The following is a 95,768-nucleotide window of genomic DNA, read 5'->3' on the forward strand; positions in this document are numbered from 1 at the left end:
CGTGAAAAACTCTCCGGTGACCTGGAGCGTCTGCGCTCCTACTATCTGGATCGCGGCTATATCAATATGGATATCGCTTCGACCCAGGTGTCCATCACCCCGGACAAGAAACACGTCTACATCACCGTCAACGTCAACGAAGGCGAGAAGTACACCGTTCGTGACGTCAAGCTCAGCGGTGACCTGAAAGTCCCTGAAGACCAGATCAAGTCCCTGCTGCTGGTTGAGAAAGGCCAGGTGTTCTCGCGCAAGCTGATGACCACCACGTCCGAACTGATCACCCGTCGCTTGGGTAACGAGGGTTACACCTTCGCTAACGTCAACGGCGTGCCTCAGCCTCACGATGACGATCACACGGTCGATATCACGTTCGCTGTCGATCCGGGCAAGCGTGCTTATGTGAACCGTATCAACTTCCGTGGCAACACCAAGTCCGAAGACGAAGTGCTGCGCCGTGAAATGCGTCAGATGGAAGGCGGTTGGGCTTCGACTTACCTGATCGATCAATCCAAGACACGTCTGGAACGTCTGGGCTTCTTCAAGGAAGTCAACGTCGAGACGCCGGCCGTGCCCGGTGTCGATGACCAGGTTGATGTGAACTACAGCGTTGAAGAGCAGGCGTCCGGCTCGATTACCGCCAGCGTCGGTTTCGCCCAGAGTGCCGGTCTGATCCTTGGTGGTTCGATCACCCAGAACAACTTCCTGGGTACCGGTAACAAGGTCAGCGTCGGTTTGACCCGCAGTGAATACCAGAGCCGCTATAACTTCGGTTATGTCGACCCGTACTGGACTGCTGACGGTGTGAGCCTGGGTTACAACGCTTTCTACCGCACTACTGACTACGACGACCTCGACGTCGACGTGGCCAGCTATGCCGTAGACAGCCTGGGTGCGGGCGTGAGCGTCGGCTACCCGATCAGTGAGACTTCGCGCCTGACCTTCGGCCTGACCGCGCAACAGGACAAGATCAAGACTGGCCGATACACGGTTGATGAGATTTTCGACTTCGTTAATCAGGAAGGCGACAATTACCTGAACTTCAAGGCCTCGGCCGGTTGGTCCGAGTCCACGCTGAACAAAGGTGTATTGGCGACCCGTGGTCGTTCCCAGAGCCTGACTCTGGAAGCCACCACCCCTGGCAGCGACTTGTCGTTCTTCAAACTTGATTACCGTGGCCAGTTGTTCCAGCCATTGACTGAAAACTACACCATGCGCCTGCACACTGAACTGGGTTACGGCGATGGTTACGGTTCGACCGACGGCCTGCCGTTCTATGAAAACTACTATGCTGGTGGTTTCAACTCGGTTCGTGGCTTCAAGGACAGTACCCTTGGTCCTCGCAGTACGCCAAGCCAGGGCACTAACCCGGGTACGTCTCGAGATCCTGACCAGGATCCACTGCCATTCGGTGGTAATGTCCTGATCCAGGGCGGTGTTGAGGTTCTGTTCCCTCTGCCGTTCGTCAAGGATCAGCGTTCCCTGCGTACTTCGGTATTCTGGGACGTGGGTAACGTGTTCGACTCGACGTGCAAAGAGACCAGGAACGCTGACGGTTCGAAGTCCAATACGCAGTGCAACGACATTAGCCTTAGCAACATGGCCAGTTCCGTTGGTATCGGCGTGACATGGGTTACCGCGCTCGGTCCTTTGAGCTTCGCACTGGCGATGCCGGTCAAGAAACCGGATGACGCTGAAACTCAAGTGTTCCAATTCTCCCTCGGCCAGACGTTCTAAGCATCTGACCCAAGATAACGACAATGGATTTTGTAGGAGTGCATCGTGCGTAAGTTGACTCAATTGGTTCTCCTGGCGACCGTACTGGTTGCAGGACCGGCTTTTGCCGATATGAAAATCGCCGTTCTGAATTATCAGATGGCACTGCTGGAATCTGACGCGGCGAAAAAATACGCCGTGGATGCCGAGAAGAAGTTTGGCCCGCAACTGACCAAGCTCAAGAGCCTGGAAAGCAGCGCCAAGGGTATTCAGGACCGTCTGATGGCCGGTGGCGACAAGATGCAGCAAGGCGAGCGCGAACGTCTGGAACTCGAGTTCAAGCAAAAGGCCCGTGATTTCCAGTTCCAGTCCAAGGAATTGAACGAAGCCAAAGCCGTTGCCGACCGTGAAATGCTGAAGCAGCTCAAGCCGAAACTGGACAGCGCTGTGGAAGAAGTCATCAAGAAAGGTGCCTTTGACCTGGTCTTCGAGCGTGGCGCAGTGATTGATGTCAAGCCTCAGTACGACATCACTCGCCAGGTTATCGAGCGCATGAATCAGCTGAAGTAACCCATGACAGCGACTATAAAGCTCGGCCAGTTGGCCGAGTTCCTCGGCGCCACCTTGCGTGGCGACCCGAAGAAAGCAATTACTGGGCTAGCCACTTTGCAAGAGGCTGGCCCAGCTCAGTTGAGCTTTCTGGCAAATCCTCAATACCGTAAATACCTGGCTGACAGTCGGGCCGCAGCCGTATTGCTGAAGGCCGCTGACGCAGAAGGTTTTGCCGGTGATGCACTGGTGGTGCCGGATCCGTATCTGGCCTACGCGCGCGTTTCCCACTTGTTCGATCCCAAACCCAAGGCGCCTGCCGGTATTCATCCGACAGCGGTGGTGGCAGCGGACGCAGTGGTCGATCCAGCGGCGAGCATCGGTGCCTTTGCGGTCATCGAAAGTGCAGCGCGTATTGGCGCAGGTGTGACCGTTGGAGCTCATTGCTTCATCGGTGTGCGCTGCGAAATCGGCGAAGGCGGCTGGTTGGCCCCGCGCGTCACGCTGTATCACGATGTGCGCATCGGTAAACGGGTGGTGATTCAATCCGGTGCCGTGCTCGGCGGTGAAGGCTTCGGTTTTGCCAACGAGAAAGGTGTCTGGCAGAAAATCGCCCAGATCGGCGGTGTCTCGATCGGCGATGACGTGGAAATAGGCGTAAATACTGCTATCGATCGCGGCGCACTGGCCGATACCGTTATCGGCAATGGTGTGAAGCTCGACAACCAGATTCAGATCGCTCACAACGTCCAGGTCGGTGATCACACCGCCATGGCCGCCTGTGTGGGGATCTCCGGCAGCACCAAAATCGGCAAGCATTGCATGCTCGCCGGTGGCGTAGGGCTGGTGGGACATATCGAGATTTGCGACAACGTTTTCCTGACCGGGATGACCATGGTGACCCACTCGATTACCGAGCCGGGTTCCTATTCTTCCGGTACGGCGATGCAACCGGCAGCCGAATGGCGCAAAAGCGCGGCACGTATCCGTCAGCTCGATGACATCGCGCGACGACTGCGACAGCTGGAAAAGCGTGTAGGGGACGTGACCCCTGACGGTAATGCTTCATCAGATGGCTGATACCATTTCCATATCAAGTGTGCACAGCCGCTAGACTGCCTCCTTGATTTGCTAGAGGAGTGCGCGTCAGTCGCGCGCTCCCAATCTTTACATAGGCTTCCCCCCCGAAATGATGGACATCAACGAGATTCGCGAATACCTGCCTCACCGTTACCCGTTCCTGCTGGTGGACCGGGTCGTGGATCTGGATGTGGAAGGCAAGCGCATTCGCGCCTACAAGAATGTCAGCATCAACGAACCGTTCTTCAATGGTCACTTCCCTGCGCATCCAATCATGCCGGGCGTATTGATCATCGAAGCGATGGCTCAGGCTGCCGGGATCCTTGGTTTCAAAATGCTCGACGTGAAGCCTGCCGACGGCACGCTTTATTACTTCGTAGGCTCTGACAAACTGCGCTTCCGTCAGCCTGTGCTGCCGGGCGATCAGTTGATCCTGGAAGCCAAGTTCCTGAGCTGCAAGCGTCAGATCTGGAAGTTCGAATGCCAGGCTTCGGTCGATGGCAAGCCAGTCTGCTCCGCTGAAATCATCTGCGCGGAACGCAAACTATGAGTTTGATTGACCCTCGCGCAATCATCGATCCGACGGCCATTCTGGCCGACGACGTCGAAGTCGGCCCTTGGTCGATCGTCGGCGCAGGTGTGGAAATCGGCGAGGGGACAGTGATCGGGCCGCATGTGATTCTCAAGGGCCCGACCCGAATCGGTAAGCACAACCGCATCTACCAGTTTTCTTCGGTAGGCGAGGACACGCCCGATCTGAAATACAAGGGCGAAGAAACCCGTCTGGTCATCGGTGACCACAACGTTATCCGTGAAGGCGTGACGATTCACCGCGGGACCATTCAGGACCGTTCGGAAACGACCCTGGGCGATCACAACCTGATCATGGCCTATGCCCACATCGGTCACGACAGCGTTATCGGCAACCACTGCATCCTGGTCAACAACACCGCGTTGGCGGGCCATGTACACGTTGAAGACTGGGCGATCCTGTCCGGTTTTACCCTGGTTCACCAGTATTGCCACATTGGCGCCCACAGCTTTTCCGGCATGGGCACTGCCATTGGCAAGGACGTTCCAGCCTATGTGACGGTATTCGGCAACCCGGCCGAAGCCCGCAGCATGAACTTCGAAGGCCTGCGCCGTCGCGGTTTCAGCGAAGATGCGATCCACGCGCTGCGTCGTGCCTACAAGGTGGTTTACCGCCAGGGCCTGACGGTCGAGCAGGCGCTTGTCGAGCTGGCCGAACCCTCGCTGCAGTTCCCGGAAGTCGCGGTGTTCCGTGACTCCATCCAGTCTTCGACCCGCGGCATCACCCGTTAACCATGGCCAATTTGCGTATTGCGCTGGTGGCGGGAGAGGCTTCCGGTGACATTCTGGGTGCGGGCCTCATGCGCGCACTCAAGGTTCAGCATCCGGCGGTCGAGTTCATCGGTGTCGGCGGTCCGCTGATGCAGGCCGAAGGCTTGACGTCGTATTTCCCGATGGAACGCCTTTCTGTCATGGGGCTGGTGGAAGTGCTGGGCCGTTTGCGCGAGCTGTTGGCACGTCGCAAGAAACTGGTCGCAGACCTGATCGCCGAGAAGCCGGACGTGTTCATCGGTATCGATGCCCCGGACTTCAACCTCAATATCGAACTCAAGCTGCGTCAGGCCGGGATCAAGACCGTGCATTACGTCAGCCCGTCGGTCTGGGCCTGGCGACAGAAGCGGGTGCTGAAGATTCGCGAAGGTTGCGACCTGATGCTGACGCTGTTCCCGTTCGAAGCTAAATTTTATGAAGAGAAGGGCGTGCCGGTGCGGTTTGTCGGCCATTCCCTGGCCGATGCGATTCCGCTTGAGGCTGATCGCGCCGCAGCGCGGGCCGAACTTGGCTTGCCGGATGGGCCGCTGGTCGCCCTGATGCCGGGTAGCCGGGGTGGTGAGGTCGGGCGCCTTGGTGCGCTGTTCCTCGACACCGCCCAGCGCGTGCGTGCCATGCGCCCGGGCGTACGGTTCGTCATGCCGTGCGCGAGCCCGCAGCGTCGGGCCCAGCTTGAAGAGCTGCTGGCCGGTCGCGATCTGCCGCTGACCTTGCTCGACGGCAAGTCCCATCTGGCCTTGGCTGCTTGCGATGCCGTGTTGATCGCTTCGGGCACCGCTACGCTGGAAGCCTTGTTGTACAAGCGGCCGATGGTGGTCGCTTATCGCTTGGCACCGCTGACGTTCTGGATTCTCAAACGGATGGTGAAGAGTCCCTACGTCTCGTTGCCGAATCTGCTGGCCCAGCGCCTGCTGGTGCCGGAGTTGTTGCAGGACGATGCGACGGTTGAGGCCTTGGCCCAGACCCTGTCGCCACTGATCGAAGGTGGCCAGGAGCAGACCCGAGGTTTTGACGAAATCCACCGAACCCTGCGCTTGGACGCCTCCAATCAGGCAGCGGACGCGGTACTGAACCTGATTGGCAGAGCATAATGAGCAAAGCAAGCAAGCAGCTGGGCCTGGATTTTATGCTAGTCGATGAGCTTGAAGATCTGGTGGCGGGTGTCGATGAAGTCGGTCGCGGCCCGCTGTGTGGCGCCGTGGTGACGGCGGCAGTGATCCTCGATCCGAGCCGCCCCATCCTGGGCCTCAACGACTCGAAGAAGCTTACCGAAGCTCGCCGTGATGCGCTTTACGACGAAATCTGCGAAAAGGCCCTGAGCTGGTATGTCGCTCGCGCTGAAGTAGAAGAAATCGACGAACTGAACATTCTTCACGCCACCATGCTGGCCATGCAGCGTGCCGTCGAAGGGCTGCACATTCAGCCGAAACTGGCGATGATCGACGGCAACCGTTGCCCGAAGCTCTCGATGCGCGCCGAAGCGGTGATTCAGGGCGACGGCAAGGTGCCGGCCATTGCCGCGGCATCGATTCTGGCCAAAGTCAGCCGTGATCGAGAAATGGCGGCATTCGAACTGATTTATCCGGGTTACGGGATCGGAGGCCATAAAGGCTACCCGACACCCGTTCATCTGGAAGCGCTGGCCCGCTTGGGGCCTACCCCAATCCATCGTCGCTCGTTCGCCCCGGTGCGCTTGGCGTATGAAGCGCGGGAAAACCTGATCGGGAGTTAGTCGCAGGCTGATGTTTTACTCAAGGCCCGGTACAATCCGGGCCTTGTTGTCTTCACGTTTCTAGTTTCTAGACAGGATCACTATGCCGGCTTCATTCGTTCATCTACGCCTGCACACTGAATATTCCCTGGTCGACGGTCTGGTGCGGATCAAACCGCTGGTCAAGACCCTGGTCGGCATGAACATGCCTGCCGTGGCGGTCACTGACCAGAACAACATGTGTTCCCTGGTCAAATTCTATAAAGCTGCCATGGGTGCCGGGATCAAGCCGATCTGCGGCGCCGACCTGTGGCTGTCGAACAAGGATCCGGACAACTCCTTGAGCCGGATCAGCCTGTTGGCGATGAATGCGGTGGGTTATCGCAACCTCACCGAGCTGATCTCCCGTGGCTTCATCGACGGCCAGCGCAATGGCTCGGTGATCATCGAGCGCGAGTGGGTGGCTGAAGCCAGCGAAGGCTTGATCATGCTGTCGGCGGCGAAAGAGGGCGAGATCGGTCTGGCCATGCTCAGCGGCAACCCGGACGAAGCCGAAACCCTGGCTCGCGAGTGGATGGCGGTGTTCCCGGATCGCTTCTATCTGGAAGTCCAGCGCACCAGCCGCCCCAATGACGAAGAACAACTGCACGGCGCCGTGGCGCTGGCGGCGAAGATCGGTGCGCCGCTGGTGGCGACCAACGACGTGCGCTTCATCAAGCAGGAAGACTTCGAAGCCCACGAAACCCGCGTGTGCATCGGTGAGGGCCGCGCCCTCGACGATCCGCGGCGTTCGAAGAATTACAGTGATCAGCAATACCTCAAAAGCGCCGAGGAAATGGCCGAGCTGTTCAGCGACTTGCCCGAGGCGCTGGAAAACACCGTCGAGATCGCCAAGCGCTGCAACATCGACGTGAAGCTGGGCAAGCACTTCCTGCCCAACTTCCCGATTCCCGATGGCATGACCATCGACGAGTACTTCCGCAAGGTTTCCTTCGACGGTCTGGAAGAGCGCCTCACCGTTCTGCTGCCCAAGGACACCACTGAAGACTACGAAGCCAAGCGTCAGGTTTATGTCGACCGGTTGAATTTCGAGCTGGATATCATCATCCAGATGGGCTTCCCCGGTTACTTCCTGATCGTGATGGACTTTATCCAGTGGGCCAAGAGCAACGGCGTGCCGGTCGGTCCTGGTCGTGGGTCGGGCGCCGGGTCGCTGGTGGCCTATGTGCAGAAGATCACCGACCTCGACCCGCTGGAATATGACCTGCTGTTTGAACGTTTCCTTAACCCGGAACGGGTTTCCATGCCCGACTTCGACGTCGACTTCTGCATGGACGGCCGTGACCGCGTGATCGATTACGTGGCCGAAAAATACGGCCGTAACGCGGTTAGCCAGATCATCACCTTCGGTTCCATGGCGGCGAAAGCCGTGGTCCGTGACGTGGCGCGGGTGCAGGGCAAGTCCTACGGTTTGGCGGATCGTCTGTCGAAGATGATTCCGTTCGAAGTCGGCATGACCCTGGAAAAGGCTTACGAGCAGGAAGAAATCCTGCGCGACTTCATCAAGGTCGATGAAGAGGCAGCGGAAATCTGGGAAATGGCGCGCAAGCTTGAAGGTGTTGTGCGTAACGTCGGCAAACACGCCGGTGGTGTGGTAATCGCGCCGACCAAGCTGACCGACTTCTCGCCGATTTATTGCGACGAAGCGGGCGATGGCCTGGTAACCCAGTTCGACAAGGATGACGTTGAGGCGGCCGGTCTGGTGAAGTTCGACTTCCTGGGGCTGCGGACGCTAACGGTCATCGACTGGGCGCTGAAAACCATCAACCGCGATCGCGCCAAGGTCAACGAGCCGCCGCTGGATATCGCCTTTATCCCGCTGGACGACAAACCGACCTACACGCTGTTGCAAAAAGCTGAAACCACCGCGGTGTTCCAGCTCGAGTCGCGCGGCATGAAAGAGCTGATCAAAAAGCTCAAGCCCGACTGCCTGGAAGACTTGATCGCACTGGTGGCCCTGTTCCGTCCGGGCCCGTTGCAATCGGGCATGGTGGACGACTTCATCAACCGTAAGCACGGTCGCGCGGAACTCGCGTACCCGCACTCGGATTACCAGTACGAAGGCCTCAAGCCCGTCCTGGCGCCGACTTACGGCATCATCCTGTATCAGGAACAGGTGATGCAGATTGCCCAGGTCATGGCCGGTTACACCCTTGGCGGTGCGGACATGCTGCGTCGAGCCATGGGTAAGAAAAAACCCGAAGAAATGGCCAAGCAACGCGGCGGTTTCATTGAGGGTTGCGCCACCAACAATATCGATGCCGACCTGGCCGGTAACATCTTCGACCTGGTAGAAAAGTTCGCCGGTTACGGCTTCAACAAATCCCACTCCGCCGCGTATGGCCTGGTGTCGTACCAGACCGCCTGGCTGAAAGCCCACTACCCGGCGCCGTTCATGGCCGCGGTGCTGTCGGCGGATATGCACAACACCGACAAGGTCGTGACCTTGATCGAAGAAATTCGCACCATGAAGCTGCGTCTCGACGCGCCGGATGTGAATACTTCGGAGTTCAAGTTCACGGTGAATGACGAAGGCCGCATTATTTATGGCCTCGGTGCAATCAAGGGTGTGGGCGAAGGGCCGGTGGAAGCAATCACCGAGGCGCGTCAGGACGGGCCGTTCAAGGATCTGTTCGATTTCTGCGCCCGTGTCGATCTCAAGCGGATCAACAAGCGCACCCTGGACGGTTTGATCCGCAGCGGCGCGCTGGATCGTCTGGGCCCGTATTTTCATGACGAACCCAAAGCCTATCAAGCCAGCATCGACCAGAACCGCGCGGTCTTGTTGAACGCGATGGAAGGGGCGATCAAGGCTGCCGAACAAACCGCGCGCACCCACGACAGTGGTCACGCCGACCTGTTTGGCGGGCTGTTTGTCGAGGAAGACGCCGACGTCTACGCCAATCATCGCAAGGCCAAGGAACTGACCCTCAAGGAACGCCTGAAAGGGGAGAAAGATACCCTGGGCCTGTACCTGACCGGTCACCCGATTGACGAGTATGAAGGCGAGATTCGTCGCTTCGCCCGTCAGCGCATCATCGACCTGAAGCCGGCTCGCGATACGCAGACGGTCGCGGGCATGATCATCGCCCTGAGAGTGATGAAGAACAAAAAGGGCGACAAGATGGGTTTCATCACCCTCGACGATCGCTCCGGCCGGATCGAAGCCTCGCTGTTCGCCGACGCCTTCCACTCCGCGCAGTCGCTGTTGCAGACCGACGCGATGGTGGTGGTCGAAGGCGAAGTCAGCAATGACGACTTCTCTGGCGGCCTGCGGCTGCGGGTCAAGCGCGTGATGAGCATGGAAGATGCGCGCACCAACCTGGCCGAAAGCCTGCGCCTGAAATTGCACACCAAGGATTTGAAGGGCGATCAGCTACGCTGGCTGGGTGAGCTGTTCAAGCGCCACCGCGGCGCGTGCCCGATCACCATGGAGTACACCAGTCCCGATGCGAAGGCCTTGTTGCAGTTCGGCGAGACCTGGCGGATCGATCCGGCGGATGCCTTGATTCAAGCCCTGCGTGACCAGTTCGGGCGAGACAACGTCTTCCTCCAATACCGTTGACGGTCAGGTGCCATTCCTTACCATTGGAACGCGCCTGATCCTGACCCAAATTTTTAATCTCGACCTGAACGCGCCTGTCCCTTAAGGTAGGGCGCGAATAGACAACCGGCCGGCCCAAGCTCTCTTGGAAGGTCGACCCAAGACGGACGCCTATGAACCCGAATTTTCTAGATTTCGAACAGCCGATCGCCGACCTGCAAGCCAAGATCGAAGAGTTGCGCTTGGTCGGTAATGACAATTCGCTGAATATCGGCGATGAGATCTCCCGCCTGCAGGACAAGAGCAGCACGCTGACCGAAGACATCTTCGGCAAGCTGACCAGCTGGCAGATCGCACGTCTGGCGCGTCACCCGAAACGTCCGTATACCCTGGACTACATCGAACACATCTTCACCGAGTTCGACGAACTGCACGGCGACCGTCACTTCTCCGACGACGCTGCGATCGTTGGCGGCATTGCCCGTCTGGACGACCAGCCGGTGATGATCATCGGTCACCAGAAAGGCCGCGAAGTGCGCGAGAAGGTTCGCCGCAACTTCGGTATGCCCCGTCCTGAAGGCTATCGCAAGGCGTGCCGTCTGATGGAAATGGCCGAGCGTTTCAAAATGCCGATCCTGACCTTCATCGACACCCCGGGTGCTTACCCAGGCATCGACGCCGAAGAGCGCAACCAGAGCGAAGCAATTGCCTGGAACCTGCGCGTCATGGCTCGTCTGAAAACCCCAATCATTGCCACCGTGATCGGTGAAGGTGGTTCCGGTGGTGCATTGGCGATCGGCGTCTGCGATCAGCTGAACATGCTGCAGTACTCGACCTACGCGGTGATTTCGCCGGAAGGTTGCGCTTCGATTCTGTGGAAAACTTCCGAGAAGGCTCCGGATGCTGCTGAAGCCATGGGCATTACTGCCGAGCGTCTGAAGGGCCTGGGTATTGTCGATAAAGTGATCGGCGAGCCATTGGGCGGCGCTCATCGTGATCCGGCCGCTGCGGCTGCCTCGATCCGCGCCGAGCTGAGCTCGCAACTGGCGATGTTGAAGAAGTTCGATAACAAGGCGCTGTTGGCCCGTCGTTACGAGCGTCTGATGAGCTACGGTCTCTGATCTGACGCAGATTCGGCTGACAATAGAAAAAACTGTGGGAGCGGGCTTGCCCGCGAAAGCGATGTAACATTCAACGAATTTGTTGGCTGTTCCGCCGCCTTCGCGAGCAAGCCCGCTCCCACATTTGATTTGTGCGAAGTGATCGATATGAGTCAGCCCACGATTGATTTGCCTGCCAGACTCCTGCTGAATCTTGCACCGTGGCGCAACGCGACAACCTGGCGCATCGCCTTCTCCGGTGGTCTCGACTCCACCGTCCTGCTGCACCTACTCGCCCATCTCGCAAAAATCCAATCCCTGCCGACGCTGACCGCCATCCATGTCCACCACGGCCTTCAGACTGCGGCTGATGCGTGGCCGGAACATTGTCAGTCGGTCTGTGATGCGTTGGGAGTGCCGCTAGAAGTCGTGCGCGTTCAGGTTGAACCCGGCGCCAGCCTTGAGCGTGCGGCGCGGGATGCGCGTTATGGCGCCTTCATCGCGGCGACTCACGTCGGTGACGTGCTGCTCACGGGCCAACACCGCGACGATCAGGCGGAAACCCTGTTGTTTCGGCTGATGCGTGGGGCAGGGGTGAGAGGGTTGTCAGGAATGCCGAGCGAGCGTCCTTTGGGTCGGGGGCATCTGTTGCGGCCGTTGCTCGACGTAACGCGTGCCGAGCTTGAGGCCTACGCGACTGAATATCAGTTGGGCTGGATCGAGGATCCGTCGAACCAGGACCGCCAGTTCTCGCGCAATTATCTGCGTCATCAGGTGTTCCCGGTGTTGACTGCGCGCTGGCCGCAAGCGGTGGCGACCATGGCGCGCAGCGCTGCGCATCTGAGCGAAGCGCAAGAACTGCTCGATGAATTGGCGCAAATCGATCTGGCCCGTGCCACCACGGTCAGCGATTTCGATTGGCTGGGCTTGCCGTTGCTGGAGCTGGCGCCACTGGAAAAACTGTCTGATGCGCGGCAACGCAATGCGCTAAGCCATTGGCTCAAACCGCTGACGACTTTGCCAGACAGCGACCATTGGTCGGGTTGGGAAAATTTGCGCGATGCGACCGGCGATGCGCGTCCGGTCTGGCGGCTGGCGGCGGGTGAATTGCATCGCGCGGGTGGGCGTGTCTGGTGGTTGTCAGGTGGCTGGCTGCGCACTCCGCCATCCCCGGTGTCTTGGGCTGATCCCTCGCTATCACTGGCGTTGCCGGATAACGGTGTACTCACGTTCACCGGTCAGATCCCCGTTGGCCCGCTGCAGATCCGCTATCGTGAGGGAGGCGAGGTGATGAACCTGCCCGATCGCGGCCACCGTGACCTGAAGCGTTTGCTCAACGAAAGCGGTGTGCCGGGCTTCGCCCGTGGCAGATTGCCGCTGGTCTACAGAGGCCAGCAATTGCTGGCGGTGGCGAACCTGCGGGGGCTAAATGGCGGTGAGCAAAGTGGCTGGCATTTGCATTGGCAGCCGCAGATCGAAGATCAAGGTTTGAGCTGAAAGGGGCTTTCCGGTAGACTACGCTCCCTTCTTGATACAACTTCTGTGGATTCGCCTGAATCGCAGGAGTTGCCGATTACCAAGCAGTCTTTGCTGGGCGATTCCAAAAAATGTGTAGCGAGCAACCTTCCGGTGTTTCATCTACCGGTCTGTCCCAACGCGGCGGTTTTTTTGAAAGGTGCACTGTGATTAATGCAGGTGATCGGGGGCTTCGGCCTTCCTTCGCTTTCCCCGGCGGCTCGGACCGCTTTAACGCAGACTTCTAGGGTTTTTCATGACGCGCTACATATTCGTCACGGGCGGTGTTGTTTCTTCATTGGGGAAAGGCATTGCCTCGGCTTCATTGGCGGCCATCCTGGAGGCGCGGGGACTTAAGGTCACCATGCTGAAGCTGGACCCGTACATCAACGTTGACCCGGGCACCATGAGCCCGTTCCAGCACGGTGAAGTGTTCGTCACCCACGACGGCGCCGAGACCGACCTGGACCTGGGCCACTACGAGCGGTTCATCCGCACGACCATGACCCAGAACAACAACTTCACCACTGGCCGTGTCTACGAACACGTCCTGCGCAAAGAGCGCCGTGGTGATTACCTGGGCGCAACCATTCAGGTGATCCCGCACATCACCGACGAAATCAAGCGCCGGATCATCAAGGGCGCCGGCGATGCCGACGTGGCCATGGTCGAGATCGGTGGCACCGTGGGTGACATCGAATCGCAACCGTTCCTCGAAGCGATCCGTCAATTGCGTTTCGAAGTCGGCGCCAAGCGCGCGATGCTGATGCACCTGACGCTGGTGCCGTACATCGCCACTGCCGGCGAAACCAAAACCAAGCCGACTCAGCACTCGGTCAAGGAACTGCGTTCCATTGGCCTGCAGCCAGACGTGCTGGTATGCCGTTCCGATCACCCGATCGACATCTCTTCGCGTCGCAAGATCGCGCAGTTCACCAACGTTGAAGAACGTGCGGTGATCGCGCTGGAAGACGCCGACACCATCTACAAGATCCCGGGCATTCTGCACTCCCAGGGCCTGGATGATTTCGTTGTCGAGCGTTTCGGCCTGCAATGCGACAGCGCCGATCTGTCCGAGTGGGAAGCGGTGGTAGATGCCAAGCTGAACCCGGAGCACGAAGTCACCATCGCGATGGTCGGCAAGTACATGGAACTGCTGGACGCCTACAAGTCGCTGATCGAAGCGATGAGTCACGCCGGCATCAGCAACCGCACCAAGGTCAACCTGCGCTACATCGATTCCGAAGACATCGAAAACCAGGGCACCGCGCTGCTGGAAGGCGTCGACGCGATTCTGGTACCAGGTGGCTTTGGTCTGCGTGGCGTTGAAGGCAAGATCACTGCCGTTCAATACGCTCGTGAAAACAAGATTCCATACCTGGGTATCTGCCTGGGCATGCAAGTGGCCGTTATCGAGTTCGCTCGTAACGTCATGGGCTGGAAAGACGCCAACTCCACCGAGTTCGATCGCACCAGCGGTCACCCGGTGGTGGGTCTGATCACCGAGTGGGAAGATGCCACCGGCGCAGTCGAAACCCGTACCGAAACCTCCGATCTGGGTGGCACCATGCGCCTCGGCGCTCAGGATTGCCTGCTTGAGCCAGGTTCCCTGGTGCACGATTGCTATGCCAAGGACGTGATCGTCGAGCGTCACCGTCATCGCTACGAAGTGAACAACAACCTGCTGCCGCAAATCATCGAGGCCGGTCTGAAAATCTCCGGTCGTTCCGGTGATGGCGCGCTGGTTGAAGTGGTCGAAGCACCGGATCATCCATGGTTCGTCGCTTGCCAGTTCCACCCTGAATTCACCTCGACACCGCGCGACGGTCATCCGTTGTTCAGCGGCTTCGTCAAAGCCGCTTTGGCCCAACACCAGAAGAAGGCGTAAACCAGATGGCACAGAAGATCATCCGCGTAGGCAACATCGAAATTGCCAACGACAAGCCAATGGTGCTGTTCGGTGGCATGAACGTGCTGGAAAGCCGCGACATGGCGATGCAGGTCTGCGAAGAGTACGTAAAGGTCACCGAAAAACTCGGCATCCCTTACGTGTTCAAGGCCAGTTTCGACAAGGCGAACCGTTCTTCTGTGACCTCTTACCGTGGCCCCGGCCTGGAAGAGGGCATGCGGATTTTCCAGGACATCAAGCAAGCCTTTGGTGTGCCGGTCATCACCGACGTCCACGAGCCTGATCAGGCCGCGGTCGTCGCTGAAGTCTGCGACATCATCCAGTTGCCGGCCTTCCTGTCGCGCCAGACCGACCTCGTGGTCGCGATGGCCAAGACCGGCGCGGTGATCAACATCAAGAAAGCCCAGTTCCTCGCGCCTCAGGAAATGAAACACATCCTGAACAAATGCGTAGAAGCCGGTAACGATCAGTTGATCCTCTGCGAGCGTGGTTCGAGCTTCGGCTACAACAACCTGGTCGTCGACATGCTTGGCTTCGGCATCATGAAGCAGTTCGAGTACCCGGTGTTCTTCGACGTGACCCACGCGCTGCAAATGCCTGGCGGTCGCTCCGATTCAGCCGGCGGTCGTCGTGCCCAGGTCACCGACCTGGCCAAGGCAGGCATGAGCCAGTCGCTGGCCGGTCTGTTCCTCGAAGCGCACCCGGACCCGGACAACGCCAAATGCGACGGCCCTTGCGCCTTGCGCCTGGACAAACTGGAACCCTTCCTGGCCCAGCTCAAGGCACTGGACGAATTGGTTAAAAGTTTTCCGACAGTAGAAACCGCGTAAACCCCGATTCTCCGGTAAAGTACTGCACGGTTTAACGCTCAGGCCCTCGGGCTTGAGCCTTATCGTCCGCAAGCCTGCCCCCTGTCTGTCACTTGCCGACGATAAAGATTTCCTTCAGCTGCGTCGTTTTCGTCAACTTTGGAGTGTTCACAACAATGGCAAAAATCGTCGACATCAAAGGTCGTGAAGTTCTCGACTCCCGTGGCAATCCCACTGTGGAAGCAGATGTGCTTCTCGATAACGGCATCATCGGCAGCGCTTGCGCGCCATCCGGTGCTTCCACTGGCTCGCGTGAAGCACTCGAGCTGCGTGATGGCGACAAGAGCCGTTACTTGGGCAAAGGCGTTCTGAAAGCCGTCGCCAACATCAACGGTCCGATCCGCGACCTGTTGCTGGGTACCGACCCAAGCGACCAGAAAGCGCTGGATCACGCGATGATCAAGCTGGACGGCACCGAAAACAAAGCGACCCTGGGCGCCAACGCGATCCTCGCCGTTTCCCTGGCCGCGGCCAAGGCAGCAGCACAGGACCAGGACCTGCCGCTGTACGCTCACATCGCTAACCTGAACGGCACCCCGGGTGTTTACTCGATGCCGGTTCCGATGATGAACATCATCAACGGTGGCGAGCACGCCGATAACAACGTCGACATCCAGGAATTCATGGTTCAGCCAGTCGGCGCCAAGTCTTTCTCGGAAGGTCTGCGCATGGGCACCGAGATTTTCCATCACCTCAAAGCTGTACTGAAGGCTCGTGGTCTGAGCACTGCCGTTGGTGATGAAGGTGGTTTCGCACCGAACCTGGCCTCCAACGAAGACGCTTTGAAAGTGATCTCCGAAGCCGTGGCCAACGCCGGTTACAAGCTGGGCACCGACGTGACCCTGGCTCTGGACTGCGCAGCCAGCGAATTCTACGAAGACGGCAAGTACAACCTGTCCGGCGAAGGCCAGGTGTTCACCGCTGAAGGTTTCGCTGATTACCTGAAAGGTCTGACCGAGCGTTACCCGATCATCTCCATCGAAGACGGTCTGGACGAGTCCGACTGGGCGGGCTGGAAAATCCTCACCGACAAAATCGGCGAGAAGACTCAGCTGGTGGGCGACGACCTGTTCGTAACCAACACCAAGATCCTGAAAGAAGGCATCGACAAAAAGATCGCCAACTCGATCCTGATCAAGTTCAACCAGATCGGCACTCTGACCGAAACCCTGGAAGCGATCCAGATGGCCAAGGCCGCTGGTTACACCGCCGTCATCTCGCACCGCTCCGGCGAAACCGAAGATTCGACCATTGCCGACCTGGCTGTGGGCACTGCGGCTGGCCAGATCAAGACCGGCTCCCTGTGCCGTTCCGACCGTGTTTCCAAGTACAACCAATTGCTGCGTATCGAAGAGCAGTTGAATGGCAAAGCCAAGTACAACGGTCGTAGCGAGTTTCGCGGCTGAGTGATAAACGATAAAAAGACACCGGATTGTGTCGGAAAAATCGCAGCAGCGATGGATTTGCCACTAATCTGATGCCTTAAGAGCACAAGCCTGGTTCTTCCAGGCTTCGTGCTATCAGAAGCTTCAAAGTTTTGGCATGGCTGTTTTTTTTCACTGGATACCTGATATTCGATGCGCAGTCCCAATTGGTTGTTTCTCGTCTTGCTCTTGCTGCTGGCCGGCCTGCAGTACCGCCTGTGGGTGGGTAATGGCAGTCTGGCGCAAGTGGCCGAGCTGAAGCAGCAGATTGCGGATCAACACGCCGAGAACGAGGCGTTGCTGGAGCGCAATCGGGTGATGGACGCCGAAGTCAGCGAATTGAAAAAGGGCATGGAGACCGTTGAAGAACGGGCTCGTCATGAGTTGGGCATGGTCAAGGACGGTGAAACCCTTTACCAGTTGGCCCAATGATTAATTCGTTACCGGCCTTCTGGGCCGTGATTCCTGCCGCGGGCGTCGGTGCCCGTATGGCCGCGGACCGTCCCAAGCAATACTTGCAACTGGGCGGGCGCACTATTCTCGAACACAGCCTCGGCTGTTTCCTTGATCATCCTGCCCTGAAGGGGTTGGTGGTCAGTCTTGCAATCGACGATCCTTACTGGCCGAACCTGGCATGTGCTGCCGATCCGCGTATTCAGCGGGTCGAAGGTGGCGCCGAGCGCTCCGGGTCGGTACTCAATGCCTTGCTGCATTTGCATGCCCAAGGCGCTGACGATGAGGATTGGGTGTTGGTGCACGATGCTGCACGACCGAATCTGGCGCGTGATGATCTCGATAAATTGCTCAGTGAGCTGGCCGACGATCCGGTGGGCGGTCTGTTGGCCGTGCCGGCGCGCGATACCCTCAAGCGGGTCGACAAGCATGGGCGCGTGCTGGAAACGGTGGATCGCAGCGTGATCTGGCAGGCCTATACGCCGCAGATGTTTCGCCTTGGCGCATTGCATCGGGCATTGGCCGATAGTCTGGTGGCCGACGTTGTCATCACCGATGAAGCTTCGGCCATGGAATGGGCGGGTTTGGCGCCGCGCCTGATTGAAGGGCGATCCGATAACATCAAAGTCACTCGCCCCGAAGACCTTGAATGGTTGCGCCAGCGATGGGCTAACCGTCGCTAAGCCCGAGTCGCGCCTTTCGCGAGCAAGCCCGCTCCCTCATTTGATCTCCGTCGGTTACGTGTTTGGGGTATGACACAGAACCAATGTGGGAGCGGGCTTGCTCGCGAAAGCGGTGGTCCAGTCAACGAATCTATCGCTGAATGCATTGGCAGGTCTAACCACGATACTCCGGCCGTTCAGCCAACCCTTCCTTCAAGTAGTCCACCAACTTGCGCACCTTCGGCGACAGATGCCGTTGCTGCGGATAAAGCGCCCACACGGCGGTGTTCGGCGGTTGGTGGGCTTCCAGCAGTGAGATCAATTCGCCGTTTTTCAGGTATTCCAGCACGTAGTAATCCGGTAACTGACACAACCCAACCCCTTGTAATGCGGCATCCAGCACTGCCTGCCCACTGTTGCAGCGCCAGTTTCCCTGTACTCGCTGGGAAAATTCCCGCCCGTTCTGTTCCAGTTGCCAGATGTCCGAGCTACCGATGAGGCAGTTATGGCGACTCAATTCCGACAAGCTGTGTGGGCGACCATACCGTTCCAGGTAGGACGGTGAGGCGCACAGGTACATGCGCCGTGGTGCCAGGCGCGTCGCGACCAATCTGGAATCCTGCAAGCGGCCGAGGCGGATGGCCAGGTCCAGCCCTTCATGCACCAGATCGAGCGGGCGATTGCTCAGCTCGATGTCGACGCGCAGTTGTGGATACAGCCCCATGAAGCGAGTCACCAGCGGCACGATGAATCGTTCGCCGTAGGCCACGGCACAGGTCATGCGCAGCATGCCCTTGGGTTCGCTGGTCAGGTCGCCGACAGCGCGCAAGGCTTCTTCGCGACCGTCCTGCAAACGCTGACAATGTTGCAAAAAGGTTTGCCCGGCCTCGGTCAAGGTGACTCGGCGGGTGCTGCGATAGAGCAAACGGGTTTGCAGGCGCTCTTCCAGCCGTACGATTTGGCGACTGATATGAGAAGAAGACACCCCAAGGCGTTCGGCCGCGGCAGTGAATTGGCTGCACTCAGCGACGGCGACGAACTCATCAATGCCTTCCCAGCGGTTTTCGGACATCAGGATTATCCCTGTGTGGCAATAATGTTTTGCTTTTGTCCTGATTATTCATCGTAAGGCGCTGCATTACACTCATTGTCTTGTTTTTATTCACTGGAGAGTCAGCATGATCAAGTCGCGCGCCGCCGTTGCCTTCGAGGCCAAGAAACCCCTCGAAATCGTTGAAGTCGATGTCGCCATGCCCAAGGCTGGGGAAGTTCTGCTGCGCGTCGTCGCCTCCGGTGTTTGCCATACCGATGCCTATACCCTCTCGGGCGCGGACCCGGAAGGTATCTTCCCGTCGATCCTGGGTCACGAAGGTGGCGCGGTGGTCGAAGCGATCGGCGAGGGCGTGACTTCGGTCGCGGTTGGCGACCATGTGATCCCGCTGTACACCCCGGAATGCGGCAAGTGCAAATTCTGTCTGTCGGGCAAAACCAACCTCTGCCAGGCAATTCGTGCGACGCAGGGTAAAGGCCTGATGCCGGATGGCACTTCGCGTTTTTCCTACAAGGGCGAAACGATTTTCCACTACATGGGTACCTCGACTTTTTCCGAGTACACCGTGCTGCCGGAAATCTCCGTCGCCAAAATTCCTAAAGAAGCACCCTTGGAAAAAGTGTGCCTGCTGGGTTGTGGCGTCACCACAGGCATCGGCGCGGTAATCAACACCGCCAAGGTCAAACCGGGTGACACCGTCGCCATTTTCGGTCTGGGCGGCATCGGTCTGTCGGCTGTGATTGGCGCGGTCAAAGCGAAGGCTGGGCGGATCATCGCCATCGACATCAATCCGGCCAAGTTCGAGATCGCCAAGCAATTGGGCGCTACCGATTGTGTAAACCCGAAAGACTTCGATCGTCCGATTCAGGAAGTGATCGTCGACATGACCGATGGCGGCGTCGATTTTTCCTTCGAATGTATCGGCAACGTCCAGTTGATGCGTGCTGCACTTGAGTGCTGCCACAAAGGTTGGGGTGAGTCGGTGATCATCGGCGTGGCCGGTGCCGGTCAGGAAATCTCAACCCGTCCGTTCCAGTTGGTGACCGGTCGCGTCTGGCGCGGTTCGGCGTTCGGTGGTGTGCGCGGGCGTACCGAGCTGCCGAGCTATGTCGAAATGGCCCAGACCGGCGAGATTCCGCTGGATACCTTCATCACCCATACGATGGGCCTGGAAGATATCAACAAGGCGTTCGACCTGATGCATGAAGGCAAGAGCATCCGTTCCGTCATTCATTTCTGAGGTCGGTCATGAGCCTGGAAAATATCTCCTGCCAGAAAAGCTTCGGCGGCTGGCACAAGCGCTATCGGCACCGCTCCGACGTGCTCGGTTGCGACATGGTGTTTGCCGTGTACCTGCCGCCGCAAGCGGAGCAGGGCGGTAAGCTGCCGGTGCTGTACTGGTTGTCCGGCCTGACCTGCACCGACGAGAACTTCATGCAAAAGGCCGGCGCCATGCGCATGGCCGCCGAGCTGGGGCTGATCATCGTCGCACCGGATACCAGCCCACGCGGCCCAGATGTGCCGGGTGACCCGGATGGCGCCTGGGACTTCGGTCTCGGTGCCGGTTTTTATCTGAATGCCACTCAGGAACCCTGGTCCCGGCACTATCGGATGCATGATTATGTCGTGCAGGAATTGCCGGCATTGGTCGAAGCGCATTTCCCGACATCGGACAAGCGTGGCATCAGTGGTCACTCCATGGGCGGCCACGGTGCGTTGGTCTGCGCGTTGCGCAATCCGGGGCGTTATCTGTCGGTGTCGGCGTTCTCGCCGATCAACAATCCAATGGATTGCCCTTGGGGCCAGAAAGCCTTTTCCCGTTACTTGGGAGAAGACCGTTCGAAGTGGCGCGAATGGGATGCCTGTGCATTGATCGCCGAGGCTGACGAGAAGCTGCCGCTGCTGGTCGATCAGGGTGATCGCGATGATTTCCTGGCCACCCAGCTCAAGCCTGAAGCCTTGCAACAGGCCGCCAAACTGGCGGATCATCCGTTGACGTTGCGTCTGCAACCGGGCTACGACCACAGTTATTTCTTCATCGCCAGCTTCATTGACGACCACCTGCAACATCATGCGCGCGCGCTAAGCGCGTAGGGTCTGTTGACGTTCGGTGACGGCCGCGTTGCGCGCCAAGTTGCGCGATGCTGCGTTGCGGGATTTGCCAAGGGAACAACCATTGGCTGTATCCCGCGCCTTGCCTCGCACAACTTGGCACTGCAACGCGGCTCGCCACCAAACGTCAACAGACCCTAATGTCCGACAAAGCAGGTAGAATCACGCCCTGACAAAAATCGGGGCGTTTTTTTATGCGTATTGGCCACGGCTATGATGTGCACCGTTTCGCTGAAGGCGATTTCATTACTCTGGGCGGCGTGCGGATTGCACACGGCTTCGGGCTGCTCGCCCATTCTGACGGCGACGTCCTGCTGCACGCCTTGAGCGACGCGTTGCTCGGCGCTGCCGCGCTGGGTGATATCGGCAAGCATTTTCCGGACACCGACCCGCAATTCAAGGGCGCCGACAGCCGTGTGCTGTTGCGTCACGTTGTCGCGCTGATCCACGCCAAGGGCTGGAAAGTCGGCAACGTCGATAACACCATCGTCGCCCAGGCCCCGAAAATGGCCCCGCATATCGAATCGATGCGCGCACTGATTGCCGCGGATCTTCAAGTTGAGTTGGATCAAGTGAACGTGAAAGCTACCACCACCGAAAAGCTTGGCTTTGTCGGTCGCGAAGAAGGCATTGCCGTGCACTCCGTTGCCTTGTTGCTGCGCGCATGAACGAGGCGCAATTGCTTGGCCCCCGGGCCTATGGTGAAGCCCTGGGCAGCGCGGTACTGAAAGCCACAGCAGAAGATTTCCAGGTCGACGAAGTCCTTGATATCCCCCTCAGTGGTGACGGCGAACACCTGTGGATCTGGGTGGAAAAGCGCGGTCTGAATACCGAAGAAGCGGCACGTCGCATCGCCAAGGCAGCGGGTGTGCCGTTGCGCACCGTCAGCTATGCCGGCCTCAAGGACCGTCAGGCGCTGACGCGCCAGTGGTTCAGTGTGCAACTGCCGGGCAAGGCTGATCCTGATCTGTCGGCGGCGGAAAACGACACGCTGAAAATCCTCAAGACCGGTCGGCATAAACGCAAACTGCAACGCGGTGCCCACTCGGCCAACGGCTTCACCTTGCGCTTGACCCAGTTCACCGGTGACAAGGCGGCGATCGAAGAGCGTCTGCAACTGATCGCCAAACAAGGTATTCCCAATTATTTCGGCGCCCAGCGATTCGGCTTTGATGGCGGCAACGTCGTCGACGCCCGTGCCTGGGCCGCGCGAAAGGCCCTGCCGGAGCAGCGCAATGTGCGTTCGCGCCTGCTCTCCACCGCCCGTAGTTTTCTGTTCAATCAAGTGTTGGCGGCGCGCGTCGCCGATGGCACCTGGCAGCGCGCGCAGGTGGGTGATCTGCTGGCGTTCACCGACAGCCGCAGTTTCTTCCCGGCGGGTGAAGCCGAATGCAGCGATCCTCGTCTGGCGATTCTCGACCTGCACCCGACCGGCCCGCAGTGGGGCGAAGGTGACTCGCCGACGTCAGGCGCAGTCCATGAACTGGAGCAGGCAATCGCCGCGCGCGAAGCGGATCTGCGCGATTGGTTGATTAACGCCGGAATGAGCCACGAACGTCGCATCCTGCGGCTGCCCATTGGCGGGTTGACGTGGCATTATCCCGAGCCTGACATTCTGCAACTGGAATTCGTCCTGCCGGCCGGATGCTTCGCCACCGTATTGGTGCGTGAACTCGTCGATCTGGTGCCGGTGGGGCAGACGGACAGCCCATGCGTATTCTGATTTCTAACGACGATGGGGTAACCGCACCCGGTCTCGCCGCGCTTTATGCTGCGCTGGCGGATTACACCGAATGCGTGGTTATCGCCCCGGACCAGGACAAAAGCGGCGCCAGCAGCTCGCTGACGCTCGACCGTCCGTTGCACCCGCAAACCCTGGCCAACGGCTTTATCAGCCTTAACGGCACACCCACCGACTGCGTGCACCTGGGCCTTAACGGCTTGCTGGAGCTCGAGCCGGACATGGTGGTTTCCGGCATCAACCTGGGGGCCAACCTGGGGGATGATGTGCTGTATTCCGGCACTGTGGCGGCGGCCCTCGAAGGGCGTTTCCTTGGGCGTCCTTCGTTTGCCTTTTCGCTCGTCTCACGGCAAGTAGAGAACCTTCCCACAGCCGCTTATTTTGCGCGCAAACTGGTAGAGGCTCACGCGGACCTTGATCTGCCACCGCGCACGGTACTGAACGTGAACATTCCCAACTTGCCGCTGGAGCACATCCGGGGTATCCAGCTGACCCGCCTCGGCCATCGCGCCCGCGCCGCGGCACCGATGAAAGTGGTCGACCCGCGGGGTAAATCCGGTTACTGGATCGCCGCGGCGGGGGACGCTGAAGATGGTGGCCCGGGTACCGATTTCCATGCGGTGATGCAAGGCTATGTTTCAATCACGCCACTGCAACTGGACCGCACCTTTAATGATGCCTTCAGAAGTCTCGATGGCTGGCTGGAGGGTCTGCGTTAATGGCTCGTGAACAAGATCATATTCTGCATCGCGGTATCGGGATGACCTCGCAACGGACCCGTGAGCGTCTGATTCAGCGCCTCTATGAAGAAGGAATCTCCAACGCCAAGGTGCTGGAAGTCATCCGCCGCACCCCGCGTCACCTGTTCGTCGATGAGGCGTTGTCTCATCGAGCCTATGAAGATACGGCGCTGCCGATCGGGCATAACCAGACCATCTCCCAGCCTTATATGGTGGCGCGCATGAGCGAGCTGCTGCTGGAGGCTGGTCCGTTGGACAAGGTAATGGAAATCGGCACCGGTTCGGGTTACCAGACGGCAGTGCTGTCGCAATTGGTCGAGCGGGTTTTTTCCGTGGAGCGCATCAAGGTTCTGCAGGACCGGGCCAAGGAGCGCCTGGTGGAACTGAACCTGCGCAACGTGGTGTTTCGCTGGGGCGATGGTTGGGAAGGCTGGCCGGCATTGGCGCCTTACAACGGCATCATCGTCACCGCCGTGGCCACCGATGTGCCTCAGGCACTGCTCGATCAGTTGGCGCCGGGTGGGCGACTGGTGATTCCGGTCGGCTCCGGTGAAGTTCAACAATTGATGTTGATCATCCGTGAGGAACAGGGCTTTTCCAGACGTGTTCTGGGGGCGGTGCGCTTTGTCCCATTACTCAATGGGCCGTTGGCCTGAGCATTTGTTTCAGCGCGCTGAATTCTCTTCGAATGCCCGGGTCTTACAGCTGCATCGATTGGTTAAACGCAATTCATCTTCAGACAGCAAACGTGTGCGCGAAGCGAATCCGCTTCATTAAAGTTAAAGCTTGTTCGGCCCGTTATACTTGCGACATTTCGTGCCGGAGCACGGCAATCCATATTTTCAGCCACCACAAAGGGAGCGGCGGGTGAGTCTCACAGTCATTGCGCAGCGAATGGGTATAACGAGCTTTCAGCGTCTGGTGACTGGCCTTGTCTTGAGTACCTTGCTGGTCGGATGTTCCAGCACCAAATCAGGTAGTGCGAGCGTCGTCGATCGCAACAAGGCGGTCGCCCAGCGTCCGGCCGTGACCACCGGCCAATATGTTGTCCGACCCAAGGACACTTTGTTCTCCATCGCTTTTCGCTACGGTTGGGACTACAAAGCCCTCGCAGCACGGAACAACATTCCTACGCCTTACACGATCCATCCGGGTCAGACAATTCGCTTCGACGGTCGCAGCGGTTCAACGCCCACGGCGGTAGTGAGTTCGTCCAGTTCCTCGCCTTCGTCGTCGAGTAAAACCACCGTAATTCGGCGCCAGGCAAATGGCGCTACAACCACTACAACAGTGCTTGCACCGTCCGTCGCCAACAAGCCGGCACCCGCTCCACTGCCTCCCGCCGGTCCGGCCCCGACGGGCTGGGGGTGGCCTTCTAATGGCATTCTGATTGGTAAATTCTCTTCAAACGGTAGTTTGAATAAAGGAATTGATATCGCCGGAGATTTGGGACAGCCTGTTTTAGCTGCGTCTGATGGGACGGTGGTATACGCCGGGAGTGGCTTAAGGGGCTACGGCGAATTAGTCATCATCAAACACAGCGACACCTACGTCAGTGCCTACGGACATAACCGCAGGCTGTTGGTTCGGGAGGGGCAGCAGGTCAAGGTCGGACAGACAATTGCCGAAATGGGGTCAACGGGTACAGACCGGGTGAAACTGCATTTTGAGATTCGCCGACAAGGTAAACCTGTAGATCCGCTGCAATTCCTGCCACGTCGTTGATTTGTTAGCCAGCCTGTTCCGTCACGTAGAGGGAACAGGCTCCAGCGTTGCCAGGGATCAAGGCGCCGCTTGAGCTTGAGGTCGAACTCACCAAAGGACTATAACAATGGCTCTCAGTAAAGAAGTGCCGGAGTTTGACATCGACGATGAGGTTCTCCTGATGGAGACCGGCATCGCCACGGACTCGATGTCGAATGATGAAGGGGATGCACCACCTTCCGTTCGCGCCAAATCCAAACACTCCGCTTCGCTTAAGCAACACAAGTACATCGACTACACACGGGCACTCGATGCCACTCAGCTGTACCTCAACGAAATCGGCTTTTCCCCATTGCTCTCCCCGGAGGAAGAAGTTCATTTTGCGCGCTTGTCGCAAAGTGGCGATCCGGCCGGGCGCAAGCGCATGATTGAAAGCAACCTGCGACTGGTGGTGAAAATCGCCCGTCGTTACGTCAATCGTGGGCTGTCGCTGCTGGACCTGATCGAAGAGGGCAACCTCGGCCTGATCCGGGCAGTAGAAAAGTTCGATCCTGAACGCGGTTTCCGCTTTTCGACCTACGCCACCTGGTGGATTCGTCAGACCATCGAGCGCGCGATCATGAATCAGACCCGGACTATCCGGTTGCCGATCCATGTGGTCAAAGAGCTTAATGTGTACTTGCGGGCTGCACGGGAGCTGACTCAAAAGCTCGATCATGAACCCTCACCCGAAGAAATCGCCAACCTGCTGGAGAAACCGGTAGGCGAGGTCAAGCGCATGCTAGGCCTGAACGAGCGGGTTTCTTCGGTCGACGTCTCGCTGGGTCCGGATTCGGATAAAACCCTGCTGGACACCCTTACCGATGACCGCCCGACCGATCCATGCGAACTGTTGCAGGACGACGACCTGTCACAGAGCATCGATCAGTGGCTCTCGGAGCTGACCGACAAGCAACGCGAGGTGGTCATTCGCCGCTTCGGCTTGCGAGGTCACGAGAGCAGCACGCTTGAAGACGTAGGCCTGGAAATCGGCTTGACCCGGGAGCGGGTCAGGCAAATCCAGGTTGAAGGCCTCAAGCGTCTTCGGGAAATTCTCGAGAAAAACGGCCTGTCGAGTGAGTCGCTGTTCCAATAAGCAATTCGTTCAACCGGTAACAAATAGCCCCAACTGGTTTGGGGCTTTTTGTTGCCGGGAATATGAGAGGTGCGTTGTTTTTTGCACCACCTCAGGTTTGTAGTCTCGTGTTGTAAGTCTTTGCTTACTCTTTCGTAAGTGTTCGTTATTTTTACACCCTGGCAGTTGTCTATTTAACCTGTGGTTCTTATTTATCTTATTGATTTATATGGTTATTTTTTTAGATTGACGGCATGTGACAGTCGATTTCAGCGACAGAGGCCGATTGCTCTTGGTGGGGAATTCTCTAGTATCTGAACTGTGTCGACGGATAGACACGCCCTTCAAGGAAGAGGGGAACGGACATCGCAGGAAGCGATTCATCAGGACGATGAAAAGGAACACAAGGAATAGGGAAAAAATGTGGGCGGGTCATACCGCCCCTTTTTTTGCCCGCAGAAAAGCAAAAAGGCCCACAAGGGGCCTTTTCGAGAACACGGGGTAATCAGCGTTCGAGGTCTTTGATCTTGCCTTTGACGCCATCCCACTCTTCGGCATCGGGCAACGATTCTTTCTTCTCGGTGATGTTGGGCCAGATTTCCGCCAGCTCAACGTTCAGCTGAATGAATTCCTGCATATCTTCCGGAACTTCATCTTCGGAGAAGATGGCCACAGCAGGGCATTCTGGTTCGCACAGGGCGCAGTCGATGCACTCATCCGGGTGAATCACCAGGAAGTTCGGGCCTTCGTAAAAGCAGTCCACCGGACAGACTTCTACGCAGTCGGTGTACTTGCACTTGATGCAGTTGTCGGTGACGACGAAGGTCATTTCTAATTTTCTCCTCAGGCGGCGGCAGCGGAGCCCCTTCACGTTGGGGTCGCCAGGTTCGGGAGCGATAGTCTGCAGGTCAGGCTATTGGCCTGTAGCATCCCAAACCGCGCGAGATTCTAACAGCTTGCAGGCAAGTGCGTTAGATCCGTGTCTTTAGTGTATAGAGCATTTCGAGCGCACGACGCGGTGACATGTCGTCCAGATCAAGTTTGGCCAGTTCATCCAGCACCGGATGTGGCAGGCTGGCGAACATGTCGCTCTGCTGGGGCGTGACCGGTTTGCCTTTGGCAGGCTTCGGAACTTCATGAGGCAGCGCTGTGGATTCCAGTCGGCTCAGATGTTCTCGAGCCCGCACGATCACTTCGCTCGGTACACCGGCCAGCTGCGCAACCGCCAGGCCATAGCTCTGGCTGGCAGGCCCAGGCAACACGTGGTGCAGGAACACGATGCGTTCGTTGTGTTCGGTGGCATTGAGGTGCACGTTGGCCACCAGTGGCTGGGCTTCCGGCAGCACCGTCAGCTCGAAATAGTGGGTGGCAAACAGGGTGTAGGTCCGCAACTGCGCCAGACGCTCGGCCGCGGCCCAGGCCAGGGACAGACCGTCGAAAGTGCTGGTGCCGCGCCCGACTTCGTCCATCAGCACCAGGCTGCGCTCGGTGGCGTTGTGCAGAATGTTCGCGGTTTCGCTCATTTCAACCATGAAGGTCGAACGACCGCCCGCCAAGTCATCGCTGGAACCGATCCGGGTGAAGATTCGGTCGACCAAGGACAATTCGCAACTGGCCGCCGGCACGAAACTGCCGATATGCGCCAGTAGCACGATCAATGCGGTCTGACGCATGTAGGTGGATTTACCGCCCATGTTCGGACCGGTGATCACCAGCATGCGGGTATTGTCGTCAAGGCTCAGGTCATTGGCCACGAATGGCGTGGTGAGTACTTGCTCGACCACCGGGTGACGACCCTGGGTGATGCGCATGCACGGCTCGCTGACGAAGCGTGGGCAGTTCAGGTCCAGATTCAGTGCGCGCTCGGCGAGGTTGCTCAGCACATCCAGCTCGGCCAAGGCTGCGGCCGTGTCTTGCAGGGGCGGCAACTGAGCGATCAGGTCTTCGAGCAGTGCTTCGTAGAGCATCTTTTCGCGAGCCAGGGCACGACTCTTGGCGGACAGCGCCTTGTCTTCGAAGGCCTTCAGTTCCGGCGTGATGAAGCGCTCGGCACCTTTGAGGGTCTGGCGGCGAATATAGTCCGCGGGTGCCGACTCCGCCTGCTTGCTCGGCAACTCGATGAAGTATCCGTGAATCCGGTTGTAGCCGACCTTAAGGTGCGACAGACCGGTGCGGGCCTTTTCACGCGCTTCGAGATCGATCAGGAACTGCCCGGCGTTTTCGCTGAGCGATTGCAATTCGTCGAGTTCGCTGTCGTAACCGGTTTTCAACACACCGCCGTCACGGATAACGGCGGGCGGGTTATCGATAATGGCTTTGTCCAGCAATGCCGCCAGTTCCGGATAGGTGCTGGTGGTCGTCGCCAATTGAATGATGTGCGGGGCTTCAAGCTCGGCCATCGCTACCTGCAACTCTGGCAGTGCACCGAGGGCATCGCGCAGACGCGCCAAGTCACGAGGACGGGCATTGCGCAGGCCGATCCGCGCCAGAATCCGCTCGATGTCACCGATTTCCTTGAGCTGCGGTTGCAGTTTTTCGAAGCGGTAACCGTCGAGCAGGCAGGTGATCGAACTCTGACGCGCCAGCAATACGGTCAAATCCCGCAGTGGACGGTTCAGCCAGCGAGTCAGCAAGCGGCTGCCCATGGCGGTCTGGCAGCGGTCGACCACCGATTGCAAGGTGTTGTCGCGACCGCCGGCCAGGTTGGTGTCCAGTTCCAGGTTGCGACGGCTCGCGCCGTCCAGCACCACGGTGTCATCCAGGCGTTCATGACGCAGGCTGCGCAAATGCGGCAGGGCGGTGCGCTGGGTTTCCTTGGCGTAGCTGAGCAGGCAACCGGCGGCACCGATCGCCAGGGTCAGGTTCTCGCAGCCGAAACCTTTCAGGTCCTGAGTGGAGAACTGCTGGCAAAGACTTTTCAGCGCCGAGTCACGTTCAAAATCCCACGGCGCACGGCGACGAACCCCACGACGTTTTTCCGCCGGCAGGTCTTTCGGCCAGTCGTCCGGGATCATCAGCTCTACCGGGTTGACCCGCTCCAGTTCCGCTAGCAGGTTTTCCCAGCCTTTGATCTCCAGCACGGTGAAGTTGCCGCTGGTAATGTCCAGCACCGCCAACCCGAACAGACGCTCGTCGCCCAGCACCGCTGCGATCAGGTTGTCCCGGCGCTCATCCAGCAGTGCTTCATCGCTGACTGTGCCGGGGGTAATGATCCGCACCACCTGACGATCCACCGGGCCTTTGCTGGTGGCCGGGTCGCCGACCTGCTCACAAATCACCACTGACTCGCCGAGCTTCACCAGTTTCGCCAGGTAACCTTCCGCAGCGTGGTAAGGAATCCCACACATCGGAATCGCCTGACCCGCCGATTGCCCACGAGCCGTCAGGGTGATGTCCAGCAACTTGGCGGCCTTCTTCGCGTCTTCATAGAAGATCTCGTAGAAGTCACCCATGCGATAGAACATCAGCTGATCAGGGTGCTGGTTCTTCAGGCGCCAGTACTGCTGCATCATCGGCGTGTGGGAGGACAGATCGGAGAGGGCTTTATTCATCGGATATAGGCAAATTCGTTGAAAGGTGTGGGGCAAAAGGAGGGCATCGGCCCGGCTTTTCCGCGATGGGCGCAAGGTTAACATGGGCAGTCCGACCTACGCAGGCATGAAAGCTCCAAGGCACATTTCTGCTGTCTATGCACGATCTATGCAAATCAGCATTTGTCTTCCGAAAAAAGATCAAGCACTATGCACGTTATGCAAAAACGCAACGTTTCTACCGTCTTAAGAGCACTGCTCGATCAGCACGGGATCTCCCCCACGGAGCTTCACCGTCGCACCGGCGTGCCTCAATCCACTCTCTCGCGGATCCTCAGCGGGAAGATCGTCGACCCTTCGGATAAACATATTTCGAAGATTGCCGAATACTTCGCCGTGAGCACCGACCAGTTGCGTGGCCGTGCGGATGTCGCGCACGCCGCCAGCGCCGGGCGCGATGAGTCGCATTCGGAACTCAAGGACATAAGCCTGTGGGACGACGATACGCCCGTCGATGACGACGAGGTGTCGGTCCCCTTTCTTCGCGAGGTTGAATTGGCTGCTGGATCAGGAAGATTCGTCATCGAAGAGAGCGAGCGCTCTAGCCTGCGCTTCGGCAAGCGCAGCTTGCGCCACAACGGCGTGCAGTTCGATCAGGCCAAATGCGTGACCGTGCGCGGCAACAGCATGTTGCCGGTGCTGCGCGATGGCGCCACGGTCGGGGTGAATGCCGGTAAATGCGGGATTGGCGACATCGTCGACGGTGACCTCTACGCCATCAACCACAACGGCCAGTTGCGGGTGAAACAGCTTTATCGCCTGCCGACAGGGATTCGCCTGCGCAGCTTCAACCGCGATGAGCATCCGGACGAGGACTACAGCTTCCAGGAAATCCAGGAAGAGCAGATCGTCATCCTCGGTCACGTCTTCTGGTGGGGCATGTACGCCCGTTAATCTCACCGCTGTCAGATAAAACCCGCTGCCCGGCGGGTTTTTTTTCGCCTATCGAAAACCGCCAACGCCTTTGCTTGCGGGGCTTTCATGCGCCTGTGCATTTCAAATGCATAAATAAATGCATTTGTGCATTGACTGTATATGCATCCATGCATATTCTTTGTCTCAAGCCGCCCAACAAGGCGGCTCGAAACGAAGCTCTTTAGTTCCACCACAAAGGCAGCGATGAACCGGCCTCAACGGTTCAGAGGGTTGGCAACTGACCCGGGTGTGCAGCGTAAAGCACCAGAAGCAGTTATCCGGCGGGCAGGGACCGCGGTCGGAAAAACAATTTGAATGGACTCGTACCGCGCCAGTAGCGCCGAAAGGTCAGCTTCCTTTTTTGTACACAGGATTAAAGGAAGGCGAAGGACCGCATTACTGAAAAGCCTGGGCGACCGGGCTTTTTGGAATGCCTAACTAACGCCAGTCACATCAAGCCTCGTCTCGGCATCGCCAGAGCAACAGGAAGGATCCGGCAGAAATCAAAAGGCATTGCAGATGTTGAAAGATTGCAGATGTGGATATTGCAAAAGACTTCTCGCCCGAGTGGGTGAGGACACCGAACTCCAGATCAAATGTTCCCGATGCGGGACGCTGAATCATGTGAAGGCTGCGAGCCTCGAGCGATCGCCTGTGAGCGACATGAGCGCTGCATCAGTGGCGCAAACAAGTCAATTCACTCAATAGGTGAACCATGAACGGTTTCAAGAAATACATTGCCCCGCTGTTGCTGTCCGCTGCTCTGCTTGGCGCTGAGGGCAACGCTGTTGCCGCCAACCTTTTGGTCAACGGCAGCTTTGAACAGCCAGGTTGCGGTGGTAGTTGCACACTGGATACCACGGAGCAAGCCAACTTCATCACGGGTTGGACGACGTTTCTGTCTGGTGTCGAGTACTTCAATACGACCGCCGCGGATGGCGTTGCGATTGTCGACCTGGCCAACTACGTTTATGAGAACGGCGGCGGCATTCAGCAGAACTTTGCCACCACGGTCGGCGCCCAGTACCGATTGACCTTCAGCGCGGGTAATTCGCGCTACGCCGGTCGCTCCGGCGACGGTGTCATCCAGGTGAAAGTGGCGGGGCAAACCGTCACCTTCAACACCCCGTCCGCCAACGGTACAACAGTCGAGTGGAGCACCATCACTTACGACTTCACCGCCACCACGGCTCAAACGACCCTGGCCTTCTCCAACGAGCAGAAGCCGTACGCCAACTTTGCCTTCATCGACAATGTAATCGTTGAGCCTGTTTAACCCCCTGGTCGCCTGCCATCAACAGGACTTGCAGTCGTTTCTCTGCGCTTGAGCGGCGACCGCTGATCACCAAGGCTGCACCGAAACACACCATCAATTACTCATTAATCACCCCCAGGAGGCGTGACATGACAAACGAGCAACAAGCGTTGCTGGACATGCCGATCTGGCTGGTCATCGTTCTCGCCCTGGTGGGTGGGGTGTCTGGTGAAATGTGGCGCGCCGACAAGGAGGGCGCTCGCGGCTGGTCATTGCTGCGGCGTCTGGCCTTGCGATCCGGGGCCTGCATGATCTGCGGGGTCTCGGCCATCATGCTGCTGTACGCCGCCGGTGTGTCGATCTGGGCAGCAGGTGCCTTTGGCTGCCTGACGGCGATGGCCGGGGCGGACGTGGCCATCGGGCTTTATGAGCGCTGGGCCGCCAAGCGGATTGGCGTTTGCGAAGTGCCGCCGCCAGATACCCGCCAGGATCACTGAATACAAAGCCCAATGGAATGGCGAGCAGCGATGCCTACCGGCATCCGACCCGCACGGACGCGGGTTTCCCACGGCCAGTACCTTTCACTCAAACCCGCACTCAAGCGGGTTTTTATTACCCGGTGAAAACACTATGAAGATCATTCCACTGATTGACCAACTGCGTGATCACTGCCCAAGTCTTGTAGATCGAGTCGCCGCCGGCATTCTGGAGGCTATATGACCGTTACGCAGCAACAACTACAGATCATTATGCCCAACGCCAGCTCCCAAGCGGGCGTTTTCATTTCTGCACTCAACATCGCCATGACCCACCGCAACATCAACACCCCGAAACGCATCGCTGCGTTCCTTGCGCAAATCGGTCACGAGTCGGGGCAGTTGCAGTACGTACGTGAGTTGGGCAGCGCTCAATACTTGAGCAAGTACGACACTGGCGTACTGGCTGTGCGCCTGGGTAATACGCCAGAGCCCGACGGCGACGGTCAAAAATACCATGGCCGAGGCCTGATTCAGATCACGGGTCGCGACAATTACCGTCAGTGCAGTCTCGGACTCTTCGGTGATGATCGTTTGCTGTTTTTGCCAGGACTTCTGGAAAAGCCCCGGTGGGCCGCTGAATCGGCTGCCTGGTTCTGGGAGCAAAATGGCTTCAATGAACTGGCCGACCGCGACCAGTTCAACAGCATCACCCGCCGCATCAACGGCGGCCTGAACGGTTTGCAGAATCGCTTGCATCTCTGGGCGCGGGCGAGGGCGGTGTTATGCCAGCCTTCGGTTTGATCCCGATGTCTTACCGCATCATTGGCGTTGTTGTGTTTCTGGTTGTGTTGGCCGGCGGCTCGGCGGCGCTGGCCTGGCGACTGCAGGACTGGCGTTATGGCCGGCAACTGGCGGAACTGGCCGGGTTGCAGGCCGAGAAACTCGACCAGCTGACGGTGGCAGCCGCGACGTAGCGAGCCCCCGGCGCATGCTCAGCGAATTATCGCCATCACCGACGCAGGCGACCGCGGACTGATTGCCTTGCAGGCATGTCAGGCCTATGTCAGAGCCCTCGCTCGCTAACATTTTGATCGATCCTGAACCTTGCAAGCGTGATCGGCTCGTGTACGGTAGGCCTCATTCCGCTCGATCAGGAGAGAGCCGTGAAAGATATCACTCAGCTGGCCGCTGAACTTGGCAGACGCTTGCAGGTTCTCAATGCCCACGTCACCACCGCCGAATCCTGTACCGGTGGCGGGATTGCCGAGGCGATCACCCGTATTCCGGGGAGTTCGGCGTGGTTCGAGGCCGGTTATGTCACCTACTCCAACCGTCAGAAAACCCAGCAACTGGATGTCCCGGCCGAGTTGTTTCCAACCGTCGGGGCGGTCAGTCGCGAGGTGGTCGAGGCCATGGTCCGCGGCGCGCAGGAAAAAAGCCGGGCGCGTTTTGCCGTGGCGGTCAGCGGTGTAGCCGGGCCGGATGGCGGTTCGCCGAGCAAGCCCGTGGGCACGGTGTGGCTGGCCTGGGGCGTCGGTGAGCAGGTGTTCAGCGAGGTGCAGTACTTTGCCGGTAACCGTGACGAGGTCCGCCGACAAACGGTGAAGGCCGCGCTAGAGGGGCTGCTGCGCCATGCGGCTGGAGAAATCTCAAATCAGGGGTAGGCGATACTGAAACGCTGTGGAATAATACTGGCTACTTATACAGGTGTTGGCCGTCAGGCCTTATTGATTACGTGAGGACTTTAATGGACGACAACAAGAAGAAAGCCTTGGCTGCGGCCCTGGGTCAGATCGAACGTCAATTCGGCAAGGGTGCCGTAATGCGTATGGGCGATCAGGACCGTCAGGCGATCCCGGCTATTTCCACTGGCTCTCTGGGTCTGGACATCGCGCTCGGCATTGGCGGTCTGCCAAAAGGCCGTATCGTTGAGATCTACGGTCCTGAATCCTCCGGTAAAACCACCCTGACACTGTCGGTGATCGCCCAGGCTCAAAAAGCCGGCGCGACCTGCGCATTCGTCGACGCCGAACACGCCCTCGACCCTGAGTACGCCGGCAAACTGGGCGTCAACGTCGACGACCTGCTGGTTTCCCAGCCGGACACCGGCGAGCAGGCCCTGGAAATCACCGACATGCTGGTGCGTTCCAACGCGGTAGACGTGATCATCGTCGACTCCGTGGCCGCTCTGGTGCCAAAGGCTGAAATCGAAGGCGAAATGGGCGACATGCACGTGGGCCTGCAAGCCCGTCTGATGTCCCAGGCGCTGCGTAAAATCACCGGTAACATCAAGAACGCCAACTGCCTGGTGATCTTCATCAACCAGATCCGTATGAAAATCGGCGTGATGTTCGGCAGCCCGGAAACCACTACCGGTGGTAACGCGCTGAAGTTCTACGCTTCGGTTCGTCTGGACATCCGCCGTACTGGCGCGGTGAAAGAAGGTGATGAAGTCGTCGGTAGCGAAACCCGCGTCAAGGTTGTGAAGAACAAGGTGGCTTCGCCGTTCCGTCAGGCCGAGTTCCAGATTCTTTACGGCAAGGGCATCTACCTCAACGGTGAGATGATCGACCTGGGTGTTCTGCACGGTTTCGTCGAGAAATCCGGTGCATGGTATGCCTACGAAGGCACCAAGATCGGTCAGGGCAAGGCCAACTCGGCCAAGTTCCTGGCGGACAACCCGGAGATCGCCGCGAAACTTGAGAAGCAGCTGCGCGACAAGTTGCTGTCTCCAGCACCAGACGTCAAAGCATCGCCAGTCAAAGAGACGGCTGATGACCTGGCTGACGCTGATATCTGATTGATCCGATGACCGCCGTACTCGATACACTCGTCGCGGTGCGGCGAACCGCAATGGACCTGCTCGCGCGACGCGAGCATGGTCGAGTCGAGCTGACGCGTAAACTGCGTCAGCGCGGCGCCCTCCCTGAAATGATCGACACAGCACTCGACCGTTTGACGGAAGAGGGCCTGTTGTCCGAATCCCGTTACCTCGAGAGCTTTGTTTCCTATCGTGCCCGTTCCGGTTATGGCCCTTTGCGAATTCGCGAAGAGTTGAGCCAGCGCGGCCTGCAACGTACCGATATCGAACTCGCCTTGCGCGAGAGCGGTATCAACTGGCAGGAACAACTGGAAGACACCTGGCGGCGAAAATTCTCCGGGCACTTACCGATAGACGCCCGGGAACGTGCCAAACAGGGCAGGTTCCTGAGTTATCGGGGATATTCCATGGAAATGATCAGCCGCTTGTTCAGCGGCCGAGGGATGGACGATTGAATGAACGGCTCGCTATTTCGATAGCGGGCCGTTTTTTTTTGCTTCACGTTACCTTGGACGGCTCACGCGCGCGTTGTTGCGCCTGGGGTTTGGACTGTGCCCAGTTTTCCGGCAGGTTGATGTAGTCCACTAGATCCCGCAGGCGGCCATGATCACGGGCGTTGAAGGTGAAGGCCAGTCGCGCCAGATGGCTGAACTGTGCTTCGTCGTGCTCCTCACCGCTGTAGGCGTGCTGATGGAAATGGTCACTCAGGCACAGGTCAGCGAATGCCTCCTGCATGTGTTCGAGCGCCCGGTCGCTGAGTTTGTGGTTCATGCGAATCACGAACTGATGCTTGAGCCAGCGGCTGGAGTGGAAGTTGCTGTAGAACTGATTGATCTGCTCCACTGCCTCTTCGGCACTGTAGACCAGGCTCAAGAGTTTCATATCGGTTGGCAGGATGTAGCGATTTTCCTCCAGTTGCTGATGAATGAAGTCCAGCGCGCCTTGCCAGAACTTGCCGCCCGGCGCATCCAGTAGCACCACGGGCACCAATGGGCTTTTGCCGGTCTGGATCAGGGTCAGCACTTCCAGCGCTTCATCCAGCGTACCGAAACCGCCTGGGCACAGGACCAGCGCATCGGCCTCCTTGACGAAGAACAGTTTGCGGGTAAAGAAAAAGTGGAAGGGCAGTAGATTCCCGGTGCCATTGACCGTGGGATTGGCATGTTGCTCGAAGGGCAGGGTGATGTTGAATCCCAGGCTGTGTTCCAGGCCGGCACCTTCATGAGCCGCCGCCATGATGCCGCCACCGGCACCGGTGATGACCATCATGTCCGAGCGCGCCAGAGCGGCGCCAAGCTCTCGGGCCAAACCATACAGTGGGTGTTCTATCGGCGTGCGGGCCGAGCCGAAAACAGTGACTTTGCGTCGTCCTTTGAACTGCTCCATCACACGGAAGGCATGTTCGAGTTCGCGCAAGGCTTGCAGGGTGATCTTGGCATTCCAGCGGTTGTGATCTTCCTGGGCCATTCGCAGCACAGTCAGGATCATGTCGCGGTAAATCGGGATGTTGGGGCTATTGGGTGAAACCAGGTTGAGTTGTTCTTCGACCTTGCTGGTGAGGTCGTGGCCGCTTTCTTGAAAATGACGGCTCAGGAGGTCATTCGGTTGGTAAGGCATTCAACTTCTCCTTCTGCACAGAACCCTTGGCCCGACAACACAATCGTCGGCGCCGCGACACCCCTTGTGTCGCTGTCTGCCCAAGCCCTTGCCTGGGCGCTCCACCTGACTCGTTTGCAATCGAGCCATCCATACGGGCTCTGCTTATCCCTTGAATGAAAGAAACGTTCGCACAATAAGACACGCAATGGGCAGCCCCTTTTCTGCCCTGAAAAAAACCACATGAACACTTTGAATTTAGACCCTCGCGACGATTTTTGCTGCTTGATCATTGCGCCGCAAAGTCTTTCCTGGCAATCGCTTATTGACGATTTGCAAGGTGCTTTCACCGCTCGTCTGAACGCAAGCCGTATGTCCTGCGCTCTGATTTACTAAGTTACAGGCGTGACACGACAACTTTGCGTCAATGGCAGGACGCAACGTTCAAGCAATTCAGGGATTTTTCGCGTGATCAACGACGATCAATGCGTGCAGGGAGGCGGGAAACCATGCCCAGAGTCACTCTGGAGATCGATGCGCAACTGTATCGATTGCTGAAATTATCAGCCGAGACCAATCATTTGAGTCTCGAAGAGGAGTGCTGCCGGCGTCTGGAGGGCGGGGAGCGACGTTCGCGCTACTTGCAGGCGTTGTTGGCAGAATTGCGCGCCGAGGATGAACAGCGGCGCGCCAATTCCCGTTGATTACTTTTTCTTGGCCGGTGTGGCTTTCGGGCAATCCGATTCCTGGAAGCTTGCGGAGCCGACCGGGCGATTGGTTTTCACTTCGGTGAAGTCATAACGCATGACCGCACCCTTGGCCATCAGCTTGCGGAACCCGTCATTTCTGCAGACGGAGGCGCCAAGCTGGAAGTACACGGCTTTCGGATCGGCGCGCATCTTGTCGGCGTGGCTGCTCTGAACACTCAGGTGGTTGATCAGCTGATTGCCTTCGACGGTATAACCCTGATCAAGAATGTCTTCGTTGATCGCCCGTGGCGTGCCGACACTGCTTTGTACGGCGACGTTTCGCAGCTCTCTGTTGAGATTCTGCTCACTCAAGGATGCAGCCTGAGCGTTGAAGGACGACGCCAGCAGAATGGCAGCGGTGGGAACGATAAGGCGCAGCATGAAACTCTCCTGGTTCAGTGACTGGTGGTTCGACCAGCCACGTGACTGTGCGTTCAGTGGCGGCGAATTATAGGGGAGCCCGCCTGGACGGTACAGGCTTGCGCTGGCGGCTCTGGTAAACTGCTGGCCTTTATTGCCTTGCCGAGTGCCGTTTGTGTCGAGTTTTCCTGTCTGCCGGTGTTGCTCACGATGAACCACGCCCCCAACGCCGTAGCCCGCTTGCGCGATCAGCGAGAGGAAGAGGGCATCAAGCCGATTCAGGCCCGTGGCTGGCGAGCAACCCGTTGCCGTGCCTGCCGTGTGATCGAGAGTCACTGCCTATGCGCCTGGCGCCCACAGGTCGACACCCGTAGCGGCGTGTGCCTGATCATGACCAATAAAGAAGTGTTCAAACCGAGCAATACCGGTTGGCTGATTGCCGATGTGGTGCGCGACAACCACGCATTCATCTGGTCGCGCACGGAAATCGATGAACAACTGCTGGCGCTGTTGGCCGACCCGCAATGGCAACCCTATCTGGTGTTTCCGGGCGAATACGTCGAGCCCGAGCGAGTTACCCACAGCGTCGAGGTTGATAGCACCAAGCGCCCATTGTTCATTCTGCTGGACGCCACCTGGACCGAAGCCCGGAAGATTTTCCGCAAAAGCCCCTATTTTGATGCGTTCCCGATTCTGAGCCTGCTTCCTGAGAAACTTTCACGATACCGATTGCGCAGGTCCACTCGCAGCGAGCACCTGTGCACGGCCGAAGTGGCGGCGCTGTGCCTCGATCTTGCCGGTGATACAGACGCTGCTTCGGCGCTGGACGCTTATTTTGATGTGTTCAGCCAGCATTACCTGGACGCTAAACATCAGCTGGATATGAATGTTGCAACACCGGCCCATGCCGAGCTGATGCCCTTTGTACAGCACGCGGCGCCCGTGATCTGCTGAGCATCGCCCATACTGCAAGGAACCAGGCTCGCTGGCAGGGCCACGCAACTTGACCACCCCGGCTTCGCTGGGCATGCTTGGCGCCGATTAGGGCGCGGCCAAGGTTTGAAACGCTGCTTTTTTTACGTAATTGGCGTTGAACGTGCCCTGTTGGTGCTGCTGCGTGGCTGCACCTCGAGTTGTTTTGGCGAGGCCTGAATGCATCGGGCGTCCCATAAAAAAACAGGATCATTTGAAAAATGGCCACATACGAAATCCTGATTGCCGATGACCACCCTCTTTTTCGTAGCGCCCTGCATCAAGCGTTGACCCTGGGCCTGGGCCCGGATGTCCGTCTGGTGGAAGTGGCGAGCATTGCCGAGCTGGAAACCCGTCTGGACGAAAAGGCCGATTGGGATCTGGTATTGCTGGACCTGAACATGCCGGGGGCTTACGGTTTTTCCGGGCTGGTGCTGTTGCGTGGGCAGTACCCGCAGATTCCGGTGGTGATGGTCTCGGCTCAGGAAGAAGCGTCGATCATGGTGAAATCCCGTGAATTCGGCGCCAGCGGTTTCATTCCCAAGTCCAGTGATTTGAGTGTCATTCAGAAAGCCGTACGCGCGGTGCTGGATGGCGACGTTTTCTGGCCGCCCCAGGCCTTTGAGGCGGTGAGCGTTTGCGCCGAAGCCAAGGCCGCCAGCGAGGGCCTTGCCAGCCTGACACCTCAGCAGTTCCGGGTATTGACCATGGTCTGTGAAGGTTTGCTGAACAAGCAGATTGCTTACGAGTTGAGCGTTTCCGAAGCGACGATCAAGGCCCACGTCACGGCCATTTTCCGTAAGCTGAATGTGCGGACCCGGACTCAGGCAGCGTTGCTCTTGCAACAACTTGAGTCAATTTCGAGCAACTAAGGCGCTACGTGTTCACGCTTTTTTGACTTTGCTTCATCTAGCTTTCTCAATCCTTTTTGGTCAGTTGCCTACTTTATGTCACCTTTCAAAGGCCAGACCGGCCTCAAACGTATCCTCAACGCCTCTGGCTACTCCCTGGACGGCCTGCGCGCAGCCTTCACCGGTGAAGCGGCCTTCCGGCAGTTGGTGTTGCTTAATGCCATCCTGATTCCGTTGTCATTCTTCCTCAACGTCAGCCGTGTCGAGCAGGCGCTGCTGATTGCGGTCTGCCTGTTGGCCTTGATCGTCGAGTTGCTCAATTCGGCGGTGGAAGCGGCCATCGACCGCATTTCCCTTGAGTTGCATCCATTGTCCAAGAACGCCAAGGACATGGGCAGCGCTGCTCAATTCGTGGCGTTGAGCATGATCGCGCTGGTGTGGGCGGTGATTCTGCTTTAAGCGATAGTGGGCAGGACGATCTCGTCGCTGCGCTGAACCCCGGCGGTGAACGCGCGGCACAGTTCGAGGAATTCGCGCATCGCCGATGTCTGATATTTCTGTTTGTGCCAGATGAAATAGAACTGCCGCGCCAGATCCAGATCCGGTGTTTCTACTGGCACCAGGCTGCCGCGGCGGAACGCATCGCGCAGCGCTAGGCGCGAAATGCAACCAATCCCCAAACCTGATTCCACCGCGCGCTTGATTGCTTCGGTGTGTTCCAGCTCCAGGCGAATGTTCAGCGCGCTGCGATGGTGTCGCATGGCCTGGTCGAACGTCAGCCGTGTGCCCGAGCCTTGTTCGCGGAGAATCCACGCCTCATGACTCAGCTCCTCCATGGTCGCGATGCCACGTTTGGCCAGCGGATGCTGGGGCGCGCAGAACACCACCAGTTCATCTTCGACCCAACTCTGCACTTCGATGTCCGGATGGCTGCAGTCGCCTTCGATTAGACCCAGATCAATTTCATAGTGCGCGACCTGTTGCACGATGTTGGCAGTGTTCTGCACATGCAGCTTCACCTGGCTTTCCGGATGACGTTGCATGAAGCTGCCGATCAGCAGGGTGGCGAGGTAATTGCCGATGGTCAGGGTCGCGCCGACCGCCAGAGAGCCGAAACCGGACTTGCCGTTGAGCAAGTCTTCGATCTCCTTGGCCTGATCGAGCAGGGCCACCGCTTGCGGCAACAGTTGTTTGCCGAGGGCGTTGAGGCTCAGCCGTTTGCCGGCGCGATCGAACAGCTGGCAGCTGCACTGACGCTCCAGCTCGGTGATCGAGGTGCTGGCCGCCGATTGCGAGAGGTTGAGCGTTAATGCAGCACGGGATACGCTTTCCTGCTGGGCGACGGCGACGAATACTTGAAGTTGACGGAGAGTAAATCGCATATCGATATAACCGATAACCCTTATCTTAATAATCCAGTTAACAGATATTGTCGCTGCCATTAGAATGCGCTGCAATTGCGCACATCATCGGCGCAGGCAAATCTCCAGGAGTCCCACGTACATGAGCAACATGAACCACGAGCGTGTCCTCAGTGTTCACCACTGGAACGACACTCTGTTCAGCTTCAAGTGCACCCGCGATCCGGGCCTGCGCTTCGAGAACGGTCAGTTCGTGATGATCGGCCTGCAACAGCCCAACGGCCGCCCGCTTATGCGCGCTTACTCGATTGCCAGCCCGAATTGGGAAGAGCATCTCGAGTTCTTCAGCATCAAAGTGCCTGATGGCCCGCTGACTTCCCAGTTGCAGCATCTGAAGGAAGGCGACGAGATCATCATCAGCAAGAAGCCTACCGGCACCTTGGTGCTGGATGACTTGAAGCCTGGCAAACATTTGTACCTGCTCAGCACCGGTACCGGTCTGGCGCCGTTCATGAGCGTCATCCAGGACCCGGAAACCTACGAGCGTTTCGAAAAAGTGATCCTGTGCCACGGCGTGCGTTACGTCAATGAAGTCGCTTACCGCGAGTTCATCACCGAGCACCTGCCGCAGAACGAGTTCTTCGGCGAAGCCCTGCGTGACAAGTTGATCTACTACCCGACCGTGACCCGCGAGCCATTCGAGAACGAAGGCCGCCTGACCGACCTGATGCGCAGCGGCAAGCTGTTCAGCGACATCGGTCTGCCACCGATCAACCCGCAGGACGATCGCGCCATGCTGTGCGGTAGCCCGAGCATGCTCGACGAGACCAGCGAAGTGTTGAACAGCTTCGGCCTGAAAGTTTCGCCGCGGATGCGCGAGCCGGGTGATTACCTGATCGAGCGTGCGTTCGTCGAGAAGTAAGTTTCGCTGAAAAATGTGGGAGCGGGCTTGCTCGCGAAGACGGTTTAACATTTAACGATGATGTTGACTGAGAGTCCGCTTTCGCGAGCAAGCCCGCTCCCACATTTGTTTGGTGCTGACCATAAAAAGCCCGCGTTGCCTTAAGGCAGCGCGGGCTTTTTTATGCCGGACGAAATTCCCTACGCGTTGGATACGGGAATGACTTCGAGCACGCGGATCAGGTCAGGCGTCGGGTAATGCCAGCGTACATCCACATCCCAGAACTGCGCGCCGTATTCCCTTTCTGGCGTAGGAATCTGGTACGCCGGGCGTGGGTCTTGTGCCAGGCATTGCTCGATCAGCTCGACCAAGGGCTCATCAAGCCGCTGAGCGTGGCCGTGAGCCTGTTGCAGTGCTGAGTCTGTCCACTGCACGGGAATCAGCGATGGCGGGGCGCTGGCGATGCTGTTGGACGCTGTGTCGATGATGTCCGCGTAAGGCACGTAAGGTTTGATGTCGAGAATCGGCGTGCCATCGAGTAGGTCGATGCCGGAGATCCACAGCCGATTGGCTTCGACTTTGTCCAGTTTGACCACCGATTGACCGATGCCATTGGGTCGATGCGTCGCCCGAGTGGCAAACACGCCCATGGATTTGTTGCCGCCCAGTCGGGGAGGGCGGACTTTCAGGCGTGGCTTTTCTTCCAGGGCCTGATGGAACAGGAACAGCAGCCAGACATGACTGACCTGTTCCAGCCCCTGCACCGCATCACCCTGATCGAACGGCGCCACCAGTTCCAGCACGCCTCGAGCGGCCGGGGCCAGTTGCGGTTGGCGCGGAATGGCGAACTTCTCCTTGAAGCAGGAGCGCACGAAGCCGATGGGGGAAACGCTGTAGGTCATGGTCTAGGGTCGAGGCGGGGTGTGGGCGGGCATGATACCCGATTGACCCTTGGGTCGACGGTGACTGACAGATCGCCTTCGCGAGCAAGCCCGCTCCCACACTGGATTGATGATGGCCACAAATGGTGCGGCTACAGGAGTTCCAATGTGGGAGCGGGCTTGCTCGCGAAGGGCGCACCACGGATTAAAGGCTAAACCCACCATCCAAAGGAATAATATTCCCAGTCATATACGCCCCGGCCATACTCGCCAAACTGATCGCCAAGGCAGCCATCTCTTCCTCCCGCCCCCAGCGCTTCATCGGAATCAGCGCCGTGTCCTCGGCCAACGCCTGCTCATCATTGCCAATGTGCTGCGTCATCTTGCTCGGGAACCGTCCCGGTGCGATCACATTAACGTTGATGTGTTGGCTCACCAGCTCCCGCGCCAGAATCCGCGACAGTTGATGCAGGGCAGCCTTGCTCGGGCCGTAGGCATACGCCTGTTCGCCGAAGGATGAAATCCCGGCGACCGAACCAATGTTGATGATCCGTGCCGGATTCGCCGCCGAACCGGCCTTGCGCAGCAGCGGCAGAAATTGCTGGATGCAGTTGAATACCGAGGTCACGTTGAGCTGCATGACCTTTTCCCAGCCCTTGACCGGGTAACTCTCCAGCGGCGCGCCCCAGGTGGTGCCGGCGTTGTTCACCAGAATATCCAGCTGACCGATCTGTTCACTTAGGTGAGCAGCCAATTGCTGGACGCCTTCTTCGTGGGCCAGGTTGGCAGCTACCGCGTGACAAACCCCGAAGGCACTCAGTTCGTTGGCAGTTTGCTGACAGGCGTCGGCATCTCGGGCACACACGTACACCGTGGCGCCAGCCTCGACATAAGCCTTGGCGATCATTTTGCCGATACCGCGGGTGCCGCCGGTCACCAGAGCGGTGCGGCCTGCGAGAGAAAAATACGGGTGCATAGGGCGAGTCCTGAGGGCAAAGGGTCAGTACACCCTAGTCGTCAGCCGCCAGAAGCGGAGCCACTATTTTTGCGAGGAATGGGGGGCCATACGGCCCAGCTACAAGTTTCAAGCTACAAGCTACAAGCTAGACACTATCCGCTTGCGGCTTGTAGCCTGCAGCTGCTTTACGCTCTCACTCGAAGAGTGAGCCCCTTGAGGAAATTGCGCAGCAACTGGTCGCCGCAGGTGCGGTAGTTGGTGTGGCCGAACTTGCGGAACAGCGCGCTCAGCTCAGGCTTGGACACCGGGAACTCGGCAGCCTTGAGGATCGCGTGCATGTCGTCCTCTTTCAGTTCGAAGGCCACACGCAGTTTTTTCAGGATGATGTTGTTGGTCACCGGCACTTCGATCGGCTGCGGCGGACGGCTTTCGTCCTTGCCGCGCTTGAAGATCACCAGGCCATCGAGGAAATGCGCCATGACCTCGTCCGGGCAGCGTACGAAGCCTTCCTCGTCTTCCTCTTTCTTGTCGAGGTACGTCAGCAGGTCTTCCATGGACACGTCCATGCCGCCGAGCTTGATGATCTCGATGACTTTCTTGTCGCTGATGTCGAGCATGTAGCGCACGCTGCGCAGTACGTCGTTATGAATCATGGTGTGCAATCCTGATATTCAGCAGTGGGCGTCGCATAAGCCGCGGCGCCGAAATGTATGGCGGCGTGAAAAGTCTTAGAACTTCTCTTTGCCGGACAGGTAGCGCCATTGCCCCAACGGCACTTTGCCAATGGACACGCCGCCGATGCGGATGCGGCGGATGGCGACGACCTTCAGGCCCACGGCCTGGCAAAACAGGGCGATCACGCCCGGTTGTGGGTTTTTCATCGCAAAACGCAGACGGTTTTCGTTCTGCCAGCTGGCTTTGACCGGCGGCAGTTCCTTGCCCTTGTAGGTCAGGCCGTGGTTCAGGCGGTTGAGGCCGTGAGCCACCATGTCGCCTTCAACTTCCACCACGTATTCCTGCTCGATTTTGGCGGAGTCGGCGGTGAGTTTGCGCAGGATCTTCCAGTCTTGGGTGAACACCAGCAGACCGCTGGCATTGGCCTGCAGATCGGTACTGGCGGTCAGGCGCAGGAAGTGGCCCTTGAGCGGGCGTTTGCCGTAGCGGTGTTCTTCGCTCAGGGTCTCGGCGCTGATGGTCGCCATGGCCGTTTCCGCGTCCATGCCCGCAGGGACGTTGAACAGAATGGTCACCGGCTCCGGCGCAGTGGCCTTGGCTTCGGGATCGAGCTCGACTTTTTGGGTGTCGACCTTGAACTGCGGCTCGTCGATGACTTCGCCGTCCACGGTGACCCAGCCGCCCTCGATGAACAGCTCAGCCTCCCGACGGGAACAGCCGACGAGTTCGATGAGGCGTTTGGAGAGACGAATCGGGTCAGTCATGACAGGGCCGTAACAAAAAAAGGGTGGGCATTGTACCTGCTGGGCGCCGGTTAATCCCGGCTCCATTTGCGCCGTGCGGCTTTTTTGTGGGAGCGGGCTTGCTCGCGAAGGCGGTAGATCAGTCAATTTATCTGTTGAATGACACACCGTATTCGCGAGCAAGCCCGCTCCCACATTTTGTTCTGTGTTGTGTCAGCCGTGCTGCGAGTGTTGCTGGTTTTGGCGCAAACGCATGTGCAACAACGGATAGGGCTGACCCATACCGTCGTGCTCGGAGCGACCGATCACCTCAAAACCCTGCTTGAAGTAGAACCCCAAGGCCTGCGGATTCTGCTCATTGACGTCCAGCTCATCGGCGTTCAGGTGTTCCAGGGCGTAGCGCAGCAATTGCTTGCCCAGGCCTTTGCCGCGATGCGCCGGGTCGATGAAGAGCATTTCGACCTTGCCCGCCGCCACGCCGGCGAACCCGGTGATGCGCTGGCGTGAGTCTTTGGTACAGATCAGCATCACCGCGTCGAGGTAGCGGGTCAGCACCAGATTCTTCAGCAGGTCGATGTAGCTGTCGGGCAGAAAGTCATGGGTGGCGCGCACCGAGGCTTCCCACACTTGGGTGAGTTCTTCGTAGTCGCTCTGTTTCGGTGTGTGAATGACCGAGTGTTGGCGCATGCCCGCAGGCCTCTCTTGCGTGGAGTTCTTTCTCTCACAAAACGATAGACGTAAAAAAGCCCCGCATCTCGTCAAGAGAGCGGGGCTTTTTATATTTTTTGCGTTTAGATCTGTTCAGCCCACAGGTCGTACTCGTCGGCATCGGTCACTTTGCACCAGACTTTGTCGCCTGGTTTCAAGTTGCTGCCGTTGTCGATGAACACGTTGCCGTCGATCTCCGGGGCATCGAAGAAGCAGCGGCCAACCGCGCCTTGCTCGTCGACTTCATCGACCAGTACTTCGATTTCACGGCCGATGCGCATTTGCAGGCGCGCCGAGCTGATGGCCTGCTGGTGCGCCATGAAGCGGTCCCAACGGTCTTGCTTGACGTCGTCCGGCACAATGGCCGCGTCCAGCAGGTTGGCCGGTGCACCTTCGACCGGCGAGTACTGGAAGCAGCCAACGCGGTCCAGCTGCGCTTCGGTCAGCCAGTTCAGCAGGTACTGGAAGTCTTCTTCGGTTTCGCCGGGGAAACCGACGATGAAGGTCGAACGAATGATCAGGTCCGGGCAGATTTCGCGCCAGTTCTTGATTCGTGCCAGGGTCTTGTCTTCGAAGGCCGGGCGTTTCATGGCTTTCAGGACTTTCGGGCTGGCGTGCTGGAACGGGATGTCCAGGTACGGCAGGATTTTCCCGGCGGCCATCAGCGGGATCAGCTCGTCGACGTGCGGGTACGGGTAAACGTAGTGCAGGCGCACCCAGACACCGAGGGTGCTCAGGGCTTCGCAGAGTTCGGTCATGCGGGTTTTCACCGGCGCGCCGTTCCAGAAGCCGGTGCGGTACTTCACATCAACGCCGTAGGCGCTGGTGTCCTGGGAAATCACCAACAGCTCTTTGACGCCGGCCTTGACCAGGCGCTGAGCCTCGTCAAGCACGTCACCGACCGGGCGACTGACCAGTTTGCCGCGCATCGAGGGGATGATGCAGAAGCTGCAGCTGTGGTTGCAGCCTTCGGAAATCTTCAGGTAGGCGTAGTGGCGCGGGGTCAGTTTGATCCCTTGCGGCGGCACCAGGTCGATCAGTGGGTTGTGATCCTGGCGCGGCGGCACCACGTCGTGCACGGCGTTGACCACTTGCTCGTACTGCTGCGGACCGGTCACGGCCAGCACGCTTGGGTGTACGTTGCGAATGTTGCCTTCTTCGACGCCCATGCAGCCGGTCACGATGACCTTGCCGTTTTCCTTGATGGCTTCGCCGATCACTTCCAAAGACTCTGCCTTGGCCGAGTCGATGAAGCCGCAGGTGTTGACCACCACGACATCGGCGTCCTGATACGTGGACACAACGTCATAGCCTTCCATGCGCAGCTGGGTAAGGATGCGCTCGGAGTCGACCAGTGCTTTCGGGCAACCCAGGGATACGAAGCCAACCTTTGGATTGGCCGGCGCAGGAGTGGTGGACATGTCTAACCTCGGTATTTGGGACGCCTCCAGCCGAAGTCGGCAAGGCGACAGACGGACGCTATGTTGCGTCTCTGGTCAAAAAGTGCGCAATTCTAGCGATGAGAGGCGCACTTGACCAGCTTTATGCAGGGAAATACGACGAGTGCTGCGCTATGCTTCGCGCCGTTACGCTTTACCGATTTTCTATAGTCAATAAAACGTCTGTAACAACACGTAAAACAGCGCATGCTGCGCCACAAAGCATAGTGCTTCTTATAAGAAGTCCGAGTCTGAGCAGTAGGAGTTTTTGGATGGGGCAGGCAAGTAGTCAGGTGGCGGCCAGCGAGCATTCGGCGGCGAAGCCGATCGGCATGCTGGTCGCAGCAGTCGGGGTGGTTTATGGCGATATCGGCACGAGCCCGCTGTACACCCTCAAAGAAGTGTTTTCCGGTGGCTATGGCGTGCCGGTCAACCATGACGGCGTGCTGGGCATTCTGGCGCTGATCTTCTGGTCGCTGATCTGGGTCGTCTCGATCAAATACATGATGTTCGTGCTGCGTGCCGACAACCAGGGTGAGGGCGGAATCATGGCCTTGACCGCGCTGGCGCGGCGGGCAGCGGCGGGGCATGCGAAGTTGCGTACCTTGCTGGTCGTCTGCGGGCTGATCGGCGCGGCGCTGTTCTATGGCGACAGCATGATCACCCCGGCGATTTCCGTCCTTTCGGCGATTGAAGGCCTTGGGCTGGCATTCGAGGGCATCGACCATTGGGTGGTGCCGCTGTCGTTGATCGTGCTGGTGGCGTTGTTCCTGATTCAGCGTCACGGTACGGCGCGGATCGGCATTCTGTTCGGGCCAATCATGGTCACCTGGTTTCTGGTGCTGGGCGCGCTGGGCGTGTATGGCATCAGTCAGCATCCGGAAGTGTTGCAGGCGATGAATCCGGTGTGGGGCGTGCGCTTCTTCATGGTCCATCCGGGCATGGGGATCGCGATTCTTGGCGCTGTGGTGCTGGCATTGACTGGTGCCGAGGCGTTGTACGCCGACATGGGCCACTTCGGTCGCAAGCCGATCGCCCGGGCCTGGTTCATTCTGGTGCTGCCGGCCCTGGTGCTGAACTACTTCGGTCAGGGCGCGTTGCTGCTCGGTGATCCGGAAGCGGCCCGTAACCCGTTCTACTTGTTGGCACCGAGCTGGGCTCTGATTCCGTTGGTGGGGTTGTCGACCCTGGCCACGGTAATCGCCTCTCAGGCGGTGATTTCTGGTGCATTCTCCCTGACTCGTCAGGCGATCCAGCTCGGCTACATTCCGCGCATGCACATCCAGCACACGTCCAGTGCCGAGCAAGGCCAGATCTATATCGGCGCGGTGAACTGGGCGCTGATGGTTGGCGTGATCCTGCTGGTGCTGGGCTTCGAGTCCTCCGGCGCGTTGGCTTCGGCCTACGGCGTGGCGGTGACTGGCACGATGCTGATGACCACCATCCTGGTGTCGGCGGTGATGCTGCTGCTGTGGAAGTGGCCACCGATCCTCGCTGTTCCGGTGTTGCTGGGTTTCCTGTTGGTAGACGGTCTGTACTTCGCCGCCAACGTGCCGAAAATCATTCAGGGCGGTGCGTTCCCGGTGATTGCCGGTATCGTGCTGTTCGTGTTGATGACCACCTGGAAACGCGGCAAGCAACTGCTGGTGGAGCGAATGGACGAGGGCGGGTTGCCGCTGCCGATCTTCATCAGCAGCATCCGCGTGCAACCGCCGCATCGGGTCCAGGGCACGGCGGTGTTCCTCTCCGCCCGTCCGGACGCCGTGCCTCACGCGCTGTTGCACAACCTGCTGCATAACCAGGTGCTGCACGAGCAAGTAGTGTTGCTGACAGTGGTGTACGAAGACATCCCGCGCGTCCCGCCGCAACGGCGTTTCGCGGTCGATTCCTACGGCGAAGGGTTCTTCCGGGTGATCCTGCACTTCGGCTTCACCGACGAGCCGGACGTGCCTGAGGCCTTGAAACTGTGCCATCTGGATGACCTGAATTTCAGCCCGATGCGCACTACCTACTTCCTCAGCCGCGAGACAGTCATCGCCTCCAAACTCGAAGGCATGGCCCGCTGGCGCGAGACGTTGTTCGCCTTCATGTTGAAGAATGCCAACGGTAATCTGCGGTTCTTCAATTTGCCGTTGAATCGGGTGATTGAGCTGGGTACGCAAGTCGAGATGTAAGCCACAACGAAAAGCCCCCGTTGCCATGAAGGTAGCGGGGGCTTTTTTGTGTCCGATGACTTGAATCCACTGACAATCCCCTGTGGGAGCGGGCTTGCTCGCGAAGACGGACCAACATTCAACATTGATGTCGCCTGACAGTCCGCTTTCGCGAGCAAGCCCGCTCCCACAGGGGATCTGCGGTGTCTGCTGGAATGAAAAAGCCGCGTGATTACGCGGCTTTTCCGTCCCTGTGCCTTTACTGACTTTCAGGCAGCTCTTCTTCAGATTCAGCCTTTGTCCGGGCAGGTCGCGGTGTCAGCACCTTCACCACATCATCAATCACGGCCTTACTCATCGCCGTCAGGTAATGCGCGGCCCAGGCGTGGCGGTCGGTGTCTTTGATGTAGGCCGCATCCTCGGTAAATGATTTGGCGAGGAACAGCAGGTCGGAGGCTTGTGACAAGGCATCAACGATGGGGACGCCGGCGCGGACGTTGAATAACGCCTGATCGGAGCAGTAGATGAGCGGGGTGAAGCCGATGGTTTTTAGTTCTGCAATCGCCGAAGCATCAATTTTAGTCATGTCTATTTCCTAAGCTTGAGGAGCTGCCACGTTCGTTTCCAAGCGAATGGGTGGCAGCTGTGCGCAGGTTGGAAAACCGGGAGCCTAGGAAACCGGCACGTCCGAAGACGTCCCACGCACAACCGCCATGACACAAGATTGCAGCCATAAAGGCCTGCGGTCATGTTGGGCACGTTGTTGCTAATCGCTCGACGGGTTTCCAAGCCCGATCGCTGAATAGTCAGCGACGTCCGGAGAGTATCCCGTCGAAGAAAAACGCAACAAGGCATCAAAGTGCCCAAAAAGGACGATTCGGAGTTTGCCTACAAGGTCTGCGGACGTCATCTGATATTGCGAAACCTTAAGTAAACGAAACTAAACGTGGCGAAAGAATTCACAGGTCGTTCGACTCATTTTTTGTAGGCATGGAAAAACGGAGGTTCGTAGATTCGCGTTTTTTTGCAGCTTGCTGTATGTCGAATTCGACGCGATACTCTGCGTAGAACTGTGTGTTCAAATTTGCATGAGTGTGTAGAGAGGTGAGTATGACGGCATTACTGGAGCGTGCTGACCAAGCGATTTCTGTGACGGCAATGGTCAGGGGGTTCAGCGCGAGGCTAAAAGAGATTTCCAGCCGAGCCACTGAGCGGCTGGTCATTTTCAAAGACAATCAGCCGGCAGCGGTCATTATCAATGTCGATGCGTATCAGGAAATGCTCGACGAGCTTGAGGACCTTCGGGTTGAAGCAGCGGCTCGGGAGCGATTGATCGGTTTTGATCAGGCCAAGGCCGTCAGCCACGACGATATGCGGGCGCGGTACGCCAGGAAAGACTAAAGGAGCTTTGGATGGTTTGGGGCGTTATCTATCATCCGGAGGTTCAGAAGGATCTGGATCTGCTGGGAGCTGTGGTGGCGAATCGCATTCTTGATGTTATCGAAGAGCGGATTATCAACGGCGAGCCGGACAAGAGCGGCAAGCCCCTAAGAGCCAGTCTTGCAGGTTGCAGACGGATCCGCACAGGTGATACACGGATTGTTTATCGAGTCGATGGACAGGCGATCCAGGTTTTGATCGTCGCCGTCGGTGCGCGACGTGATGAAGAGGTTTACGACGCTGCAGAGCGCCGTCTCTAATTAAAAAGCTCCTGCCGCCTTGCGGTAGCGGGGGGGGGCTTTGTAGCCATTTATCTGAGTGCAGCGCAGATCCTGTGGGAGCGGGCTTGCTCGCGAAGACGGACGAACATTCAACATTGATGTCGCCTGGCAGTCCGCTTTCGCGAGCAAGCCCGCTCCCACAGGGGATCTGCGGTGTTTGGTTTAATTGCACTCATATGAAAAAGCCCCCGCAACCGTGAGGTATCGGGGGCTTTTTTGTGAGCGCGGCTCAGATCACTCCTGAGCAGCCGTCTCCTTCACTTGACGCTTCTCGATAGCATCGACCAACCGCTGGGCCAACGCCGGGTAGTTCTCGTCGAAATGATGGCCGCCAGGCAGTTTCATCGCTTCGCCCACGGCGGTCTTGTCGGTGCAGCCGCTCTCGTCGACTTCTTCTTCACCGTAGATGCACACCACTTTTGCAGGCGGTAGCTTGGCCATTTCCGGGCCGGTGGCGGCTTCTTTGCCGGCGTTGCCGAGCCAGCCTTCGACTTCGATTTCGAAGCTGCCGGTGCGGGCGAAGGCCAGCAGGATGATTGCGTCGACCCGCTGCTGCTCCGCTTCCGGCAGGCGGTTGTAGATGGCGGGCAATACGTCCGCGCCGAACGAGTAGCCGGTCAGGATGAAGCGCTTGGTGCCCCATTTCTGCCGGTAGTGCTGCATCAGTTCGGTCAGGTCCAGCGCGCTTTGTTCCGGGCTCTTGTGTTGCCAGTAGTAGCGCAGGGTGTCGATGCCGACCACCGGGTAGCCGATCTTGGCCATTTCACCGGCCACATCACGGTCCAGGTCGCGCCAGCCGCCGTCGCCGGAAAGGAACAGGGTGACGGTGTCCTTGGCTTGACCGGCCGGGACTTCGACCACCGGGATCTGCAGGCCACCAGCAGCTTTATCGCCGCCAACGAGGATTTTGCGCAGTTCGTTGTTCAGCACTTGCGGCAGGTTGATGTCGTAGTCGCTGATGCTGGTTTCGGCGTTGGGCTGGTCACGCACGAAGCCGGCGCTGGTATCGTCCGGGTTGTCGTTCCAGGCCACCAGCCAGTGACCGTGAGCGGCAATTTTTGGCAGCAGGTGCGTGCAGCCGGGTTTTTCCAGGGCCAGGTCGACCGAAATGGCCTGGGCCTTGTCGTCCTTCTGCTCGGCCAGCCAGCGCCACGCCAGCACGGCGCCTGGGCCGATGCCGCTGATTAGGGTTGCCGGGCCTTTGAGTTGCCTGAGGCCTGCTTGCAGGGCGCGACCTTGCAGGATGCAGTCCTTGGGCAGGATCACCTGGACGATCTGCGCCGAGCCGCTGCGGCTCAGGGTCAGCAATTGTTTGTCGCTGAGCTTCTGCTCTTCATTGACCGCCACCAGTACCTGGGCGCGCGGCGTGTTGCCGGGGATGACTCGGGTCATCGCGGCGCCATCGGCCGGCGCCAGCCGTTCGAGGGTCGGTTCTGGTGCCGGGCGTTTCAGGTACCAGTAACCGCCACCGACAATCAGGGCCAGCACTACCAGTGTGGCCAGTACGTACCGCAGGGAGCGTTGAATCATCAGCGTTTCACCAATCCAGTCAAGCCGCCTGCAATCAGGGCGGCAGTGTCGGCCAGGGCAACCAGCGGATCGAGTCCGGCTGGCACAGCCATATAACGGGGTTCCCAGTCGGGCTGGAACTTGTCTTTGAAGCGGCGCAAACCTTGGAAGTTGTACAGCTGCTCACCACGGCGGAATACCATCGAGCCCAAGCGCTGGGTCAGTGGTGCGCCGCGCCGGGGTTGCAACCCCGACAACGGCACCATGCCCAGGCTGAAGCGCGCGTATCCATGATTTTTATAATGTTGAATCAGGCCGACCATCATGAACTCCATGGTCAGCTTGGGGGCGTCGGGGTGCGCGCGCATCAGGTCGAGGCTGGCCAGATCATGGCCGTAGGTCTCGAGCAGGTTGGCGAACGCCACCGGGCGCCCTTCGAAACGAATCACCGCGACACGAAAGTGCTTGAGATAGTCATCACTGAAACGCCCGAGCGAGAAGCCTTTCTCGCGCACGTTCTTGCCGGTCAGCCAGGCGTCCGAAATAGCCTTGAGCTCATCCATTGGCGCTTGCCCCGGCTCATGGATTTCCAGCGACAGGCCGTCACGGGTGCCGCGGTTCCAGGTGTAGCGCAGGTCCTTCATCTCTTTGCCTTTGGCCTCGAGATCGAAACGCTTGAGGTCAACCCGGGCTTCTTCGCCGAGCTTGATCGCGGTCAGGCCTATATCCATGTAGTACGGCAAATTCTCCGCGCGCACTTGATAGAACACAGGGCGGGCGTGGTGGATATCGCAGAGGTCGCGGAACTGCCAGATCATTTCCGCCCGTGGCTGGCTCGGGCCGATCGGGTCATACAACGCCACCAGGCTGCGGCCACGGCGGGCGTACATCAGAAACGCCTCGTCGTTGGGATGAAACAGCAGCGCCTTGTCACCGGTCAGGGCCAGGCCGCCATCCGGTTGGGCCGAGGCCATGAGAATCTTTACCGCGCGGTCCAGCTCGTCGGGCGTTGGCAGATGGATCACCGGGCGCGCGGTGCGCAGCAGCCAGGTCAGGGACACCACCACTAGCAGGACCGCGGCGCCGAGCAGCGAGCGCAGGCCTCGCGGGGCATCGGCGTCGAGGGTGAACTGCCACCAGAGTTGATGGCTATAGGGAACGTCTTGATAGGCGAACAGCAGCAACCAGATCGATGCGCCGAGTACGCACAGGCTGGCCACCAGATACAGCGGCGAAAACGGCACTTCGGTCAGGCGGCTGGGGCGATAGAACGAGCGCCGGAAAACCCCCAGCAAACTCGCCGTCAGGGTCATCAGGCAAGCCTCTTCCCAGTCGAACCCTTTAAGCAGTGAGAGCAGGGCGCCGACCAACAACAGAATGGTGGTCAGCATCCATGCGGCTGACAGGCGGCGACGTAGCCCCTGAGCCAGCAGCAGGCAGAGCACGCCCACCAGGCTGGCGCCGAAGTGTGAAGCGTCGACCAAACGATGCGGAATCAGAAAACCGATGTGTTCAAGGCGGGTATCGATCTCCGGCGTCACGCCGGAAAACAGCAGCACCACGCCGGACAGGAACACCAGCACCGCCAGAATCGGTGCGGCCATGCCAGATGCAGCACGCAACGACTGGCGCGTCTGAAACAGGCGCTGGCCTTCGTTGACCAGCAGCAGTACGCAAGCCACCAGCAGCGGCAACACCACGTAGATCAGGCGATAGAGCAGCAGGGCGGCGGCCAGTGGTGCGGCGCCGAGCTTGTCGGCGAAGGCGGCCAGCAAAATCGCTTCGAACACCCCGACACCACCCGGTACATGGCTGAGCACACCAGCGGCCAGGGCCAATAGATAGACCAGCAGGAAGGCACCAAAGGGCGGTGCTTCCGGCAGCAACAGGTAGAGCACCGTCGCGGCGGCGGCCACGTCCAGAGCGGTGATGACCAATTGCAGGAACGTCAGGCGGCGACCCGGCAGGCGCAAGGTGCGGCGACCGACCTTGACCAGCAGGTTGTCGGGATAAGGCTGTTCAGGCAAGCGACGGCGATAGATGCCGATGGCCAGTACTGTTGAGAGCAGCAGCACGGCCACTGCAATCGCACCCAGCAACGTCTCGGAGAAACCCAGGGCCACGGAAGCAGCGGACAGGTTGCTGAGGGTGGCGAGGGCGGCCAGGGGCGGAAGGGCGCAGCCGAGTGAGAGGCTGGCAAACAAAGTCATGTGCGCGACTTCCGACGCCCCCACACCATACCGTGCATATAAACGGTAGCGAACCGAGCCTCCCGACAACAGCGAAAGGCCGATGGCATTGCCAATGGCAAATGCGGTGAAGCCGCCCAATGCCAGTATTCGCGGCGCCAGCGTCACGCCGGCATAACGGCTGGCCGACCATTCGTAACCCAGCAGAATGATGAAGCCGATGACAGTCGCGGCGAGCGCGCCCAGCAAGGCCGGTTTCGGCACTTCCAGGATTGAGTCATGCAGCGCGTACAGATCGAGTTCGCTCAGCAGGTGACGACAGGCAATCAGCGCAATGGCGAACAACAGCAAAGTGACCGCCAGACCGATGGGTTGGCGATATTTGCTGATTCGATCCAGCAAGCGCAGGCGCTCGGCTTTGATCGGTTGTGTCGCTGTGACGGTGTCTTGTGGATCAGACGAGTTGGCGCGCATCAATCACCTCTTGGATTGTGCGCGACAGGATGGAGGTATCCAGCCAAGTTACCAATCCCTGTAGAAAAAAATAATCACAAATATTAACGCCTCTCACCAGATGTGGGCGATGGCGCGTCATCAGTCGTAGAGGGTTCTGTCTGCGGTTCAGCCTGGGCTGAACTCACAGTCCGGCGATCCCGAACGGCTCACTGCACAGTGACAGATCATTGTTGCGAAAGGACTTTTTCAACAGATACAAAAAAGGCCACTCTTTCGAGTAGCCTTTTTTGATGTTTGGTTGCGGGAGCCGGATTTGAACCGACGACCTTCGGGTTATGAGCCCGACGAGCTACCAGACTGCTCCATCCCGCGTCTGTGTGGCGGCATTCTACAGGCGAACGCCGGAGTGTCAACCGTTAATCCCAGTATGGCTCAAATAAGTGTAAAACGACGGTGAACGGTCGCAGGGGAGACCTAAGCTTTGGAATCAGAACGATTTCTTGTTTCTGGGGCGAAAGGCATAGGCTGCCGATTTTTATAAAACAGGCGCGCACAAAAAAGGCCACTCTTTCGAGTAGCCTTTTTTGATGTTTGGTTGCGGGAGCCGGATTTGAACCGACGACCTTCGGGTTATGAGCCCGACGAGCTACCAGACTGCTCCATCCCGCGTCTGTGTGTCGGCATTCTACAGAGGATCGCAGGGCTGTCAACCTTCAATCTCGGTAAAATCTGTTCCTGTTCAAGCGCTTAGGTGAAAAAAGCAACGGCTGACCGGTCTGAAACGCAGGCAGGGCAAGGCTTGTGGCTCTATTGAGAGGGCTCTTTCGATTGAGAAAATAAATTCCTGTGTGCTATTCCTACAAAGGAAAAAGAACATTCAGAGTACTGGTGCTATATACAGGTGTCAGTGAGATACTGCCGATATGTCTCTCCCACACCTCATTTCTTCGCCATGAACACTGCTTTTATATGACGCAGCGAAAAATCATCCACGTCGATTGTGACTGTTTCTACGCCGCTATCGAGATGCGTGACGACCCGCGCCTGGCCGGTAAGCCATTGGCGGTGGGCGGCTCGGCGGATCGGCGTGGGGTGATTGCCACCTGTAACTATGAAGCGCGGGCTTATGGCGTTCGCTCGGCCATGTCTTCCGGGCATGCCTTGAAACTCTGTCCGGACCTGACCATCGTCAAGCCGCGCATGGATGCCTATAGAGAAGCGTCGAAGGAAATTCATACGATCTTTCGCGATTACACCGACCTGATCGAACCGCTTTCCCTGGATGAGGCCTACCTCGACGTGTCGGACAGCGCGCATTTTGGCGGCAGCGCCACGCGAATCGCCCAGGACATTCGCCGCCGTGTCTCCAACCAGTTGCACATCACCGTGTCGGCCGGCGTGGCGCCGAACAAGTTTCTCGCCAAGATTGCCAGTGACTGGAAGAAGCCTAACGGCCTGTTCGTGATCACGCCGGATCAGGTGGAAGACTTCGTCAGTGGTTTGCCGGTGAGCAAGCTGCACGGCGTTGGCAAAGTGACCGCCGACAAACTCGGCAGGCTCGGCATCGTCGATTGCTCGCATTTGCGCGAATGGGACAAGTTGGCGCTGGTGCGCGAATTCGGCAGCTTCGGCGAGCGGCTCTGGAGCCTCGCCCGTGGGATCGATGAGCGGTTGGTGCATAACGACAGTCGGCGGCAGTCGATCAGCGTCGAAAATACCTACGACACGGACCTGCCGGATCTGGTGAGTTGCCTGGATAAATTGCCCGAGTTGCTGGACTCCCTGAATGGCCGCATGGCAAGGATCGATAGCAGCTATCGACCGGGCAAGCCGTTCGTCAAAGTGAAATTCCATGACTTTACCCAGACTACTCTGGAGCAGGCCGGGGCAGGGCGGGATCTGGGGAGTTATCAGTTGCTGCTGACCCAGGCCTTTAACCGTGGTGGGAAACCGGTGCGGTTGTTGGGGATTGGGGTGAGGCTGGAGGATTTGCGGGGCGGGTTTGAGCAGATGGAGTTGTTTGAGCGGTAGGGGCAGGGTTTTGGTACGGTGGTAAATGTAATGACGCCTTCGCGAGCAAGCCCGCTCCCACATTGGTTTTATGGTGTTCACAAAACCAATGTGGGAGCGGGCTTGCTCGCGAAGCTTTTGACTTTAATTCGGTCCCGGATCCGCCACCAGTCGCCCGGCATCCTTGGTCAATGACTTGAGGAATTCGGCCTGCAACTCGGGATCGTTGCGGGTCAGTTCGATCAGGCTCTGTTCCAGCTCGCTGGCTTCTTCTTCCAGCCCCAGTTCCGACAGACGTTTGACCCGGTGTACCCACTGGCTCACTTCGTCGTCTTCGAGGTCGTCGTAAATCAACCCATGCGCTTCGAGTAGCTTGCCGCGCAAGTTGCTGCTGATCGCCAGGGACGAGTCGGTGTGCACATCGTCCTTGTTGTCCTCGACACTGATCTGCAGTTTGCCCAGATGATTGAGGTCATGTTCGGCGAATGGGCTGTCCAGCAGGTTCAGGCGCAACACGCCGTTACGATCGGTGGTCAGTTCGAAGGTGTTCTTGGCCGCCTTGACCTGCACCGGGCGCTCGCTCCACGGCAGGCTCGAGTACTCCGTGCGCTTGTCGCGCTGGACTTCGTCGATACCCGCCAGGTTCTGTTGTGCCCGACCATGAGACTGCGCGTTCATGAACGGGTTGAGCCCGGCGAAACCATAGCTGAGCCAGTCCTTCGTCACGCTGTCCGGCAGATTGCCGAGGGCGAACACGTTGACCACGTTCGCACCGACACCGGCCACCACGGCCACCGCGCCCAGCGGGATCTCATAGACCTCCCTCCAGGGTTGGTAAGGCGTGTAGCGATCGTAGTGACGCGTGACTTCGAACTCGGTGACTTCGAAAGTCTTCTGCTCGTGGATTTTCACCCGACGTTGTGGCAGCTCAAGCACCTTGGGCTCGCCGACATCGATCTGCAGGCTGTGATCGAGCAATTTGCGCTCGACCCGCTCCTCGTGCTCGTTGCGTTGTGACATCTGATTGGCACAGCCGCTGACCAGCAGCGCGCCGCACAGGGCGGCGCTACCGAGGCCTAAGGTGTTTCGCTTGAACATGACGTCTCTATCTGGTGTCAGCGGCGGATACGGGCCTGGAGGAAAGACAGCACGTCAGCGACCGGCAGCGCTTGCGCCTCGGCCTCTGTACGGCTCTTGTATTCCAGATTGCCGTCGGCGAGGCCGCGGTCACTGACCACGATCCGGTGTGGAATGCCAATCAGCTCCATGTCCGCGAACTTGATACCCGGGCTGGTTTTCTTGTCGCGGTCGTCCAGCAGCACTTCGAAGCCGGCGGCAGTCAGTTCTGCGTAGAGCTTGTCGGTAGCTTCGCGAACCTGCTCGGTTTCGTAGCGCAGCGGTACCAGAGCAACCTGGAACGGGGCCAGGGCGTCGCTCCAGATAATCCCGTTCTCGTCGTTGTTCTGTTCGATGGCGGCCGCCACCACGCGGGACACGCCAATGCCATAGCAGCCCATTTCCAGGGTGACCGGCTTGCCGTTCTCGCCCAGCACTTCGCACTTCATCGCTTTGCTGTACTTGTTGCCCAGCTGGAAGATGTGCCCGACTTCGATACCGCGCTTGATTTCCAGGGTGCCTTTGCCGTCCGGGCTCGGATCGCCGGCCACGACATTGCGCAGGTCGGCAACGGTCGGAACCGGCAGATCACGCTCCCAGTTCACGCCGAAGTAGTGCTTGTCGTCGATGTTGGCACCGATGCCGAAGTCGCTCATCAGCTCGACGGAACGGTCGATGATGATTGGCAGTGGCAGGTTCAACGGGCCAAGGGAACCGGCGCCGGCGCCGATGGCGTCGCGCAGTTCAGCTTCGGAAGCCATGACCAGCGGGCTGGCAACGCCAGGCTGGTTGGCGGCCTTGATTTCGTTCAGCTCGTGGTCGCCACGGATGATCAGGGCAATCAGTTTGCCTTGTTCTTCAGCGTGTACCACGAGAGTCTTGATGGTCTTTTCGATCGGCAGATTGAAGCCCTCGACCAGTTGCGCAATGGTCTTGGCGTTCGGCGTGTCGACCAGACGCAGCTCTTCGGCAGGCGCGGCACGAGAGGTTTCGCGCGGTACGGCTTCGGCCTTTTCGATGTTCGCTGCGTAGTCGGAACCGTTGCTGAAGACGATGTCGTCTTCGCCGGATTCGGCCAGCACGTGGAACTCGTGGGAGCCGGCACCACCGATCGAGCCGTTGTCGGCTTCAACCGGGCGGAACTTCAGGCCCAGACGGGTGAACACGTTGCAGTACGCCTGGTGCATACGGTCATAGGTGATCTGCAGCGAAGGCTGATCAGCGTGGAACGAATAGGCGTCCTTCATGATGAATTCGCGGCCGCGCATCAAACCGAAGCGTGGGCGGATTTCGTCACGGAATTTGGTCTGGATCTGATACAGGTTGATCGGCAGCTGTTTATAGCTGCTCAGCTCGTTACGCATCAGGTCGGTGATGACTTCTTCGTGAGTCGGGCCGGCACAGAAGTCGCGACCGTGGCGATCCTTGAAGCGCAGCAATTCAGGACCGTATTCTTCCCAGCGACCGGATTCCTGCCACAGCTCAGCCGGTTGAGTGCTCGGCATCAACACTTCGAGAGAGCCGGCGGCGTTCATTTCTTCACGCACGATGGCTTCAACCTTGCGCATAACTCGCAAGCCCATGGGCAGCCAGGTGTACAGGCCCGAGGCGAGTTTGCGGATCATGCCGGCGCGCAGCATCAGCTGATGGCTGATGACAACCGCGTCGGAAGGCGTTTCTTTCTGTGTGGCGAGCAAAAATTGACTGGTGCGCATGGTTGGCCGTTGTCGGTTGCTGATGACGAGAAATGACGGAACATTGTACGGGCGAGATCAGCTGGCGTACAGGAGTGCAGCCGGCAGTGTCGCAGAGGGCGAGAATCTGCCCGCCCTCTGCGACACTTCTGGCTTAAGTGCCTACGATTCTTCCGCGACCTGGGACTGCACCGGTTCCGGCGTCGGTGTCGGACCGGCTCGGCGGTTTTCCTGGAACCAGTGCAGCGCGATCAACAGGAGAGTCGGAACACCCAGCAGGGCAGTGATCAGGAAGAAGTTGTGATAGCCGAATTTTTCCACCATAACCCCTGAGTAGCCGCCGATGAGGCGGGGCAGCAGGAGCATGATCGAGCTGAGCAGGGCGTACTGGGTGGCGGAGAACTTGAGATTGGTCAGGCTCGACAGGTAAGCGACAAATGCCGAAGTCGCCAGGCCCGAGCTGAAGTTATCCAGTGAAATAGTGACAATCAGCATCTGCAGATTGGCGCCCATGTCCGTGAGCATCAGGAATAGCAGATTGGTGGCTGCCGACGAAACGCCGCCGATGAACAGGATGGGGAGGATGCCAAAACGCACGATCAGCAGGCCGCCCATGCCTGCACCGACCAAGGTCATAATCAGGCCGAATATCTTGCTGACGCTGGCAATCTGATCCTTGGTGAACCCCTGGTCGATGTAGAACACGTTGGCCATCACGCCCATGACCGTATCGGACATCCGATAGGTGGCGATCAGCCCAAGCAGCAGCAGGGCTTGCCAGCGGTAACGCAGGATGAAGTCGTTGACCGGCGTCAGCACCGGGGCCAGGCCACGACGCCCCATGGCCGACAGGCACAGGCCGGTAAGCGTGATATAGAGAATCGCCCGCAGGAACGCACGGTCTTCGAGCAGCAGGTCCAGTACGCTGACGCCGTTGAACAGTACGCTGGCGAAGTCAGTGTTGTAGAGCTGGGTGAACATGGCCGGTACGGACACCAGCAGCACGATCAGCACGAACACCGACGCCAATTGGTGCACAAAGCTGTAGCGTCCGGCCTGCAACTGGGTACGCAAAGGCACCGGCGGTTCGCGCATGAACACGGTGGTCAGCAGCGCCGGGACCATCAAGACGCCGAACAGCACGTAGGTGCCCGTCCACGCCGCATGCTTATAGTTGAAACCGGTGGAGCCGAAGCCTTCGGCGAAGAACAGTGCGCCGGCAGTCGCCAGCAGGGCCGCGACCCGGTAACCGGCCATGTAACTGGCCGCCAGCGCCGCTTGGCGGGTTTCGTCGGCGATTTCCAGGCGATAAGCATCGACGGCGATGTCTTGCGTCGCCGAGGCGAAGGCGACGACCACCGCGATCGCGATCAACCAGGACAGGTGCTTTTGCGGGTCGCAGAATCCCATGCCGATCAGGCCAAGGATTACGAGTGCCTGGGCCAGGACCAGCCAGGAGCGTCGTCGACCAAGCTTGCCAAGAAGTGGCAGGCGCCATTGATCGAGCAGCGGGGACCAGACCCATTTAAAGGCGTAGGCCAGGCCGATCAGGCTTGCATAGCCGATGGTTTCGCGGGCAACACCGGCCTCGCGCAGCCAGACTGAAAGCGTCGAAAACACCAGCATGTAGGGCAAGCCGGCGGCGAAACCAAGCAGCAACAGCACGAGCGTCGAGGGGCTGGCATAGGCGGCGAGCGCGGCGCGCCAGGTTTTACGGGGCATGGGCTGGAGTCTGCCTCAAGGATTACGGAAACAAAGCGCGCACTCTAACCGCTGTGCTCTACCGGGCGCCACCCATGGCGCTGAATATCAACACGATTGTTCAGGACACTGATGCCTTCCATGCGCAATCGGGCCCGTTGTTCATCCCCCGAAGGGCTGCCCACGGGCAGGCTGATCCGACCGCCGGCACCCAGTACCCGGTGCCAGGGAAGTTTGGTGTCACCGGGCAATTGGCTCAGTGTTCGCCCGACCCAGCGGGCAGCACGACCCAGTCCGGCTAGCTCGGCGAGCTGGCCGTAACTCACGACTTTGCCCTCGGGCACTTGCGCCAGGGTCAGGTAGAGCGCCGTGCGTCGGATTTGCGCTGCGCTTTCGGTTTCAGCGGTTGAGTCGGTCACGTCCCGGGCTTCCTGAAAAAATGCGCAATTGACCGTCTGTAGAGTAAATCCAGGATCGCCTATTGAGAAATGAACTCAATAGAAAAAGTCGGGTCAGTCCTTGCTAGGGCCTTATTCCTATGGATAATGCCGACTTTTTTTCGCAAAGTTGAGCCTTCGATTCGCTTATGTTGTCCAGAACCTTGCTGTGCCTCGCTGTCGTCAGTGCTTCCACTCCCTTGCTCGCCGACACCGTCTGGTTGAAGAACGGTGACAAATTGAGCGGCAAAATCACCGTATTCGATGGTGGCAAGCTGCTGATTCAGACCGAGTACGCAGGCGCGGTTCCGATCGACTGGAATCAGGTCAAAACCCTGGAAAGCGATCAGCAACTGCTGGTCAAACAGGATGCCTACACCGGTGAGAAGGCCAAGTCGCTGCACGCGGCAGAGGATGGCAAAGTCACCCTGGCCAACGGCGATGGCCCCAAGACCGTGGAGCTGGCCAGTATCCAGCAGATGCTCAAGCCCAAACCGGTGGTTGAGGATCTGGTATGGAAGGGGCATGTCGATTTGGCGCTGGATTACCAGCGTGCCGAAAAAGACACTGATGATTATGACGTCGACTTCAAGACCAGTGCGCGCCATGGCAGATGGCGACACACGGCAGAAGGTGAGTACAACCGCGAATTCCAGGATGACGTCGTCACCACCGACAACTGGCGTGCCGAATATTCTCTCGACCGATTCCTCACTGAGAAGTGGTTCTGGCAAGGGCGTTTGAATTACAAGCGCGACAAGGTCGAAGAGCTCGCTCGGCAGCGCACCGTCGGTACCGGCCCCGGTTATCAATTCTGGGATAACGAACTGGGCGCCTTTTCCTTGGGCTCGCTGGTCAACCGCACGGACTATGAGTTCAGCGACGGCAGCAAGAAAAACTTCTATTCCCTGGCGATGAAGTGGGATTACAACCGTTACCTGATCGGCAAGAAGGTTGAGTTCTTCACCAATGGCGAAGTTGGCAAGCCGTTGTCAGGCGTAGCTGATTACGCACTCGATGCCGAAATGGGCTTGCGCTACAAAGTGACCGATTGGGCATCGCTTAACCTGAAGGCCGAACGAGACATTATCAGCGGTACTGACGATGCGGACCTGAGCAAGACCCGTTACACGGCGGGTTTTGGCGTAGCCTGGTAACACTGAAAGATCAAAAGATCGCAGCCTCGCTTCGCTCGACAGCTCCTCCAGAGACCGTATGTCAACGTAGGAGCTGTCGAGCGAAGCGAGGCTGCGATCTTTTTTGCCATGCAAAACACACAGGCACAAAAAAGCCCCGCTTTTGAGGGCGGGGCTTTTTACTAAAGCAAGTACAAGTTAGATAACTTGAACTTCTTCAGCTTGCATGCCTTTCTGACCGCGGGTAGCGATGAAAGAAACCTGTTGGCCTTCTTTCAGGCTTTTGAAGCCGTCGGATTGGATAGCTTTGAAGTGAACGAACAGGTCGTCACCGGATTGTGGAGTGATGAAGCCGAAGCCTTTTTCATCGTTGAACCACTTAACGGTACCGGTTTGGCGATTAGACATGGTGTAACTCCTTGAACAAAGATAACTGCGACGCAGGAAGAACCCTGGCCGAGACTGAGTGCAAAGAGCAGGAAAAATTCTTGTAGATGGTTGGATCGAAATTCAACATATCGTGTAGAGATTCTCAGTGACACAAGCAGCACAGTGGCGCCACCTTAACCCTTTTTCCGGAACGTGCCAATGTTTCTTGCGAAGGTTTCTCTGTTTTCATGACTGACGGTGCATTGAATGGCGGTGAAGACCCGGGATTCACGGGCGATTGGCGAGAATTGTCTCCCGGACTTTGAACCCGGCGCGCCTGCCCGGTAAGATGCCGGACAGAATTTTTCCACCTCGCTATTCAGGACACCCGCCATGAGCATCAAATCGGACAAGTGGATTCGCCGCATGGCGCAGGAACACGGCATGATCGAGCCTTTCGTCGAGCGCCAGGTGCGCGGTAGCGACGATAGCCGTGTGATCTCCTACGGCGTGTCCAGCTACGGCTACGATGTGCGTTGCACCAATCACTTCAAGGTGTTTACCAACATCAATTCGGCGATCGTCGACCCGAAAAACTTCGATGCTGGCAGCTTCGTCGACATCCACAGCGACGTGTGCATCATTCCACCGAACTCCTTCGCTCTGGCCAGCACCGTCGAATACTTCCGCATCCCGCGTAACGTATTGACCATTTGCCTGGGTAAAAGCACCTACGCGCGTTGCGGCATCATCGTCAACGTCACGCCGCTCGAGCCTGAGTGGGAAGGTCACGTGACCCTGGAGTTCTCCAACACCACCAATCTGCCGGCGAAAATCTACGCGAACGAAGGCGTGGCGCAGATGTTGTTCCTTGAGTCGGACGAAGAGTGCGAAGTCTCCTACAAGGACCGTGGCGGCAAGTACCAGGGACAGCGTGGCGTGACCCTGCCGCGTACCTGAGTCAGCCGTCTGACAAACCGTTGGAATTCCTGAGCGGGCGTACACTCTATGGAGTGTACTGCTCCGATTCGCGCAAGGCGGATCGGGCCATCGCTCAGGAGTGCTTCATGAAGATCGATCCGCGAATAAGTGCCGAACTGGCAAGGCTTGAGCCCAATCAGGTTGGCATGCTGGCCTGGTCCTTGTTGGCACATCCGCCCGTCACGGCAGGGGGCATCCCCCATCAGCCTGATCCCGACACACCCAATGAAGATCCGACAGAACCCGGAGAGCCCACTCTTCCGGATGAGCCACCGCCCGCGCCTGTGGTCTGATACCTGTGGGACAACCTGATTTCTGTAGGAGCGAGGCTTGCCCGCGAAAGCGGTTTTTCAGTCACATCGATGCTGGATGTGCCTACGTCTTCGCGGGCAGCCTCGCTCCTACAAGGGCAGTGCAAGGGGTTACTTGAGGTTGCCGCTGAGGAACTGCTTCAACCGCTCACTCTTCGGATTACCCAGTACATCCTCCGGCGCACCTTCTTCTTCCACCAGCCCCTGGTGCAGGAACAGCACCTGGCTCGATACCTTGCGGGCGAAGCTCATTTCGTGGGTGACCATGATCATGGTCCGGCCTTCTTCGGCCAGGCCCTGGATCACCTTGAGCACTTCGCCCACCAGTTCCGGGTCGAGCGCCGAGGTCGGTTCGTCGAACAGCATGACTTCCGGTTCCATGGCCAGTGCGCGGGCAATGGCTACCCGTTGTTGCTGGCCGCCCGACAGGAACGCCGGGTACTGATCCGCTACCCGCGCCGCCAGGCCAACCTTGTCGAGGTAACGTCGGGCACGGTCTTCGGCCTCTTGCTTACTGCAACCCAGGACCCGGCGCGGGGCCATGGTGATGTTTTCCAGCACCGTCATGTGGCTCCACAGGTTGAAGTGCTGGAACACCATGGCCAGGCGGGTGCGAATCCGCTGCAGTTCATCTGCATCGGCCACGCGCATGCCGTGACGGTCGTGGATCATGCGGATCGTTTGGCCGTCCAGGCTCATGGCGCCGTCGTTGGGTTGCTCGAGAAAGTTGATGCAGCGCAAAAAGGTGCTTTTGCCTGAGCCGCTGGCGCCGATCAGGCTGATGACGTCGCCGGTTTTGGCCTTGAGCGAAACGCCTTTGAGCACCTGATGATCGCCATAGCTTTTATGCAGGCCTTCAATGGTCAATTTGTACATGGGGCATGCATCCTCAAGGCGAAAGTAGGTAGCCGCTGCGATAGGCTTCGGTGCCCGCGACGTGGGCGATTACCATGCCGGCAGTGGCCATGCGCCGCAGCGAACGGGCGTACATCAGGCCGGCGGCGGTGCAATGAACAGGGGTGACGCGATCATTGATCGGGTCGATGACTTCGGCGATCAGTTGCCCGGCCTCCAGGTATTCCCCGGGCAGGGCCGTGAACACCAGCAGCCCGCCCACCGGTGTAGCCACCGGTTCAACGCCGGCCAGCGGTGTGGCCGGGTAGGGCAGTTCCGGTAATGGCGCCGGCTCACCGGCAATCGCGCCGAAATGAATCAGATAATCGATCAGCGCCTGGCTGTCGAGGCTGGCCAGCGGGTGATTGACGTCACCCTGGCCGCGTAATTCGACAGTGACTGAAAAACTGCCCAGCGGAATCTCGAACTGCTCGCCGAAGCGCTCTTTCAACTGCCACCAGAGCAGGGTGAAGCATTCATCGAACGATTGGCCACCCGAATCGGTAGCCAGCAGACTGGCTTCAGAGCCGATGTAGCGCGCCAGTGGCTCGACCTGCGGCCAGGCCTCGGGCGTGGTGTAAAGGTGCGCCACGGCTTCGAAATCGCAATGCAGGTCCAGCACCATGTCCGCATCGCAGGCCAGCCGTTGCAGGGTCAGGCGCTGGGATTGCAGTTGAGTGCCTGCGGTCTGCCGCGCCAACGCCTTGCGCAGGCTGTCGCGGATCAATTCGAGGTTACGTTGCGGATCGTCGCCGAGCAGGCCTTCGATCTCGTTGCCGACTTCTTCACTCAAGTCGACGAACCAGCGATTGAAGTTCTGCCCGCTTTCCAGCTCATAGCGGCCCAATGGAACGTCCATCAACACTTGTTCCAGGCCGACCGGGTTGGCCACGGGCACCAGCACGATTTCGCTGCGCAGCCGGCCGGCGGCTTCCAGATCCGCCAGACGCTGCTTGAGGTGCCAGGCCACCAACATGCCGGGCAATTCATCGGCATGCAGGGAGGACTGAATGTAAATCTTGCCTTTGGCCGACGACGGGCCGAAGTGGAAACTGTGAATCTGTCGCACGGTCCCCGGCAGCGGGGCCAGCAGGTCATGAATCTGGTGGCGCATGTACGAGTTGTCCTAGTGAGTCGGCCCGAGGAAGGCCAGCCATCGGCGTTCGGCGAGACGGAACAGGCCGACCAGCGCAAAGGTAACGGTCAGGTAGATCAGCGCGGCGATGCCGAACGACTGGAATGTCAGGAAGGTCGCAGAGTTCGCATCGCGAGCGACTTTCAATACATCCGGGATGGTCGCGGTGAACGCCACGGTGGTCGAGTGCAGCATCAGAATCACTTCGTTGCTGTAATAAGGCAACGAGCGACGCAGGGCTGACGGCATGATCACGTAGGCGTAGAGCTTCCAGCCTGACAGACCGTAGGCCTTGGCCGCTTCGATTTCTCCGTGAGGCAGGCTGCGAATCGCCCCGGCGAAGATCTCCGTGGTGTAGGCGCAGGTGTTCAGGGCGAAGGCCAGGATCGTGCAGTTCATCGCATCGCGAAAGAACGCATCGAGGACCGGCTGGGCGCGCACAGCCGCCAGGCTGTAGATACCGGTGTAGCAAATCAGCAGCTGGATATACAGCGGCGTACCCCGGAACAGGTAGACGTAAAACTGCACTGGCCAGCGGATGTAGATCTTGGACGAAACCCTGGCGATGGACAGCGGGATCGACGCCAGAAAGCCGATGAAGATCGAAGCGCTGAGCAGCCACATGGTCATGGCCAGGCCGGTGATGTTGTAACCGTCGGTATAAAGGAAGGGTTTCCAGTATTCCTGCAAGAGTTCGATCATCGTACGGCCTCCCGGGAGCCGGCGGCGTAGCGGCGTTCGAGCCAGCGCAGGACGACGTTGGAGGCGCTGGTGATCACCAGGTAAATCAGCGCAGCCAGCACCAGGAAATAGAACAGTTGATAGGTGCTTTTACCGGCGTCCTGCGCGGCCTTGACCAAGTCGGCCAGGCCGATGATCGAGACCAGCGCGGTGGCCTTGAGCATCACCATCCAGTTGTTGCCGATACCCGGCAGGGCGAAGCGCATCATTTGTGGGAACACCACGAAACGAAAACGCTGGCCGCGTTTGAGACCGTAGGCGGTGGCGGCTTCGACCTGGCCCCGTGGCACGGCGAGGATCGCCCCGCGAAACGTTTCGGTGAAGTACGCACCATAAATGAAGCCCAGGGTGATGACCCCGGCGCTGAACGGGTTGATCTCGATGTATTCCCATTCCATGAAGTCGGTAAACGAGGTCAGCCAGGTTTGCAGGCTGTAGAAGATCAGCAGCATCAGCACCAGGTCGGGCACCCCACGAATCAGCGTGGTGTAGAGCTGGGCCGGTACTCGCACCAGTTTGACTTTTGACAGCTTGGCACTGGCGCCCAGCAAGCCGAGCAAAACGGCCACCAACAGCGACAACACCGATAATTTGATGGTCATCCAGGTGCCTTCCATCAGCAACGGACCGAAGCCCTGGAGGCTGAAGGCTGAGAGCCCCAGGTTTTGTAATAGGTTTTCGAACATAAATCAGCAACCTGATCGGGTGAAAAAAGCGCCCATCGCGAGATGGGCGCCAGGCATTATTTGCCGCTGTACAGATTCAGATCGCCAAAGTGTTTCTTCTGAATGGTGGCGTAGGTGCCATCGTCGTGTAACGCTTTGATACCTTTATCCAAAAGTGCCTTGAGCTCTTTGTTACCTTTCGAGATACCGATCGCTGTTTTGGAAGGCAGCAATTCGCTGTCGACTGGCTTGCTGACTTCGTAATCGGCGCCTTTTGGCGACTTCAAGAAGCCCAGTTCGGCTTGCAGCATGTCCTGAATCGCAGCGTCGAGACGGCCGGAAGTCAGATCGGAATACACCTGATCCTGATTCTGATAGGCCTGGGTTTTTACGCCAGCCTTGTCCAGCACCGCTTTGGCGTACGCTTCCTGGATGGTGCCTTGCTCGTAGCCGACGGTTTTGCCTTTCAGCGAAGCGGGGTTTTCGGTCAGGCCGGAACCCTTCTTGAACACATATGCAGTCGGGCCGGAGAACAGTTCGCTGGAGAAGTCGATGACTTTTTCGCGGGCCGGGGTGACGGTCATCGAAGAGATCACACCGTCGAATTTATTGGCTTTCAAGCCCGGAATCATGCCGTCGAAATCGCTTTCGACCCATTTGCACTTGACCTTCAGCTCGGCGCAAATTGCATTGCCCAGGTCGATGTCGAAGCCTACCAGGCTACCGTCGGCTGCTTTGGACTCGAACGGCGCGTAAGAAGGGTCAACGCCAAAACGCAATTCTTTGTATTCCTTGGCCAGCGCGGAGCCGGCAGCCATGCACAACGCCAGTGCAGAAAGGGTCAGCAATGCTTTTTTCATTATTCAATCCCTAAGAACCAATATGAGCGCTTGTGGCGCAGAAGTACTGTTACTGAAAAGCGTAAGACCTATTAAAAGTAGCAATTTCCGAACCAGAGTCCCGAACAAGCGTTTAAAAGGTAATACAAGAAGTGGCAAAGCGCGATTTATGCACGAAAACGGGCATCGCCAGATCCCTGCGCCAGGGTGGTGCGCAGTATGGTGAGCCCACCGCCAGATCAGCTAAGCCACAATCCATGTGGGAGCGGGCTTGCTCGCGAAGAGGGAGTGTCAGTCAACATTAATGTTGCCGGACACACTGCCTTCGCGAGCAAGCCCGCTCCCACAGGTTCTGCAACTTTACTGACCTGCATTGGTGCAACACAGAAATCAGGTCAGGCGAGCAAATCCTGCAACGTCGCCAAGTTGTCAGCTTCCTCCACCGATTTGTCCTGCCGCCAACGCAGCATTCTCGGAAACCGCACCGCAATCCCGCTCTTATGCCGCTTCGACAGGGCAATACCCTCGAATCCCAGCTCAAACACCAAAGTCGGTTTCACACTGCTCACCGGTCCGAATTTTTCCACCGTGGTCTTGCGTACGATGCTGTCGACCTGACGCATTTCTTCGTCAGTCAACCCGGAGTAAGCCTTGGCGAAAGGCACCAGCGTTCGCTCGCGGGCAGAAGGAGGACCGTCCCACACCGCGAACGTGTAATCAGTGTAGAGGCTGGCCCGGCGGCCATGGCCCTGCTGGGCATAGATCAGCACCGCATCAACGCTGAACGGGTCGACTTTCCATTTCCACCACACGCCCATGTCCTTGGTCCGCCCGACGCCATACAGCGCATCACGGGCCTTGAGCATCATGCCTTCGACGCCCAATTTGCGGGAGGCTTCCCGTTGGCGGGCGAGGTCGAACCAGTTTTCGCCGGTCAGTACGGGCGAGCTCAGTAACACCGGGTTTGCGCAGGCTTTGATGAGTTGTTCCAGTTGAACACGGCGCGTGGCTTGGGTCTGGTTACGCCAATCCTCACCCTGCCATTCCAGCAGGTCATAGGCCAGGATCACCACGGGCACCTCATCGAGGATTTTTTTGCTCAGCGTTCTACGGCTGATCCGCTGTTGCAACAGAGCGAAGGGTTGCACGGCGGGTGACGACGTCGACTTCGGGTCGAAGGCGTCCTCGGTGCCTGGTCGTGCAGCTTTCCAGGCGACGATTTCACCGTCGATCACCGTGCCGTCGGGTAAGTCATGAACCAGGCTGTCCAGTTCGGGGAAGCGCTCGCTTACCAGCTCTTCACCACGCGACCAGATCCACAAGCGCCCATCGCGCTTGACCACTTGAGCGCGGATGCCGTCCCACTTCCATTCCACTTGCCACTGATTGACGGGGCCGAGCAGGGCGTCGAACTGCTCGATCGGGTGCGACAACGCATGAGCGAGGAAAAACGGGTAGGGCTGACCCCCCCGTTGGGCATGCTCATTGGGTGATTCGGGGGCGACCAGCTTCAGGTAACTGGCGGCGCTTGGGCGGTTGGACAGATCGGTGTAACCCACCAGCCGCTGGGCCACGCGTTTGCTGTCGACCCCGCCCATCGCCGCCAAGGCGCGGGTAACCAGCAATTTGGAGACCCCGACACGGAAACTGCCGGTGATCAGTTTGATGCACAGCATCAGACCCTGGCGATCCAGTTGCGCCCACAAGGCGGGCAAGCATTCGGCGAGGGTCAGCGGGGGCGCGTTACGCAGCGGCAGCAGTTTGTCTTCAATCCACACCGCCAGCCCATCGGTAGAGGTGTGGGGCTTTTCGGGCAGCACCAGCGAGATGGTTTCCGCCAGATCACCTACGGCCTGATAACTTTCTTCGAACAGCCAGGGCGAGAGTCCGGAAAACGCTGTGGCCATTTCCCGCAGCATTCGTACCGGTACCAATTGTCGAGGGCGCCCACCGGACAGAAAGTACACCGCCCAAGCGGCATCTTCGGGTGCGGCCTGGGCGAAATAGCTCTGCATCGCCGCCAGTTTGGCGTTGCTCGAGGTGGTGGCGTCGAGTTCGGCATACAAGTCGGCGAAGGCTTTCATGCCAGCACCTCGGCGCTCTCGGGTTCTAGGACTGTGGTTTCTTCATCATCGCCATATTCGGTGCTGAAACTCATGGCATCGAGGCCTTGTTCGCGCAGATAGCGCACCAATACCCCGATCGAACCATGGGTGACGATCACGCGCTCGGCTCCGGTTTGTTCGATGGCCCAAAGCAGGCCGGGCCAGTCGGCGTGATCCGATAGCACAAAACCTCGGTCCACACTGCGCCGGCGCCGTGTACCGCGCAAGCGCATCCAACCGCTGGCGAAGCCATCGCTGTAATCACCGAAACGCCGTACCCAAGGGCTGGCACCCGCCGAAGGAGGTGCGAGGACCAAGGCCTTGCGCATCATCGGGTCATGCTTTTTAACGTCGCCGGCATAGATCGTTGGCGGTAGATAAATGCCACTCTCGCGATAAATCCGATTGATGGGTTCAACCGCGCCATGTACCAGAATGGGGCCGAGGCTGGCATCGATGCCGTGGAGAATCCGTTGAGCCTTGCCGAAGGCATAGCAGAACAGCACGCTGGTCTTGTCGGCCGCCGCATTGGCCCGCCACCACTGATTGATCTCGGCAAAGATCTGCGTCTGGGGTTGCCAGCGGTAAATCGGCAAGCCGAACGTCGATTCGGTGATGAACGTATGGCAACGCACCGGTTCGAATGGCGCACAGGTGCCATCGGGCTCGGTCTTGTAATCCCCCGAGGCGACCCAGACTTCCCCGCCATATTCCAGACGTACCTGGGCGGAGCCGAGTACGTGGCCCGCGGGGTGAAAACTCAGTTTTACACCGCGGTGCAGCAATGGCTCGCCATAAGGCAGGGTTTGCAGGTTGATGTCCTGGCCCAGACGCGCACGCAGGATGGCTGCCCCCGGTGCCGCTGCCAGATAATGTTGATTGCCACGGCGAGCATGGTCGCTGTGGGCGTGGGTGATGACCGAGCGTTCGACCGGCTGCCATGGGTCGATATAGAAATCACCGGGCGGGCAGTACAAACCTTCAGGACGAGCGATAACAAGGTCCATGTTGTTACCCAAATGGAGAGGCCTGTTAGCTAGGAGGTTTGCGCGAGACGAGAAGTTCTATTTATTTTCAAAGAAGGTTGGAGGCGTTAATCAGGCCGCTTTCGCGAGCAAGCCCGCTCCCACATTCAATCGAGTTCTGCCAGAAAGAATGCGATCAAATGTGGGAGCGGGCTTGCTCGCGAAGACGGCGGCACATTCAACATCAATGGGACCGGCAGCATGCTTTCGCGAGCCGGTCCGGTCCCACTCGAGGTTACTTGCCAGGTGTCAGCGTCAACCGCGTTTTTCCGTACACCTTGTCAAAGTTCTGCGGCTGCATCGGCAGGCTGATGTATTGCCCCTTGAGCCACGGCTCGACGCTGTCGAGATAGTGCGCGCTGGCCGGGTTGCCGGACTGGCCGCTACCGTTCTGGCCCATCAGCGGTTCGGCCTGGCCGAAATCGACGATAAAGCGCATGGCCGGCGCCAGCGTGGTGTTGAAGTCCTGACCCCAGGTGAACGCGGCGGTGTTGAGCGTGGTGTGGTCGCCGCCGGCTGGCAGCGGACCGCGCACGGTCTGGCCACTGGCGTTCTTCCATTCGTAGCGATGCAGTTTGCCCCACTGCCAGGCTTTGTGATCGCCACCCAACTGGCTGTCCCCCGCACTGATCGCGGACGCCAGGCTACGGGCGAGAATCGCCGGTTTGTCTTCTTTCTGCGAGGTGCGCAGGTCGTCCCAGAACGGACTGTCCTCACGGCTCAGCAGATGATCGGCCTGCGCCGCGTAGGACAACTTGCCGTTGGCGATAAAGGCTTTCCACGCCGGGCTGCTTTCCGGGCCCAGTTCGTCGAGGAAAATCTGTTTAGTGCTTTCCTGCAGGAACAGCTCGTAGATCGCCGCGTCGGCGGAGGTCGGGCTGAGTTTGCCGTCGAAAGCCATCAAGCGCGTATAAGCCTCGCGAGCCTTGCCGCGATCGGCCACCGGCAACGCTTCGATGGCGTGCTTGAGTGGCTGGGACATGCCCGGTGCTTCAAACATCTTCTTCAGCTTGGCAGCGAAGGTGGTGGTCTGGTCGTATTGCATGGCGATCAGGCTGCGTGTGTCGTGTTTGCCCACACCCGCCAGTTCGGCCATGCGTTCACCGCGCTCCGGCGCCGACCAGGAATTGGACAGCTGCATGCCGTAGCCATGGGGAATGACCCGCTGGTTGGCGGTGCCGAGCCAGCCTTGAGCCGGGTCCTGGTCATACGGATGGAGCATCGGGTCGGCGTAACCGTCCCAGTCGTAGCGACCTTCCCAGCCCGGCGACGGCAGCAAGCCTTCGCCTTCGCGACGGTTCGGGAAGCGACCGGTGACTTGCCAGCCGATGTTGCTGGCATCGGCAAACACCAGATTCAGGGCGATGGCGCGTATTTCACGGCTGGCATCCGAGGCTTTCTCGACGCTCTGCGCTCGAGACAGGTCGAAAAAGGCATCCAGGGTTTTGTCGTCGGTGAAGTTTGGCGTCTGCAAGGCCAGGCCGAAACCATTCGCCAACGCGGCGCCTTGGGCGCTGTTGAGCAACGGCCCGTGGCGGGTTTCGTACACCGCTTCGCGAATCGGCTTCTGGCCTTTGACGAAGTAGGTTTCGTTGCGCACGATCGCCGGCTGCCATTTGCCGCTGACTTCGTAAGAAAGGCCGTTGCCCTGGCGTTTGATTTTTTCCAGGAACAGGTCCTGGTTGTCGCCCATGACCGTGGTCATGCTCCACGCCACTTTGCCGTTGAAACCACCGAGCACCATGGGTAACCCGGCAATGGTCGCGCCGGAGGCCTGGTATTTCGGCGCGCGAATCTGCACGTAGCTGAACAGCGACGGTACGCCCAGCGGTCCATGGCTGTCGCTGGCCAACAGGCTTTTGCCGCTGCGGCTGCGTTGCGGAGCAATCGCCCAGTTGTTAGAAGACGTGGCGCCCAGCAGATTCAGGTCGGACAGTTGGCCCGTGGCTTTGCTGATTTCGCTCAGCCCCGGGATTTGCCCATTGAGTTTGATGCCCTGAAGTTTTTCCGCTTCTGCAACTGGCAGTTTTTCATCGGGAGCGGACGGCGCAAGCCACGCCAGCTTGTCGGTACTGACTGTCTGGGCCAGCATCAATGAGGAAATTTCTTCCGGCAGGTTCGCCGATTGGCTGAAATTCAGCAGGCAGAAAATCAGCGCTGAATCTTCAGGTTTCCAGTATTCCGGCTTATAGCCAGTGGCCGCGAGGTCCGCAGGCAGTTTGTCGCGGTAGCGGAACAGGTAGGCGTTGACCCCGCGGGCATAGACTTCGAAGAAACGCTTGAGGCGCGGCGAAGAGGCCTTGTACAGCTCTCCCGCGCTTTTCTTCAGATTGACCGCACGCATGTAGCGGTCGGCGTCGAGCAGGTCTGCGCCGGACATCTCCGCCAAACGGCCCTGGGCCAGCAAACGCAGAGTGACCATTTGGCTGATGCGGTCGCTGGCATGCACGTAGCCGAGGGTGAACAGCGCATCGTGGAAGCTATTGCTCTCGATCAGCGGCATGCCCATGGCATTGCGTCGAATCGAAACGTTCTGCGCCAGGCCTTTGAGCGGTTGCACGCCGGAGGTCGGCGGGAGGGTGTCTTGAGTGTTCCAGGTCTGACAACCGGTCAGGCTTAAAACACTGGCCACTGCTGCGGCAACGCCGAACCGGGGAAGAAAATGTGTGAGGGCTGGCGAGGCCATGGCAAAGCTCCTGCGGGGGGTAGCGTCATTAAAGGCGCTACGTTAGTGAGCAGGAGGTGGCCGCGCAAGCGGGGTATCAGGTTATTTCAGGATTTGTCTGTGGAATGCAAAAAGATCGCAGCCTCGTTTCACTCGACAGCTCCTACACGGTTTTGCATTCCCTGTAGGAGCTGTCGAGTGAAACGAGGCTGCGATCTTTTGATCTTCTATCAGGATTTCGGCGGATTGACCTTGGCCACCAGCGCATACGCCTTCACCGTCGCCGGGCGGTTCTGGATGTGGGTGAACCAGCGCAATACGTTGGGGAAGTCTTCCAGGTTCTGGCTTTGCCACTTGTGAGAAACGATCCACGGGTAGATTGCCATGTCGGCAATGCTGTATTCGCTGCCGGCAACAAAGTCATTGTTGGCCAATTGCTTGTCGAGAACCCCATACAGGCGGGCGGTTTCGTCGATGTAGCGCTTGATTGCGTAGGGGATTTTCTCTGGTGCGAATTGGCTGAAGTGATGATTTTGCCCGGCCATCGGCCCCAGGCCACCCATCTGCCAGAACAACCATTGCAACGCTTGCTGGCGTCCGCGCAGATCCTTGGGCAGGAACTTGCCGGTTTTCTCCGCGAGGTACAGCAGAATCGCCCCCGACTCGAACAGTGCCAACGGTTCACCGCCATCGACCGGCTCATGATCGACGATGGCCGGGATTTTGTTGTTCGGCGAGATCTTCAGGAACTCGGGTTTGAACTGGTCGTTCTGGCTGATGTTGATCGGGTAAACGTTGTAGTGCAGGCCGGCTTCTTCCAGGAATATCGAAATCTTGTGGCCGTTGGGGGTGGTCCAGTAATACAAGTCGATCATGAAGTACTCCAAATCAAGAGACATCGTCAGGTACGGACAGCGACCGCCGGCATCAGGTCGTCCTGTTTGCGTTTGATGGCTTGCCAGTAGGAAGAGGTGATGCTGAAGTGCGGTAAATTCAATGCCCAGCAGGAGAAAAGTCGGCATGGAGCTCAAGACCAACGCGGCGCTGATCATCATCGATCAACAAAAAGGCATCCTGCATCCCAGGTTGGGCCGCCGAAACAACCCTCAGGCCGAAGCGCGCATCCTGGAATTGCTGGGGCATTGGCGTCGAACCGGACGGCCGGTGATTCATGTGCAGCACCTGTCCCGCTCAGAGGATTCAGTGTTCTGGCCGCAGCAATCGGGGGTGGAATTTCAGGAGCGTTTTCAACCATCGATGGGTGAGTGGCTGATTCAGAAACAGGTGCCGGATGCCTTTTGTTCGACGGGGCTGGAAGCACGTTTGCGCGAGGCGGGGATCGATCAGTTGATCATCGTTGGTGTGGCGACCAACAATTCGGTGGAGTCCACGGCGCGAACGGCCGGGAATCTGGGGTTTGAAGCGTGGGTTGCTGAGGATGCGTGCTTTACCTTCGATAAAGCGGATTACTTTGGCAATGCTCACTCAGCCGAGGAAGTGCACGCGATGTCGCTGGGTAATTTGCATGGCGAGTATGCGACGGTGATTAATACGGATCAAATCCTGACCGACGACTGAAAACCTGTAGGAGCGAGGCTTGCCCGCGAAAGCGATTTAACTGACAGATTGATAGTGAATGTGCCGCCGTCTTCGCGAGCAAGCCCGCTCCCACACTCGATCTGCGCCAGCCACACATAGTGTGAACACAGCAGATCCAATGTGGGAGCGGGCTTGCTCGCGAAGGCGATTCAACAGGCGAAAAAATATCCGCCCGAAGCATCAAGCGCCGTGGCACTTCTTGAATTTCTTGCCGTTGCCGCATGGGCAAGGGTCGTTGCGGCCGACGTCTTTCAGGGCGTTACGCACCGGTTCCTGGTGGGCATGGCCGCAGTTCGGACCGTGGACATGGCCATGGTCGTGATCATGGTGGTCGTGATGGTCATGGTTGCAGTCAGGGCCATGGACATGAGGTTGCTGGGTCATCGGGGTCACTCCGGAATTAAATCGGCGGCGATTATCACGCCATTACGCGCCAGGTGCACGTAGTGCGCGATGAATAAACCGGTTTCCAGTTCACCTTCCAGACGATAGGGAATGGGTTGGTCGGGTTTTTTCAGCAGCTTGACCAGGTCCCGGACTTTCGGCCACAGGTTGGTGCGGATCGGCACTTTAAAATAGGCGCTGCGTTTGGGGCCGACCGTGAACCAGTGTTCGTGCTCGCCTTCGGTCAGCAGTATGTCCCCCAAGTGAATGCGATATTCCAGGGCACGCACCGTCAGGTCTTGGTCATTGGGATTGTCGACGCGAAAATGCAGCAGGAATTTCTGCTCCAGTAGTTTGGCCCGGACCACCTCGACCTTGACCAGATGCACCTGCGGCTCCGGCAAGTCGTCGTCGAACCACGACGCACAGCCGCCGAGCCCCAGAAACAGAAGCAGGGTGAGCAGCTGTAATGTGCGCCGCTGGGTGTTCATGGTCGTGTTTCTCCCTTGCCCCCAGTCTAGCTCCTAAAAGATCGCAGCCTTCGGCAGCTCCTACGCGCCTGTGGGCGCCGCCGAAGGCTGCGATCTTTTTGCTGTTGGTCAACTCAAACGCTGAAATAACTCGCGCAGCACTTCTTGAACTTCTGCCCGCTGGCGCACGGGCATGCATCGTTACGTCCGGCCTTGAGTGACACGGTGGGGTCGATGAAATACCAGTGGCCGGCGTTCTGTACGAATGACGAACGTTCGCGGTGGCTGTGTTCGCCGCTGCTGTCGTGCCAGCGAGCGGTGAAGGTGACGAAGGCGTGCTCTGGCTGACCGCCGAAGACTTCGGCGCTTTCCACCTCCAGGCCCAGCCAGGTGCTTTGGGCGCTCCAGTCGCTGATCGACTGGCGATCCAGGCCGGCCTGTTGTGCGGGCAGGGTGGTCGCCACTAGATAATCGATCAACCCCAATACATAGGCGCTGTAGCGCGAACGCATCAAGACTTCGGCGCTGGGGGCGGGGTGGCCGGCGTGGTAATGGCCACAGCAGGCATCGAGCAGCGTGCCGCTGCCGCAAGGGCAAATGGATGTACTCATTGCGTTACCACCAATATTTCCCGAAGTTTTCCGGATTGGCCCAGAAGCGGGAGTTGAGCCAGTCGGGCACCTGTTTATAGTCAAGCAGATCGTAGGTAAACAGCGTCAGTACTTGATCTTCACGCTGGAAGCGTTCGCTGGCTTGCAACGCCAGAGAGAAAAAGTCCGTCTCCTTCCAACCGCATGCCGGCAAGTCGGCCAGCACCGCAATGCGACTGGCATTGAGGTTGCGTATCCCGCCGAGCAGATTCAAGCCGTCGCGCTTGGGTAAATGTTCGAGGCAATCGACCACCAGCGCCAGATCAAACCGTTGCGCCGCCAGTTCGGCGGGCAGTGGCCCGGGCGCAGCAAAGGCGACGATGCTGTCCGGGTGCGCGAGCTTGAATGCCTCAAGCGCGGGGAATTCGCTGGCGCCAATCAGCAACAGACGCGCCGGGGCGTAACGATCAAGCAAAGCGGCCAACGCCTGCTGGGGCGTGCGCGAAGAAATACCTGCAATCATCGAAGATCCTCAATCAGAACGCCAAGACTAGCCTGCCCCAACGTCCGGGCCTAGTGTTCCTGTCTCGCGCAATTAACCAAAAAGCGGCGATCCTCCATGAACATGGGGCAAAACAGCAATGGCCTATTGCTGGCGGAGATTAAAAGTCGGGTCTTTACTCCCTAGAATCGGTTTTAAGCCGATCCCTCAGGAGAAGAACTAGATGAGCATAATTCGGACAGCATTACCCTTGGTTCTGCTAACCAGTGTGTTGACTGGTTGCGCAGGTTTGCAGAAAACCGACTGGCCGACCTGTGCGGCGGTCGGTGGTGTCATCGGTGCAGGGCTCGGCGCGACCGAAAGCTCGGCATGGGCGGGGTATGGCGCGCTGCTGGTCGGCGGCACGGCAGCCGCTTATTGCTGGGTGCATGGTGACGGCGACGAAGACGGCGATGGTGTGCTGGACAGCCGCGACAAGTGCCCGGGTACACCTAAAGGCGTGCGGGTCGATGCCGACGGCTGCCCTCCACCAGCGCCTGCGCCGGTGGTCGAGGAGGCGGCGGTGGTCAAGGAAGAAGTCATCGTTATCCGTGATGTGCACTTCCAGTTCGACTCGGCCAAGCTCACCCCTGCCGATAAGGACGTACTCAGCACCATTGCCACGCGCCTGAAACAGGAATCCTCCACCGCCCAACTGACTGTCACCGGTCATACCGACAGCGTCGGCAGCGATGCCTACAACCAGAAACTGTCGGATAGACGCGCCCATTCAGTGGTGGAATACCTGATTTCCCAAGGCGTGCCACGCAGCAGTTTCGTGTCTGTGACCGGTGCCGGTGAAAGCCAGCCGGTGGCCGATAACAAAACCGCTGACGGCCGTGCGATGAACCGACGCACGGAAATCAAAATCAACCGCTAGGTCTCTGCCGTTCCGCGGCTTGTACAGTCGCGGATGCGGGTCTTTACTCCTGTGTGACCGGTATGGGCCGGTGACACAGGAGCATTCACAATGAGCGTTCTTACAAGGACCGTCTTGCCGGTTCTGCTGCTTGGCAGTCTTCTGACCGGTTGTGCGACTCACAGCGATGGCACCGCCCCTCTCAATCAACGCACCTGGCCAATCTGCAGCGTCCTGGGTGGATTGGTCGGCGGCGGTTTGGGCGCGATCGAAAGTAGTGCCTGGGCAGCGGGTGGTGCGGCGCTCGGGATCTTGACCGGTGGCCTGATCTGCTACGCCCAGGATGGCGATGAAGACGATGATGGCGTCTTCGATCGACGTGATCGTTGCCCCGATACACCTGCCGATACCCCTGTCGAACATCACGGTTGCCCGCTGCCGCAATACCCGGCCAGCGTGAAACCTGTTGAAGCACCGGTCTCCGAAGTCATCACCCTGAACGGCAACGTGCTGTTCGCTTACAACCAATCCGAGCTGATGCCCCAAGCGCGCAGTGAGCTGGATTCGTTGATGGCCAAATTGCAAAACACCGATGTGGTGAGCATTAAAGTCATCGGTCATACCGACAGCCAGGGTTCGGACGCCTATAACCAGAAACTGTCGGAACGTCGTGCCAGCAGCGTCGCGGCCTACCTGTTGAGCCAGGGAGTCGCGCCAGACAAACTCACCAGCGAAGGCCGGGGCGAAAGCCAACCGGTGGCCGATAACGACACGGAAGAAGGACGGGCGCAAAACCGTCGCGTGGAATTGCACATCAATCGCTAAGCCTTGTAATAGAGCCGTCGGAAACCGATTCAGGTTGATCCGACGGCCAATTCGCGACCTTCGGGAAGAATTTTTTGCTGCCCTCTGGCTTATCCCGCGTGGAAGCCGTTACTGTGCGCGCAAAGAATAATTCTCAACGGGGGAGCGTATGAAGGTGTTTTGGGGGCTGGGGAAGTTGTTGACCCTGCTGTTCTGGTTGGTGGTGCTGGCCAATCTGCTCATACCGTTTGTTCATCCGTTTCACCTGCTGATCAATTTTGCAGGCACTGTGTTGGCAGGGCTCCATCTTCTGGAGCTGGTGTTCTGCAACCGCAGCCTCAAAGGTCGAGCCCATCCTTGGCGTGATCGCCTGAAGATTGTCTTTTTCGGCGTTTTCCACCTGCAAACCATTCCGGCCCCGGCCGCTTCGAAGGCCTCCCATGCGTAAACTCTGTCTACTCGCTGCATTTATCAGCCCATTGGCCTGCGCGCAGGTGGTGAGCGTCGAAACCAACTCGCTGATGCGCTTGCCCAACACCACCAGTACCTTGCAACTGGAACGGCTGGAAGTCGCCGATTACGGGACTTTGCTGATTCCCTCGAACGTGACCGAAGTGACGGTCGGCGAGCTGCACCTGGGACGCGACGCGCGGATTGCCATTGTGCCGAGCGAACAAGCTCTGGCGTTGAAGGTCAACCGTGCCGAATTGGCCGAAGGCAGTCAGATCACTGCACGTGGCGCGCCGGGGACATACCTCAAGGCCGCTCGCTCCGGGCGTAATCTGGATTTGCAGATCAAAACATTGAACGCGCCGCAATTGTCGGTTGACGCTCGCGGTGGCGCGGGTGCTCCAGGTTTTGTCGGCCTTGATGGGGCTAATGGTCAAGCACCGGGTTGTACCTGGGGCCAGGCCGGTCGCGGCGCCGATGGCAGTAATGGCAGTGACGGCCAGCCGGGCGCACCAGGGGCGCTGGTTCGGCTGGAAGTGCCGCGTGATTACCCTGCGCAGCAGATCAAGGTCGAGATTGCGGGCGGGGAGGGTGGTACGGCAGGGCCCGGTGGAAAACCAGGGGCGGGCGGCAAGGCCAAGGGCTGTATCGTCTATAAAGCCGATGGCGGCAAGAGCGGCCGCCCCGGTGCCGACGGTCAGCCGGGGCCTGCGGGAGTGGCGGGTTCGGTGACGATTCAGCGGTTGTAATAACGACCGAGAACCCCTGTGGCGAGGGAGCTTGCTCCCGCTGGGGCGCGAAGCGGCCCCAAAACCGGCGACCCTGTTCTTTCAGAATGAGCGCGGTGACTGGTTTACGACTGCTTCGCAGCCGAGCGGGAGCAAGCTCCCTCGCCACAGAGACTTACACTTCTCAGAACATCGGCCGAGCCGCCGCAATCGCCACCAGCACCAACCCGACCACCAGATTAATCCCCACCAACCGCCGAATCTTACCCAGCACCGCCGCACCCGTCGGCCAGTCCTGAGCCGCCACCGCCGTGCGCAATTCCGGCAGCATCAGCGCCTGAATCCGGATAAACAGCGCCGTCATCACCACATACAATCCCATCATCACCTGCACATACCGCGGCGCCGCTTCAAACCCCGCGAACTGCAGATGAATCATGCCCACGCCGCTGATCGGCAAAAGCACCACCGCGATCCAGACCCAGCGGAAAAAACCTTGAAACACTTCTACCCACAGCTTCAACCGGGCAGGGCCTTCCAGCGTCTTCATCGCCGCAGGGCGCAAGACCATCCAGGCGAAAAACATGCCGCCGACCCACACCAGGGCAGCGATGACATGCAGGGTATAAACGATGCCAAAAGGTGTCATTGAGGTACTCCGTTCTGCGCGGGATTGATTAGCGCGGTATGATAGCCGCCGATCCGAACCACTGAAAATTTATCCAGCATTTTTTGCGCCCGACAACCAATGATCAGCACCGAACTCAAAACCACGATCCAGGGCGCCTATTCGCGTTTTCTCGAAGCCAAGAGCCTCAAGCCGCGCTACGGCCAACGCCTGATGATCGCCGAAATTGCCAAAGTCCTCGGTGACATCGACACCGACGACGAAGGCCGGCGCAGTGGCGACCCCGCGATTGTCGCGGTGGAAGCCGGCACCGGTACCGGCAAAACCGTGGCCTACAGCCTGGCGGCCATCCCTGCCGCGAAGGCCGCCGGCAAGCGTCTGGTGATCGCCACGGCCACGGTGGCCCTGCAAGAGCAGATCGTCTACAAGGATTTGCCCGACCTGATGCGCAACAGCGGGCTGAATTTCAGCTTCGCCCTGGCCAAGGGGCGCGGGCGCTACATGTGCCTGTCCAAGCTGGACATGTTGCTCCAGGAAGGTCACGCGCAGACTGCCACCGCGCAGTTGTTCGAAGAAGAAGGCTTCAAGATCGAGGTCGATGAGGCCAGCCAGAAGCTGTTCACCAGCATGATCGAGAAGCTCGCCGGCAATAAGTGGGACGGCGATCGCGACAGTTGGTCGACGGCGCTGGAAGACGCCGACTGGGCGCGCCTGACGACCGATCACAGTCAGTGCACCAACCGTCATTGCCCGAACTTCGGCCAGTGCGCCTTCTACAAGGCCCGCGAAGGCATGGGCAAAGTTGACGTGATTGTCACCAACCACGACATGGTCCTGGCCGACCTGGCCCTGGGCGGCGGTGCGGTTCTGCCCGACCCGCGTGACACCATCTACGTGTTCGACGAAGGCCATCACCTGCCGGACAAGGCCATCGGTCACTTCGCTCACTACACGCGTCTGCGTTCCACCGCCGACTGGCTGGAAACCACCGCCAAGAACCTCACCAAATTACTCGCCCAGCACCCGCTGCCGGGCGATCTGGGCAAGTTGATCGAGCAGGTTCCGGAGCTGGCCCGGGAGATCAAGACCCAGCAGCAGTTCATGTTCAGCGCCTGTGAGCAAGCCGCCGACTTCAAGCCCGGCGAAGACGTCGAAGGTCGTGAGCGGCCACGTCACCGTTTTGTTGGCGGGGTGATTCCCGAGCACATGCGCGAAATGGGCATCGAGCTGAAGAAGGGCTTTGCCCGCCTGACCGACCTGTTCACCCGGCTCACCGACCTGCTCAAGGAAGGCATGGATGGCGAGGTCAACATCGGCATCGCCAGTAACCAGGCCGAAGAGTGGTATCCACTGTTCGGCAGCCTGTTGTCGCGCTCTTCGGGCAACTGGGAGCTGTGGACCGCTTTCACCGTCGAAGACCCGGAAGACAACCCGCCCATGGCCCGTTGGCTGACCCTGGCCGAAAGCGGTTCGCTGTTCGACATCGAGGTCAATGCCAGCCCGATCCTCGCGGCGGATATGCTCCGGCGCAATCTGTGGAACGTGGCTTACGGGGCGCTGGTCACATCGGCGACCCTGACCGCTCTCGGCACTTTCGACCGCTTCCGCATGCGTGCCGGTCTGCCTAAAACAGCCGTGACCGCCGTGGTCCCGAGCCCGTTTCATCACGCCGATGCCGGTGTGTTGCGGGTGCCGGACCTCAAAGCCGACCCGCGTGATGCGCCGGCTCACACCGCCGCGATCATCCGCGACCTGCCGCAACTGGTAGAAGGTTCACGCGGCACCCTGGTGCTGTTCTCCTCACGCAAACAGATGCAGGACGTGTTCGATGGTCTGGACCGCGACTGGCGCAAGCAAGTGTTCATTCAAGGCAACCTGTCGAAGCAGGAAACCCTGAATAAGCACAAGGCGCGGGTTGATGGCGGGGATTCCAGCGTGTTGTTCGGCCTGGCGAGTTTCGCCGAAGGCGTGGATTTGCCCGGTGCTTACTGCGAGCACGTGGTGATCGCCAAGATTCCGTTCTCGGTGCCCGACGATCCAGTCGAAGCGGCGCTGGCGGAATGGATCGAGGCTCGCGGTGGCAATCCGTTCATGGAAATCTCCGTGCCGGACGCCTCGCTGAAGCTGGTCCAGGCTTGCGGGCGCCTACTGCGGACCGAAGAAGACCGCGGCACCATCACCTTGCTCGACCGTCGTCTGGTCACACAACGCTACGGCAAAGCTATTCTCAATGCACTGCCACCATTTCGTCGTGAAATTTCCTGATGCACCGGTGGGCAAATAAGCCCACCGCGTTGTCTACCTCACTGCCACCGCTTTTCCACTGGCCCATTGATGGTCGCTTGGGAGATCCACGTTCCTATGATTCGCCGCTCGTTGCCCGCCGTTTTTGCCTTGATGTTCGCAGCCCCTTTGCTGGCGGCCCCTGCCGGCCAGCAGACGCTGTTCAACTTTGTGCGTCCCGCCGATGTGGTTCAGGTGGCGACCCAGGACGCCAGCCTGCCGCAATCCAACGCGGAGCAAACGGCCGAAGGCGAAGTGCTGCGCCGCGTGACCTTCAACCCGGTCGCCCAGCCGACGTTGCGTCTTACGCCGCAGACCGGTGCCTGGGACTGGTCGCAGTCGGGTGTCATGAGCCTGCGGATCCAGAGCGCGATGAACTGGGCCGTGACCCTGTACGTGAAAATCCAGAGCAACGACGGCAAGACCCTGGTCAGCCGTGTCGATCTGCCGGCCGGCCCGGCGCAAACCCTGCTGGTACCACTGCAGCCGAGTACACCGTTGAGCCAGGGTATGAAAGCCGGTCCGCCGATGCCAATGACCTTCGAGGGGCAGCGTGTATTGCTGGCCGACAGCACCGGAGAGCTGGATCGCAGCCAAGTGGTGTCAGTCACCTTGTCGATGGATCAGCCCAAAGTCGCCCAAAGCATCCTGCTCGAGCGCTTCGGCGTGCAGGATGGCGAGGCTGTCACCAAGGCCGCTTATGGCGGTCTGGTGGACGCCTACGGCCAATCGACCCGGGCCAAATGGCCGGAGAAGGTCAGCAGCGACGAGCAACTGAAATCCGCTGCGGCCAAAGAACAGCAACAACTGAAAAGCTGGCTGGCCGAGCGTGAGAAGCAGTCCCTGGACAAGTTCGGCGGCTGGACCAAAGGCCCTGCGTTCAAGGCCAGCGGCTTTTTCCGCACCGAAAAGCGTGATGGCCGCTGGTACCTGGTGACCCCCGAAGGGCATCCGTTCTATTCCCTCGGCGTCAACAGCGTGACCCCGGGCGCAAACCAGACCTACGTCGCCGGTCGTGAGTGGATGTTCGAGTCCCTGCCCAAACCCGACGAGCCCCTTGCCAGCTACTATGGCGAAGGCGACAACCGTGGCGGCAATGGCGCCGATCAGGGCCGAGCCTACAATGCCGGGCGCTGGTACGATTTCTATGGCGCCAACCTGCAGCGTCTGTATGGCGAGCCTTGTGCATCGGGCCGCGACACCAAGGCCGGTGTCGCCGAAGCGGCCAAGGCCGATGCGGCCGAGGCGATGACCGATAAGGCTGCCGAGCAATCAGCCGCTCCTGCGGCGACCGAATCCGTGGCTGGTGTTGCCGAAGCGGCCAAGGCTGGCGCCGTTGAAGCGTCAGTCGAAAAAGCGGCCGGGCAAACGGCCGCCGAACCCTGCAAAGTGGTTTTCGACGAAAAACGCTGGGCCAGCCACACCCTCGATCGCCTGCAAGCCTGGGGTTTCAATACCATTGGCAACTGGAGCGCACCGGTGTTTGGCAACGCTGACCGAGTGCCATACACCCTGCCGCTGTCGATCGTCGGCGATTACGCCAGCATCAGCACCGGCACCGATTGGTGGGGCGGCATGCCTGATCCGTTCGATCCGCGTTTCGCCATGGCCACCGAACGCGCCGTGGCCATCGCCGCCCGCGACCATCGCGACGATCCTTGGCTGATCGGTTACTTCGCTGACAACGAACTGGCCTGGGCCGGTCCCGGCGATGACCCGAAGGCCCGTTACGCGCTGGCCTACGGCACCTTGAAAATGACCACCGATGTGCCGGCCAAACGTGCCTTCCTCAAACAACTGCGTGACAAGTACCGCAACCAGGCGGGCCTTTCCAAGGCATGGGGTATTGATCTGCCGGCCTGGGAATTGATGGAAGACCCGGGCTTCGTGCCGCCGCAGCCGAGCGCCGAGTACCCGGAAATCGAAGCCGACTTCAAATACTTCCAGAAAGTGTTCGCAGACACGTACTTCAAAACCGTCTCTGACTCGCTCAAGTGGCATGCGCCGAACCAGTTGTTACTGGGCGGCCGTTTTGCCGTCAGCACCCCTGAAGCCGTTGAGTCCTGCGCGCAATACTGCGACGTGCTGAGCTTCAATATGTACACCCTGCAACCCCAGGACGGTTACGACTTCGCCAGACTGCGCAGCCTGGACAAGCCGGTACTGATCACCGAATTCAACTTCGGATCGGCGGATCGCGGCCCGTTCTGGGGTGGCGTGACACAACTGGCGAAAGAAGAAGACCGCGGCCCGGCCTACGCCAATTTCCTCAAACAGGCGATGAGCGAACCGTCGATTGTCGGGGTGCATTGGTTCCAGTACCTCGATCAACCGGTGACGGGTCGCCTGCTGGACGGCGAGAACGGTCACTTCGGGCTGGTGGGTATTACTGACCTGCCGTTCCAGGGCTTTGTCGACACGGTGCGCAAAAGCAATGTGCAGACTGTCGATCAACTCGGCAAAGAGGCCGAGAAGGCCAGGGCCGAGGCGGAAAAAGCCACCGGGAACCATGAAGGCGAGGGCGGCAAGCAAGGCGCTGCTGGCAAAGGTGCGGAGCACGGTACCGGCCATGCGGGTGGGCATTCGGGCAATGGTCATTAAGCACTGAGATCCCCTGTGGCGAGGGAGCTTGCTCCCGTTGGACTGCGCAGCAGTCCCATTCTGGGAATAGGGGGTCGCTCCGCGCCCCAACGGGAGCAAGCTCCCTCGCCACAGAGGCTCCTGATTAATTCCATGGGCGACCGCCCGGCCCGACCCTGTTCCCAAATCCCTCAAGGGCTGGAACAATGCGGGCCACTTTATAGAGCGTTTATCCGGGAGAGTTGTGGGTGCAGATTCAGGGTCATTACGAGCTTAAGTTCGAAGCGGTGCGCGAAGCTTTTGCAGCGCTGTTCGACGATCCTCAGGAGCGTGGCGCGGCGTTGTGCATCCGCATTGGCGGGGAAACCGTTCTCGACCTCTGGGGGGGGACCGCCGACAAGGACGGCACCGAAGCCTGGCACAGCGACACCATTGCCAACCTGTTTTCCTGCACCAAGACCTTCACCGCCGTGACCGCGCTGCAACTGGTGGCCGAAGGCAAGCTGCAACTGGATGCTCCAGTCGCTCGCTACTGGCCCGAGTTCGCTGCCGCCGGCAAAGAGTCCGTGACCCTGCGCCACTTGCTCTGCCATCAGGCCGGCCTGCCGGCCCTGCGCGAATTGCTGGCGCCAGAAGCACTTTACGACTGGCAGACCATGGTCGATGCCCTGGCCGCCGAAGCACCATGGTGGACGCCGGGTCAAGGTCACGGTTATGCGGCGATCACCTATGGCTGGCTGGTCGGTGAGTTGCTGCGTCGCGCCGACGGTCGTGGGCCGGGCGAGTCCATTGTGGCGCGGGTCGCGAAGCCTTTGGGGCTGGACTTCCACGTCGGCCTCGCCGACAAAGAGTTCCATCGCGTGGCGCACATTGCCCGCAGCAAAGGCAACCTCGGCGATGCCGCAGCCCAGCGCTTGCTGCAAGTGACGATGCGCGAGCCTACGGCCATGAGCACGCGGGCCTTCACCAACCCGCCGTCTATAATGACTAGCACCAACAAACCGGAATGGCGGCGCATGCAGCAGCCGGCCGCCAATGGCCACGGCAATGCCCGCAGCCTGGCCGGGTTCTACGCCGGTTTGCTCGACGGCAGCCTGCTGGAAAGCGAAATGCTCGACGAGCTGACCCGCGAGCACAGCGTCGGCGAAGACAAGACTTTACTGACCCGGACCCGCTTCGGCCTGGGTTGCATGCTCGATCAACCGGACGTACCCAACGCCACCTATGGCCTCGGCCCACGGGCGTTCGGTCACCCGGGCGCTGGCGGTTCCATCGGTTTTGCTGACCCGGAATACGATGTGGCCTTCGGCTTTGTGACAAATACCCTGGGGCCGTACGTCTTGATGGATCCACGAGCGCAAAAGCTTGTGCGAGTACTGGCCACTTGTCTGTAAATCACGCTTAAGGGGGCCAGGGCCGGAACCCGAAAGCCTTTGTGGTTTCAAAGCGCTGTTTATCCGGGCTAACCCGGTCTGATTCTTCATTACTTCATTTTGTGGATATCCAATGTCATCCAATAAAACTCTCGCCCTGGCCCTGTGCTTCGCTATCACCGGTTGCGCACAAACCCCACAAAATGACGCAGACGGCGGCAGCTGGTGGCCGTTCGGTTCATCCGACAAGGTTGCGACCAAAGAACCGGCCCCGGCCCCGCTGAAACCTGCTGCAACAGCCCCCGTCGCCAAGGCTGACAGTGCATCCCCTTGGTACTGGCCGTTCGGTTCCGATGATGCTGCCGACAAAGTGGCCAAACCGGACGTGAAACCAGACGTTAAACCTGAAGCCAAGCCGGCCGTTGCAGCCAAGGCTGAAGCCGATGCCGGTGGCAACTGGTGGTGGCCGTTCGGCGGCAAGGAGCAAAGCACCGCCAAGGCCGTGCCGATGCCCGACCCGAAAGTCACCCAGGCCTGGCTCGACGACTACGAACCGCGTCTGCGCGAGGCGATCAAGGACAGCAATCTGAAACTCGAGCGCCGTGAAAACGTGCTGGTCGTCACTGCGCCGGTAGAAGGCTCGTTCAACCCTGACCGTCCGGCCATGCTGCTGCCGGTGACCCTCGGCCCGTTCACCCGTGTCGCGAAAATCCTCGAAGTCGATCCAAAGACAGCCGTGCTGGTACTCGGTCACAGTGATACGTCGGGCGCCGCTCCGGCCAACGTGAAGCTGAGCCAGGAGCGCGCCCAGTCGGTGGCGGCGATCTTCCGTCTCAGCGGTCTGCAGCGTGATCGCCTGATGCTGCGTGGCATGGGTGGTGAGGCTCCGCGCGCCGCCAACGACAGTTCTGAAGGTCGTGCCTTGAACCGTCGCGTCGAGCTGTTGGTGACGCCGGCAAACACCATGGTCGCGTTGCTGAGCAAGTACAACATGCCGGCTCCTGCACCAGTGAAAACCATGGTCGCTGCGCAAGACATCAAGCCAGTGGCCAAGCCTGTGACCCCGGCGCCTGCTGCGAAGAAAGCGGCTGTGCCGGCGACGAAAAAGGCTCCGGCCAAGAAAGCGGCTGCCAAGGCTCCAGCCAAAAAAGCCGTGGTGAAAAAGACTGCGCCGGCCAAAGCCGCTGTCGACACCAAGAAAGTCGCTGTCGCCGATGACACAAAGAAGTGATTCGTTAACCAAAAGGAATGCGCCATGACCCGGCCCTTGGCAGATATGCGTCGCGACTACACCCGAGATGGCCTGACCGAGGCGCAAGCCCCGGCCGAGCCGTTCGCGCTGTTTCATCAGTGGTTTGCCGACGCGGTGAAAACCGAGCAGGTGCCGGTGGAGGCGAATGCCATGACGCTGGCCACCGTCGATCAGCAGGGGCGGCCGCATTGCCGCATCCTGCTGCTCAAGGGGTTGGACGAGCAGGGCTTCACCTTCTTCACCAACTACGAAAGCGACAAGGGGCAGCAACTGGCAGCCAATCCATTTGCGGCCATGACGTTCTTCTGGCCAGCCCTGGAGCGTCAGGTACGCATCGAAGGGCGGGTGGTGAAGGTCACGCCTGAAGAGTCCGACGCTTATTATCAGGTTCGTCCTCTGGGCAGCCGTCTCGGTGCCTGGGCCTCGCCCCAGAGCCGGGTGATCGCCGATCGCGGCGAACTGGAAGCGCTGCTCAAGAATACCGAGCAACGTTTCAGCGATACTCAGCCTCATTGCCCCGAACACTGGGGCGGTTATCGTTTGCTACCCGAGCGCATCGAGTTCTGGCAGGGCCGTCCGAGCCGTCTGCACGATCGCCTCAACTACCGCTTGCAAGGCACCGACTGGGTTCGTGAACGCCTGGCACCGTAAATAGCCTACCGATCGGAATACCCTGCCGCAGCGGCCGCCAGCCACTGAGGCAGGTCCCGCCGCTTGATCTTCTGCGTTTGAGCGTTCGCCAGTTGCTGGAGCATGAAGGCCCGTTTCTGTTCGTCTTTACCCGCCAGTGACAACGCCAGATCGCGGTCCATCCAGCGTTTGATCCGCACGTACAGCCACCAATGGAAGTACAAGCCGGCGACGGTCGTGACGACAATGATGAAGTAATCCATGAAAATCCTTGGGTCAGTGGCGCAGATTTTGTAATTTGGCGCTACTGTATGCCGAGTTCGATAAAGCGCCTGTATCGGGCCTGAATGAAACCAATTTTATCCGGGCAATGCCGTGACAGGCGTCAAGCTGCGGAGTTTAATGGATACCTGTCCTATGGAGTTTGATGCTATGCGTAAGTCTGTTCTACTGGTTGCTTCTTTTTCCACGATGGCGATGTTGCTCACTGGCTGCCAATCGAGCCTGACCGGTGACTCCTACTCCCGTGACGAAGCGCGTCGTGTGCAGACGATTCGCATGGGCACTATCGAAGCGCTGCGTCCGGTGAAAATCGAAGGCACCAAAACCCCGATCGGCAGCGTTGCGGGCGCAGCCGTGGGTGGTGTCGGCGGTAGCGCCATTGGCGGCGGTCGCGGCAGCATCGTCGCAGCGGTCATCGGCGCTGTCGCCGGCGGCCTGATAGGCTCGGCCGCCGAAGAAGGCCTGACCCGTACGCAAGGTGTTGAGATCACCGTGCGCGAAGACGATGGCAGCATGCGCGCCTACGTGCAGGAAGTTCAGCCAAACGAAGTGTTCCGCGTGGGTGAGCGGGTGCGGATTGCCACGGTTGATGGCACCAGCCGCGTTGCGCACTAATCGGAGCGAAGGGTAAAAGAAAACCCCGATCAGGTGCGCTGGTCGGGGTTTTGTGTTTTTGGGGGAATTACCATACTTGCCGATATCGAAATGCAACTTGGTAATCAAAAGCAGCAATATTGATCTTATGCTTGAACAGAGGCTGAAGCTTGGGTACCCACGCCGATAAAACGTCAAATCCACCGTCGTAGATCTCGCTTTCCGCCATCAGGCCTAATGCATTGATTACTGAACCGTCATCACCAAGATCAGCGGAGTATTCTTTGCCGGCTGCTATTTCCGTTTCTTTGTCATACCAGTCCAATCTGACCTTCAGTCCCATCTTGCCCTCACAAATACTTTTTAATGCTGCGGTTTTTTTTAGGCGGGTCTATTTGTTTGCCTGTTAGGTGGTCGAACGAGCCTAGATGACTTCCATCGCTTGCCCGATAAGCTTCCAGCTCTCCATGCAAAGAGTCCCATTCATAAATTGTTCGACCTTTGGCATCAATCCAGCGCTCCCGAAGTCCACCACCCCCTTGTCGTGGGGTTTTCTTCTTTGCTTCTTTCAAGCCCAAGAAACCAGTGATTTCCTCTGTTTCAGGTGCAGAGTGATAGTCGTGATCGGGGTTAGGGACCCGTCTTCCTGCAACACTCACCACAATATAAACCGGCAACACCCCCGAATCCGCCGGAAACACAAGAATGAAATCCTTGTACTCAGGCGGATACACCGGATTCACGATGATGCTGTCAGCCGCCTTCGTCGGTGGGTAAACCCAAATATGCGGCGCTTGCGGTGCGGCTTCCAGGGCGGGGATGCCGAGGATGTTTGAACCGTCCTCGGCCGGTGTCCAGATCAGCTCTATACCGTCCCCAAGATCAGCCACCTGCTGACTGCCGCGCAAGGTGAATTGCACGACATCGACCATCTCCCAGTCACGGTTTTTACCGGTGTAGAAACCGTATCCCTTGAGACTGCCGTCAGCCTGTTGCTCGACTCTGAGGCGTACGCGAGTGCGGGCCTGTTTAAGGGCGCGCAGTTGGTCTTCGGTGTAGAGCGAGCTGTCGCCAAGGCTCGACGGTATGACCAGGGCCACCAGGCCTGCCAAGGTAGCCGTGGCGGTGCTGGCGGCGACGGCGGGCAGTGCGGTGAACGCTGAGCCGGCTAGCGCAAAGCTGCCGAAACCCGCCGGAATCGCAGTGCCACTGATTTTCTTGAGCGGCACGACACCGCTTTCATCGGCCTCGCGAGCACCGAGCAGAACCAGTTCGCCGTAGTCTTTCAGACTGTCAGTCGGAACAACGCCAGAGGGATTGGTGTAGTCGATGATTGCATCGGGCAGTTTGCAGGACTTGGCGAATACGCAGCCCGCGCGGACAACATTGCCCTTTTTCGCAGCGACTTGAAGGCTGTCTTCGAAGGCCTGCTGCCGGGCGAGCATGGCGTCGTAGGCATTTTGCCTGGCATCGCGCTCGGCCAGTTCGGTGGCCGTCATGTAACGATGGGTGACGTGATGCCCGTCGCCTGACGGTGGGTTTTTCACCCGGGGGATGTCCTTGTGGCCAGCCACTGATTGTCCTTCGCTCGTCCATCGGCAACCCCTGAAAGAGGGGCTGCACGACGTTAACGAACGTGGCTAATCGTGGCTGTAGGACGAATCCTGAATGTCGCTAAGAGTGTTCTCTAGAGTTCAGGAAGGCAGTGCGGCGCTCTTGCGACTCGCTGCCGCCGTCACCGCATAACCGAGCAATGCCGCAAGTATCGAGCCGGTCAGAATCCCCATCCGATCCATCCCGGCGTATTCACTGGTGCCGGGCACGAAGGCCAGGGAACCGACGAACAGGCTCATGGTGAAACCGATGCCGCAGAGGATCGCCACACCCAGCACCTGGCCCCAGTTGGCGCCTTGGGGCAGGGCGGCGATGCCGATTTTTACCGCCAGCCAGGTCAGGCCGAACACGCCGACGGTCTTGCCCAGCAGCAGGCCGACGGCGATGCCCATCGGCACGTCGTGGGTGAAGCTTTCGGTGGTCACGCCGCTCAGTGACAGGCCGGCGTTGGCGAAGGCAAACAGCGGCAGGATGCCGTAGGCCACCCACGGATGCAGGGCATGTTCCAGGGTCAGCAGCGGCGAAGGCTCGGCGTTTTTCGTACGCAGTGGAATGCAGAAGGCCAGGGTCACGCCGGCCAGCGTGGCATGCACACCGCTCTTGAGCACGCAGACCCAGAGGATCAGCCCGATGATCATGTACGGCCCGAGCTTGACCACACCGAGTCGGTTCATTCCGATCAAGGCCGCGATACAGGCTGCGGCCAATGCCAGGGACAAGGTCGACAGTGCGCCGGAATAGAAGATCGCAATGATGATGATCGCGCCCAGGTCGTCGATGATCGCCAGGGTCATGAGGAACAGTTTCAGCGACACCGGCACGCGTTTGCCCAACAGGGCCAGTACGCCGAGGGCGAAGGCGATGTCGGTGGCGGTCGGAATGGCCCAGCCACTCAGGGCTGACGGGTTGTCGCGGTTGAGGAACCAGTAGATCAGCGCCGGCACCACCATGCCGCCAATCGCCGCCGCGCCGGGCAGGACGATTTGCGACGGTTTCGACAGTTGACCGTCGAGGACTTCGCGTTTCACTTCCAGGCCAATCAGCAAGAAGAACAGGGCCATCAAGCCGTCGTTGATCCACAGCAGCAGCGGCTTGGCGATTTTCAGCGCGCCGATCTGAGCCACCACGGGGGTGTCCAGCAGCCCGCTATAGAGCCACGACAGTGATGAATTGTTGATGATCAGGGCGAGAGCGGCCGCGGCGATCAATAACAGACCGCTGGCAGCTTCCAACTGAAAGAAACGCGTGAACGTGCTACGCAGAGGCAAGGTCGCTCTCCATTGATGAATTCAAAAGGTGGCACACCCTAACCCGTACCGTTAGTTGTTAAAACAAAAGTTATATTCTTTTTTGTTATATACCGTTACAACGTGGGCAGTCAGCAAAGGCCTGAGCCTAGCAGTTGCCGGACGTATTGGACCTCAGCTGTATCTGTGCATGATGTAGGTTCTTTCCTAAGCTTGTGGGCTGAGCCTTGCGACAAGGCCAACTCTTTGCCTGATTCAACGAGAAAACCATCATGAGCGACAACCGACAGTGGGCCCGCGAAGCCATCCGGATCATCGAAGCTGACTTCCAGCGCAGCGCCGATACCCACCTGATCCCCTTGCCGCTGCCGGGGTTGCCGGGCATCGAGTTGTATTTCAAGGATGAGTCGAGCCATCCCACCGGTAGCCTGAAACATCGGCTGGCGCGCTCGTTGTTTCTCTACGCCCTGTGTAACGGCTGGCTCAAGCCGGGTGCGCCGGTGATCGAAGCCTCCAGCGGTTCGACAGCGATTTCCGAGGCGTACTTCGCCCGGATGCTGGGGTTGCCGTTCATTGCAGTGATGCCCGCAAGCACGTCCAAGGAAAAGATCGCGCAGATCGCTTTCTACGGTGGCAAGAGCCATCTGGTGGACGATCCGACGCAGATCTACGCCGAGTCCGAACGCCTGGCTCGCGAGCATGACGGGCACTTCATCGACCAGTTCACCTACGCCGAACGCGCCACCGACTGGCGGGCGAACAACAACATCGCCGAATCGATCTTCCAGCAGATGCGCTTCGAGCAACATCCGGAACCGAGCTGGCTGATTTCCAGCCCCGGCACCGGAGGCACTACCGCGACGCTCGGCCGTTACGTACGCTATCGCCAGCACTGCACCCGCGTGCTGTGCGCCGATGCCGAGCGTTCGGTGTTCTTCGACTATTACCAGACCGGCGATGCCAGCTTGCGCCTGGATTGCGGATCACGGATTGAAGGCATTGGTCGTCCGCGAGTGGAAGCGTCGTTCCTGCCCAAGGTGATCGATGCGATGGTCAAGGTGCCGGACGCCTTGTCGCTGGCGGCCATGCACTATCTGGCGCAGCGTTTGGGTCGGCATGTAGGTGGATCAAGCGGCACCAACCTGATTGGCGCGCTGATGGCGGCGCAACAGATGACGGCGGCGGGGGAGTCGGGGTCGATCGTGGCGATTCTGTGCGATGGCGGCGAGCGCTATGCCACCACCTATTACGATCAGGTCTGGCTCAAGGCCCAAGGGTATGAGTTGAGTGGTTTGATGGATGCCGTGGCGGCGAGTGTCGAGCGTGGCGAGCCGGTGCCGG

At 58.9% G+C, this 95,768-nt stretch carries 93 protein-coding genes, 2 tRNA genes and 1 pseudogene; 56 read left to right on the forward strand and 40 right to left on the reverse strand.

The window, feature by feature from the left end; all coding sequences use genetic code 11:
* From bamA to ispD, 15 genes are all read left to right on the forward strand, one after another.
* The coding region (bamA, locus tag PMI36_RS12780; protein ID WP_008072667.1) for an outer membrane protein assembly factor BamA at positions 1-1,734 on the forward strand (1,734 nt) is incomplete at its 5' end.
* A 45-nt stretch (positions 1,735-1,779) separates the two neighbouring features.
* Positions 1,780-2,283 (forward strand): OmpH family outer membrane protein, encoded by a 504-nt coding sequence (locus PMI36_RS12775; RefSeq protein WP_007907155.1) that lies wholly within the window; start codon positions 1,780-1,782, stop codon positions 2,281-2,283.
* 3 nt (positions 2,284-2,286) lie between these two features.
* Entirely contained in the window at positions 2,287-3,342 is a 1,056-nt protein-coding gene (gene lpxD / locus PMI36_RS12770) for a UDP-3-O-(3-hydroxymyristoyl)glucosamine N-acyltransferase (protein WP_008072668.1), read from the forward strand.
* A 109-nt stretch (positions 3,343-3,451) separates the two neighbouring features.
* Positions 3,452-3,892 (forward strand): 3-hydroxyacyl-ACP dehydratase FabZ, encoded by a 441-nt coding sequence (gene fabZ, locus PMI36_RS12765; RefSeq protein ID WP_007907157.1) that lies wholly within the window; start codon positions 3,452-3,454, stop codon positions 3,890-3,892.
* Entirely contained in the window at positions 3,889-4,665 is a 777-nt protein-coding gene (lpxA, locus tag PMI36_RS12760; RefSeq protein WP_008072669.1) for an acyl-ACP--UDP-N-acetylglucosamine O-acyltransferase, read from the forward strand. The genes fabZ and lpxA overlap by 4 nt, the downstream gene beginning before the upstream one ends.
* 2 nt (positions 4,666-4,667) lie before the next feature.
* Complete coding sequence (lpxB, locus tag PMI36_RS12755; protein WP_008072670.1) at positions 4,668-5,795, forward strand: lipid-A-disaccharide synthase; 1,128 nt, start codon at positions 4,668-4,670, stop codon at positions 5,793-5,795.
* A complete protein-coding gene (gene rnhB / locus PMI36_RS12750; protein ID WP_008072671.1) occupies positions 5,795-6,436 on the forward strand; it encodes a ribonuclease HII in 642 nt (213 codons plus the stop codon). Before lpxB ends, rnhB begins: the two co-directional genes overlap by 1 nt.
* 82 nt (positions 6,437-6,518) lie before the next feature.
* Entirely contained in the window at positions 6,519-10,040 is a 3,522-nt protein-coding gene (gene dnaE, locus PMI36_RS12745) for a DNA polymerase III subunit alpha (RefSeq protein WP_008072672.1), read from the forward strand.
* Positions 10,041-10,192: 152 nt separating this feature from the next.
* Complete coding sequence (locus PMI36_RS12740; protein WP_008010221.1) at positions 10,193-11,140, forward strand: acetyl-CoA carboxylase carboxyltransferase subunit alpha; 948 nt, start codon at positions 10,193-10,195, stop codon at positions 11,138-11,140.
* Between the two features lie 147 nt (positions 11,141-11,287).
* Positions 11,288-12,616: a tRNA lysidine(34) synthetase TilS gene (gene tilS, locus PMI36_RS12735; RefSeq protein ID WP_008072673.1), complete on the forward strand. Its 1,329-nt coding sequence runs from the start codon at positions 11,288-11,290 to the stop codon at positions 12,614-12,616.
* A 274-nt stretch (positions 12,617-12,890) separates the two neighbouring features.
* Positions 12,891-14,522, forward strand: a complete 1,632-nt coding sequence (locus tag PMI36_RS12730) for a CTP synthase (protein WP_008072674.1) — start codon at positions 12,891-12,893, stop codon at positions 14,520-14,522.
* 5 nt (positions 14,523-14,527) lie between these two features.
* Positions 14,528-15,373, forward strand: coding sequence for a 3-deoxy-8-phosphooctulonate synthase (gene kdsA, locus PMI36_RS12725; RefSeq protein WP_008072675.1), 846 nt, complete (start codon positions 14,528-14,530; stop codon positions 15,371-15,373).
* 155 nt (positions 15,374-15,528) lie between these two features.
* Positions 15,529-16,818: a phosphopyruvate hydratase gene (gene eno, locus PMI36_RS12720; RefSeq protein ID WP_008072676.1), complete on the forward strand. Its 1,290-nt coding sequence runs from the start codon at positions 15,529-15,531 to the stop codon at positions 16,816-16,818.
* A gap of 171 nt (positions 16,819-16,989) precedes the next feature.
* A complete protein-coding gene (ftsB, locus tag PMI36_RS12715; protein ID WP_007907178.1) occupies positions 16,990-17,268 on the forward strand; it encodes a cell division protein FtsB in 279 nt (92 codons plus the stop codon).
* Positions 17,265-17,972, forward strand: a complete 708-nt coding sequence (ispD, locus tag PMI36_RS12710) for a 2-C-methyl-D-erythritol 4-phosphate cytidylyltransferase (protein ID WP_008072677.1) — start codon at positions 17,265-17,267, stop codon at positions 17,970-17,972. Before ftsB ends, ispD begins: the two co-directional genes overlap by 4 nt.
* Before the next feature lie 154 nt (positions 17,973-18,126).
* Here ispD and PMI36_RS12705 read toward each other — a convergent pair whose 3' ends face one another.
* Positions 18,127-19,023 (reverse strand): LysR substrate-binding domain-containing protein, encoded by an 897-nt coding sequence (locus tag PMI36_RS12705; RefSeq protein ID WP_008072678.1) that lies wholly within the window; start codon positions 19,021-19,023, stop codon positions 18,127-18,129.
* 106 nt (positions 19,024-19,129) lie between these two features.
* Here PMI36_RS12705 and PMI36_RS12700 point away from each other — a divergent pair, with 106 nt between their 5' ends.
* The 8 genes from PMI36_RS12700 to rpoS all read left to right on the forward strand — a co-directional run bounded on the left by PMI36_RS12700 (position 19,130) and on the right by rpoS (position 26,434).
* The gene (locus PMI36_RS12700; RefSeq protein WP_007907184.1) at positions 19,130-20,242 is read left to right on the forward strand and encodes an S-(hydroxymethyl)glutathione dehydrogenase/class III alcohol dehydrogenase; all 1,113 of its coding nucleotides are present in this window, start codon (positions 19,130-19,132) and stop codon (positions 20,240-20,242) included.
* Between the two features lie 8 nt (positions 20,243-20,250).
* Positions 20,251-21,096, forward strand: a complete 846-nt coding sequence (gene fghA, locus PMI36_RS12695) for an S-formylglutathione hydrolase (RefSeq protein WP_008072679.1) — start codon at positions 20,251-20,253, stop codon at positions 21,094-21,096.
* Positions 21,097-21,308: 212 nt separating this feature from the next.
* Positions 21,309-21,782 (forward strand): 2-C-methyl-D-erythritol 2,4-cyclodiphosphate synthase, encoded by a 474-nt coding sequence (gene ispF / locus PMI36_RS12690; protein WP_007907189.1) that lies wholly within the window; start codon positions 21,309-21,311, stop codon positions 21,780-21,782.
* The gene (gene truD, locus PMI36_RS12685) at positions 21,779-22,837 is read left to right on the forward strand and encodes a tRNA pseudouridine(13) synthase TruD (RefSeq protein WP_008072681.1); all 1,059 of its coding nucleotides are present in this window, start codon (positions 21,779-21,781) and stop codon (positions 22,835-22,837) included. Before ispF ends, truD begins: the two co-directional genes overlap by 4 nt.
* Positions 22,825-23,574: a 5'/3'-nucleotidase SurE gene (gene surE / locus PMI36_RS12680; RefSeq protein WP_007907194.1), complete on the forward strand. Its 750-nt coding sequence runs from the start codon at positions 22,825-22,827 to the stop codon at positions 23,572-23,574. The genes truD and surE overlap by 13 nt, the downstream gene beginning before the upstream one ends.
* Positions 23,575-23,615: 41 nt before the next feature.
* On the forward strand, positions 23,616-24,251 hold the full coding sequence (locus tag PMI36_RS12675; protein WP_173667553.1) for a protein-L-isoaspartate(D-aspartate) O-methyltransferase: 636 nt from the start codon (positions 23,616-23,618) through the stop codon (positions 24,249-24,251).
* Between the two features lie 211 nt (positions 24,252-24,462).
* Complete coding sequence (locus PMI36_RS30725) at positions 24,463-25,320, forward strand: peptidoglycan DD-metalloendopeptidase family protein (RefSeq protein ID WP_008072686.1); 858 nt, start codon at positions 24,463-24,465, stop codon at positions 25,318-25,320.
* Between the two features lie 106 nt (positions 25,321-25,426).
* The gene (gene rpoS, locus PMI36_RS12665) at positions 25,427-26,434 is read left to right on the forward strand and encodes an RNA polymerase sigma factor RpoS (protein WP_008072688.1); all 1,008 of its coding nucleotides are present in this window, start codon (positions 25,427-25,429) and stop codon (positions 26,432-26,434) included.
* 484 nt (positions 26,435-26,918) lie between these two features.
* Here rpoS and fdxA read toward each other — a convergent pair whose 3' ends face one another.
* Positions 26,919-27,242, reverse strand: a complete 324-nt coding sequence (gene fdxA / locus PMI36_RS12660; protein ID WP_003222178.1) for a ferredoxin FdxA — start codon at positions 27,240-27,242, stop codon at positions 26,919-26,921.
* Positions 27,243-27,384: 142 nt separating this feature from the next.
* Positions 27,385-29,964: a DNA mismatch repair protein MutS gene (mutS, locus tag PMI36_RS12655; RefSeq protein ID WP_032830503.1), complete on the reverse strand. Its 2,580-nt coding sequence runs from the start codon at positions 29,962-29,964 to the stop codon at positions 27,385-27,387.
* A 198-nt stretch (positions 29,965-30,162) separates the two neighbouring features.
* Here mutS and PMI36_RS12650 point away from each other — a divergent pair, with 198 nt between their 5' ends.
* The 9 genes and pseudogenes from PMI36_RS12650 to recX all read left to right on the forward strand — a co-directional run bounded on the left by PMI36_RS12650 (position 30,163) and on the right by recX (position 35,928).
* Positions 30,163-30,897: an XRE family transcriptional regulator gene (locus PMI36_RS12650; RefSeq protein WP_008072692.1), complete on the forward strand. Its 735-nt coding sequence runs from the start codon at positions 30,163-30,165 to the stop codon at positions 30,895-30,897.
* 540 nt (positions 30,898-31,437) lie between these two features.
* Positions 31,438-31,626 (forward strand): Com family DNA-binding transcriptional regulator, encoded by a 189-nt coding sequence (locus tag PMI36_RS30730; RefSeq protein ID WP_081499284.1) that lies wholly within the window; start codon positions 31,438-31,440, stop codon positions 31,624-31,626.
* Between the two features lie 7 nt (positions 31,627-31,633).
* On the forward strand, positions 31,634-32,194 hold the full coding sequence (locus tag PMI36_RS12645) for a DUF642 domain-containing protein (RefSeq protein ID WP_008072694.1): 561 nt from the start codon (positions 31,634-31,636) through the stop codon (positions 32,192-32,194).
* A gap of 128 nt (positions 32,195-32,322) precedes the next feature.
* On the forward strand, positions 32,323-32,670 hold the full coding sequence (locus PMI36_RS12640) for a phage holin family protein (RefSeq protein ID WP_008072696.1): 348 nt from the start codon (positions 32,323-32,325) through the stop codon (positions 32,668-32,670).
* A gap of 219 nt (positions 32,671-32,889) precedes the next feature.
* Positions 32,890-33,453, forward strand: a complete 564-nt coding sequence (locus PMI36_RS12635) for a glycoside hydrolase family 19 protein (RefSeq protein WP_008072698.1) — start codon at positions 32,890-32,892, stop codon at positions 33,451-33,453.
* Positions 33,435-33,735: pseudogene (locus PMI36_RS30735) on the forward strand (hypothetical protein). Before PMI36_RS12635 ends, PMI36_RS30735 begins: the two are co-directional and overlap by 19 nt.
* Positions 33,736-33,815: 80 nt before the next feature.
* Complete coding sequence (locus PMI36_RS12630) at positions 33,816-34,316, forward strand: CinA family protein (RefSeq protein WP_008072702.1); 501 nt, start codon at positions 33,816-33,818, stop codon at positions 34,314-34,316.
* Positions 34,317-34,399: 83 nt separating this feature from the next.
* The gene (gene recA, locus PMI36_RS12625) at positions 34,400-35,452 is read left to right on the forward strand and encodes a recombinase RecA (protein WP_008072704.1); all 1,053 of its coding nucleotides are present in this window, start codon (positions 34,400-34,402) and stop codon (positions 35,450-35,452) included.
* Positions 35,453-35,460: 8 nt separating this feature from the next.
* Positions 35,461-35,928, forward strand: a complete 468-nt coding sequence (gene recX, locus PMI36_RS12620) for a recombination regulator RecX (RefSeq protein ID WP_008010154.1) — start codon at positions 35,461-35,463, stop codon at positions 35,926-35,928.
* Between the two features lie 43 nt (positions 35,929-35,971).
* Here recX and PMI36_RS12615 read toward each other — a convergent pair whose 3' ends face one another.
* The gene (locus tag PMI36_RS12615; RefSeq protein WP_008072706.1) at positions 35,972-37,090 is read right to left on the reverse strand and encodes a TIGR00730 family Rossman fold protein; all 1,119 of its coding nucleotides are present in this window, start codon (positions 37,088-37,090) and stop codon (positions 35,972-35,974) included.
* 488 nt (positions 37,091-37,578) lie between these two features.
* On the opposite strand from PMI36_RS12615, the gene PMI36_RS12610 reads away from it, so the two are divergent.
* Complete coding sequence (locus PMI36_RS12610; RefSeq protein WP_007907277.1) at positions 37,579-37,773, forward strand: hypothetical protein; 195 nt, start codon at positions 37,579-37,581, stop codon at positions 37,771-37,773.
* On the opposite strand, the gene PMI36_RS12605 is transcribed toward PMI36_RS12610, so the two are convergent.
* Complete coding sequence (locus PMI36_RS12605; protein WP_008072709.1) at positions 37,774-38,199, reverse strand: PA3611 family quorum-sensing-regulated virulence factor; 426 nt, start codon at positions 38,197-38,199, stop codon at positions 37,774-37,776.
* 189 nt (positions 38,200-38,388) lie between these two features.
* Here PMI36_RS12605 and PMI36_RS12600 point away from each other — a divergent pair, with 189 nt between their 5' ends.
* The 3 genes from PMI36_RS12600 to PMI36_RS12590 all read left to right on the forward strand — a co-directional run bounded on the left by PMI36_RS12600 (position 38,389) and on the right by PMI36_RS12590 (position 40,460).
* Positions 38,389-39,132 carry a tRNA-uridine aminocarboxypropyltransferase gene (locus PMI36_RS12600; protein WP_008072711.1) on the forward strand — a complete coding sequence of 248 codons (744 nt, stop codon included), beginning with the start codon at positions 38,389-38,391 and terminating at the stop codon, positions 39,130-39,132.
* 239 nt (positions 39,133-39,371) lie between these two features.
* Positions 39,372-40,022: a response regulator transcription factor ErdR gene (gene erdR, locus PMI36_RS12595; RefSeq protein WP_008072713.1), complete on the forward strand. Its 651-nt coding sequence runs from the start codon at positions 39,372-39,374 to the stop codon at positions 40,020-40,022.
* A gap of 75 nt (positions 40,023-40,097) precedes the next feature.
* Entirely contained in the window at positions 40,098-40,460 is a 363-nt protein-coding gene (locus tag PMI36_RS12590) for a diacylglycerol kinase (protein ID WP_007907286.1), read from the forward strand.
* Here the strand turns inward: PMI36_RS12590 and PMI36_RS12585 are convergent.
* Positions 40,457-41,383: a LysR family transcriptional regulator gene (locus tag PMI36_RS12585; RefSeq protein WP_007907288.1), complete on the reverse strand. Its 927-nt coding sequence runs from the start codon at positions 41,381-41,383 to the stop codon at positions 40,457-40,459. The genes PMI36_RS12590 and PMI36_RS12585 overlap by 4 nt on opposite strands.
* Positions 41,384-41,504: 121 nt before the next feature.
* On the opposite strand from PMI36_RS12585, the gene fpr reads away from it, so the two are divergent.
* Complete coding sequence (fpr, locus tag PMI36_RS12580) at positions 41,505-42,284, forward strand: ferredoxin-NADP reductase (protein ID WP_003443014.1); 780 nt, start codon at positions 41,505-41,507, stop codon at positions 42,282-42,284.
* Between the two features lie 179 nt (positions 42,285-42,463).
* On the opposite strand, the gene tsaA is transcribed toward fpr, so the two are convergent.
* The 6 genes from tsaA to rimO form a co-directional block, all read right to left on the reverse strand.
* The gene (gene tsaA, locus PMI36_RS12575) at positions 42,464-43,165 is read right to left on the reverse strand and encodes a tRNA (N6-threonylcarbamoyladenosine(37)-N6)-methyltransferase TrmO (protein WP_008072717.1); all 702 of its coding nucleotides are present in this window, start codon (positions 43,163-43,165) and stop codon (positions 42,464-42,466) included.
* A gap of 184 nt (positions 43,166-43,349) precedes the next feature.
* Positions 43,350-44,120, reverse strand: a complete 771-nt coding sequence (locus PMI36_RS12570; protein WP_008072719.1) for an SDR family oxidoreductase — start codon at positions 44,118-44,120, stop codon at positions 43,350-43,352.
* Positions 44,121-44,287: 167 nt separating this feature from the next.
* Positions 44,288-44,755: a DUF1456 family protein gene (locus PMI36_RS12565; protein ID WP_007907292.1), complete on the reverse strand. Its 468-nt coding sequence runs from the start codon at positions 44,753-44,755 to the stop codon at positions 44,288-44,290.
* Between the two features lie 75 nt (positions 44,756-44,830).
* On the reverse strand, positions 44,831-45,541 hold the full coding sequence (locus tag PMI36_RS12560; RefSeq protein WP_008072721.1) for an rRNA pseudouridine synthase: 711 nt from the start codon (positions 45,539-45,541) through the stop codon (positions 44,831-44,833).
* A 192-nt stretch (positions 45,542-45,733) separates the two neighbouring features.
* Complete coding sequence (locus PMI36_RS12555; protein WP_008010136.1) at positions 45,734-46,207, reverse strand: GNAT family N-acetyltransferase; 474 nt, start codon at positions 46,205-46,207, stop codon at positions 45,734-45,736.
* A gap of 104 nt (positions 46,208-46,311) precedes the next feature.
* On the reverse strand, positions 46,312-47,649 hold the full coding sequence (rimO, locus tag PMI36_RS12550) for a 30S ribosomal protein S12 methylthiotransferase RimO (RefSeq protein WP_008072723.1): 1,338 nt from the start codon (positions 47,647-47,649) through the stop codon (positions 46,312-46,314).
* 290 nt (positions 47,650-47,939) lie between these two features.
* Between rimO and PMI36_RS12545 the strand changes: the two genes are divergently transcribed.
* Positions 47,940-49,841, forward strand: coding sequence for a potassium transporter Kup (locus PMI36_RS12545; protein ID WP_008072725.1), 1,902 nt, complete (start codon positions 47,940-47,942; stop codon positions 49,839-49,841).
* Positions 49,842-50,079: 238 nt separating this feature from the next.
* Here the strand turns inward: PMI36_RS12545 and PMI36_RS12540 are convergent, their stop codons facing one another.
* Positions 50,080-50,406: a DUF3077 domain-containing protein gene (locus PMI36_RS12540; protein WP_008072727.1), complete on the reverse strand. Its 327-nt coding sequence runs from the start codon at positions 50,404-50,406 to the stop codon at positions 50,080-50,082.
* 524 nt (positions 50,407-50,930) lie between these two features.
* Between PMI36_RS12540 and PMI36_RS12535 the strand changes: the two genes are divergently transcribed.
* Together PMI36_RS12535 and PMI36_RS12530 are read left to right on the forward strand one after the other, a co-directional pair.
* Positions 50,931-51,221 (forward strand): Phd-YefM, encoded by a 291-nt coding sequence (locus tag PMI36_RS12535; protein ID WP_007904631.1) that lies wholly within the window; start codon positions 50,931-50,933, stop codon positions 51,219-51,221.
* 11 nt (positions 51,222-51,232) lie between these two features.
* A complete protein-coding gene (locus PMI36_RS12530; RefSeq protein WP_008072730.1) occupies positions 51,233-51,520 on the forward strand; it encodes a type II toxin-antitoxin system RelE family toxin in 288 nt (95 codons plus the stop codon).
* Positions 51,521-51,775: 255 nt separating this feature from the next.
* On the opposite strand, the gene PMI36_RS12525 is transcribed toward PMI36_RS12530, so the two are convergent.
* The 4 genes from PMI36_RS12525 to PMI36_RS12510 all read right to left on the reverse strand — a co-directional run bounded on the left by PMI36_RS12525 (position 51,776) and on the right by PMI36_RS12510 (position 56,364).
* On the reverse strand, positions 51,776-53,071 hold the full coding sequence (locus PMI36_RS12525) for a virulence factor family protein (protein ID WP_008072737.1): 1,296 nt from the start codon (positions 53,069-53,071) through the stop codon (positions 51,776-51,778).
* Positions 53,071-55,713, reverse strand: coding sequence for a bifunctional lysylphosphatidylglycerol flippase/synthetase MprF (gene mprF / locus PMI36_RS12520; protein ID WP_008072739.1), 2,643 nt, complete (start codon positions 55,711-55,713; stop codon positions 53,071-53,073). Before mprF ends, PMI36_RS12525 begins: the two co-directional genes overlap by 1 nt.
* Positions 55,714-55,990: 277 nt before the next feature.
* A tRNA-Met gene (locus tag PMI36_RS12515) sits at positions 55,991-56,067 on the reverse strand.
* Between the two features lie 220 nt (positions 56,068-56,287).
* Positions 56,288-56,364 (reverse strand) — tRNA-Met (locus tag PMI36_RS12510).
* Positions 56,365-56,664: 300 nt separating this feature from the next.
* Between PMI36_RS12510 and dinB the strand changes: the two genes are divergently transcribed.
* The gene (dinB, locus tag PMI36_RS12505) at positions 56,665-57,726 is read left to right on the forward strand and encodes a DNA polymerase IV (protein WP_008072740.1); all 1,062 of its coding nucleotides are present in this window, start codon (positions 56,665-56,667) and stop codon (positions 57,724-57,726) included.
* Between the two features lie 123 nt (positions 57,727-57,849).
* Here dinB and PMI36_RS12500 read toward each other — a convergent pair whose 3' ends face one another.
* From PMI36_RS12500 to PMI36_RS12485, 4 genes are all read right to left on the reverse strand, one after another.
* Positions 57,850-58,803 carry a hypothetical protein gene (locus PMI36_RS12500; RefSeq protein ID WP_008072742.1) on the reverse strand — a complete coding sequence of 318 codons (954 nt, stop codon included), beginning with the start codon at positions 58,801-58,803 and terminating at the stop codon, positions 57,850-57,852.
* A 17-nt stretch (positions 58,804-58,820) separates the two neighbouring features.
* Positions 58,821-60,536, reverse strand: a complete 1,716-nt coding sequence (locus PMI36_RS12495; protein WP_008072744.1) for a proline--tRNA ligase — start codon at positions 60,534-60,536, stop codon at positions 58,821-58,823.
* A 141-nt stretch (positions 60,537-60,677) separates the two neighbouring features.
* Positions 60,678-62,237, reverse strand: a complete 1,560-nt coding sequence (locus tag PMI36_RS12490) for an AmpG family muropeptide MFS transporter (protein ID WP_008072745.1) — start codon at positions 62,235-62,237, stop codon at positions 60,678-60,680.
* Positions 62,238-62,281: 44 nt separating this feature from the next.
* Positions 62,282-62,635 (reverse strand): MGMT family protein, encoded by a 354-nt coding sequence (locus PMI36_RS12485; protein WP_007940587.1) that lies wholly within the window; start codon positions 62,633-62,635, stop codon positions 62,282-62,284.
* Positions 62,636-62,802: 167 nt separating this feature from the next.
* Here PMI36_RS12485 and PMI36_RS12480 point away from each other — a divergent pair, with 167 nt between their 5' ends.
* Complete coding sequence (locus PMI36_RS12480) at positions 62,803-63,810, forward strand: DUF481 domain-containing protein (RefSeq protein WP_008072747.1); 1,008 nt, start codon at positions 62,803-62,805, stop codon at positions 63,808-63,810.
* 177 nt (positions 63,811-63,987) lie between these two features.
* Here PMI36_RS12480 and PMI36_RS12475 read toward each other — a convergent pair whose 3' ends face one another.
* On the reverse strand, positions 63,988-64,197 hold the full coding sequence (locus PMI36_RS12475; RefSeq protein WP_002554837.1) for a cold-shock protein: 210 nt from the start codon (positions 64,195-64,197) through the stop codon (positions 63,988-63,990).
* Between the two features lie 354 nt (positions 64,198-64,551).
* Here PMI36_RS12475 and dcd point away from each other — a divergent pair, with 354 nt between their 5' ends.
* Positions 64,552-65,118 carry a dCTP deaminase gene (dcd, locus tag PMI36_RS12470; protein WP_007904652.1) on the forward strand — a complete coding sequence of 189 codons (567 nt, stop codon included), beginning with the start codon at positions 64,552-64,554 and terminating at the stop codon, positions 65,116-65,118.
* A 107-nt stretch (positions 65,119-65,225) separates the two neighbouring features.
* Positions 65,226-65,432 (forward strand): hypothetical protein, encoded by a 207-nt coding sequence (locus PMI36_RS0129685; protein WP_032830504.1) that lies wholly within the window; start codon positions 65,226-65,228, stop codon positions 65,430-65,432.
* 129 nt (positions 65,433-65,561) lie between these two features.
* Here PMI36_RS0129685 and PMI36_RS12465 read toward each other — a convergent pair whose 3' ends face one another.
* From PMI36_RS12465 to PMI36_RS12425, 9 genes are all read right to left on the reverse strand, one after another.
* Positions 65,562-66,326, reverse strand: coding sequence for an ABC transporter ATP-binding protein (locus PMI36_RS12465; RefSeq protein ID WP_007904656.1), 765 nt, complete (start codon positions 66,324-66,326; stop codon positions 65,562-65,564).
* Positions 66,327-66,339: 13 nt separating this feature from the next.
* Positions 66,340-67,458 carry a succinylglutamate desuccinylase/aspartoacylase family protein gene (locus PMI36_RS12460; RefSeq protein WP_008072749.1) on the reverse strand — a complete coding sequence of 373 codons (1,119 nt, stop codon included), beginning with the start codon at positions 67,456-67,458 and terminating at the stop codon, positions 66,340-66,342.
* Positions 67,459-67,470: 12 nt separating this feature from the next.
* Positions 67,471-68,181, reverse strand: a complete 711-nt coding sequence (locus PMI36_RS12455) for an ABC transporter permease (RefSeq protein WP_008072750.1) — start codon at positions 68,179-68,181, stop codon at positions 67,471-67,473.
* Positions 68,178-68,906 carry an ABC transporter permease gene (locus PMI36_RS12450; RefSeq protein WP_007904662.1) on the reverse strand — a complete coding sequence of 243 codons (729 nt, stop codon included), beginning with the start codon at positions 68,904-68,906 and terminating at the stop codon, positions 68,178-68,180. The genes PMI36_RS12455 and PMI36_RS12450 overlap by 4 nt, the downstream gene beginning before the upstream one ends.
* Before the next feature lie 56 nt (positions 68,907-68,962).
* On the reverse strand, positions 68,963-69,745 hold the full coding sequence (locus PMI36_RS12445) for a transporter substrate-binding domain-containing protein (protein ID WP_008072751.1): 783 nt from the start codon (positions 69,743-69,745) through the stop codon (positions 68,963-68,965).
* Positions 69,746-70,119: 374 nt separating this feature from the next.
* Positions 70,120-71,808: an ATP-dependent DNA ligase gene (locus PMI36_RS12440; protein ID WP_008072752.1), complete on the reverse strand. Its 1,689-nt coding sequence runs from the start codon at positions 71,806-71,808 to the stop codon at positions 70,120-70,122.
* Positions 71,805-72,836, reverse strand: a complete 1,032-nt coding sequence (locus PMI36_RS12435) for a ligase-associated DNA damage response exonuclease (RefSeq protein WP_008072753.1) — start codon at positions 72,834-72,836, stop codon at positions 71,805-71,807. The genes PMI36_RS12440 and PMI36_RS12435 overlap by 4 nt, the downstream gene beginning before the upstream one ends.
* Before the next feature lie 253 nt (positions 72,837-73,089).
* Positions 73,090-75,540, reverse strand: coding sequence for a penicillin acylase family protein (locus tag PMI36_RS12430; RefSeq protein WP_008072754.1), 2,451 nt, complete (start codon positions 75,538-75,540; stop codon positions 73,090-73,092).
* Positions 75,541-75,749: 209 nt separating this feature from the next.
* On the reverse strand, positions 75,750-76,394 hold the full coding sequence (locus PMI36_RS12425) for a glutathione binding-like protein (protein WP_008072755.1): 645 nt from the start codon (positions 76,392-76,394) through the stop codon (positions 75,750-75,752).
* Positions 76,395-76,539: 145 nt separating this feature from the next.
* Between PMI36_RS12425 and PMI36_RS12420 the strand changes: the two genes are divergently transcribed.
* Positions 76,540-77,097, forward strand: coding sequence for a cysteine hydrolase family protein (locus PMI36_RS12420; RefSeq protein ID WP_008072756.1), 558 nt, complete (start codon positions 76,540-76,542; stop codon positions 77,095-77,097).
* Between the two features lie 201 nt (positions 77,098-77,298).
* On the opposite strand, the gene PMI36_RS12415 is transcribed toward PMI36_RS12420, so the two are convergent.
* The 4 genes from PMI36_RS12415 to PMI36_RS12400 form a co-directional block, all read right to left on the reverse strand.
* A complete protein-coding gene (locus PMI36_RS12415) occupies positions 77,299-77,502 on the reverse strand; it encodes an SEC-C metal-binding domain-containing protein (RefSeq protein WP_008072757.1) in 204 nt (67 codons plus the stop codon).
* Positions 77,503-77,507: 5 nt separating this feature from the next.
* Positions 77,508-77,993 carry an LEA type 2 family protein gene (locus PMI36_RS12410; RefSeq protein WP_008072758.1) on the reverse strand — a complete coding sequence of 162 codons (486 nt, stop codon included), beginning with the start codon at positions 77,991-77,993 and terminating at the stop codon, positions 77,508-77,510.
* Positions 77,994-78,106: 113 nt separating this feature from the next.
* Positions 78,107-78,583, reverse strand: a complete 477-nt coding sequence (locus tag PMI36_RS12405; protein ID WP_008072759.1) for a YchJ family protein — start codon at positions 78,581-78,583, stop codon at positions 78,107-78,109.
* A gap of 4 nt (positions 78,584-78,587) precedes the next feature.
* Entirely contained in the window at positions 78,588-79,085 is a 498-nt protein-coding gene (locus tag PMI36_RS12400) for a DUF6231 family protein (RefSeq protein ID WP_008072760.1), read from the reverse strand.
* Between the two features lie 202 nt (positions 79,086-79,287).
* On the opposite strand from PMI36_RS12400, the gene PMI36_RS12395 reads away from it, so the two are divergent.
* The 4 genes from PMI36_RS12395 to PMI36_RS12380 all read left to right on the forward strand — a co-directional run bounded on the left by PMI36_RS12395 (position 79,288) and on the right by PMI36_RS12380 (position 81,965).
* Positions 79,288-79,983 carry an OmpA family protein gene (locus PMI36_RS12395; protein WP_008072761.1) on the forward strand — a complete coding sequence of 232 codons (696 nt, stop codon included), beginning with the start codon at positions 79,288-79,290 and terminating at the stop codon, positions 79,981-79,983.
* A 90-nt stretch (positions 79,984-80,073) separates the two neighbouring features.
* On the forward strand, positions 80,074-80,787 hold the full coding sequence (locus PMI36_RS12390) for an OmpA family protein (RefSeq protein WP_008072767.1): 714 nt from the start codon (positions 80,074-80,076) through the stop codon (positions 80,785-80,787).
* 148 nt (positions 80,788-80,935) lie between these two features.
* Positions 80,936-81,214, forward strand: a complete 279-nt coding sequence (locus PMI36_RS12385) for a DUF1145 domain-containing protein (protein WP_032830505.1) — start codon at positions 80,936-80,938, stop codon at positions 81,212-81,214.
* Positions 81,207-81,965: a collagen-like triple helix repeat-containing protein gene (locus tag PMI36_RS12380; protein ID WP_008072769.1), complete on the forward strand. Its 759-nt coding sequence runs from the start codon at positions 81,207-81,209 to the stop codon at positions 81,963-81,965. Before PMI36_RS12385 ends, PMI36_RS12380 begins: the two co-directional genes overlap by 8 nt.
* Positions 81,966-82,128: 163 nt before the next feature.
* Here PMI36_RS12380 and PMI36_RS12375 read toward each other — a convergent pair whose 3' ends face one another.
* Entirely contained in the window at positions 82,129-82,593 is a 465-nt protein-coding gene (locus PMI36_RS12375) for a CopD family protein (protein WP_008072771.1), read from the reverse strand.
* Between the two features lie 99 nt (positions 82,594-82,692).
* On the opposite strand from PMI36_RS12375, the gene dinG reads away from it, so the two are divergent.
* The 5 genes from dinG (at position 82,693) to pdxH (ending at position 90,711) form a co-directional block, all read left to right on the forward strand.
* Positions 82,693-84,837: an ATP-dependent DNA helicase DinG gene (dinG, locus tag PMI36_RS12370; RefSeq protein ID WP_008072773.1), complete on the forward strand. Its 2,145-nt coding sequence runs from the start codon at positions 82,693-82,695 to the stop codon at positions 84,835-84,837.
* Positions 84,838-84,933: 96 nt separating this feature from the next.
* A complete protein-coding gene (locus tag PMI36_RS12365) occupies positions 84,934-87,456 on the forward strand; it encodes a beta-galactosidase (protein WP_008072775.1) in 2,523 nt (840 codons plus the stop codon).
* A 227-nt stretch (positions 87,457-87,683) separates the two neighbouring features.
* A complete protein-coding gene (locus PMI36_RS12360) occupies positions 87,684-88,829 on the forward strand; it encodes an EstA family serine hydrolase (RefSeq protein ID WP_008072776.1) in 1,146 nt (381 codons plus the stop codon).
* A gap of 112 nt (positions 88,830-88,941) precedes the next feature.
* Positions 88,942-90,039, forward strand: coding sequence for an OmpA family protein (locus PMI36_RS12355; RefSeq protein ID WP_008072778.1), 1,098 nt, complete (start codon positions 88,942-88,944; stop codon positions 90,037-90,039).
* Positions 90,040-90,063: 24 nt separating this feature from the next.
* Complete coding sequence (pdxH, locus tag PMI36_RS12350; RefSeq protein WP_008072789.1) at positions 90,064-90,711, forward strand: pyridoxamine 5'-phosphate oxidase; 648 nt, start codon at positions 90,064-90,066, stop codon at positions 90,709-90,711.
* A 5-nt stretch (positions 90,712-90,716) separates the two neighbouring features.
* On the opposite strand, the gene PMI36_RS12345 is transcribed toward pdxH, so the two are convergent.
* A complete protein-coding gene (locus PMI36_RS12345) occupies positions 90,717-90,953 on the reverse strand; it encodes a hypothetical protein (protein ID WP_008072790.1) in 237 nt (78 codons plus the stop codon).
* 169 nt (positions 90,954-91,122) lie between these two features.
* Between PMI36_RS12345 and PMI36_RS12340 the strand changes: the two genes are divergently transcribed.
* A complete protein-coding gene (locus PMI36_RS12340) occupies positions 91,123-91,587 on the forward strand; it encodes a glycine zipper 2TM domain-containing protein (protein ID WP_008072797.1) in 465 nt (154 codons plus the stop codon).
* Between the two features lie 67 nt (positions 91,588-91,654).
* Here the strand turns inward: PMI36_RS12340 and PMI36_RS12335 are convergent, their stop codons facing one another.
* From PMI36_RS12335 to nhaA, 3 genes are all read right to left on the reverse strand, one after another.
* A complete protein-coding gene (locus tag PMI36_RS12335; RefSeq protein ID WP_008072799.1) occupies positions 91,655-91,909 on the reverse strand; it encodes a colicin E3-like toxin immunity protein in 255 nt (84 codons plus the stop codon).
* A 7-nt stretch (positions 91,910-91,916) separates the two neighbouring features.
* Complete coding sequence (locus PMI36_RS12330; protein WP_008072802.1) at positions 91,917-93,140, reverse strand: colicin E3/pyocin S6 family cytotoxin; 1,224 nt, start codon at positions 93,138-93,140, stop codon at positions 91,917-91,919.
* Between the two features lie 120 nt (positions 93,141-93,260).
* Positions 93,261-94,448, reverse strand: a complete 1,188-nt coding sequence (nhaA, locus tag PMI36_RS12325; RefSeq protein ID WP_008072804.1) for a Na+/H+ antiporter NhaA — start codon at positions 94,446-94,448, stop codon at positions 93,261-93,263.
* Positions 94,449-94,696: 248 nt separating this feature from the next.
* On the opposite strand from nhaA, the gene PMI36_RS12320 reads away from it, so the two are divergent.
* Positions 94,697-95,768: PLP-dependent cysteine synthase family protein (locus PMI36_RS12320; protein ID WP_177319491.1), on the forward strand; the 1,072-nt coding region annotated here is incomplete at its 3' end.

Source organism: Pseudomonas sp. GM79 (assembly GCF_000282495.1).
Taxonomy (GTDB): Bacteria; Pseudomonadota; Gammaproteobacteria; order Pseudomonadales; family Pseudomonadaceae; genus Aquipseudomonas.

Coding starts and splice junctions, on each gene's coding strand:
- lpxD (WP_008072668.1), top strand. CDS start 2,287: ATGACAGCGACTATAAAGCTCGGCCAGTTGGCCGAGTTCCTCGGCGCC.
- fabZ (WP_007907157.1), top strand. CDS start 3,452: ATGATGGACATCAACGAGATTCGCGAATACCTGCCTCACCGTTACCCG.
- lpxA (WP_008072669.1), top strand. CDS start 3,889: ATGAGTTTGATTGACCCTCGCGCAATCATCGATCCGACGGCCATTCTG.
- lpxB (WP_008072670.1), top strand. CDS start 4,668: ATGGCCAATTTGCGTATTGCGCTGGTGGCGGGAGAGGCTTCCGGTGAC.
- rnhB (WP_008072671.1), top strand. CDS start 5,795: ATGAGCAAAGCAAGCAAGCAGCTGGGCCTGGATTTTATGCTAGTCGAT.
- dnaE (WP_008072672.1), top strand. CDS start 6,519: ATGCCGGCTTCATTCGTTCATCTACGCCTGCACACTGAATATTCCCTG.
- PMI36_RS12740 (WP_008010221.1), top strand. CDS start 10,193: ATGAACCCGAATTTTCTAGATTTCGAACAGCCGATCGCCGACCTGCAA.
- tilS (WP_008072673.1), top strand. CDS start 11,288: ATGAGTCAGCCCACGATTGATTTGCCTGCCAGACTCCTGCTGAATCTT.
- PMI36_RS12730 (WP_008072674.1), top strand. CDS start 12,891: ATGACGCGCTACATATTCGTCACGGGCGGTGTTGTTTCTTCATTGGGG.
- kdsA (WP_008072675.1), top strand. CDS start 14,528: ATGGCACAGAAGATCATCCGCGTAGGCAACATCGAAATTGCCAACGAC.
- eno (WP_008072676.1), top strand. CDS start 15,529: ATGGCAAAAATCGTCGACATCAAAGGTCGTGAAGTTCTCGACTCCCGT.
- ftsB (WP_007907178.1), top strand. CDS start 16,990: ATGCGCAGTCCCAATTGGTTGTTTCTCGTCTTGCTCTTGCTGCTGGCC.
- ispD (WP_008072677.1), top strand. CDS start 17,265: ATGATTAATTCGTTACCGGCCTTCTGGGCCGTGATTCCTGCCGCGGGC.
- PMI36_RS12705 (WP_008072678.1), bottom strand. CDS start 19,023: ATGTCCGAAAACCGCTGGGAAGGCATTGATGAGTTCGTCGCCGTCGCT.
- PMI36_RS12700 (WP_007907184.1), top strand. CDS start 19,130: ATGATCAAGTCGCGCGCCGCCGTTGCCTTCGAGGCCAAGAAACCCCTC.
- fghA (WP_008072679.1), top strand. CDS start 20,251: ATGAGCCTGGAAAATATCTCCTGCCAGAAAAGCTTCGGCGGCTGGCAC.
- ispF (WP_007907189.1), top strand. CDS start 21,309: ATGCGTATTGGCCACGGCTATGATGTGCACCGTTTCGCTGAAGGCGAT.
- truD (WP_008072681.1), top strand. CDS start 21,779: ATGAACGAGGCGCAATTGCTTGGCCCCCGGGCCTATGGTGAAGCCCTG.
- surE (WP_007907194.1), top strand. CDS start 22,825: ATGCGTATTCTGATTTCTAACGACGATGGGGTAACCGCACCCGGTCTC.
- PMI36_RS12675 (WP_173667553.1), top strand. CDS start 23,616: ATGACCTCGCAACGGACCCGTGAGCGTCTGATTCAGCGCCTCTATGAA.
- rpoS (WP_008072688.1), top strand. CDS start 25,427: ATGGCTCTCAGTAAAGAAGTGCCGGAGTTTGACATCGACGATGAGGTT.
- fdxA (WP_003222178.1), bottom strand. CDS start 27,242: ATGACCTTCGTCGTCACCGACAACTGCATCAAGTGCAAGTACACCGAC.
- mutS (WP_032830503.1), bottom strand. CDS start 29,964: ATGAATAAAGCCCTCTCCGATCTGTCCTCCCACACGCCGATGATGCAG.
- PMI36_RS12650 (WP_008072692.1), top strand. CDS start 30,163: ATGCAAAAACGCAACGTTTCTACCGTCTTAAGAGCACTGCTCGATCAG.
- PMI36_RS30730 (WP_081499284.1), top strand. CDS start 31,438: ATGTTGAAAGATTGCAGATGTGGATATTGCAAAAGACTTCTCGCCCGA.
- PMI36_RS12645 (WP_008072694.1), top strand. CDS start 31,634: ATGAACGGTTTCAAGAAATACATTGCCCCGCTGTTGCTGTCCGCTGCT.
- PMI36_RS12640 (WP_008072696.1), top strand. CDS start 32,323: ATGACAAACGAGCAACAAGCGTTGCTGGACATGCCGATCTGGCTGGTC.
- PMI36_RS12635 (WP_008072698.1), top strand. CDS start 32,890: ATGACCGTTACGCAGCAACAACTACAGATCATTATGCCCAACGCCAGC.
- recA (WP_008072704.1), top strand. CDS start 34,400: ATGGACGACAACAAGAAGAAAGCCTTGGCTGCGGCCCTGGGTCAGATC.
- recX (WP_008010154.1), top strand. CDS start 35,461: ATGACCGCCGTACTCGATACACTCGTCGCGGTGCGGCGAACCGCAATG.
- PMI36_RS12615 (WP_008072706.1), bottom strand. CDS start 37,090: ATGCCTTACCAACCGAATGACCTCCTGAGCCGTCATTTTCAAGAAAGC.
- PMI36_RS12610 (WP_007907277.1), top strand. CDS start 37,579: ATGCCCAGAGTCACTCTGGAGATCGATGCGCAACTGTATCGATTGCTG.
- PMI36_RS12605 (WP_008072709.1), bottom strand. CDS start 38,199: ATGCTGCGCCTTATCGTTCCCACCGCTGCCATTCTGCTGGCGTCGTCC.
- PMI36_RS12600 (WP_008072711.1), top strand. CDS start 38,389: ATGAACCACGCCCCCAACGCCGTAGCCCGCTTGCGCGATCAGCGAGAG.
- erdR (WP_008072713.1), top strand. CDS start 39,372: ATGGCCACATACGAAATCCTGATTGCCGATGACCACCCTCTTTTTCGT.
- PMI36_RS12590 (WP_007907286.1), top strand. CDS start 40,098: ATGTCACCTTTCAAAGGCCAGACCGGCCTCAAACGTATCCTCAACGCC.
- PMI36_RS12585 (WP_007907288.1), bottom strand. CDS start 41,383: ATGCGATTTACTCTCCGTCAACTTCAAGTATTCGTCGCCGTCGCCCAG.
- fpr (WP_003443014.1), top strand. CDS start 41,505: ATGAGCAACATGAACCACGAGCGTGTCCTCAGTGTTCACCACTGGAAC.
- tsaA (WP_008072717.1), bottom strand. CDS start 43,165: ATGACCTACAGCGTTTCCCCCATCGGCTTCGTGCGCTCCTGCTTCAAG.
- PMI36_RS12570 (WP_008072719.1), bottom strand. CDS start 44,120: ATGCACCCGTATTTTTCTCTCGCAGGCCGCACCGCTCTGGTGACCGGC.
- PMI36_RS12565 (WP_007907292.1), bottom strand. CDS start 44,755: ATGATTCATAACGACGTACTGCGCAGCGTGCGCTACATGCTCGACATC.
- PMI36_RS12560 (WP_008072721.1), bottom strand. CDS start 45,541: ATGACTGACCCGATTCGTCTCTCCAAACGCCTCATCGAACTCGTCGGC.
- PMI36_RS12555 (WP_008010136.1), bottom strand. CDS start 46,207: ATGCGCCAACACTCGGTCATTCACACACCGAAACAGAGCGACTACGAA.
- rimO (WP_008072723.1), bottom strand. CDS start 47,649: ATGTCCACCACTCCTGCGCCGGCCAATCCAAAGGTTGGCTTCGTATCC.
- PMI36_RS12545 (WP_008072725.1), top strand. CDS start 47,940: ATGGGGCAGGCAAGTAGTCAGGTGGCGGCCAGCGAGCATTCGGCGGCG.
- PMI36_RS12540 (WP_008072727.1), bottom strand. CDS start 50,406: ATGACTAAAATTGATGCTTCGGCGATTGCAGAACTAAAAACCATCGGC.
- PMI36_RS12535 (WP_007904631.1), top strand. CDS start 50,931: ATGACGGCATTACTGGAGCGTGCTGACCAAGCGATTTCTGTGACGGCA.
- PMI36_RS12530 (WP_008072730.1), top strand. CDS start 51,233: ATGGTTTGGGGCGTTATCTATCATCCGGAGGTTCAGAAGGATCTGGAT.
- PMI36_RS12525 (WP_008072737.1), bottom strand. CDS start 53,071: ATGATTCAACGCTCCCTGCGGTACGTACTGGCCACACTGGTAGTGCTG.
- mprF (WP_008072739.1), bottom strand. CDS start 55,713: ATGCGCGCCAACTCGTCTGATCCACAAGACACCGTCACAGCGACACAA.
- dinB (WP_008072740.1), top strand. CDS start 56,665: ATGACGCAGCGAAAAATCATCCACGTCGATTGTGACTGTTTCTACGCC.
- PMI36_RS12500 (WP_008072742.1), bottom strand. CDS start 58,803: ATGTTCAAGCGAAACACCTTAGGCCTCGGTAGCGCCGCCCTGTGCGGC.
- PMI36_RS12495 (WP_008072744.1), bottom strand. CDS start 60,536: ATGCGCACCAGTCAATTTTTGCTCGCCACACAGAAAGAAACGCCTTCC.
- PMI36_RS12490 (WP_008072745.1), bottom strand. CDS start 62,237: ATGCCCCGTAAAACCTGGCGCGCCGCGCTCGCCGCCTATGCCAGCCCC.
- PMI36_RS12480 (WP_008072747.1), top strand. CDS start 62,803: ATGTTGTCCAGAACCTTGCTGTGCCTCGCTGTCGTCAGTGCTTCCACT.
- PMI36_RS12475 (WP_002554837.1), bottom strand. CDS start 64,197: ATGTCTAATCGCCAAACCGGTACCGTTAAGTGGTTCAACGATGAAAAA.
- dcd (WP_007904652.1), top strand. CDS start 64,552: ATGAGCATCAAATCGGACAAGTGGATTCGCCGCATGGCGCAGGAACAC.
- PMI36_RS0129685 (WP_032830504.1), top strand. CDS start 65,226: ATGAAGATCGATCCGCGAATAAGTGCCGAACTGGCAAGGCTTGAGCCC.
- PMI36_RS12465 (WP_007904656.1), bottom strand. CDS start 66,326: ATGTACAAATTGACCATTGAAGGCCTGCATAAAAGCTATGGCGATCAT.
- PMI36_RS12460 (WP_008072749.1), bottom strand. CDS start 67,458: ATGCGCCACCAGATTCATGACCTGCTGGCCCCGCTGCCGGGGACCGTG.
- PMI36_RS12455 (WP_008072750.1), bottom strand. CDS start 68,181: ATGATCGAACTCTTGCAGGAATACTGGAAACCCTTCCTTTATACCGAC.
- PMI36_RS12450 (WP_007904662.1), bottom strand. CDS start 68,906: ATGTTCGAAAACCTATTACAAAACCTGGGGCTCTCAGCCTTCAGCCTC.
- PMI36_RS12445 (WP_008072751.1), bottom strand. CDS start 69,745: ATGAAAAAAGCATTGCTGACCCTTTCTGCACTGGCGTTGTGCATGGCT.
- PMI36_RS12440 (WP_008072752.1), bottom strand. CDS start 71,808: ATGAAAGCCTTCGCCGACTTGTATGCCGAACTCGACGCCACCACCTCG.
- PMI36_RS12435 (WP_008072753.1), bottom strand. CDS start 72,836: ATGGACCTTGTTATCGCTCGTCCTGAAGGTTTGTACTGCCCGCCCGGT.
- PMI36_RS12430 (WP_008072754.1), bottom strand. CDS start 75,540: ATGGCCTCGCCAGCCCTCACACATTTTCTTCCCCGGTTCGGCGTTGCC.
- PMI36_RS12425 (WP_008072755.1), bottom strand. CDS start 76,394: ATGATCGACTTGTATTACTGGACCACCCCCAACGGCCACAAGATTTCG.
- PMI36_RS12420 (WP_008072756.1), top strand. CDS start 76,540: ATGGAGCTCAAGACCAACGCGGCGCTGATCATCATCGATCAACAAAAA.
- PMI36_RS12415 (WP_008072757.1), bottom strand. CDS start 77,502: ATGACCCAGCAACCTCATGTCCATGGCCCTGACTGCAACCATGACCAT.
- PMI36_RS12410 (WP_008072758.1), bottom strand. CDS start 77,993: ATGAACACCCAGCGGCGCACATTACAGCTGCTCACCCTGCTTCTGTTT.
- PMI36_RS12405 (WP_008072759.1), bottom strand. CDS start 78,583: ATGAGTACATCCATTTGCCCTTGCGGCAGCGGCACGCTGCTCGATGCC.
- PMI36_RS12400 (WP_008072760.1), bottom strand. CDS start 79,085: ATGATTGCAGGTATTTCTTCGCGCACGCCCCAGCAGGCGTTGGCCGCT.
- PMI36_RS12395 (WP_008072761.1), top strand. CDS start 79,288: ATGAGCATAATTCGGACAGCATTACCCTTGGTTCTGCTAACCAGTGTG.
- PMI36_RS12390 (WP_008072767.1), top strand. CDS start 80,074: ATGAGCGTTCTTACAAGGACCGTCTTGCCGGTTCTGCTGCTTGGCAGT.
- PMI36_RS12385 (WP_032830505.1), top strand. CDS start 80,936: ATGAAGGTGTTTTGGGGGCTGGGGAAGTTGTTGACCCTGCTGTTCTGG.
- PMI36_RS12380 (WP_008072769.1), top strand. CDS start 81,207: ATGCGTAAACTCTGTCTACTCGCTGCATTTATCAGCCCATTGGCCTGC.
- PMI36_RS12375 (WP_008072771.1), bottom strand. CDS start 82,593: ATGACACCTTTTGGCATCGTTTATACCCTGCATGTCATCGCTGCCCTG.
- dinG (WP_008072773.1), top strand. CDS start 82,693: ATGATCAGCACCGAACTCAAAACCACGATCCAGGGCGCCTATTCGCGT.
- PMI36_RS12365 (WP_008072775.1), top strand. CDS start 84,934: ATGATTCGCCGCTCGTTGCCCGCCGTTTTTGCCTTGATGTTCGCAGCC.
- PMI36_RS12355 (WP_008072778.1), top strand. CDS start 88,942: ATGTCATCCAATAAAACTCTCGCCCTGGCCCTGTGCTTCGCTATCACC.
- pdxH (WP_008072789.1), top strand. CDS start 90,064: ATGACCCGGCCCTTGGCAGATATGCGTCGCGACTACACCCGAGATGGC.
- PMI36_RS12345 (WP_008072790.1), bottom strand. CDS start 90,953: ATGGATTACTTCATCATTGTCGTCACGACCGTCGCCGGCTTGTACTTC.
- PMI36_RS12340 (WP_008072797.1), top strand. CDS start 91,123: ATGCGTAAGTCTGTTCTACTGGTTGCTTCTTTTTCCACGATGGCGATG.
- PMI36_RS12335 (WP_008072799.1), bottom strand. CDS start 91,909: ATGGGACTGAAGGTCAGATTGGACTGGTATGACAAAGAAACGGAAATA.